General features: G+C 40.4%; 121 protein-coding genes, 3 tRNA genes, 1 other RNA gene and 2 riboswitches (1 of these 127 only partly in view). Of the genes, 73 read left to right on the top strand and 52 right to left on the bottom strand.

What is annotated here, in order from left to right:
• Positions 1 to 539 carry the end of a bifunctional [glutamate--ammonia ligase]-adenylyl-L-tyrosine phosphorylase/[glutamate--ammonia-ligase] adenylyltransferase gene (gene glnE, locus J8L73_RS04735; RefSeq protein WP_211015110.1) on the top strand. The gene continues 2,263 nt to the left of window position 1, outside the view, so the window shows 539 of its 2,802 coding nt (coding positions 2,264-2,802); its start codon lies off the left edge, out of view; its stop codon occupies positions 537 to 539.
• 48 nt (positions 540 to 587) lie between these two features.
• Here glnE and J8L73_RS04730 read toward each other — a convergent pair whose 3' ends face one another.
• The 3 genes from J8L73_RS04730 to tolC form a co-directional block, all read right to left on the bottom strand.
• Positions 588 to 1,160 (bottom strand): toxin co-regulated pilus biosynthesis Q family protein, encoded by a 573-nt coding sequence (locus J8L73_RS04730; protein ID WP_210998873.1) that lies wholly within the window; start codon positions 1,158 to 1,160, stop codon positions 588 to 590.
• 82 nt (positions 1,161 to 1,242) lie between these two features.
• Complete coding sequence (gene lpxL, locus J8L73_RS04725; RefSeq protein WP_210998874.1) at positions 1,243 to 2,172, bottom strand: LpxL/LpxP family Kdo(2)-lipid IV(A) lauroyl/palmitoleoyl acyltransferase; 930 nt, start codon at positions 2,170 to 2,172, stop codon at positions 1,243 to 1,245.
• Between the two features lie 108 nt (positions 2,173 to 2,280).
• A complete protein-coding gene (tolC, locus tag J8L73_RS04720) occupies positions 2,281 to 3,636 on the bottom strand; it encodes an outer membrane channel protein TolC (protein WP_210998875.1) in 1,356 nt (451 codons plus the stop codon).
• Positions 3,637 to 3,787: 151 nt separating this feature from the next.
• On the opposite strand from tolC, the gene J8L73_RS04715 reads away from it, so the two are divergent.
• The 9 genes from J8L73_RS04715 to rraB all read left to right on the top strand — a co-directional run bounded on the left by J8L73_RS04715 (position 3,788) and on the right by rraB (position 12,840).
• Positions 3,788 to 4,414 carry an NUDIX domain-containing protein gene (locus J8L73_RS04715; RefSeq protein ID WP_210998876.1) on the top strand — a complete coding sequence of 209 codons (627 nt, stop codon included), beginning with the start codon at positions 3,788 to 3,790 and terminating at the stop codon, positions 4,412 to 4,414.
• Between the two features lie 45 nt (positions 4,415 to 4,459).
• Positions 4,460 to 4,918 (top strand): DUF1249 domain-containing protein, encoded by a 459-nt coding sequence (locus J8L73_RS04710; protein ID WP_210998877.1) that lies wholly within the window; start codon positions 4,460 to 4,462, stop codon positions 4,916 to 4,918.
• Positions 4,905 to 5,690, top strand: coding sequence for a metallophosphoesterase (locus J8L73_RS04705; RefSeq protein ID WP_211015107.1), 786 nt, complete (start codon positions 4,905 to 4,907; stop codon positions 5,688 to 5,690). The genes J8L73_RS04710 and J8L73_RS04705 overlap by 14 nt, the downstream gene beginning before the upstream one ends.
• Positions 5,675 to 6,235 (top strand): YqiA/YcfP family alpha/beta fold hydrolase, encoded by a 561-nt coding sequence (locus J8L73_RS04700; protein WP_211015106.1) that lies wholly within the window; start codon positions 5,675 to 5,677, stop codon positions 6,233 to 6,235. The genes J8L73_RS04705 and J8L73_RS04700 overlap by 16 nt, the downstream gene beginning before the upstream one ends.
• A 77-nt stretch (positions 6,236 to 6,312) precedes the next feature.
• Positions 6,313 to 8,202: a DNA topoisomerase IV subunit B gene (gene parE, locus J8L73_RS04695; RefSeq protein WP_210998880.1), complete on the top strand. Its 1,890-nt coding sequence runs from the start codon at positions 6,313 to 6,315 to the stop codon at positions 8,200 to 8,202.
• Between the two features lie 29 nt (positions 8,203 to 8,231).
• Complete coding sequence (locus J8L73_RS04690) at positions 8,232 to 9,326, top strand: PQQ-dependent sugar dehydrogenase (protein WP_210998881.1); 1,095 nt, start codon at positions 8,232 to 8,234, stop codon at positions 9,324 to 9,326.
• A gap of 10 nt (positions 9,327 to 9,336) precedes the next feature.
• Positions 9,337 to 11,625 carry a DNA topoisomerase IV subunit A gene (gene parC, locus J8L73_RS04685; RefSeq protein ID WP_211015104.1) on the top strand — a complete coding sequence of 763 codons (2,289 nt, stop codon included), beginning with the start codon at positions 9,337 to 9,339 and terminating at the stop codon, positions 11,623 to 11,625.
• A 166-nt stretch (positions 11,626 to 11,791) separates the two neighbouring features.
• Complete coding sequence (locus J8L73_RS04680; protein WP_210998883.1) at positions 11,792 to 12,505, top strand: 1-acylglycerol-3-phosphate O-acyltransferase; 714 nt, start codon at positions 11,792 to 11,794, stop codon at positions 12,503 to 12,505.
• On the top strand, positions 12,505 to 12,840 hold the full coding sequence (rraB, locus tag J8L73_RS04675; protein ID WP_006793171.1) for a ribonuclease E inhibitor RraB: 336 nt from the start codon (positions 12,505 to 12,507) through the stop codon (positions 12,838 to 12,840). The genes J8L73_RS04680 and rraB overlap by 1 nt, the downstream gene beginning before the upstream one ends.
• 231 nt (positions 12,841 to 13,071) lie before the next feature.
• Here rraB and J8L73_RS04670 read toward each other — a convergent pair whose 3' ends face one another.
• Complete coding sequence (locus J8L73_RS04670) at positions 13,072 to 14,043, bottom strand: zinc transporter ZntB (RefSeq protein ID WP_211015102.1); 972 nt, start codon at positions 14,041 to 14,043, stop codon at positions 13,072 to 13,074.
• Positions 14,044 to 14,370: 327 nt separating this feature from the next.
• On the opposite strand from J8L73_RS04670, the gene J8L73_RS04665 reads away from it, so the two are divergent.
• The 3 genes from J8L73_RS04665 to J8L73_RS04655 are packed head-to-tail and all read left to right on the top strand — an operon-like array spanning position 14,371 to position 16,760.
• Positions 14,371 to 14,799, top strand: coding sequence for a RimK/LysX family protein (locus J8L73_RS04665; protein WP_211015100.1), 429 nt, complete (start codon positions 14,371 to 14,373; stop codon positions 14,797 to 14,799).
• Between the two features lie 10 nt (positions 14,800 to 14,809).
• Entirely contained in the window at positions 14,810 to 15,715 is a 906-nt protein-coding gene (gene rimK / locus J8L73_RS04660) for a 30S ribosomal protein S6--L-glutamate ligase (RefSeq protein WP_210998886.1), read from the top strand.
• The gene (locus J8L73_RS04655) at positions 15,702 to 16,760 is read left to right on the top strand and encodes a succinylglutamate desuccinylase/aspartoacylase family protein (RefSeq protein WP_211015098.1); all 1,059 of its coding nucleotides are present in this window, start codon (positions 15,702 to 15,704) and stop codon (positions 16,758 to 16,760) included. Before rimK ends, J8L73_RS04655 begins: the two co-directional genes overlap by 14 nt.
• An 84-nt stretch (positions 16,761 to 16,844) precedes the next feature.
• Here the strand turns inward: J8L73_RS04655 and J8L73_RS04650 are convergent, their stop codons facing one another.
• The 4 genes from J8L73_RS04650 to recQ all read right to left on the bottom strand — a co-directional run bounded on the left by J8L73_RS04650 (position 16,845) and on the right by recQ (position 21,450).
• Entirely contained in the window at positions 16,845 to 17,417 is a 573-nt protein-coding gene (locus J8L73_RS04650; RefSeq protein WP_211015096.1) for a mechanosensitive ion channel domain-containing protein, read from the bottom strand.
• Between the two features lie 70 nt (positions 17,418 to 17,487).
• The gene (locus J8L73_RS04645; protein WP_211015095.1) at positions 17,488 to 19,197 is read right to left on the bottom strand and encodes a ShlB/FhaC/HecB family hemolysin secretion/activation protein; all 1,710 of its coding nucleotides are present in this window, start codon (positions 19,195 to 19,197) and stop codon (positions 17,488 to 17,490) included.
• A gap of 138 nt (positions 19,198 to 19,335) precedes the next feature.
• Positions 19,336 to 19,620: a DUF3630 family protein gene (locus J8L73_RS04640; RefSeq protein ID WP_210998890.1), complete on the bottom strand. Its 285-nt coding sequence runs from the start codon at positions 19,618 to 19,620 to the stop codon at positions 19,336 to 19,338.
• A 6-nt stretch (positions 19,621 to 19,626) separates the two neighbouring features.
• Entirely contained in the window at positions 19,627 to 21,450 is a 1,824-nt protein-coding gene (gene recQ / locus J8L73_RS04635) for a DNA helicase RecQ (RefSeq protein WP_211015093.1), read from the bottom strand.
• Positions 21,451 to 21,584: 134 nt separating this feature from the next.
• Between recQ and J8L73_RS04630 the strand changes: the two genes are divergently transcribed.
• Together J8L73_RS04630 and rarD are read left to right on the top strand one after the other, a co-directional pair.
• Positions 21,585 to 22,040: a thioesterase family protein gene (locus tag J8L73_RS04630; RefSeq protein WP_211015091.1), complete on the top strand. Its 456-nt coding sequence runs from the start codon at positions 21,585 to 21,587 to the stop codon at positions 22,038 to 22,040.
• Positions 22,041 to 22,169: 129 nt separating this feature from the next.
• Positions 22,170 to 23,087, top strand: a complete 918-nt coding sequence (gene rarD / locus J8L73_RS04625) for an EamA family transporter RarD (protein WP_211015089.1) — start codon at positions 22,170 to 22,172, stop codon at positions 23,085 to 23,087.
• A gap of 15 nt (positions 23,088 to 23,102) precedes the next feature.
• On the opposite strand, the gene J8L73_RS04620 is transcribed toward rarD, so the two are convergent.
• Both J8L73_RS04620 and J8L73_RS04615 read right to left on the bottom strand, forming a co-directional pair.
• A complete protein-coding gene (locus J8L73_RS04620) occupies positions 23,103 to 24,338 on the bottom strand; it encodes a diguanylate cyclase (RefSeq protein WP_210998894.1) in 1,236 nt (411 codons plus the stop codon).
• A gap of 87 nt (positions 24,339 to 24,425) precedes the next feature.
• Positions 24,426 to 24,800, bottom strand: coding sequence for a DUF413 domain-containing protein (locus tag J8L73_RS04615; RefSeq protein WP_211015087.1), 375 nt, complete (start codon positions 24,798 to 24,800; stop codon positions 24,426 to 24,428).
• 91 nt (positions 24,801 to 24,891) lie between these two features.
• Here J8L73_RS04615 and J8L73_RS04610 point away from each other — a divergent pair, with 91 nt between their 5' ends.
• From J8L73_RS04610 to ung, 8 genes are all read left to right on the top strand, one after another.
• A complete protein-coding gene (locus tag J8L73_RS04610; RefSeq protein ID WP_210998896.1) occupies positions 24,892 to 25,743 on the top strand; it encodes a LysR family transcriptional regulator in 852 nt (283 codons plus the stop codon).
• Positions 25,744 to 25,926: 183 nt separating this feature from the next.
• The gene (locus tag J8L73_RS04605; RefSeq protein WP_210998897.1) at positions 25,927 to 26,859 is read left to right on the top strand and encodes a porin; all 933 of its coding nucleotides are present in this window, start codon (positions 25,927 to 25,929) and stop codon (positions 26,857 to 26,859) included.
• Positions 26,860 to 26,915: 56 nt separating this feature from the next.
• A riboswitch (cobalamin riboswitch) is annotated at positions 26,916 to 27,051 on the top strand.
• A gap of 163 nt (positions 27,052 to 27,214) precedes the next feature.
• The gene (locus J8L73_RS04600; protein WP_211015085.1) at positions 27,215 to 28,027 is read left to right on the top strand and encodes an ABC transporter ATP-binding protein; all 813 of its coding nucleotides are present in this window, start codon (positions 27,215 to 27,217) and stop codon (positions 28,025 to 28,027) included.
• A gap of 1 nt (position 28,028) precedes the next feature.
• On the top strand, positions 28,029 to 29,033 hold the full coding sequence (locus J8L73_RS04595) for an iron ABC transporter permease (protein WP_211015083.1): 1,005 nt from the start codon (positions 28,029 to 28,031) through the stop codon (positions 29,031 to 29,033).
• A gap of 4 nt (positions 29,034 to 29,037) precedes the next feature.
• Complete coding sequence (locus J8L73_RS04590) at positions 29,038 to 30,522, top strand: cobyric acid synthase (protein WP_211015081.1); 1,485 nt, start codon at positions 29,038 to 29,040, stop codon at positions 30,520 to 30,522.
• Positions 30,512 to 31,111, top strand: a complete 600-nt coding sequence (gene cobO, locus J8L73_RS04585; RefSeq protein WP_211015078.1) for a cob(I)yrinic acid a,c-diamide adenosyltransferase — start codon at positions 30,512 to 30,514, stop codon at positions 31,109 to 31,111. Before J8L73_RS04590 ends, cobO begins: the two co-directional genes overlap by 11 nt.
• On the top strand, positions 31,111 to 31,971 hold the full coding sequence (locus tag J8L73_RS04580) for a cobalamin-binding protein (protein ID WP_211015076.1): 861 nt from the start codon (positions 31,111 to 31,113) through the stop codon (positions 31,969 to 31,971). Before cobO ends, J8L73_RS04580 begins: the two co-directional genes overlap by 1 nt.
• The gene (ung, locus tag J8L73_RS04575; protein ID WP_211015075.1) at positions 31,968 to 32,630 is read left to right on the top strand and encodes a uracil-DNA glycosylase; all 663 of its coding nucleotides are present in this window, start codon (positions 31,968 to 31,970) and stop codon (positions 32,628 to 32,630) included. Before J8L73_RS04580 ends, ung begins: the two co-directional genes overlap by 4 nt.
• Positions 32,631 to 32,697: 67 nt before the next feature.
• On the opposite strand, the gene J8L73_RS04570 is transcribed toward ung, so the two are convergent.
• Both J8L73_RS04570 and tal read right to left on the bottom strand, forming a co-directional pair.
• A complete protein-coding gene (locus J8L73_RS04570) occupies positions 32,698 to 32,886 on the bottom strand; it encodes a DUF3545 family protein (RefSeq protein ID WP_210998904.1) in 189 nt (62 codons plus the stop codon).
• Between the two features lie 190 nt (positions 32,887 to 33,076).
• Positions 33,077 to 34,027, bottom strand: a complete 951-nt coding sequence (gene tal, locus J8L73_RS04565) for a transaldolase (RefSeq protein ID WP_211015073.1) — start codon at positions 34,025 to 34,027, stop codon at positions 33,077 to 33,079.
• A gap of 225 nt (positions 34,028 to 34,252) precedes the next feature.
• Between tal and yaaA the strand changes: the two genes are divergently transcribed.
• The 3 genes from yaaA to J8L73_RS04550 all read left to right on the top strand — a co-directional run bounded on the left by yaaA (position 34,253) and on the right by J8L73_RS04550 (position 38,539).
• On the top strand, positions 34,253 to 35,032 hold the full coding sequence (gene yaaA / locus J8L73_RS04560) for a peroxide stress protein YaaA (RefSeq protein WP_211015071.1): 780 nt from the start codon (positions 34,253 to 34,255) through the stop codon (positions 35,030 to 35,032).
• Positions 35,033 to 35,155: 123 nt separating this feature from the next.
• Positions 35,156 to 36,079, top strand: coding sequence for a mechanosensitive ion channel family protein (locus J8L73_RS04555; protein WP_211015069.1), 924 nt, complete (start codon positions 35,156 to 35,158; stop codon positions 36,077 to 36,079).
• Positions 36,080 to 36,574: 495 nt separating this feature from the next.
• The gene (locus tag J8L73_RS04550) at positions 36,575 to 38,539 is read left to right on the top strand and encodes a methyl-accepting chemotaxis protein (RefSeq protein WP_210998908.1); all 1,965 of its coding nucleotides are present in this window, start codon (positions 36,575 to 36,577) and stop codon (positions 38,537 to 38,539) included.
• A 75-nt stretch (positions 38,540 to 38,614) separates the two neighbouring features.
• On the opposite strand, the gene J8L73_RS04545 is transcribed toward J8L73_RS04550, so the two are convergent.
• On the bottom strand, positions 38,615 to 38,935 hold the full coding sequence (locus J8L73_RS04545) for a BON domain-containing protein (RefSeq protein WP_058549507.1): 321 nt from the start codon (positions 38,933 to 38,935) through the stop codon (positions 38,615 to 38,617).
• Positions 38,936 to 39,194: 259 nt separating this feature from the next.
• Entirely contained in the window at positions 39,195 to 40,421 is a 1,227-nt protein-coding gene (srmB, locus tag J8L73_RS04540; protein WP_210998909.1) for an ATP-dependent RNA helicase SrmB, read from the bottom strand.
• 76 nt (positions 40,422 to 40,497) lie between these two features.
• Here srmB and J8L73_RS04535 point away from each other — a divergent pair, with 76 nt between their 5' ends.
• Positions 40,498 to 41,196 (top strand): methyltransferase, encoded by a 699-nt coding sequence (locus J8L73_RS04535; protein WP_211015067.1) that lies wholly within the window; start codon positions 40,498 to 40,500, stop codon positions 41,194 to 41,196.
• Between the two features lie 40 nt (positions 41,197 to 41,236).
• On the opposite strand, the gene rsuA is transcribed toward J8L73_RS04535, so the two are convergent.
• Positions 41,237 to 41,935, bottom strand: coding sequence for a 16S rRNA pseudouridine(516) synthase RsuA (rsuA, locus tag J8L73_RS04530; RefSeq protein ID WP_211015065.1), 699 nt, complete (start codon positions 41,933 to 41,935; stop codon positions 41,237 to 41,239).
• A 59-nt stretch (positions 41,936 to 41,994) separates the two neighbouring features.
• Here rsuA and zapE (J8L73_RS04525) point away from each other — a divergent pair, with 59 nt between their 5' ends.
• Complete coding sequence (gene zapE / locus J8L73_RS04525) at positions 41,995 to 43,104, top strand: cell division protein ZapE (RefSeq protein ID WP_211015063.1); 1,110 nt, start codon at positions 41,995 to 41,997, stop codon at positions 43,102 to 43,104.
• A gap of 93 nt (positions 43,105 to 43,197) precedes the next feature.
• On the opposite strand, the gene J8L73_RS04520 is transcribed toward zapE (J8L73_RS04525), so the two are convergent.
• From J8L73_RS04520 to J8L73_RS04495, 6 genes are read right to left on the bottom strand one after another with little or no spacing between them, the layout of a single operon-like run.
• A complete protein-coding gene (locus tag J8L73_RS04520) occupies positions 43,198 to 44,610 on the bottom strand; it encodes a tetratricopeptide repeat protein (RefSeq protein ID WP_211015061.1) in 1,413 nt (470 codons plus the stop codon).
• 20 nt (positions 44,611 to 44,630) lie between these two features.
• On the bottom strand, positions 44,631 to 45,284 hold the full coding sequence (locus tag J8L73_RS04515) for an energy transducer TonB (protein ID WP_211015058.1): 654 nt from the start codon (positions 45,282 to 45,284) through the stop codon (positions 44,631 to 44,633).
• Between the two features lies 1 nt (position 45,285).
• On the bottom strand, positions 45,286 to 45,690 hold the full coding sequence (locus J8L73_RS04510; protein WP_138683718.1) for a biopolymer transporter ExbD: 405 nt from the start codon (positions 45,688 to 45,690) through the stop codon (positions 45,286 to 45,288).
• A 4-nt stretch (positions 45,691 to 45,694) separates the two neighbouring features.
• Positions 45,695 to 46,075, bottom strand: coding sequence for a MotA/TolQ/ExbB proton channel family protein (locus tag J8L73_RS04505; protein ID WP_211015056.1), 381 nt, complete (start codon positions 46,073 to 46,075; stop codon positions 45,695 to 45,697).
• Positions 46,068 to 47,393 carry a MotA/TolQ/ExbB proton channel family protein gene (locus J8L73_RS04500; RefSeq protein WP_211015054.1) on the bottom strand — a complete coding sequence of 442 codons (1,326 nt, stop codon included), beginning with the start codon at positions 47,391 to 47,393 and terminating at the stop codon, positions 46,068 to 46,070. Before J8L73_RS04500 ends, J8L73_RS04505 begins: the two co-directional genes overlap by 8 nt.
• Complete coding sequence (locus tag J8L73_RS04495; protein WP_211015052.1) at positions 47,393 to 48,166, bottom strand: DUF3450 family protein; 774 nt, start codon at positions 48,164 to 48,166, stop codon at positions 47,393 to 47,395. Before J8L73_RS04495 ends, J8L73_RS04500 begins: the two co-directional genes overlap by 1 nt.
• Before the next feature lie 376 nt (positions 48,167 to 48,542).
• Here J8L73_RS04495 and J8L73_RS04490 point away from each other — a divergent pair, with 376 nt between their 5' ends.
• Positions 48,543 to 50,723: a TonB-dependent siderophore receptor gene (locus J8L73_RS04490; protein ID WP_211015050.1), complete on the top strand. Its 2,181-nt coding sequence runs from the start codon at positions 48,543 to 48,545 to the stop codon at positions 50,721 to 50,723.
• A gap of 78 nt (positions 50,724 to 50,801) precedes the next feature.
• Positions 50,802 to 51,482 (top strand): Fe2+-dependent dioxygenase, encoded by a 681-nt coding sequence (locus tag J8L73_RS04485; RefSeq protein WP_211015048.1) that lies wholly within the window; start codon positions 50,802 to 50,804, stop codon positions 51,480 to 51,482.
• A gap of 478 nt (positions 51,483 to 51,960) precedes the next feature.
• Here J8L73_RS04485 and galE read toward each other — a convergent pair whose 3' ends face one another.
• Positions 51,961 to 52,977, bottom strand: a complete 1,017-nt coding sequence (gene galE / locus J8L73_RS04480) for a UDP-glucose 4-epimerase GalE (protein ID WP_211015046.1) — start codon at positions 52,975 to 52,977, stop codon at positions 51,961 to 51,963.
• A 241-nt stretch (positions 52,978 to 53,218) separates the two neighbouring features.
• Here galE and J8L73_RS04475 point away from each other — a divergent pair, with 241 nt between their 5' ends.
• The gene (locus J8L73_RS04475) at positions 53,219 to 53,710 is read left to right on the top strand and encodes a DUF3016 domain-containing protein (protein ID WP_211015044.1); all 492 of its coding nucleotides are present in this window, start codon (positions 53,219 to 53,221) and stop codon (positions 53,708 to 53,710) included.
• 54 nt (positions 53,711 to 53,764) lie between these two features.
• On the opposite strand, the gene J8L73_RS04470 is transcribed toward J8L73_RS04475, so the two are convergent.
• Positions 53,765 to 54,055: a hypothetical protein gene (locus J8L73_RS04470; RefSeq protein WP_024031487.1), complete on the bottom strand. Its 291-nt coding sequence runs from the start codon at positions 54,053 to 54,055 to the stop codon at positions 53,765 to 53,767.
• A gap of 81 nt (positions 54,056 to 54,136) precedes the next feature.
• Between J8L73_RS04470 and J8L73_RS04465 the strand changes: the two genes are divergently transcribed.
• Positions 54,137 to 54,346: a hypothetical protein gene (locus J8L73_RS04465; RefSeq protein WP_211015042.1), complete on the top strand. Its 210-nt coding sequence runs from the start codon at positions 54,137 to 54,139 to the stop codon at positions 54,344 to 54,346.
• On the opposite strand, the gene epmB is transcribed toward J8L73_RS04465, so the two are convergent.
• Positions 54,343 to 55,356, bottom strand: a complete 1,014-nt coding sequence (gene epmB, locus J8L73_RS04460; protein WP_211015040.1) for an EF-P beta-lysylation protein EpmB — start codon at positions 55,354 to 55,356, stop codon at positions 54,343 to 54,345. The two genes, J8L73_RS04465 and epmB, sit on opposite strands and share 4 nt — an antisense overlap.
• 41 nt (positions 55,357 to 55,397) lie before the next feature.
• Between epmB and efp the strand changes: the two genes are divergently transcribed.
• Positions 55,398 to 55,964 carry an elongation factor P gene (gene efp / locus J8L73_RS04455; protein WP_211015039.1) on the top strand — a complete coding sequence of 189 codons (567 nt, stop codon included), beginning with the start codon at positions 55,398 to 55,400 and terminating at the stop codon, positions 55,962 to 55,964.
• A gap of 56 nt (positions 55,965 to 56,020) precedes the next feature.
• The gene (gene epmA / locus J8L73_RS04450; protein ID WP_211015037.1) at positions 56,021 to 56,995 is read left to right on the top strand and encodes an elongation factor P--(R)-beta-lysine ligase; all 975 of its coding nucleotides are present in this window, start codon (positions 56,021 to 56,023) and stop codon (positions 56,993 to 56,995) included.
• A gap of 202 nt (positions 56,996 to 57,197) precedes the next feature.
• Here epmA and J8L73_RS04445 read toward each other — a convergent pair whose 3' ends face one another.
• On the bottom strand, positions 57,198 to 59,315 hold the full coding sequence (locus J8L73_RS04445; RefSeq protein ID WP_211015035.1) for a TonB-dependent receptor: 2,118 nt from the start codon (positions 59,313 to 59,315) through the stop codon (positions 57,198 to 57,200).
• Between the two features lie 84 nt (positions 59,316 to 59,399).
• On the opposite strand from J8L73_RS04445, the gene J8L73_RS04440 reads away from it, so the two are divergent.
• From J8L73_RS04440 to J8L73_RS04405, 8 genes are all read left to right on the top strand, one after another.
• Positions 59,400 to 59,798 (top strand): acyl-CoA thioesterase, encoded by a 399-nt coding sequence (locus J8L73_RS04440; protein WP_211015033.1) that lies wholly within the window; start codon positions 59,400 to 59,402, stop codon positions 59,796 to 59,798.
• Positions 59,799 to 59,923: 125 nt separating this feature from the next.
• Entirely contained in the window at positions 59,924 to 60,322 is a 399-nt protein-coding gene (locus J8L73_RS04435; RefSeq protein WP_282098617.1) for an META domain-containing protein, read from the top strand.
• Between the two features lie 107 nt (positions 60,323 to 60,429).
• Positions 60,430 to 60,536, top strand: a riboswitch (TPP riboswitch).
• A 141-nt stretch (positions 60,537 to 60,677) separates the two neighbouring features.
• Complete coding sequence (gene thiC, locus J8L73_RS04430; protein ID WP_247659568.1) at positions 60,678 to 62,630, top strand: phosphomethylpyrimidine synthase ThiC; 1,953 nt, start codon at positions 60,678 to 60,680, stop codon at positions 62,628 to 62,630.
• Between the two features lie 66 nt (positions 62,631 to 62,696).
• Positions 62,697 to 63,698, top strand: a complete 1,002-nt coding sequence (locus J8L73_RS04425) for an FAD-dependent oxidoreductase (protein ID WP_211015031.1) — start codon at positions 62,697 to 62,699, stop codon at positions 63,696 to 63,698.
• Positions 63,699 to 63,705: 7 nt separating this feature from the next.
• Positions 63,706 to 63,900, top strand: coding sequence for a sulfur carrier protein ThiS (gene thiS / locus J8L73_RS04420; RefSeq protein ID WP_210998927.1), 195 nt, complete (start codon positions 63,706 to 63,708; stop codon positions 63,898 to 63,900).
• 4 nt (positions 63,901 to 63,904) lie between these two features.
• Complete coding sequence (locus J8L73_RS04415; RefSeq protein WP_211015029.1) at positions 63,905 to 64,696, top strand: thiazole synthase; 792 nt, start codon at positions 63,905 to 63,907, stop codon at positions 64,694 to 64,696.
• A gap of 13 nt (positions 64,697 to 64,709) precedes the next feature.
• The gene (gene thiE, locus J8L73_RS04410; RefSeq protein ID WP_211015026.1) at positions 64,710 to 66,248 is read left to right on the top strand and encodes a thiamine phosphate synthase; all 1,539 of its coding nucleotides are present in this window, start codon (positions 64,710 to 64,712) and stop codon (positions 66,246 to 66,248) included.
• Positions 66,241 to 66,990, top strand: a complete 750-nt coding sequence (locus tag J8L73_RS04405; protein WP_211015025.1) for a HesA/MoeB/ThiF family protein — start codon at positions 66,241 to 66,243, stop codon at positions 66,988 to 66,990. The genes thiE and J8L73_RS04405 overlap by 8 nt, the downstream gene beginning before the upstream one ends.
• A gap of 148 nt (positions 66,991 to 67,138) precedes the next feature.
• Here J8L73_RS04405 and asd read toward each other — a convergent pair whose 3' ends face one another.
• A complete protein-coding gene (gene asd / locus J8L73_RS04400; RefSeq protein WP_211015023.1) occupies positions 67,139 to 68,017 on the bottom strand; it encodes an archaetidylserine decarboxylase in 879 nt (292 codons plus the stop codon).
• 16 nt (positions 68,018 to 68,033) lie between these two features.
• Complete coding sequence (gene rsgA / locus J8L73_RS04395; RefSeq protein WP_211015021.1) at positions 68,034 to 69,092, bottom strand: small ribosomal subunit biogenesis GTPase RsgA; 1,059 nt, start codon at positions 69,090 to 69,092, stop codon at positions 68,034 to 68,036.
• Positions 69,093 to 69,380: 288 nt separating this feature from the next.
• Here rsgA and orn point away from each other — a divergent pair, with 288 nt between their 5' ends.
• The 4 genes from orn to J8L73_RS04375 all read left to right on the top strand — a co-directional run bounded on the left by orn (position 69,381) and on the right by J8L73_RS04375 (position 70,498).
• Entirely contained in the window at positions 69,381 to 69,926 is a 546-nt protein-coding gene (orn, locus tag J8L73_RS04390; RefSeq protein WP_058546957.1) for an oligoribonuclease, read from the top strand.
• A gap of 105 nt (positions 69,927 to 70,031) precedes the next feature.
• Positions 70,032 to 70,107: transfer RNA gene (locus tag J8L73_RS04385), tRNA-Gly, on the top strand.
• 119 nt (positions 70,108 to 70,226) lie between these two features.
• Positions 70,227 to 70,302, top strand: a tRNA-Gly gene (locus tag J8L73_RS04380).
• A 120-nt stretch (positions 70,303 to 70,422) separates the two neighbouring features.
• Positions 70,423 to 70,498: transfer RNA gene (locus J8L73_RS04375), tRNA-Gly, on the top strand.
• Positions 70,499 to 70,895: 397 nt separating this feature from the next.
• Here J8L73_RS04375 and J8L73_RS04370 read toward each other — a convergent pair.
• From J8L73_RS04370 to J8L73_RS04360, 3 genes are all read right to left on the bottom strand, one after another.
• A complete protein-coding gene (locus tag J8L73_RS04370; RefSeq protein ID WP_211015019.1) occupies positions 70,896 to 71,324 on the bottom strand; it encodes a secondary thiamine-phosphate synthase enzyme YjbQ in 429 nt (142 codons plus the stop codon).
• On the bottom strand, positions 71,321 to 71,788 hold the full coding sequence (locus J8L73_RS04365) for a chemotaxis protein CheX (RefSeq protein WP_210998934.1): 468 nt from the start codon (positions 71,786 to 71,788) through the stop codon (positions 71,321 to 71,323). Before J8L73_RS04365 ends, J8L73_RS04370 begins: the two co-directional genes overlap by 4 nt.
• A 74-nt stretch (positions 71,789 to 71,862) precedes the next feature.
• Positions 71,863 to 72,300, bottom strand: a complete 438-nt coding sequence (locus J8L73_RS04360) for a transcriptional repressor (protein ID WP_210999338.1) — start codon at positions 72,298 to 72,300, stop codon at positions 71,863 to 71,865.
• Positions 72,301 to 72,395: 95 nt separating this feature from the next.
• Here J8L73_RS04360 and J8L73_RS04355 point away from each other — a divergent pair, with 95 nt between their 5' ends.
• The 8 genes from J8L73_RS04355 (at position 72,396) to J8L73_RS04320 (ending at position 77,920) form a co-directional block, all read left to right on the top strand.
• A complete protein-coding gene (locus J8L73_RS04355; protein WP_210998935.1) occupies positions 72,396 to 73,016 on the top strand; it encodes a MarC family protein in 621 nt (206 codons plus the stop codon).
• A gap of 136 nt (positions 73,017 to 73,152) precedes the next feature.
• A complete protein-coding gene (dusA, locus tag J8L73_RS04350) occupies positions 73,153 to 74,085 on the top strand; it encodes a tRNA dihydrouridine(20/20a) synthase DusA (protein ID WP_247659574.1) in 933 nt (310 codons plus the stop codon).
• A gap of 241 nt (positions 74,086 to 74,326) precedes the next feature.
• Entirely contained in the window at positions 74,327 to 75,007 is a 681-nt protein-coding gene (locus J8L73_RS04345; RefSeq protein ID WP_211015015.1) for a PspA/IM30 family protein, read from the top strand.
• A gap of 10 nt (positions 75,008 to 75,017) precedes the next feature.
• Positions 75,018 to 75,224 (top strand): PspC domain-containing protein, encoded by a 207-nt coding sequence (locus J8L73_RS04340; RefSeq protein WP_210999339.1) that lies wholly within the window; start codon positions 75,018 to 75,020, stop codon positions 75,222 to 75,224.
• Between the two features lie 11 nt (positions 75,225 to 75,235).
• Entirely contained in the window at positions 75,236 to 75,562 is a 327-nt protein-coding gene (locus J8L73_RS04335; RefSeq protein ID WP_211015013.1) for a hypothetical protein, read from the top strand.
• A 76-nt stretch (positions 75,563 to 75,638) separates the two neighbouring features.
• The gene (locus J8L73_RS04330) at positions 75,639 to 76,151 is read left to right on the top strand and encodes a copper chaperone PCu(A)C (protein ID WP_211015011.1); all 513 of its coding nucleotides are present in this window, start codon (positions 75,639 to 75,641) and stop codon (positions 76,149 to 76,151) included.
• Between the two features lie 8 nt (positions 76,152 to 76,159).
• Positions 76,160 to 77,146, top strand: a complete 987-nt coding sequence (locus tag J8L73_RS04325; RefSeq protein WP_211015009.1) for a DUF2333 family protein — start codon at positions 76,160 to 76,162, stop codon at positions 77,144 to 77,146.
• 3 nt (positions 77,147 to 77,149) lie between these two features.
• Complete coding sequence (locus J8L73_RS04320) at positions 77,150 to 77,920, top strand: TIGR04219 family outer membrane beta-barrel protein (RefSeq protein ID WP_210998940.1); 771 nt, start codon at positions 77,150 to 77,152, stop codon at positions 77,918 to 77,920.
• Positions 77,921 to 77,944: 24 nt separating this feature from the next.
• On the opposite strand, the gene J8L73_RS04315 is transcribed toward J8L73_RS04320, so the two are convergent.
• Complete coding sequence (locus J8L73_RS04315) at positions 77,945 to 78,832, bottom strand: TIGR03899 family protein (RefSeq protein WP_211015007.1); 888 nt, start codon at positions 78,830 to 78,832, stop codon at positions 77,945 to 77,947.
• Positions 78,801 to 79,382 carry an SRPBCC family protein gene (locus tag J8L73_RS04310; RefSeq protein ID WP_211015005.1) on the bottom strand — a complete coding sequence of 194 codons (582 nt, stop codon included), beginning with the start codon at positions 79,380 to 79,382 and terminating at the stop codon, positions 78,801 to 78,803. The genes J8L73_RS04315 and J8L73_RS04310 overlap by 32 nt, the downstream gene beginning before the upstream one ends.
• Positions 79,383 to 79,490: 108 nt before the next feature.
• Between J8L73_RS04310 and J8L73_RS04305 the strand changes: the two genes are divergently transcribed.
• Positions 79,491 to 81,692, top strand: coding sequence for an EAL domain-containing protein (locus tag J8L73_RS04305; RefSeq protein WP_211015003.1), 2,202 nt, complete (start codon positions 79,491 to 79,493; stop codon positions 81,690 to 81,692).
• Positions 81,693 to 81,798: 106 nt separating this feature from the next.
• Complete coding sequence (locus tag J8L73_RS04300; protein WP_211015001.1) at positions 81,799 to 83,970, top strand: YgiQ family radical SAM protein; 2,172 nt, start codon at positions 81,799 to 81,801, stop codon at positions 83,968 to 83,970.
• A 69-nt stretch (positions 83,971 to 84,039) separates the two neighbouring features.
• Here J8L73_RS04300 and J8L73_RS04295 read toward each other — a convergent pair whose 3' ends face one another.
• The 13 genes from J8L73_RS04295 to J8L73_RS04235 all read right to left on the bottom strand — a co-directional run bounded on the left by J8L73_RS04295 (position 84,040) and on the right by J8L73_RS04235 (position 93,902).
• A complete protein-coding gene (locus tag J8L73_RS04295) occupies positions 84,040 to 84,576 on the bottom strand; it encodes a protein disulfide oxidoreductase (protein ID WP_211014999.1) in 537 nt (178 codons plus the stop codon).
• Positions 84,577 to 84,617: 41 nt separating this feature from the next.
• Positions 84,618 to 85,976: a magnesium transporter gene (gene mgtE / locus J8L73_RS04290; protein ID WP_210998946.1), complete on the bottom strand. Its 1,359-nt coding sequence runs from the start codon at positions 85,974 to 85,976 to the stop codon at positions 84,618 to 84,620.
• Between the two features lie 116 nt (positions 85,977 to 86,092).
• Positions 86,093 to 86,365, bottom strand: coding sequence for an HPr family phosphocarrier protein (locus J8L73_RS04285; protein WP_058546972.1), 273 nt, complete (start codon positions 86,363 to 86,365; stop codon positions 86,093 to 86,095).
• Between the two features lie 29 nt (positions 86,366 to 86,394).
• Positions 86,395 to 87,252: an RNase adapter RapZ gene (gene rapZ, locus J8L73_RS04280; RefSeq protein WP_211014997.1), complete on the bottom strand. Its 858-nt coding sequence runs from the start codon at positions 87,250 to 87,252 to the stop codon at positions 86,395 to 86,397.
• 16 nt (positions 87,253 to 87,268) lie between these two features.
• Positions 87,269 to 87,721: a PTS IIA-like nitrogen regulatory protein PtsN gene (gene ptsN, locus J8L73_RS04275; protein WP_210999341.1), complete on the bottom strand. Its 453-nt coding sequence runs from the start codon at positions 87,719 to 87,721 to the stop codon at positions 87,269 to 87,271.
• A gap of 4 nt (positions 87,722 to 87,725) precedes the next feature.
• The gene (gene hpf, locus J8L73_RS04270) at positions 87,726 to 88,013 is read right to left on the bottom strand and encodes a ribosome hibernation promoting factor (protein WP_058546974.1); all 288 of its coding nucleotides are present in this window, start codon (positions 88,011 to 88,013) and stop codon (positions 87,726 to 87,728) included.
• 26 nt (positions 88,014 to 88,039) lie between these two features.
• On the bottom strand, positions 88,040 to 89,539 hold the full coding sequence (locus J8L73_RS04265) for an RNA polymerase factor sigma-54 (protein ID WP_211014995.1): 1,500 nt from the start codon (positions 89,537 to 89,539) through the stop codon (positions 88,040 to 88,042).
• Between the two features lie 69 nt (positions 89,540 to 89,608).
• Positions 89,609 to 90,334, bottom strand: a complete 726-nt coding sequence (gene lptB / locus J8L73_RS04260; RefSeq protein WP_210998949.1) for an LPS export ABC transporter ATP-binding protein — start codon at positions 90,332 to 90,334, stop codon at positions 89,609 to 89,611.
• The gene (lptA, locus tag J8L73_RS04255; RefSeq protein ID WP_210998950.1) at positions 90,331 to 90,867 is read right to left on the bottom strand and encodes a lipopolysaccharide transport periplasmic protein LptA; all 537 of its coding nucleotides are present in this window, start codon (positions 90,865 to 90,867) and stop codon (positions 90,331 to 90,333) included. The genes lptB and lptA overlap by 4 nt, the downstream gene beginning before the upstream one ends.
• A complete protein-coding gene (lptC, locus tag J8L73_RS04250; RefSeq protein WP_211014993.1) occupies positions 90,857 to 91,411 on the bottom strand; it encodes an LPS export ABC transporter periplasmic protein LptC in 555 nt (184 codons plus the stop codon). Before lptC ends, lptA begins: the two co-directional genes overlap by 11 nt.
• Entirely contained in the window at positions 91,408 to 91,959 is a 552-nt protein-coding gene (gene kdsC / locus J8L73_RS04245; protein WP_211014991.1) for a 3-deoxy-manno-octulosonate-8-phosphatase KdsC, read from the bottom strand. Before kdsC ends, lptC begins: the two co-directional genes overlap by 4 nt.
• Positions 91,960 to 92,931: a KpsF/GutQ family sugar-phosphate isomerase gene (locus J8L73_RS04240; protein ID WP_211014989.1), complete on the bottom strand. Its 972-nt coding sequence runs from the start codon at positions 92,929 to 92,931 to the stop codon at positions 91,960 to 91,962.
• Positions 92,932 to 92,933: 2 nt separating this feature from the next.
• The gene (locus tag J8L73_RS04235) at positions 92,934 to 93,902 is read right to left on the bottom strand and encodes a calcium/sodium antiporter (RefSeq protein ID WP_211014987.1); all 969 of its coding nucleotides are present in this window, start codon (positions 93,900 to 93,902) and stop codon (positions 92,934 to 92,936) included.
• A gap of 254 nt (positions 93,903 to 94,156) precedes the next feature.
• On the opposite strand from J8L73_RS04235, the gene J8L73_RS04230 reads away from it, so the two are divergent.
• From J8L73_RS04230 to murA, 7 genes are read left to right on the top strand one after another with little or no spacing between them, the layout of a single operon-like run.
• Positions 94,157 to 94,972, top strand: a complete 816-nt coding sequence (locus J8L73_RS04230; protein ID WP_211015336.1) for an ATP-binding cassette domain-containing protein — start codon at positions 94,157 to 94,159, stop codon at positions 94,970 to 94,972.
• Positions 94,972 to 95,751, top strand: a complete 780-nt coding sequence (mlaE, locus tag J8L73_RS04225) for a lipid asymmetry maintenance ABC transporter permease subunit MlaE (RefSeq protein ID WP_058546981.1) — start codon at positions 94,972 to 94,974, stop codon at positions 95,749 to 95,751. Before J8L73_RS04230 ends, mlaE begins: the two co-directional genes overlap by 1 nt.
• A gap of 13 nt (positions 95,752 to 95,764) precedes the next feature.
• Positions 95,765 to 96,313, top strand: coding sequence for an outer membrane lipid asymmetry maintenance protein MlaD (gene mlaD, locus J8L73_RS04220; RefSeq protein ID WP_210998955.1), 549 nt, complete (start codon positions 95,765 to 95,767; stop codon positions 96,311 to 96,313).
• 5 nt (positions 96,314 to 96,318) lie between these two features.
• Positions 96,319 to 96,999, top strand: coding sequence for an ABC transporter substrate-binding protein (locus J8L73_RS04215; protein ID WP_211014985.1), 681 nt, complete (start codon positions 96,319 to 96,321; stop codon positions 96,997 to 96,999).
• Positions 96,992 to 97,285, top strand: a complete 294-nt coding sequence (locus J8L73_RS04210) for an STAS domain-containing protein (RefSeq protein WP_058546984.1) — start codon at positions 96,992 to 96,994, stop codon at positions 97,283 to 97,285. The genes J8L73_RS04215 and J8L73_RS04210 overlap by 8 nt, the downstream gene beginning before the upstream one ends.
• 5 nt (positions 97,286 to 97,290) lie before the next feature.
• Entirely contained in the window at positions 97,291 to 97,548 is a 258-nt protein-coding gene (locus tag J8L73_RS04205) for a BolA family protein (RefSeq protein WP_058546985.1), read from the top strand.
• A gap of 13 nt (positions 97,549 to 97,561) precedes the next feature.
• Positions 97,562 to 98,821, top strand: a complete 1,260-nt coding sequence (murA, locus tag J8L73_RS04200; protein WP_211014984.1) for a UDP-N-acetylglucosamine 1-carboxyvinyltransferase — start codon at positions 97,562 to 97,564, stop codon at positions 98,819 to 98,821.
• A gap of 87 nt (positions 98,822 to 98,908) precedes the next feature.
• On the opposite strand, the gene J8L73_RS04195 is transcribed toward murA, so the two are convergent.
• From J8L73_RS04195 to J8L73_RS04185, 3 genes are all read right to left on the bottom strand, one after another.
• Positions 98,909 to 99,991 carry a trypsin-like peptidase domain-containing protein gene (locus J8L73_RS04195; RefSeq protein ID WP_211014982.1) on the bottom strand — a complete coding sequence of 361 codons (1,083 nt, stop codon included), beginning with the start codon at positions 99,989 to 99,991 and terminating at the stop codon, positions 98,909 to 98,911.
• Positions 99,992 to 100,091: 100 nt separating this feature from the next.
• Positions 100,092 to 101,444, bottom strand: coding sequence for a Do family serine endopeptidase (locus J8L73_RS04190; protein ID WP_210998959.1), 1,353 nt, complete (start codon positions 101,442 to 101,444; stop codon positions 100,092 to 100,094).
• Between the two features lie 131 nt (positions 101,445 to 101,575).
• Entirely contained in the window at positions 101,576 to 102,019 is a 444-nt protein-coding gene (locus tag J8L73_RS04185; RefSeq protein ID WP_210998960.1) for a YhcB family protein, read from the bottom strand.
• A 134-nt stretch (positions 102,020 to 102,153) separates the two neighbouring features.
• Between J8L73_RS04185 and zapE (J8L73_RS04180) the strand changes: the two genes are divergently transcribed.
• The 8 genes from zapE (J8L73_RS04180) (at position 102,154) to J8L73_RS04145 (ending at position 108,655) form a co-directional block, all read left to right on the top strand.
• A complete protein-coding gene (zapE, locus tag J8L73_RS04180; protein WP_211014980.1) occupies positions 102,154 to 103,242 on the top strand; it encodes a cell division protein ZapE in 1,089 nt (362 codons plus the stop codon).
• Between the two features lie 251 nt (positions 103,243 to 103,493).
• Positions 103,494 to 103,922: a 50S ribosomal protein L13 gene (rplM, locus tag J8L73_RS04175; RefSeq protein ID WP_002957960.1), complete on the top strand. Its 429-nt coding sequence runs from the start codon at positions 103,494 to 103,496 to the stop codon at positions 103,920 to 103,922.
• Between the two features lie 8 nt (positions 103,923 to 103,930).
• Positions 103,931 to 104,323 carry a 30S ribosomal protein S9 gene (gene rpsI / locus J8L73_RS04170; RefSeq protein ID WP_024600778.1) on the top strand — a complete coding sequence of 131 codons (393 nt, stop codon included), beginning with the start codon at positions 103,931 to 103,933 and terminating at the stop codon, positions 104,321 to 104,323.
• A gap of 586 nt (positions 104,324 to 104,909) precedes the next feature.
• Complete coding sequence (petA, locus tag J8L73_RS04165) at positions 104,910 to 105,500, top strand: ubiquinol-cytochrome c reductase iron-sulfur subunit (protein WP_211014978.1); 591 nt, start codon at positions 104,910 to 104,912, stop codon at positions 105,498 to 105,500.
• On the top strand, positions 105,500 to 106,765 hold the full coding sequence (locus J8L73_RS04160) for a cytochrome b N-terminal domain-containing protein (RefSeq protein ID WP_210998963.1): 1,266 nt from the start codon (positions 105,500 to 105,502) through the stop codon (positions 106,763 to 106,765). The genes petA and J8L73_RS04160 overlap by 1 nt, the downstream gene beginning before the upstream one ends.
• Positions 106,762 to 107,511, top strand: a complete 750-nt coding sequence (locus tag J8L73_RS04155) for a cytochrome c1 (protein ID WP_210998964.1) — start codon at positions 106,762 to 106,764, stop codon at positions 107,509 to 107,511. Before J8L73_RS04160 ends, J8L73_RS04155 begins: the two co-directional genes overlap by 4 nt.
• Before the next feature lie 80 nt (positions 107,512 to 107,591).
• A complete protein-coding gene (gene sspA, locus J8L73_RS04150; protein WP_058546994.1) occupies positions 107,592 to 108,218 on the top strand; it encodes a stringent starvation protein SspA in 627 nt (208 codons plus the stop codon).
• Positions 108,218 to 108,655, top strand: a complete 438-nt coding sequence (locus tag J8L73_RS04145) for a ClpXP protease specificity-enhancing factor (RefSeq protein ID WP_211014976.1) — start codon at positions 108,218 to 108,220, stop codon at positions 108,653 to 108,655. Before sspA ends, J8L73_RS04145 begins: the two co-directional genes overlap by 1 nt.
• Before the next feature lie 57 nt (positions 108,656 to 108,712).
• Here J8L73_RS04145 and dolP read toward each other — a convergent pair whose 3' ends face one another.
• The 4 genes from dolP to J8L73_RS04125 are packed head-to-tail and all read right to left on the bottom strand — an operon-like array spanning position 108,713 to position 112,182.
• Positions 108,713 to 109,279, bottom strand: a complete 567-nt coding sequence (gene dolP / locus J8L73_RS04140) for a division/outer membrane stress-associated lipid-binding lipoprotein (protein ID WP_211014974.1) — start codon at positions 109,277 to 109,279, stop codon at positions 108,713 to 108,715.
• Entirely contained in the window at positions 109,272 to 109,865 is a 594-nt protein-coding gene (locus J8L73_RS04135) for an SIS domain-containing protein (protein WP_211014972.1), read from the bottom strand. Before J8L73_RS04135 ends, dolP begins: the two co-directional genes overlap by 8 nt.
• A gap of 49 nt (positions 109,866 to 109,914) precedes the next feature.
• A complete protein-coding gene (locus J8L73_RS04130; protein ID WP_210998967.1) occupies positions 109,915 to 110,286 on the bottom strand; it encodes a YraN family protein in 372 nt (123 codons plus the stop codon).
• 18 nt (positions 110,287 to 110,304) lie between these two features.
• The gene (locus tag J8L73_RS04125) at positions 110,305 to 112,182 is read right to left on the bottom strand and encodes a penicillin-binding protein activator (protein WP_211014970.1); all 1,878 of its coding nucleotides are present in this window, start codon (positions 112,180 to 112,182) and stop codon (positions 110,305 to 110,307) included.
• A 62-nt stretch (positions 112,183 to 112,244) separates the two neighbouring features.
• On the opposite strand from J8L73_RS04125, the gene rsmI reads away from it, so the two are divergent.
• Both rsmI and rnpB read left to right on the top strand, forming a co-directional pair.
• Positions 112,245 to 113,102: a 16S rRNA (cytidine(1402)-2'-O)-methyltransferase gene (gene rsmI, locus J8L73_RS04120; protein WP_211014968.1), complete on the top strand. Its 858-nt coding sequence runs from the start codon at positions 112,245 to 112,247 to the stop codon at positions 113,100 to 113,102.
• Positions 113,103 to 113,143: 41 nt separating this feature from the next.
• Positions 113,144 to 113,507: RNase P RNA component class A (rnpB, locus tag J8L73_RS04115), an RNA gene on the top strand.
• Positions 113,508 to 113,661: the final 154 nt, after the last annotated feature.

The raw sequence follows: 113,661 nt of genomic DNA, 5'->3' as shown, positions 1-113,661 counted from the left end.
GCTTTAATCATTATCAGCAAACACAAGCATGGACGTGGGAGCATCAAGCACTTGTACGTGCTCGATTAATATTAGGGCAAGACGAATTAGTAGAGCGCTTTGCACAGATACGCAGAGAAATATTATGCCAACCACGAGATGCAAACATACTTAAAGCTGATGTAATTAAAATGCGCGAAAAAATGCGCGAGCATCTAGCTAAAGGGAATACACAGCAATTTGATTTAAAACAAGATATTGGTGGTATGGCCGATATTGAGTTTATAACCCAATATTTAGTACTCAAACACGCTAATGAGTTTGAGAGCCTAACAGTGTATTCAGACAACGTGAGAATTTTAAGTGATGCGGCTAAACTTGGCTGTATCAGTAAAGAGCAAAAGCAGCAGTTAATTCAAGCCTACATTGATTATCGCTCACGCTATCATGTTTTGAGCTTAGATCAGCAAGGGCGCTTAGTGTTAAGAGAGCAATTTGAACAAGATATTATTAATATTACACAAATTTGGAAGAGTGTATTTGAGTTAGCGGACAACTAAATTACTTATAAAAACCAAATATAAATTTGGTTTTTATTATACGGGCCGTTAAACGTTTAGCTTCAAGCAGTTACTTCGAACAAATTCAGAGGGGAGCTCGGTAATAACCGCAGCTCTTTGCTTGTAGCAAAAATAAGTATAAACCTCGTATTCAAAATCATCATTGATTGCTCTACCTACCTGGTAAAGCGCCGAGGTAAAGTTGCTATCTACCCTAAAGTGATCCTTTACTACGTAATCTTTACTTAAGTACCAATAAAGTTCTATGCCTTCAGTTTTTGCATATTCTTTAAGTACATCTTTAAGTGTTGAACCATTTTCAAAACGTCTCGGCTCAACCTTTCCAGACCAACTCGCTGGCATGGGATCAACAATACGTGCTCGCTCAACAAGGACTCTATCAAGGCTTTGTTGAGGAGTTTTAAGTTGTAGTACAAATTGCTCGCGCTCTTTATTACTTTTTACTTGATTACGTATAGATGAATAAAAGCGAGATAATCCCTCTGCGGCTGCATTTTTAGATTCTTTTATATCAAGTACCGGGCCATCGCCAAGCAAAAAATACCCAGCAACTACAATTAACACAACAGCAAACGATAAATGTTTAATCCAAAACCACATTTTAATTACCCATTTTATTTGTTATTTAGCAACACGCTCATTTAGAGGTTTACTATTTAAAGTTACTGATATTGTTATACCACTACTTTTTATAAAATGAAGGAGTATTTTTATCAGGTCTTGTTTTAAAACGACGGTGCAGCCACATGTATTGCTCGGGTGCTGCATTAATTGAGCGCTCCATGCGTTGGTTAACGCAAGTTACATCTGCTCTGTCATCACCACTTGGGAAGTTTTTAAGCTCTGGGACTATTTCTAAATGGTACTTACCGTTATCGTCTCTGCGGCTAATTAAGCTCATTGTTTCGCAGTATTTACTGGCCGCAAACATTAATGTTCCAGTGGTTGTTGCTGCATCTGGTACTGCATAGAAGGGCACAAATTCGCAGCGGTTTCGGCCATAATCTTGATCTGGCAAGTAATAACAGACCTTCTTATCTTTAAGTGACTTTAATAGACCTTTAACATCTTTGCGGCCAATTAAATACTCGTTAGAGCGAAGACGACCATTAGTGGTAAAGTATTCCATTAGTGCATTGTTGTGTGGGCGATAAAACCCTAGCCCTTGGCACTTAGTCCCCATTATTCGGCTAGCCATTTCTAAATGTAGAATATGCGGTACAAGCAAAAGTATACCTTTGCCTTGTGCTTGCACACGTTCAAAATTTTCAAGCCCTTTGATTGACCCATAAACATTTTTTACACGCCACTGCGGCCACCACCATGCCATGCCCGTTTCCACCATGGCAATACCGGTATTTTCCATGTTTTTTAAAACCAGTTTTCTTTGTTCTGCTTCACTCATATCTGGAAAGCAAAGCTTGATGTTTACTTCTGCTATATGGCGGCGACGCTTCATAAATTTATGTACTAAGCGCCCTAGTAATTTACCTAATGCAAGTTGAACTTTTTGTGGTAGCCAAGAGATCACGTATAAAAATAAAACGCCTATCCATGTTAGCCAGTAGCGAGGGCCTAAAAATGATATTTTAAAAGGAGATGAGGTGACCACAAAAAAATCTCTGAAAATAAAAACGCTAGTTTAACGCTAAGCGTAATAAAATACAAAAAGCCAGCAGGCGCTGGCTTTGTAATAAATTAAGTAAGTTTCAGTATTAAATTAAACCGATTTTAAACCTTGGTTTATAGCAACTAAATCTTTACTTGTAAGTGTACCTGCGGCTTGTTTTAAACGAAGAGTAGATAGCACGTAGCGGTAACGAACGTCAGCAAGATTGCGTTTGGCATCGTATAAATTTTGTGTGCTAATAAGTACGTCAACAATTGTACGAGTACCTACTTCAAAACCTGCTTCGGTAGCTTTAAGTGCACTTTGTGCCGATACTACAGCTTGCTCTAGCGCTTTATATGTTGCGATATCTGAAACCACCTGATTGTATGAGGTAATAACAGTACGTGTCACTGCACGGTAGTTTGTTTCATAGTCTTGGCTTGCGCCTACATAAAAAGCACGGGCCTGTTTAGTGGCTGCAACCGTTGCACCACCTGAATACAAAGGTACGCTAAAGTTCAGCGCGACTGAGCTTGAGTCTGAGCGAGGTTGTTCGTCAAAATTAGCGCCATTTACTTCAGTGTCAGTGAGTGAATCGCCGTAGCTTGCACTAAGTGTTAACTTTGGATAATGACCTGCTTTAGCAAGTACAATTTGATCTTTTGCTATATCAACAGTGACTTTAGCCACTTGTAAGTTAATATTATTTTCTTCAGCTATTTTTACAAAATCACTAGATTGTTTAGCCGGCTTAGTCGTTGAAAACGTTTCAGTGTTTAAAAAATCTAACTTAGCATGGTACTTACCGGTAATTTCACGCAGTTCTTCACGTGCAGTTTCTACCGCATTACTTGCAATGATTTCTTGCGCTACTGAGTTATCAAACTGTGCTTGCGCTTCGTGCACATCGGTAATTGCGGTCAAGCCTACTGCATAGCGCTGCTTTGTTTGCTCCAGTTGACGTTCAATGGCACGTTTTTCGGCTTGCACAAATTCAAGGTTATCAATTGCACTTAATACGTTAAAATAGCCCTCTGCAACGCGCACAATTAAGTTTTGCTTAGCTGCATCGTACTGACCATTTGCTTGAAGTGCTTGTTTATCAGCAATGTCTAACGTGTTCCATGCACCTAAATCAAACAGAGTTTGGCTTAAACTAACACCTCGGCTGAAATCATCTGTTTCAGACTCAACTTTAACTTGATTAGATAAGTCGCCAATACTTTGAAAAGACGTTGAGTCACTTTTAGTGTAGCTCGCAGTTAAACCAATTTGAGGCAATAGTGCACTCATTGCTAAATCGCTTTGATAAGATTGCGCATCGGCTTGGGCTTTTGCTTTTAAAACGGTAGGATCGTTAGCTGTAGCAATTTCAAAAACTTGTAGTAAATCTTCTGCGTTGGCTGCTGTTGCGCCTAGTGCGCATGATAAGCTAACCAGCGCTGCAAGGATGTTCTTTTTCATGTTAGGTTCAGTCCTTAGACAATTTTTATACTAAAAGCATGTTAACCTGTTTTACTCCATAACAAAAAAAATAATTAGTAAAACAGTATGTTCAAGTGTAACAGAATATATTAACGCATTTTAACCGTTTAGATAAGCAGGGAGTAAAAGCATGGCGAGTAAAAACTTGATAAAATTCACCCATAAAGATGTCACAGTTAAGCCTGTTAAAAATCTTTATAAGGGTTTTTTTCAGGTCGATTTATACCAGTTTGAGCATGCACTTTTTGCTGGTGGAACTTCTGAGGTGATTAGCCGCGAAATATTAGAACGCGGCGATGCAATTGCAGTACTTCCGTACGATCCGATATCGGATACTGTGCTTTTAATCGAACAAATACGTATAGGTGCAATTAAAAGCAAACATTCACCGTGGCTGCTAGAATGTATAGCCGGCATGACTGATGGCAGCACAGATTACGAATCGGTGGTAAAAAAAGAAGCATTTGAAGAGGCGGGGCTTGAGTTAAACGAACTTGAGTTTATGTTGTCGTACTTGTCTAGTCCCGGTGGTACTACAGAGCGCTTATATTTGTATTTAGCACGTGCCGATTTAAGCCAAGTGCAAACAGGTGTTTATGGCCTTGAAAGCGAAGGCGAAGATATAAAAACTCACGTATTAAGTGTTGATGATGCGCTTACGCGTCTTAACAACGGTGAGATAGACAATGCTGCAACGGTGATTTGTATGCAATGGCTTGCGCTTAATCGCGAAAAAATGGCCCGTAAATGGGCATAACTACAACTTAACCTTATAGAGGGTTAACAACATAATGGCGGTACTTTGACAGCACTATTAGCAACAAAGCGATATATTCAAAGCCTTCCAAAGTATTTAACACTTTGTGAGCATAACTACCTGCGACTGTTAAAGTTGTTACCGAGCGAGCGGGATATTGGAAGCACCCGCGAAGTTAAACTAGGTAACAGCGAGTTTGCTATTAAAGTAGACGATAGCGCAAAGTACACTATGGATATTTCAATCAAACAGCTAACAGGGATGGTTAAAGGCATTACGCCACTTTATTTAACGGTAAGGTTGTATCACGATGCTAAAGTGGCTGAAATCATTCATCACGATTACCATCAGCGTATAAAGCCGTCTTACGGTTACCCTAACCCTAAAATGCATCAAAAAGATGAAAAATATCAGCTTAATGCTTTTTTATATGACTGGTTAGTAGCCTGTGTTGAGCGCGGCCAAGCAACTTTAAACTGGGATGTTAATAATGGCCTGGTTTGATGAGGTATATAATTTTGATAGATCAACTTTAAACATAGCCCATATTACCGACAGTCACTTATTTGCAGATAAAAACGGTGAGTATTTTAGTGTAAATACAGCCAAACATTTTGAACAATCACTAGCGCATATAGCTAAGCAACAGCCTGACTGCGTTATATTTGGTGGTGATTTAACACAAGATCACAGCTTTGAATCGTACTTGCTATTTAGCGACCTTATAAATGAAAGCGCACTTACTTGCCCGGTATTTTGGGTACCAGGGAATCATGATGAGTTAGCAATGCTAAATCGTATTAGTGGCGCTCAAATAAATGCAGCTAAACGCATTACTGGCAATGGCTTTGATTTACTGCTTATCAATTCTAAAGGTCCAACGCCTGCAGGGTGGGTTACGAGCAATCATTTAGATGAAATAACCCAGAGCTTAATTAGCTCTAGTAAAAGCAATGTTATTTTTTGTCACCATAACCCGTTGCCTATAAATGGCTACCTTGATAAACATATGTTGGAAAATGGTCCTCAGCTGTTAAATATTCTAGTTAACAGCGCTAACGTAGCGGCTATTTTTCACGGCCATGTGCATAACGATTATACACAAAACTATAGGGAGCTAGCGGTATATGCAACGCCTGCAAGCTCTGTACAGTTTGTAAAAAACACAGCAAATTGGCAGCAAAAAAATTCAGGGCCCGCATACAGAATGCTAAAAATAAGTAGCGTTCAAGGTGAGCTAAATGTAGAAACGGATGTGGTATGGCTAAGCGTGTAATTTATATTCATGGATTTAATAGCTCACAAAAATCATATAAAGCTGTGAGGTTTGGCGAGCTTATGGCAAACTATGACATTGATTATTGTGTACCGTGTTTAAGCCACGAGCCCTTACAAGCCATCATTAAGCTTGAGCAACTACTAACGCCTAATACTGTTTTATTAGGAAGCTCGTTAGGTGGTTTTTTTGCCACGTATTTATCGCAGCGTTATCAAATTCCTGCTGTGGTTATTAATCCTGCGGTCGCACCCTATAATTTATTACAGTCGTTACTTGGGCCTAACTATAATCCGTATCAGGATTATCACTATGAGTTAAACAACACTCATATTGAGGCGCTTAAGTTACTCACTGTAAACAAGCTAACGCACCCTGAGCTGTTGTACTTACTTCAACAAACAGGCGATGAAGTGCTGAATTATCAGCACGCAGTAAAATATTATTCACAATGCAAACAACGAATAGAGTTTGGTGGCGATCATAGCTATGTTGAATTTGAACGCACCTTTGAAAGTATTGTAGATTTTCTTAAAATCACGTAAAACTAGTTAACTTAGCGCATATAAAAATAAAACTAGTCAAACATATTAAAGCCTTAGCGGATACAAAGATAAAAACTATGAGCGAGCAAAACTATAACGCCGAAGCCATTGAAGTCCTCAATGGATTAGACCCGGTAAAAAGACGCCCAGGGATGTACACCGACACAGTACGCCCAAATCATCTAGGCCAAGAGGTAATCGACAACAGTGTTGATGAAGCCATGGCTGGCCATGCCACTAAAATTGACGTAATTTTACACGAAGATAACTCACTTGAAGTAAGTGATGACGGCCGTGGTATGCCTATTGATATTCACCCAGAAGAAGGTATTCCTGGGGTTGAGCTTATTTTTACTAAACTGCACGCTGGTGGTAAGTTTTCAAATAAAAACTATCAATTTTCGGGTGGTTTACACGGGGTAGGTATTTCAGTTGTAAATGCCCTATCAACACGAGTAGAAGTGACAGTAAGGCGCGATGCTCAACAATTTAGAATGGCTTTTGAAAACGGCGACAAGGTAGAAGATTTAAACGTAATTGGTACTGTTGGTAAACGCAACACGGGTACTACCGTTCGTTTTTGGCCTGATGCCAGCTACTTTGACTCAGCAAACTTTTCTCTTTCAAAGCTCAATCACTTATTGAAAGCCAAAGCCGTTTTGTGCCCAGGTTTACGTATTAAGTTTACAAACAAACAAACCAAAGAAAGCCAAGAGTGGTACTACGAAACCGGCTTAAAAGATTACTTAATAGAGGCTGTTAAAGGCTACGAAATACTACCACAAGACCCGTTTGTAGGTGAGTTTTCAAGCGCTATTGAAGGTGCTGACTGGGCTGTTGTTTGGCTTCCTGAAGGGGGCGAGTCGATTGCTGAAAGTTACGTAAATTTAATTCCTACCGCGCAAGGCGGTACACACGTAAATGGTTTACGCCAAGGCTTACTGGAAGCCATGCGTGAGTTTTGTGAATTTAGAAACTTATTGCCACGTGGCGTAAAACTTACCCCAGATGATATTTGGGAGCGCTGTAGTTATGTTTTATCGGTAAAAATGCAAGACCCACAATTTGCAGGACAAACTAAAGAAAAGCTTTCATCACGCTCATGTGCAGCATTTGTATCGGGTGTAGTTAAAGATTCGTTTAGCTTGTGGCTAAACGAGCATACTGACATAGCTGAACTGTTATCTGAATTATGTATTTCCAATGCGCAGCGTAGATTACGAGCAGCTAAAAAAGTGGTTCGTAAACGTGTTACTGCAGGTCCAGCTTTACCTGGTAAATTGACCGATTGTAGCGCTGCCGATAACGACAGAACAGAGCTGTTTTTAGTAGAGGGTGACTCTGCTGGTGGCTCTGCAAAGCAAGCCCGCGATCGTGAGTTTCAGGCTATTATGCCGCTGCGCGGTAAAATCTTAAATACGTGGGAAGTTGAGTCAGGGCAAATTCTTGCGTCTCAAGAAGTACACGATATTTCAGTAGCACTAGGCATAGACCCAGATTCAAGCGACTTATCGGGACTTCGCTACAACAAAATTTGTATATTAGCCGATGCTGACTCGGATGGACTACACATTGCTACACTGTTGTGTGCTTTGTTTGTACGCCATTTTCCACAGTTGGTCAAAACAGGTCATGTGTATGTTGCTATGCCGCCGTTATTTAGAATCGACATTGGCAAAGAAGTATATTACGCCCTCGATGAAGATGAAAAAACCGGTATTTTGGCACGCATAGAAGCTGAGAAAAAACGCGGTAAAGTAAACGTACAGCGATTTAAAGGTTTGGGTGAAATGAACCCGCTGCAACTTCGTGAAACGACTATGGATCCAAACACGCGTCGTTTGGTTCAGTTGACCCTAGATGAAGAAGAGCAAACCTTAGAAATGATGGATATGTTGCTTGCTAAAAAACGATCGCCAGATCGTCGTCAATGGTTAGAAGATCACGGTAATAAAGCACAGGTATAAAGTGTTTTGTATAATACTAGGAGAAGCAAGTGAATAAATTACTAGGAAGTTTGCTGTTATTGGGGATGACAAGTGTCCCAGCAATGGCGAAAAACATACTTGATAAACTCACCGTTGCACCAGGGTTTGAAGTAAGCTTATTTGCTGATGATGTTGAAAATGCTCGCCAAATTGCAGTGTCAAAAAAAGGTATTGTGTACGCAGGCTCTCGTAAAGCAGGTAATGTATATGCGCTTATCGATCATAATAGTGATGGCGTAGCGGACAAAAAAATTGTGATTGCTGAAGGTTTAAATATGCCCTCGGGCTTGGCAATTAAAGACGGCGATTTATACGTTGGTGAAGTGCATCGTATTATTCGTTTTAAAAATATCGATACGGAACTAAAAGATCCAAAGTTTGATGTAATTTATAATGCATTACCATCAGAGCGCCACCACGGCTGGAAGTTTTTACGTTTTACACCAACAGGCGAGTTACTCATTCCGGTCGGTGTGCCGTGTAATATTTGCGCCGAAGATGAGCGCTTTGGTCGTATTTTTTCACTTAATGTAGAAACCAAGCAAATTAAAACCATCGCGCAAGGTGTGCGTAACTCAGTCGGTTTTGACTTTCACCCGAGCACACAGGCTTTGTGGTTTAGTGATAACGGTCGCGACATGATGGGCGATGATATCCCACCAGATGAAATTAACCGTGTAAGCAAAGAAGGTGAGCACTTTGGTTTTCCTTTTGTTCACGCCGGCGCGATAATCGATCCTGAGTTTGGTAAAGGCAAAAACATTGCCGATTATACCTCTCCGGCGCTTGCACTTGCTGCACATGTGGCGCCTTTAGGTATTCATTTTTATAACGGTAAACAATTTCCTGCAAATTATAAGCAGCAGTTATTTGTTGCTGAGCATGGCTCATGGAATCGTTCTAAAAAATCAGGTTACAAAGTAGCGTTAGCTACCATTGAGCAAGGTCGAGTCACAAAATATACGCCATTTATTACAGGCTTTATGAAAGACGAAGCCACATTTGGACGCCCTGTTGCATTTGCAGAATTAGGTGACGGCAGTCTGTTGGTAAGCGATGATTACGCCAATGTGATCTACCGTGTAAGCTATAAGAAAAACTAGGTAAGCTTTAATGAGTGATACAGATACCTTGCTGATGCAAGGAATTGAGCAACAAACAATGGGGCGTTTTACCGAAGACGCCTATTTAAACTACTCTATGTACGTAATTATGGACCGAGCATTGCCACATGTTGGCGATGGATTAAAACCGGTTCAGCGTCGTATTATTTATGCGATGAGCGAGCTTGGGTTATCTGCCGCTGCTAAATATAAAAAATCGGCTCGTACCGTGGGTGATGTACTAGGTAAATACCACCCACACGGCGACAGTGCGTGTTACGAAGCGATGGTACTTATGGCGCAGCCGTTTTCTTATCGTTATCCGCTGGTTGACGGTCAAGGTAACTGGGGTGCTGCAGATGATCCTAAATCGTTTGCAGCAATGCGTTATACCGAAGCACGTTTATCTAAGTTTTCTGAAGTATTACTAAAAGAGCTTGGCCAAGGCACGGTTGATTGGACGCCAAACTTTGATGGCACCATGAATGAGCCTTTAGTATTGCCATCGCGTTTACCGCATATTTTACTAAACGGCGTAACGGGTATTGCCGTAGGTATGGCAACAGATATTCCGCCACATAACGTGCGCGAATTAGCCAGTGCGTGTTGCTTGTTACTTGATAAGCCAAAAACTGAACTTGAGGAAATTCTTGAGTTAGTACATGCACCAGATTACCCAACTGATGCTGAAATAATTACCCCAAAAGCCGATATCCATAAAATATATAAAACGGGTCGAGGCTCTATCAAAATGCGTGCGGTGTATACCGAAGAGCATGGCGATATTGTAATTACAGCACTGCCGCATCAATGTTCGGGTGGTAAAGTGCTTGAGCAAATAGCAGCGCAAATGAACGCTAAAAAGCTGCCTATGATTGCCGATTTACGTGATGAGTCAGATCACGAAAATCCAACGCGTATTGTCATTATTCCGCGTTCTAACCGTATTAAAGCTGAGCCATTGATGGCGCACTTGTTTGCTACTACCGATCTTGAAAAAAATTACCGCGTAAATTTAAACATGCTAGGCCTAGATGGCCGCCCGCAGGTAAAAGACTTACGCAGTATTTTATCTGAGTGGCTTACATTTAGACGTGAAACTGTTCGTAGGCGTTTACAGTATCGCTTAGATAAAGTGTTGGCGCGGTTACATATTTTAGAAGGTTTACTCGCTGCCTTTTTAAATATTGATGAAGTCATTGAAATCATCCGCACCGAAGACAAGCCAAAGCCTGTACTTATGGAGCGCTTTGATTTAACTGATATTCAAGCGGAAGCAATTTTAGAATTAAAACTTCGTCACTTAGCAAAACTAGAAGAGTTTAAAATTCGTGGTGAGCAAGATGAGCTAGCTAAAGAACGTGACAAACTAGAGCTAACGCTTGGTTCAGATCGTCGTATGTCAACGCTTCTTAAAAAAGAGATTCAAGAAGCCGCAGAAATGTATGGTGACGATCGTCGCTCGCCGGTTGTTGAGCGCTCGGAAGCTAAAGCGCTTAACGAAAAAGATTTAATCCCATCAGAGTCAGTGACGGTTGTGCTTTCTGATAAAGGTTGGGCACGCGTTGGTAAAGGTCATGATCTAGATGTAGAAGGGCTTAATTATCGCTCAGGCGATAACTATAAAGCCTCAGCTCGAGGAAAGAGTAACCAACCCGCAGTATTTTTAGATACAGCGGGACGTGCCTTTGCAACCGATGCACATAGCTTGCCTTCGGCGCGAAGCCAAGGTGAGCCAATGACAGGGCGATTTAACCTAACCACAGGGGCTAATTTTGAACATGTGGTGATGGCTGATGACAACCAAGTACTGCTTATGGCATCGGATGCGGGTTACGGCTTTATAACCGACTTTAAAGATTTGGTGAGTAAAAACAAAAACGGTAAAGCCTTAGTGAGCGTGCCAAAAGGCGGTATATTACTTTCTCCAATTAGAGTTAACGATGTAGCAACCGATTTTTGTATGGCTATTTCAAACGAAGGGCGCATGCTTTTATTCCCGCTACGTGATTTACCAAAACTGGGTAAAGGTAAAGGAAATAAGATTATTTCTATACCTGGAGCAAAGGTACAAGCGCGAGAAGAGTTTGTTAAAGTATTAGCTGTTGTGCCACAAGGTAGCAGTGTAACGCTCCATGCAGGTAAGCGTAAGTTAACGCTTAAGCCTACTGATTTAGAACACTATCATGGCGAGCGCGGCCGCAGAGGTAACAAATTACCGCGTGGTTTACAACGCGTTGATGAGGCGGTTGTTGAGTTTACACCTGCAGATGATCCCGATGAGACGATTAGTGAATAATACATAGTAATACATTAAACGGCCTGCTTTTGTAGGCCGTTTTTGTTTGTGCATATAATTTCAGCGCACAAGTGTACGCTATGTCTCGTGTGTGTAACAAAATAGCGTTATAATACTATAATGTGCGTAGCATTTGGCGCACTGCACACACAATTGGAGAGATAGTTTGTTAGCCGTTATACGTATTTTTATTATGTTGCTGTTTATATTATTAAGCTGTGTTTTTGGTTTATTGCTTTCAATAGTAAGGCCATTTCACGCAAATAATGTATATGTTATAGCAACTTGGTTTGGCTCAATGGCCAAAATGTTGGGTGTAAAACTTGTGCTTACACGCCATCCCGAGGCCGTAAAAGCAGGGCCAGCAGTGTACTTAGCAAATCATCAAAACAACTATGACTTATTTACGATTCCAGCCATGGTGCCAAAAAACTGCGTAAGTTTAGGTAAAAAAAGTTTAAAGTGGATCCCGTTCTTTGGGCAGCTTTACTGGCTATCGGGTAATATATTAATCGATAGATCGAACCGCTCAAAAGCGGCTGGAACTATTTCAAAAGCCGCTGAAAAAATTAAAAGTAATGGTCTATCTGTATGGATGTTTCCTGAAGGCACCAGAAGCTATGGAAGAGGGCTGTTACCTTTCAAAACAGGTGCATTTCACACCGCAATGAGCGCAGATGTGCCCGTTATTCCGGTATGTATGAATACAACGCATAAATCCATAAAGCTAAATCGATGGGATAATGGTACAATTTACATTGAAATGTTAGCGCCCGTATCGCTTGATAAAAATATTAGCGCGCGTGAGCATGCTAAAAGCGTGCATAGTATTATGGCTGCTAAAATAACTGAATTAGATGCTCAAGTGAGAGATAAATAATGGAAAACTGGCGCGAAATAAGTGAAGACATCGTAAGTTCATTACTTGAAGATGGATCAGATCCTGAAATACTTTACGAAGTAGAACACCATTTTGTATGTGAAGACTTCCCTAAATTAGAACAAGCGGCATTAGCGGCTTTTAAATTAGGCTACGATGTTGAAGAGCCTGCAGAGCTCGAGCTTGAAGACGGCAGCAAGATTTGGAGCTTCGATATAGTAGTCGAAGCTGAGCTAGACGTAGACGTAATAATGGAAGATGTGGATAAACTTGCAGCTTTAGCTGTTGAGTGCGACGTTGAATACGACGGTTGGGGCACTTACTTTCAAGAGTAATGTACCTATCTAACGTCTAGGTTTGTATTTTAAAAGCGAGTATTATAAATACTCGTTTTTTTATGTCTGAAATAGTTTTTATACCAACCCTCAATCCTATTTCATCATTTTAAGGGTAAAACCTGACGCTAACAGTGGATTTACCGTAGTTAGCTACACACGAGAAACTAACTAGTTTCATATAAATAGTGTTAAAACTTACATTATTAAATGTACTTAAATGGCTGTTTATTACAGCCATTTTTTATTTTTAAAATACACTGCAATACCGCCGGTAAGAACGATTAAAAATATAACAAAAGCACTAAATGCATAGGGGTTTTCAGTTCCTGGGATACCGCCTACATTCACTCCTAATAAGCCTGTTAAAAAGCCAAGTGGCAAAAATAGAGCCGCCACTACCGACATTACATACATACGCTGATTTAGTTGCTCAGATACTTGGTTGGTAATTGTTTGTTGAATAATTTGTGCGCGTTCGATTGAGCTGTCCAACTCTTCTAAATAACGAATCAGTAGGTTAGTGGTTTCGTTTAATTTTGCTTTGTCATCATCTAAAAGCCACAGGTAATGTTTATTAACCATTGAAGATAGCGCGTCTTTTTGCGGTTTTAAGTAGCGCTTTAAGGCAATGGTTTGGCGACGTAGTTGTGATAAGCCTTGGTTATCAAACTTCTTGCTTGGCTCATCTATCTCCTCTTCAAATTCATCAAGTGTTTCATCAAGCGAGTCAATCACCGTTTGCATACGAGAGGTAAGCTTATGTGTAATGGCGCACACTAGCTCTGAAATAGAGCACGGCCCTTTATTTATATTAAATAATTCAAGAATGTCTTGAATTGATAGCAATCTACGTTTGCGAGTTGTTATGACAACAGACTCACTGATAAATAAACGTATAGACACCATGTCTTCAGGACTTTGTGCTGGGTTTAAGTTTACGCCACGTAAAAATAACATGTGTCCGTTTGTAGTAGGTGTTATGCGTGGGCGGGTTTCATCAGCGATTAACGAATCAAGTTCAAATTCTGCTAAATGGGATTGGCTTTTTAGCCACGCTACCGCTTCTTTTTGGCTGTAATCCATATGAATCCATAGTTTTCCTTGGCTTGGCTGCCAATTATTTAGATCCTGTGTACTTTGTATAGATCGCGCACCGCCATTTTCGTCAAGTACTAGTGCATGTAGTAAACCATTAATCATATTTAAACCCGTATAATTGTGTATTTGATCGTGTTAGCTAACCTGTACTCTAAAGAGCTTTATTATCTCGAGTTCAGATTAAATTTAGTGCATCTACTGTCTCTTCTACAAACTTACCTTTTATTTTAATGAGTTAAGCCTACTTCAAAATCTAACAGCGCGCTTTTATAAATCAAAACCAATGCATAAGCTCACCAGCAAGGTGCGCATTGTGTGACCAGTTTGTATAAAAGATCAATTTAATTTACTCATCGACTAGATAAATTTATTTCGTTGGTGTTTTTTGACCCGTAGCGTATAAGTCTCTTTTTTATTAAGGGCATATTTATGACTACAAATATCACAGTGGGGTGGCGTGAGTGGTTAAGCTTACCAGAGCTTGGTATTGAGAGAATAAAAGCAAAAGTAGATACCGGCGCCCGTACCTCGTGTATTCATGCAATTAATATTCAAGAGTATGAAGAAAATGGCGAAAAATGGGTGAAATTTATAGCTCAACCGCTACAAGACGATGAACAAACACGCGTCACTTGTAAGGCTAAGGTTAAAAAAATTAAAGCTGTAACCAGTTCAAGTGGGCAAAAAGAAATGCGCTATTTTATAGAAACAACATTACATGCTGGCCAACATAGCTGGCCTATTGAAGTGACTTTAACAAGTAGAGCAACAATGAAATTTAGGATGTTACTTGGCCGTACAGCCATGGAAAATCACTTAGTCGTTAATCCGGCTTTATCACATTTATTAGGTAGTTAAGGTTTTAACTATGAAAATCGGTATTTTATCTCGCAGCAGTAATTTGTATTCAACTCGTCGCTTAATTGAAGCGGCGGAAGCACGTGGTCATGAAGTAAAAGTAATTGATGCGCTACGTTGTTACATGAATATAAACTCAGATCAGCCTGAAATTCACTATCGCGGTGAAAATTTAAAAGAATTTGACGCTATCATTCCACGCATTGGTGCATCAGTTACTTTTTATGGTTGCTCGGTGTTACGCCAGTTCGAAATGATGGGGGTTTACCCTGTTAACGAATCGGTGGCTATTTCTCGCTCGCGCGATAAATTACGCTCATTGCAGCTTCTTTCGCGTAAAGGGGTCGGCATGCCGGTAACAGGGTTTGCTAGCAAGCCAGATGACGTAAAAGACTTACTAGAAATGGTAGGCGGCGCACCGGTAGTAATTAAGCTGCTTGAAGGTACGCAAGGTATTGGTGTTGTTCTTGCTGAAACGCGCAAAGCGGCTGAAAGTGTAATTGAAGCGTTTATGGGCTTAAAAGCCAATATTATGGTTCAAGAATATATTAAAGAAGCGGGCGGTGCTGATATTCGCTGTTTTGTATTAGGCGATAAAGTGATAGCTGCCATGAAGCGCCAGGCGCAAGAAGGGGAGTTTCGTTCAAACCTTCATCGTGGGGGAAGTGCTGCACTTGTTCGCATCACACCTGAGGAGCGAAAAACAGCGGTTGCCGCAGCTAAAGCTATGGGCTTAAATGTTGCGGGTGTTGATTTACTTCGCTCGTCTCGTGGTCCACTGGTAATGGAAGTTAACTCTTCACCAGGCCTTGAGGGTATTGAAGTAGCAACAGGTAAAGATATTGCGGGCATGGTCATCGAATTTATCGAAAAAAATGCTGCTATTAAAGGAACTGCAACACGTGGCAAAGGTTAAAATAAACCGGCCTTTTACCTTATTAGGTAAAAGCGTGGGTGTAGGCGAGCGCAAAACGTTGGCCTTAGAAGCAGCAAAGCTTTATACCCACTCACCGCTTAATATTCCTATTGAGGTAGTAAATGGTGTTTTAGAGGGGCCTGTGCTTATGGTATGTGCAGCTATTCATGGTGATGAGCTAAATGGTGTAGAAGTTGTACGTCAGCTGCTCTCTAAAATAGATGCAAGCCAACTGCGCGGAACCATAATTGTAGTGCCTATTGTTAATGTGTTTGGCTTTATTCATAAATCGCGTTATTTACCCGATAGACGCGATATGAACCGCAGCTTTCCAGGATCTGAGCGCGGATCGCTAGCTGGGCGTATGGCGCACATGTTTTTTAATCAGGTGGCAGTATATTGTACTCACATTATTGATTTACATACGGGTGCGATTCACAGAACTAATTTGCCGCAAATACGCGCTAATTTAGAAGATGAAGCAACCGCTGATATGGCTAAAGCATTTGGCACACCTGCTGTTATTAATGCATCCCTTCGTAATGGCTCACTACGAAGTGAGGCCGCTAACTTAGGTATACCGGTTATTACTTATGAAGCAGGTGAAGCACTACGTTTTGATCCTATCGCCATTGCAGCAGGTGTGCAGGGGGTAGATTATGTGATGCGTCATTTAAAAATGATCCGTGGTAAACGCCCTAAAAAACTACCCGATCCTATTATTGCAGGCTCTACAAGTTGGATACGTGCTGAAGTAGACGGCATTGTACGTGCGCAAGTATCGCTTGGTGAGCATGTAGAAAAAGGCCAAGTGCTGGCGTATATAAGTAGCCCTTTAGGGGATTCTGAGCTTGAGCTTTTAGCGCCTAAAGGCGGTATTGTAATTGGTCAGCAAACTATGCCATTAGTAAACGAAGGGGATGCGGTATTCCATCTTGCTTACTTTGCACATGACAACAGCTTAGTAGAGCAGCAACTAGAGCAGTTTATTGACGAAATAAATGATTTAGATGATGAACTAAAAACAGCTGAGCTAAATAACTAGTCTTAATTGTGGTTAGTTAAGTATTAAAAAGCCGCAGTAGGTAATTTACCTACTGCGGCTTTTTTGTGAATATGACTTTTTAAATTATGTCTTTTTAGGGCCAATAATGCGCTTAATTACCGGCGCTTTAGTGGGCTTAGGCTCTTTGTTTAATACCATTACAGGGCGTGTCACAAACAGGTTATTTGGGTATACAATTCTGTGCCCATCTACATGCTCAAGCACGACATTCATTAAGCCTAATTCTACAATACGTCCTTCTACGTGGTTTGCGCCATCAACAATACGTACCCAGTAGCCAACATGAAAATCGTTTTGAATAAACATTAATAAAAAGGCGGTAAGGTTACTTAGTAACGACCAAGCTGCAAATAAAGCGACCCCTAACATTGCAAACAGTGATGAGCCTATAACTAATAACCCACGCAGCTCTATACCCCAAAATATGAGCACTAAGCAAAGTACTACAAACGCGAGTATTATTTTTAATAACAGCTCAGCTCTAAATTTACGATGAACATCTACTTTTCCTTTTATGGCTTTTTCGAGCAGCTTTTTTGTTGCTTTTAATAACAGTGGAAAAAGTAAAATGGCAATAAGGGTGACCACTAATTTATATTGCGTACCCATTAGCTCTAAAAGCGCGAACAATTCCAAAGTGTGATCCCGTACTATTTTTAAGCGAGTTTAAAGTGCTAGTTTAGCGCTTTCGTATGTTACTCGCTATTTAAAAGGTATTTTTGACGCTCACTAACCATTGCACAGAGTCTGCATCATCGTCGCCATCAAGGGGAGCTGCAATATCAATGTGGATCATAGTGCCAGAGTTTGCTCTGCTAGGGGCTAGGCGCAGTCCAATACCGACATTTTTTAAAACGTGGTCGTTCTCGCCGTTATCTTTGTCGTTAAACCAAGCGCGGCCAACATCTAAAAACCCTGCTCCACCTACTTTAAACAGTTGCAGTAAATCGTATTCCCAGTAATAGCGTTTTTCTAAACTGACTAAAAAGCTTCGATCGCCATGTTGATAATCCATCGGATAGCCACGAAGGCCTGTTTCGCCGCCTAATGTAAGCTGTTTATCAGCGGTTAAATTTTTGGCGTACTGCGCGCGTGCTTTGACATACCAAGATTGGTTTTCGCTGGTGTTTAAGTAGTATTGTATTTGACCGGTGGCTAAAAAGTTTTCAAGCTGTTTTTGTTCTTTATTCCAATAACCATCAAGCTCAGTGCTAAAGCGCCAAAGCGTTCTATCGGTGGTGAAATGTGCTTTTTTAGCTTTAAAAGAGTAAATAGCGCGGGTATCGTCATTACTTAGTGACTCGTCTGAATAGCCTAATAATGCTTTTATGTTCCAGCCCAAATTTAAATCTTCTGTACGCGAAATACTGTCAAAATTTCGTACTTTTATATAATTGTCTTCAAACCAGTGCCCGCTAACATACGGGTAACTGAGCTTTCTGTCTTGTGCTAGTGGGGCAAAGGTGGTGTCTATTTCTTCAAAGCTGTCTTGTTGATCAACATAACCAAGGGTTAGGCGCTGGGTCCAGCTATCGCTTAGCGCTTTAGAGTGGCCTAAAAATGCACTAAATAGATCGGTTGTTTGATCAAACTCGCTGTATTCATCACCACGGCGATACAGCGACTCTTCTCTTTGCTCAGAAAAGCTTTTAATACCATAGCTATAAGGCGTATCTATGGCATAAAACGGGTAGGTAAGTTCTAATAAATGGCGTTTACCATCGCTGTTGTCGGCATATTCTAAGCGGCCACGATACCGAGTCGATAAAATATTAGGATCATCATAAACAAATAAGTAACCATTGCGATCGCTGTCGGTTGTGCGTGCAAGCGATAAGCGCTTCCCCCAACCAAATAAGTTTGATTCACGAAAACCTATGCTCGATTTATTTTCGCCACCGCTACGGCTAAAGCTGATTTCAGGTAATAAGGTCCATAAATCGCGAGTGACAACGGTTACATCTACATTACCGTCGCAGTTTTCTACCGCACTTATTTGTGCGTCATATAAGTAGTTTTGGCGGCGTAATAAGCGCTCTGACTCAGCCAGCTTTTTAGCATTGTATTTATCACCTTGCTTAAACAATAAAATATTACTGATCACAGCAGGTTCTGTTTGTATATGAGCACGGTTAGCAAAGCGAAAAAGGGCGTTATTTTCTTCTTCTAGCTCTGTGTTAAATACATTAAGTTGAGAAAGCGTAATCGAGGCTATTTGCGCATCACTTCGGCTGGTGATGAGTGTTGCTTTATCTTCAACTTCGCGGCGCAGGTTTTTATTGTTATCTAAATGGGATTGAGTCAGTGGGCAAGTGTCGATTTTATCAGGCGCTTGCTGGGCAAGTGCGCTAGGCATTAAAAAGCTTAAAGCACTTAAGCTAATACAGCATTGTGCAATCCATTTCTTATTCACCATTAAACCTCTTTACTACTTAGTAGCAACTGCCGATCATAATATCAGCTTACATCATTGTTATTACAATGTAAGTAAAAGGTATGGATTTTGAAAATAATTAATTGTTACCGTTATGCACCTTTGTTAATGAGTGCAGTTTTAGCTTAAATAAAAGGCAAGGGCTGCCAATAAGTGCTCGGCCTCTAGACCTTCACCGTTAATCCAAATACTTTCGCTATAGTGTTCAAAGTTTAAATTAAAAGTATGTTGTTGGTAGTTAAAACGTACTTGATGACGGTCCGCACCACCAGAATATTCGTTGATTGTTATTTCATCTGAATGTAAAAATAAAGTGCTCCACAACTCAAAGTCTTCATCGTGTGGTGGCTCTGTTGGATTAACAATTATGCATTTATGGGCGTGATCGTATTCTATTTGGGTCATAGTGTTTTAATTGGTCGCTAGGTAATTGCGAATTGCAGTTAAAAATTCGCCGCCATACTTGTTTAACTTAGTAAAGCCAACTCCCGACACTTTTAAAAATTCGCTGTCGTTAGTAGGCATTAGCTGCGCCATTTCGGCTAACGTTTTGTCGTTAAATACAACATAAGGCGGTACATCGTCTGCATCAGCGAGTTCTTTACGTAGGGCACGTAAGCGGGCAAACAGTTTTTTATCGTAATTAAATTGGGCTAGCTTATCTTGGTATACGTGTTTAGCTTGCAGGCGAGGTTCAGCCATTTGCAAAGCATATTCACTCTTTAAAATAGCGCGTGCTGCTTCGGTTAAACGCAGTGACGCACCTTGGGTTATATCTTGGCTTAGTAAACCCTGATGAATAAGCTGGCGTAAAATACTGAGCCAAAATTCACTGCTTTTATCTTTACCTATGCCGTAAGTACTTAATTCGTGGTGGTTGTTATCGCGTATGCGGCTTGTATTAGCCCCGCGTAATAACTCAACAATATAACCTAAACCAAAGCGCTGCCCGGCCCTGTATACACACGAAAGCGCTTGTTGGGCTACTAAGGTCCCATCAAAGCTTTTTGGTGGATTTATGCAAATATCGCAGTTACCGCATTGCTCGCGCTTGTATTCACTAAAGTAGTTAAGGAGTATTTGGCGCCTGCAGGTTTGTGCCTCTGCAAAACTTGCCATAGCGTTAAAGCGTTGTTCCTCTACGCGGCGGCGTTGCTCATCGTCTATATCTTCAAAAAAGCGCCTAACACGGCCAATATCGGCCGGATCAAAATACATTATGGCTTCTGCGGCTAAGCCGTCACGACCAGCACGCCCGGTTTCTTGATAATAGGCTTCTATGCTTTTAGGGATATCGTAATGCAGCACAAAGCGCACGTTAGGTTTATTTATTCCCATACCAAACGCAACGGTCGCGACCACTATTTGAATGTCGTCACGGGCAAAGCCGGTTTGTACAAATTGGCGTTGCTCGTTACTCATACCCGCATGATAGGCGGCGGCATTGAGGCCTGCATCGGCAAGCTTTTCGGCAATGTCGTCAACGCGTTTGCGGCTGGTGCAGTAAATAATACCACTTTGATTTTTTTGCTCTTTTAAATAGCGCAGTAGTTGCGCCATAGGCTTAAATTTTTCTTCTATTGTGTAGCGAATATTAGGCCTGTCGAAGCTGCCAGTATGGATATAGGGCTGTTGTAGTTTTAATTGTTCAACTATATCAAAGCGAGTGGCTTTATCGGCTGTGGCAGTAAGCGCCATCATCGGTACATGAGAAAAACGTTGTTTAAGCTCGTTTAATCTAAAGTAATGGGGCCTAAAGTCGTGCCCCCAATGGGATACACAGTGCGCTTCGTCTATGGCAAAGAGGCTTACATTTAGGTGCGATAAGCGCTCTAAAAAGTCACGTTGCAATACTTTTTCAGGGGCTACGTATAATAGTTTAATTAATCCCTGATGGAGCTGTTGATACACTAATTGCTGTTCTTCTCGCCCTAAGCTGTTATTTACATAAGCAGCTTTAACACCCAATGCTTGTAATTGTGTAACCTGATCTTGCATTAACGATATAAGTGGAGATATAACAATAGTAACGCCATCAAGTACTAAAGCCGGAACTTGGTAGCACACTGATTTACCACCGCCTGTAGGCAGCAATACCAGAGAATCTTTACCGCTAATAGCCGCATCAATCACTGTTTTCTGGCCATCGCGGAATTCGCTGTAGCCAAACACTTGTTTGAGAACAGTTTCGGGTTTGCGCACTAGAGTGCTAGAAGGTTGCGTTAATGTAGTCATCGGCGGGTATTTTAGTGTTTTTTTTATAAGATGTCTTTAGCTTAAAGGTAAATGATTTGATCAGAGTCTCGTAGTTTTGATCAAGTTATGTTTTACTCATCGTACCAGTGTTGATTTAAACATAGAGAATAATAATGAATAAAGAAATGTTAATTGAACAAGTAGGCGCGAGGTTTGTAAGTGGTATGCCATTTAACCAGTTTTTAAACATATCAGTGGAGTCGCTAAGCCCTGAACAAGCTCAAATAAGCTTTCCTTGGCAGGATGTGTTTGTTGGTAACCCTGCGCAAAAAATTCTTCACGGTGGAATTATTTCAGCCGTACTTGATAATGTCGGCGGTATGCTCGCTGCAGCCAGCGTGATAGACAAACTAACCAATATAGATATGCCAAGTGTGCAGCAAAAGCTTGCCACATTAGGCACTATTGATTTACGCACCGACTATTTACGCCCAGGCAAAGGGGAGAACTTTATAGCGAGTGCCACACTTATTCGTTCAGGTAATAAAGTATGTGTGTGCAGAATGGAGCTGCATAATGAAAAGTCAGTACAAATAGCTTTTGGCACAGGTACGTATTTAGTAGGGTAAAGCAACTAATTAAGTACTGCTAAATAAAAAGCTTTGCCTTGCGTTTAGGTTTACTCGCCTCAAAATACATCACTTAATAGTGCGAATTGGTATAAACTGTCGGCCCTTTAGTATGAGTAAGTTGTATTTATGTCGATGGAAAACGAGCAGCGTAAAGGCGGTATTTTTGCCTGTTTAGCCTTTTTAATGTGGGGCTTAGCACCGATTTATTTTAAGCAAATTCAACATGTTTCTGCTTTTGAGATTTTAACTCACCGCGTTGTCTGGTCGGTCGTATTTTTAGTACTTGTAGTGAGTGTGCTTAGATATTGGGATAAGGTTAAGCGCATTGTTGTTCAGCCAAAAATTATGCTTATGTTGGTTATAACGTCTTCTATATTAGGCTTTAACTGGGGCTTATTTATTTGGGCCGTTAATAACAACCACATGCTTGACGCCAGTTTAGGTTACTACATAAACCCGCTGCTTAATGTGTTACTAGGTATGCTGTTTTTAGGTGAGCGGTTGCGAAAACTACAAGGGTTTGCGGTATTTTTAGCATTTGCTGGCGTGGTACTACAACTTGTTAGCTTTGGCTCGTTTCCTGTGGTGGCGTTTTCACTGGCTACCTCATTCGCTATTTATGGCTTGTTACGTAAAAAATTACCAGTTGAAGCACTTCCTGGTATTTTACTCGAAGCACTGATTTTACTGCCTGTCGCGTTAATTTATTGGTGGGTAATGGCTCCTACAGCAACCTCGGATTTGGTAGTAAATGATTGGCATACAAATGTATTGCTAATTAGTGCTGGTATTATTACCACATTGCCACTGCTTTGCTTTACTGGCGCTGCTAAACGCTTGCAGTACACAACACTGGGCTTTTTCCAATACATAGGGCCAAGCTTAATGTTTATGCTAGCGGTGGTATTTTATGATGAAGTGTTTGATGCCGAACGGGTGATTACGTTTGCCTGTATTTGGAGCGCTTTGGCTATATTTACGTGGGATTCTTATCATCAATCACGTAAACGTAAAAAAGCGGCCATAACAGCCGCTGAAGTATAAAGTAGTAAGTTAGGTTTAATTTACTACTTTGTTACGGCCGGTTTCTTTAGCATCGTATAGCTTTAAATCGGCCAGCTTTAATAATTCATCAATTTGATAGATTGGGCCATACTCAAAGCCAATTGAAATAGTAAACTTAATCTTAGCGCTACTAAATTCATGGCTATTGGCTTCTATAAAATACCTAAACCCTTCAAGGCGTTTAAGTGCTTCTTGTTTGTCTACACCTTTAAAGTAAACCGCAAACTCCTCGCCACCCAAACGTGCTACTAAGTGCTTTTTAAAGTACTTTTTAAAACAAATAGAAAGCCCTTTTAATACCTCGTCGCCTGTGTCGTGCCCGTGTGTATCATTAATCGACTTAAAGTGGTCAATATCAAGCATAGCGAGGGCGCCATTGCCTTTGGCATCTTTAATTTGTTTTAGTGACTTTTCGGCTTCCTCAAAGAAATAGCGGCGATTAGGTAAGCCTGTAAGGTAATCTGTATTAGCTTGGCGCTTAATAGTGGCTATTTGCTCTAGCATGTCGACGTTTTGACTAAGGCGGCAGTAAAACTCCTCACTATTAAAAGGTTTATGCAGATAATCGTTTGCGCCATTTTTCAAAAATAAGCTAGAAAGCACAGAGGAGTCTGCTCCAGAAATCCCTATAATCGCTTTTTCATCATTGCTATATAACCTACGAATTTGTATACATAATTCGTCACCGTTCATATTTGGCATTTCGTTATCGGTAATTATTACCGTGATATCAGGTGAATCTTCGAGCATTTTAAGTGCTTCAATACCATCTTTAGCTTCTATTGTTTGGTACTTGTGACGAACAAGTAGGCTGCAAATATAACGGCGAGTTGAGGTTGAATCGTCAACCACGAGCACTTTTACGCTTTCGTTACGGGGAAGGCGCATTAATTGTTTTTCTAGGTATTGATAAGCTTGTTTATTTTCTTTGGTTATGTAATCAATTATGGGGTACTTTTCTACCGTGTCGCGTGTTTGCTGATCGATATTGCCAGTCATTACTATGGTAGGAATTTCAGCTGCTATAGTACAAGGTACTGCTTCACCTTTTGGTGCGTCAGGCAAAATAAAATCTACTACAGCACAAAAATAAGTGCTTTTACTCAACAACTCTTTGGCTTGAGCTAACGACTCAGCTATATCAACTTCGTAGCCAGACTTTAGCGCAATGTGCTTTTGCACTCGCGCTATAGTCGGCGTATCTTCAATTATTAATATTTTTCGCGTCACGTAGCTACCTTGTTTAATATTTTGCAAAAGTATTTGCTAATACAAGTTGTAACTGCTAAAACGCAAAAAAGCAAATAACTTAGTGGCTTACAAGCTATCTGCTTCTGAATAATATTCTTGGCTAATGGGGGCTGGACCCGATATTTTAGAGCGACCAAATAATGTGTGGAATTTAGATTTACAGGTTGTAAGTTTTAAGTATTTAACCCAAGCACGCTCAATCGGGTTTGTTGGCTCTAAAGAACCGGTTACCACAGCTACAAATTGTTTTTGATGCTCATTTTGTGGCGCTATAGTTTTAGAGTATAGACCTTTTAAAATCACCCCATGTTGCTCTAGTATGCTTGCTTCTAACAAGGTGAAGTTTCCGCTGCGGCTAAAGCCACGTGGAAAGTTTTGATCATCATAAAATTGACGTTGGCTAACAAATGCTTGGCGTAGTAGTGAAATATTATTGCTCATAACTTTATCCTCATACCCTATTAATTAGTTGGAGTATGATGCAAGTTTGGTAATTTATTAAACAAATTATTTTTATCGTGAGGATAAAAAATTGGATATAGATTTATTAAAAACATTTGTAGAAGTCGTGCGTACTCGCCACTTTGGTAAAGCAGCCGAGAACCTTTATATAACACAATCTGCGGTCAGTTTTAGGATTCGCCAGCTCGAGCAAGGGCTTGGTGTTAATTTATTTATACGCCAACGAAATAATATTCAATTAACGGCACCCGGTGAGCGTTTATTACCTCATGCAAAAATGATTATTACGGGCATGCAGCGCGCAAAAGTAGATGTGGCGTTGGCTGATAATATGCACAAACAAATAAGTTTGGCTGGCACACCAAATATATGGGATGCATTTTTACAGTTTGGTATTACTAATATAGTGTCGGCGATGCCTGGGGTGTCGCTTGTAGCAGAGGTTAAAGCGCAGCAAGAAAGTACGCGACTACTTTTAGAGCGCACACTCGATTTAGCTATTTTGTTTGATCCGCCAAAGGTAGACGAACTAGTGGTTGAGCGTATATGTGAGTTACCTATTATTCCAGTGAGTGGCTACGATACTGCAACAAACGAAAACTTTTTTGATAACCAGTATGTATATGTTGATTGGGGTACGACGTTTTCGCTTTGGCATGCTCGTCAATTTACGGGGAATACCCCACCTTATTTTAGAACGAGTACTGGGCGTATTGCGCTTGATTTAATATTACAATGTGGTGGCAGTGCCTTTATACCTCAGGTACTTGTGCAAGATCATCTTGATAAGGGTGAGCTGTTTCATGTTAAAGATGTAGAAAATACCTCAAGAGGCATTTTTGTAGCCTATCATAGAGACAATGAACAAAAGGAATTAATAGAAACCTTAATAAACTTACTACCTAAAGTTGAGCTAACTTAATAGGTATTTTTTATTTGGTACTAAGTACCCAATGACTGTTCATGTACTTTTAATTTCATAAACAATGCAGTTTCATTAACTTTAAAAGACAAAAATATTTCATTTGTAATATTTTTGTCATTTATTGGTGCCAAACTGCACCTGTTTTAAAAATTAGTCTTTTGTGATTATCGAGGAAATAACATGAAATTTGTAAAATCGAGCTTATGTGTCGCTTTATTAAGTGGTTTGTCTTTTAATGCGCTCGCAGGCGTTGATGTTTACGGTAAAGCGAATGTGACTGTGCAGTCGTCTGATGATGGTGAAGGGTCTTTCACTGAAATTAAAAGTAACGCATCTCGCTTTGGTCTAAAAGGTTCTGAAAAAATAACAGATGGCCTAGAAGCGGTTTATAAGTTTGAGTTTCAAGTAGACGTGTCTGATGCTGACTCAAAAGGTGATAACGACGATAATATTTCTGCTCGTAACCAATATGTGGGCTTAAAAGGCGCATATGGTCAGGTAGTTGTGGGTCGCAACGATACAGCCCTTAAACAATCACAAGGCAAATTAGATTTATTTAACGACCTTGAAGGCGATATTAAAAACGTATTTAAAGGTGAAAACCGTTTAGGTGATTCAATTACTTATACATCTAAAACATACGAAGGCTTTAAGTTACTTGCTACTTTTATTGCTGAAGATGACGTAGATGCAGATAACGGTTACTCATTAGCGGTTACTTATGGCGATGTAGCACTTAAAAAGAGCGCTATTTATGCGTCAGTTGCAGCCGATAGCGAAGTAAATGGCTACGATGTTGTACGTGCGTCAATCCAAGGTAAAGTTGAAAACTTTAAACTAGGTGCAATGTACCAAACGCAAGAAACTGTAGATGGCAGTGCAGAAGCGGATGGTTACTTATTAAATGCAGCTTACAGCATGGGTAAAAACACCTTCAAAGTACAGTACCAAGCAATGGACTTTGACGATAGCGATGATAAAACAGCGGTATCGGTAGGTGTTGATCACAAGTTGAACAAAAACATTAAAGTGTTTGGTTTTTACTCAAGCTTCGACATGGACAACAACGTTGACCAAGATTATGTAGGTTTAGGTATGGAATACAAGTTTTAACTATTCGCTAAATTAGTTAAAACACTCCCTTTTTAACCGCGCTCCTTTGAGCGCGGTTTTTTTTGCTTTAAATTCTTTAGCCGCCCATAATAGACCCTCATTTGGAATGAGGTGCAAACCCTCAACTATTCCCGTAACTGTAATTAGCATAAAGCTTTAAGTCAGATACAAATGAGTAATACCAATCAGCATAAATATTTGAGCATTTAACGAATTAAATTTTATCGCTTAATAGTTTTTGTATCTAAGCAGATCGGTAAAAATTTTTTAACGAGCGGGTTTACTCATTTTTTTTAATGCACTAGGTATTGTTAGTTGTATTGTTAGTGGGTAGGCGCCTACCAAGGACTCACTGTTGCACACTAAATTAGCGCCAAACACACCTTTACTTAACGTTAATAATGTTTCGTGGGGGATTGCCAATAAAAACATTTTAAATAATATTAATTTGCAAATATCGCCAGGTAAGTTTGTGGGCTTAATAGGCCCAAATGGCGCAGGTAAGTCGAGTTTGCTTCGTTGCTTATATCGTTTTAATCAGCCAACATCAGGGCAGATTACTTTTAATAATCACGATATTTGGCAACTTAAAAGTGAAGATTATGCAAAGCAAGTTGCTGTGGTACTCCAAGAAACGCCTTCGCAATTTAACCTAAGTGTATTTGATGTTATTGCTCTTGGGTTTACTCCTCATAAATCGATATTCAGTTCAGTTACCAGCAGCGATAAACAAAAAATCATCCAAGCTATCAACACTGTAGGGTTGGCAGATCATAGTGATCAAAGTTTCGAATCGCTCTCTGGCGGCGAAAAGCAGCGCGCTTTAATAGCTCGCGCTATTGTGCAGCAGCCTCAGTTATTAATTATGGACGAACCAACCAGCCATTTAGATGTTAAATACCAAATACAAGTTATGGAGTTGGCTAAATCGCTCGGGGTAACGGTGTTTGCATCGTTTCATGATTTAAACCTAGCTGCAGCAATGTGTGACGAACTAGTCGTTATTAAAAACGGTGAAATTACGCATTCGGGTACGCCAACGCAGGTATTAACCGAAAATATGCTAGACGACGTTTTTGGTGTGTGTGCTCAAGTCAATAGCCATCCACAACTATCGAAATCAGGAAATAGCATTCCGCACATCACTTACTTTTATGGTTATGAATGATATGAGCGCAGTTAATACTCGCCACTCACTTGCGTTATTTATAAGTATTTTAGCTGCGTTATTTAGCTTATTTGCAGCACTTAGTTTTGGCGCAGCAGATACTTCCCTTGAGGATGTGCTAACTAGTTTTTTACTGTCAAATGATGCATCCCTCAATACGCGTATTATTTACGAGCTGAGAATGCCGCGTACCTTACTTGCATTTATGGCAGGCGCAGGATTAGCAATTGCAGGGCTTATTTTACAAACTGTTACGCGTAATCCACTCGCCGATCCGTATTTATTCGGTATATCATCGGGGGCTTCGTTTGGTGTGGTAGTGCTTATGGCTGTTACAGGTATTAGCGCTGGTTTTATGTTATCTACTGCGGCGCTTTTAGGTAGTTTGGCTGCAATGAGTTTATTAATACTTATAGCCAGTAGGCAGCAAAGTGCTCAAGTTGAGTCTATGTTGTTGGCAGGTGTTGCATTGTCGTTTTTATTTAGCGCATTTACTAGCTTATTACTTTATTGGAGCGATCCCCAGGCTGTTGCGGCTATTTTGTTTTGGACGCTAGGTAGCTTTGCACGTGCGCAATGGGCAACGCTTTGGTTGCCGTTAGTCGTTATTGTTGTGTGTATTGGTTTTTTGCTGAGCTTTAGAAGGCAGCTTAATGCCATGCTATTGGGCGATGAAAGCGCCATAACGCTAGGTGTACGGGTACATCGATTTAGAATTTTAATGCTTGTTTTAAGTTCGTTAATAACCGCAGTGCTGGTGGCAATGTGTGGTGGTATAGGCTTTGTAGGTTTAATGGTACCGCATATTGTGCGCTTTTTTATATCACAAGGTAGTGTAGCTGGCCTATTAGTGACTAGCTTAGTTGGCGGCACGTTTATGGTGTGGGTTGATGTGTTTTCACGCTCATTATTAAAAAACCAAGAGCTACCTGTCGGTGTTATTACTGCTGCAATAGGTAGTGTGTTTTTTTTAAGCTTATTGTTTTTTAGAAAATCGAAGGTGTAGTCCAATGAAAACCCTAATGGTTCAAGGCACTACATCAGATGCGGGTAAGAGCACGTTAGTAGCGGCGCTTTGCAGAGTGTTTGCAAAGCGAGGAGTAAATGTTGCCCCGTTTAAGCCACAAAATATGGCACTTAATAGTGCAGTAACTAAAGATGGCGGCGAAATTGGCCGTGCCCAGGCTCTTCAAGCAATTGCTGCAAAGGTAGAGCCAGAAATAGACTTTAACCCCATATTACTTAAGCCTAATAGCGACACTGGCGCACAAGTTATTATTCATGGCAAAGCTATTAGTAATATGGAAGCGGGCAAATATCACGACTATAAAAAAGTGGCAATGGATGCCGTGCTTACCTCGCATAACCGCTTAGCTAAACGCTTTAATTTATTACTGGTTGAAGGTGCTGGTAGCCCGGCTGAAATTAATTTACGTGAAAACGATATAGCAAATATGGGATACGCAGAAGCAGTAGATTGCCCGGTCATTATCATTGCTGATATTGACAAAGGCGGCGTGTTTGCACACTTAGTGGGTACATTAGCGCTACTAAGCGAATCAGAACAAGCGCGCGTAAAAGGGTTTGTGATAAACCGCTTTAGGGGTGATATAAGCTTATTGCAAAGCGGGCTTGATTGGCTTGAACAATACACAAATAAGCCCGTGCTTGGTGTACTTCCGTATTTGCACGATTTAGCCCTTGATGCTGAAGATGCCGTTGCGATAGATAACAAAGTGACGAGTGCCACCATTAATATTGCAGTACTTTTATTGCCTCATATTAGTAACCATACCGACTTTGATGCACTGCGTTTGCATCCCAATATTAATATAACGTATGTACGCCACACGCAAACGATCCCAGCAGTTGATCTGATCATTGTACCGGGTAGTAAAAATGTGCTTGGGGATTTAACCTTTTTAAAAAGCGAAGGTTGGGATACACAAATAAAGCAACACTTACGCTATGGTGGCAAAGTACTTGGTATTTGTGGAGGGATGCAAATGTTAGGCAATACAATCAACGATCCAGATGGAGTTGAGTCGTCATTAAAGCAAATAACGGGGCTTGCCCTGTGCGATTTTGAAACCACATTGAGCACGCAAAAAGTACTCTCTAAATTATCAGCGACGATGCAGTTAAATGATTTACAAACACCGTGCAGCGGCTACGAAATACATGCAGGTATTAGTAAAGGCACAGCGCTTAATAAGCCATTTTTAACTTTTAATGACCATCCTAATGGGTTTGTAAACGATGGCTTTATTAGTGATGACAATGCTATAGCAGGTACTTACTTACATGGTTTATTTGATGAAGCAAACGCCACATCGCAAATTTTAAACTGGGTAAAACCAGAGGCCACAATAAAGCCAATTAGTATTGTCCAGCACCGCGAACAGCAATTAGAACGCTTAGCAACTATGTGCGAGGCGCACTTAAACATACAACAAATTATATCGATTTATGAAGGGCACAATAATGACAGATAAAAGCAACGATAAGCACCAGCAGCGCCAGCAAAAAGTAAAAGAGCAAGTCGATGCGCGTGTTGCTGCTGCGCAAGATGTAAAAGGTATATTCCAAGTAATTACAGGAAATGGTAAAGGTAAATCAACCTCGGGCTTTGGGGTGGTAGCGCGCTGTGTTGGTCATGGTAAAAAAGCCGCAGTATGTCAGTTTATTAAAGGTACGTGGGAATGTGGCGAGCGTAATTTATTGCAAGGTGCAGGCGTTGAATTTGCAGTAATGAATACTGGGTTTACATGGGATACGCAAAACAAAGAGGCCGACACTGCTGCTGCCCAAGCAACGTGGCAAGAATCTAAACGTATGCTTGCAGATAGCAGTATTGATTTAGTATTACTTGATGAACTTACGTACATGGTGACCTACGGTTACATCGACCTAGACGAAGTGGTCAGTGCGCTTAATAACCGCCCACTTATGCAGTCGGTTATTATTACCGGTCGTGCAGCACATCGCACTTTAACCGAGCTTGCAGACACAGTAAGTGAAGTACGTAATGTAAAACATGCGTTCGACTCAGGAATAAAAGCACTAGAAGGGTTTGATTACTAATGTACAAAGCGCTTTTAGTTGGGCTTGGGCTATGCTGCTTATTAGGCAATGCAGTTGCAAATGAAGTAACAAATCCTAGAGAAATACGTGTAGTGGCACTTGCGCCGCATATAGTAGAAAACCTGTTCGCTATAGGCGCGGGGAGTAATATTGTCGGCACCGTTGATTACGCCGATTACCCTGCTGAGGCTAAGAGTATTGAGCGCATTGGTGGTTACTATGGTATTTCCCTTGAAAAATTATTAGCGCTAAAACCTGATTTAGTAATTGGTTGGAAAAGTGGTAATCAAAGTGAAGATTTAGAACAAATTAAACGCCTAGGTATAAAAGTACATTTAAGTGATCCCAAAAAAATAGAAGAAGTTGCAAACGAGCTGATTACTTTTGGTAAATTTACTGGGCGTATTGAGCAAAGCGAGCAAGTAGCAAACGCATTTATTACTAAGCTTAAAAGAATTAAAAAACAGCAGCAAAGCAAAAAAATATTAACTGGTTTTTATCAACTATGGCCAGAGCCAATGATGACGGTAAGTAAAAACACATGGATAAACCAGCTTATTGAAACGTGTCATGTAAGTAATGTGTTTGCACAAAGCGATACCGACTACCCGCAGATTAGTATCGAAAATGTTGTTGTGACTAAGCCGCAAATTATTATTACCCCAGATGAAAAATCAAAAACACCACAACCGGTCGTCGATTGGCAAAAATGGCCAGAAGTACCTGCGGTTAAAAATAAACATTTTATTAGTGTAAATGCTGATTTATTACATCGTTTTTCGCCGCGTATGCTCGATGGGCTTGCTGATATGTGTGATAAAATAGATGCATCACGCAAACAAATTAAGAGCACACAATGAGCGATTGGTCAGGCTTTTTACAAAGCGAATTACAGCAGCCCTATATGCTGCAAACCTTAGATTATGTCACTAAGCGCAGAGAAGAAGGCGTTGCAGTTTATCCGCCAAAGCAGCAAGTATTTAACGCTTTTGATGCTACAGAACTTAAAAATATCCGCGTTGTTATTTTAGGGCAAGACCCGTATCACGGCGAAGGGCAAGCACATGGCTTGTGTTTTTCGGTATTGCCTGAGGTTAAAAAACTGCCACCGTCGCTTAAAAATATGTATAAAGAGTTAGCTACCGACATTGCTGGTTTTACTATTCCAGAACACGGTTACCTGCAAAGTTGGGCAGAGCAAGGTGTGTTTTTACTTAATACTGTACTTACTGTTGAGCAAGGGCAAGCGCATTCTCATAAGCACTTAGGCTGGGAGCAGTTTACAGATAATGTAATTGCGCATATAAACGAGCACTGCGAAGGCGTGGTATTTATTTTATGGGGTGCACACGCACAAAAAAAAGGTAAAAGTATTAACAGTGCACGCCATCATATTTTAAAAGGACCGCACCCTTCGCCGCTTTCGGCGCATCGTGGCTTTTTTGGCTGTAAGCACTTTTCAAAAACAAATGAGTTATTACAATCACAAGGTAATGAACCCATTAATTGGCAGGTTTAACTAAAAGCAACGCATTAAAAAGGCTTTCATATAGTGAAAGCCTTTTTGCTTAGTTGGTTGTAAAGGATTAAAAGTCTAGCTCGTCAATTGAAATGCTGTCTGTTAAGTAATCGTATTCTTCTAGTTCTTTACGTAAACGGTGTTTGTCTTTTATTGCTTCTATTTCCCGCCACTTCCTTTTTTTATTTTTCTGAGAGGTTTTCCGTGTTGTATCAGGACCTTCTAATATCTCTAATATATCGTTTAGGCTATCCATGTACTTCTCCTATTGATTTTATTGACCTCAAGAATACCTATACCACAGGCCTAGCTAAAATAGAATAAAAAAGTGACAGTAATGTTGCAAATATGTGATCGCTTGATGAAGGTTTATACAGGTCTTATATTATTTTAGGCATAAAAAAACGTCGCAATTGCGACGTTTTTTAAAGTACGTTTTAAACCAATTACATTGCTTTAAAACGTGCTTCTAGTTGTTCTTGTGCATCAGCAAAAGAGCGAATACCTTCTGCTAGCTTTTCAGTTGCCATTGCATCTTGATTATGTAACCAACGGAACTGAGCCTCTGTAAGCGGTTCAGGTTTTGGCTCTTTAGGAATATCTGTCTCTAATAGGTATTCCTCTGCGCCTTCTAAATTACCTAAATCTTCTAAAAGGTTAGGGCTAATAGTTAGCTTGTCACAACCTGTAAGGGCAATAATTTCGCCCGTGTTACGAAAGCTTGCGCCCATAACAACGGTTTTATAATCATGACGTTTGTAAAATTCAAAAATGCTGCGAACCGACTGAACACCAGGATCTTGTAATGGATCAGTTGGTTTTTCCATACCGTTAGCAACGTGCCAATCTAAAATACGGCCAACAAATGGTGAGATTAAAAATACGTTTGCATCGGCACATGCGCGAGCTTGGGCATCGCTAAATAATAAAGTAAGGTTACATTTAGTCCCTTCTTTTTCTAGCTGCTCAGCGGCTTTAATGCCTTCCCACGTAGACGCAACTTTAATTAAAATCTTGTCTTTGCTTACGCCTTCTTTTTCGTAAAGGCTAAGTAGCGTATGGGCTTTGTCAATTGTAGCTTGAGTATTAAACGATAGACGAGCATCTACTTCTGTAGAAATGTAACCCGGTACAATTTCACTAATTTCTTTACCAAGCAATACTGCAAAGTAATCACATGCAAGTTCTAATTGTTTAGCTGCATCTTGCTCGGTTTCTTTTGAATAGCTCCAAGCTTTATCAAGGTAAGGCTTATAAGCTTCAATCTCGCTCGCTTTTAACAAAAGCGATGGGTTTGTTGTTGCATCTTCTGGTTGATGCTTTTTGATCGCTTCAATATCGCCAGTGTCGGCTACGATAGATGAATGTTGTTTGAGCCTTTGTAGAGCTGAAGTCATTTGCTTTCCTCATTCCAAGCAAGTTAAAAGAAAATCTAAACACCCTTAATATATACAATCCATACTGCAACAGTGTGACAATGCTTGATAGGTCTTATGTCCTTATCAATAGAATAACGGCGATGTATGAGTTATTTAAGGGAGGATTTATTTAAACAAAACGTGCTTTTCGTTTCATTTAATGTTGAAATTGACATTAAATAAATTACAAGTCAATAGCTAACTATGATCACTGTTATTTCACCAGCAAAAAATCTTGATTACGACACGCCACCCGCAACAGACAAGTTCACTCAGCCTGAATTACTAGAGCACAGCGAAGAGCTCATGAAAGTATGCCGAGAACTAACACCAGCGCAAATTGGCAGCCTAATGAAAATTAGCGATAAGCTCTCTGGGCTTAACGCAGCGCGCTTTAGTGAATGGTCGCAGCCGTTTACACAAAGTAATGCTAAACAAGCAGTACTTGCCTTTAACGGCGATGTTTACGGTGGTTTAAATGCCGCCACACTTACCGCGAGTAACCTAGAGTACGCACAAAGCCATTTACGTATTCTTTCTGGTTTATATGGGTTATTAAAACCACTTGATTTAATGCAAGCTTACCGCCTAGAAATGGGTACCAAGCTTGAAAACCCTCGTGGTAAAAATTTGTATGAGTTTTGGGGTAGTATTATTGCTAACAAGCTAAACGAAGTAACAAAAGCACAAGACGCACAATACCTCGTTAACCTTGCCTCAAACGAATACTTTAAAGCGGTAGATAAAAAAGCGCTTAATGCACAAGTTATCACGCCACATTTTAAAGACTGCAAAAATGGTCAGTATAAAGTTATTAGTTTTTACGCTAAAAAAGCACGCGGCATGATGGCCCGTTATATTATAGAAAACCAAATAACGCAGCTCAGCCAATTAAAAGAGTTTACTGTTGCGGGTTATTACTTTAGCCCCGAGGCAACAACTAAAGATCTTGAACCAGTATTTATGCGCGACGAGCAAAACTAACGGGTTTATCTTACGCCTTATAATTACAAAAAAGCCATGCATTGCATGGCTTTTTTTATGCTGGCGCTAAACTTGCAAACATTGTCTAAAATTAACTAACGACTAACAAGCAGGTACAGCATTATGATGAATATGCCAACCGTTGGCGAAGCCGAAAAACTGATAGAAGAAAAACTTGGTGGCTGGTTTGATGTAGTAATAAGTCACATTCCTAATTTTATTGTCGCTATTGTTATCGCACTCGTATTTTCTATATTAGCGCGCTATGCCGGTAAGTTGATGAAAAACGTATTGCGCCGCTCGCTCGACTCAACACAAATAGCTGACTTAATGGCTTCTATATTTAAAGTTATTGTACTTTGTATTGGCTTATTTATAGCGCTCGATTTTGTTGGGCTAAAGGGCACTGTTACCTCGCTACTTGCCGGTGCCGGTATTGTGGGTTTAGCTATTGGTTTTGCATTTCAAGACATGACCGAAAATCTAATAGCCGGTATAGCGATGGGAATACGCAAACCATTTAAAGCGGGTGATGTAATTGAAACCGACGATGTTTTCGGTTCAATACATTCTATAAACCTGCGTAACACGCTAATAGAGAGCTTTTACGGGCAGCTAATACTCGTACCAAATAAAGTCTTATTTAGAAATATACTAAAAAATTACACCACGTTAGGCGTTAGGCGCATAGAAGTACCGGTCGGCATTTCGTATGGCGACGATATTGAAAAGGCCAAAGACGTTATAGTCGATAAAATTAACGAATTTGACTTTGTTATACGCAAAGACGAAACCGCTGTATACGCAGAAGGTTTTGGCGACAGCAGCATTAACTTGTTGGTGTGGTTTTGGATTAAATACCCAGGCGAGCCTGATTTTATGACGGTACGCCACAAAGGTGTTGTTGCCGTTAAGCAAGCACTAGACGAGGCTGATATTAGTATTCCTTTTCCAATTCGTACTTTAGATTTTGGTATTAAAGGCGGCGAAAAACTCGATGCCATGATAGGTGATCATATGAAACCTTCATCTCAGGGTAAGGGTTAAGCTCTGTATTTTGGAAGTTATTAAGTACAGCGTAGTATTTATCACCGAAGCTAAGAATATAGGCTTAAAGCATGTGAGATACACCCGTCAATCCAAGTTATGGTTCATAGCTCAGTTCTGAACAAAAATAGGTGTGTATCTCATGATTTGAGGGCTAATTAATTGAATTGAATTTACAGTGCGCGTTTGTAAGCTTGACAGGTAAGGTGAGAAAAAATTACTGTTCTATGCATAAATTTTACATTTTTATACAATATATCCAGCGTAAATATAGCTATTTTGGTGATAAGAGCAGTACCTGTTTGGTTATTTTATTTACTACAGCTTTCTCCTGCATGTATTTAAACCAATAACAACTAAATTTCAATTAAATAAATCAATTTTAACAATTAAACTACATAAAGCCCCCTTTGAATCAAACTTGTTTACATGTGTGTTTCTGTTTTGGTAACATTTAAAGCTAACTTTTTGAATTTAACGAGCAAACACATTTTCATGCACCATAATAATTTAGTCCAGACGGTAGGTCATTGGACACTTAAAACAAAGCTCACCTTGCTTTTTTTATGCGTGGGTATTTTACCAGCTATTATTTCCACAGTGGTACTTACACTGAACTCTAAAGTGAATACTGAGTACAATGTGTCTCAGTCACTTAAAGCTATTAACCATATAAAACTTGCGCAAATAGAAGGTTACTTTGAGAAAAAAGAAGCTGATATTAAAATGTTAGCGCATATAGTACCTCAGCTTGAGCCAAGCCAATATGATGACTTTTTCACGCGTTATATTAAAGAGTACAGATACTATGATATTTTTATAATTAATAAAGCGGGTCTAATTTATTATACTCAAGCTAAAGAGTCTGATTATCGTACCAATATTCTCCATGGTGAGTATTCGACGTCTAACTTAGGTGATTTAATCAAACAGGTAAAACGCTCAAATAGATTCGAAATTGTCGATTATCAGCCTTATGCCCCAAGTAATTATGAACCAGCTGCATTCATTGCTATGCCAATTCCTAATAGTGATGAAATAGTTGCATTACAGCTCTCTAGTGATGACATTAACGAAATTATGTCTTTACGCGAAGGGATGGGCGAAACTGGTGAGAGTTACCTTGTGGGTGAAGATAAACTGATGCGTTCAGATTCATATTTAGACCCTATAGGGCATTCATTGAAGGCCAGCTTTGCTGGTAACGTAACAGACAATGGTGCCGATACAGAGGCGGTTAGTTATGCATTGAATGGTCAAAATGGCGTAAAAGTAATCGTAGATTATAACGGTAATAATGTATTATCCGCTTACAATAGTATTAATGTCGGCCGATTTAAATGGGCGGTTCTTAGCGAAATAGATGAAGCTGAGGCTTTTAGTTTAGTTGAAAAAACCATACTTGTAAGTGCCTTATTAATAGGTATCACTATGATTGTCGTGGTTGCGATCGGATTTTTATGTTCACAAAAGATAGCTAACCCTATCATTATAGCTTCGCGATTTGCAGATCGTATTGCAACAGGCAACCTGAGTGAAAATATAGAAGTAAATCGCCATGACGAAGTAGGTATGCTTCAAGAAGCTTTGCATACTATGCTTAAGAATTTACGAAATATTATCAGTGAGTTGAGTGATGTTGCGGCGCAGCAAGGTAGTACGGCAACTGAGCTTGCATCTTTAACTGAGCAGACAAGCCAATCTGTTAATGAACAACAAGCTCAAACCATCCAAGTCTCCACAGCAAGCACGCAAATGAGTTCTACTATTAAAGAGATCGCTTCCACTACAGCAAGTGCTTCCCTGGTATGTGAAGACATAAAAAAAATGGCAAGAGAGAGCGCTGAAAATAATGAAAATACATACAATGCACTTATTGAACTTGGTGATGCAACGCGCACGACTGCAGGTGAGGTAAGTAACTTACGCGAAAATTCTGAGAAAATAGTGGACGTGCTAGGCGTAATAAAATCAATTGCAGATCAAACAAATTTATTAGCGCTAAATGCAGCCATCGAGGCTGCAAGAGCTGGTGAGCAAGGAAGAGGGTTTGCAGTCGTTGCTGATGAAGTGCGTAGCTTGGCAAAATCAACGCAGGAATCTACCAGAGAAATTGAGGTGATTATTGATGCTGTATTAACCAGCAGTAATGCTGCGGTTGACACGATGGCTACTAACGTTGAGCAAACAATGTTAGTGAAAGACGTCGCAAGTAAAGCAAATGAAATAAATAGAGACGTAGCAAAAGAAGTTGATGGTATTTTCGACATGGTAGTGCAAATTGCCACGGCCACAGAAGAGCAAACGACGACCATAGACGAAATAGCCCGAAATATTGAGGGTATAAACACAGGGATTTCCGAGACGGAACAAGCAGTGAAACACATTGCGGACTCAAGTGTGGAACTTTCTACAATAGCTAATAGGTTACACGACAAAACACGAAAATTTATATTGTAATAAAGAAGCGCAGCTTGTGTTGGAGTAACAAGCTGCGCTTATGGGCAGTTTATAAATTGGGTTACAGCTAACGTATTAAATAACGCTAATTTTGTTACGAATGATTTTAACCCCATCCATATTTTCTAAAAACTTTTGAGCTAGTGCACGTTGAAAACCAGTTTGCGCTTCACCGTATAAATCAACTTCACCATTTTTTACCTGCACTCGAATATCGTTTAGCTCTAAATTAGGGTTAGTGCGTAGTGTATTCGTTATTGATTGCTGTAAGTTAGGTTGAGTGGCTACACTGCTTACTACGGCCATGTTGGTTGCTGCACTTACCTTTGTAGCGCAAGCTAATAAAAACAAACAACAAAATGATACTAAAGCGATAGTTAACTTGAAGCGGTTCATGACTTTATCCTTACATTACGGTGAATAGTGCAGCAATTCTTTGCTGAGTTATTCTTACAGTTACAATTTCAATGCCAAAATTAATGCATTGAAATATAAGGATATTTTATTAAGTGAGAATTCAGGTGGGCAATAATTACATTTTACTGGGTATGAGTTACATGCTTGGGTTACATTTGTAACGGGTACAAAGGGCAGAGCCTATAAGGGTTTCGTTAAAAAGCCGGCTAATGCCGGCTTTAATATAAAGTGTTTTAGGTTACTTTTTCTTTTTAACCTTCGCTTTTTTCTTAGCTTTCATTTTTGCTGGATCTTTACGCTTTTTAGCCGGTGGCTTAGCTTCTTTATGCTGCGGCTCAATACCTTTAATTACACGGCGTTTAAGTTTTTGCTCAATGTAGCGCTCTACTTTATATAAAATGCCAATGTCGTGTGCTTCAATAAGCGATATTGCTACCCCTTTTTTACCAGCACGGCCTGTACGACCAATTCGGTGTACGTATACATCTGCTGTGCGCGGTAGGTCAAAGTTAATTACATGGCTGATGTCTGATACATCTATACCACGCGCTGCAACATCAGTAGCGATAAGTATTTTAGTACGGCCACTGTGAAAGTTTTCCATGGCTTTCATGCGTTTATCTTGTGGCATTTCGCCGCGTAACCACGCCGCTTTTACGCCATTATTAGTAAGCTCACCAATGAGCGTTTCAAGGCGCTCACGCGTTTTAACAAACACAATGGCTTTAGTGACATCAGGGCCGTTTAGGGTGTTTACTAAAAGTTCTAGTTTATGATGGTAATCATCTGCAAGGTGAACCCACTGGTGAATTTTAGCTTTTTCTTTGCGTGACGATTCAGCTTCAAGTAGAGCAGGGTCGTTTAGCGTTGTTTCTGCAAATCTTTCTACGCTGTCGCCTTCAAGCGTTGCCGAGAATAAAAAGCACTGACGACGGTTTTTAGCTTCGTCACAAATACGGCTCATTTCTTTTTTGAAACCCATGTCTAACATGCGATCTGCTTCATCAATAATAAGCATTTCTACATGTTCAGCATGAAAGTTTTCAGTTTCTAGGTATTCCATTAATCGCCCTGGAGTGGCAATTAATACATCGTTATTTTTTTCAAAAATCTCTTTGTGAGTACCGTAGTTAATGCCGCCCGTTACCACGCCAATTTTTAGGTGCGTACGTTTAGCAAGTAGTTCACACTGTTCATGAATTTGATATGCCAGCTCACGTGTTGGAGTCATTATTAATACGCGGGCAAAACCAGGTTCACGACGTGGAAAATCCAATAAGTATTGAATGGCAGGAATTAAAAATGCCGCTGTTTTACCTGTGCCAGTAGGTGCAGATGCTAAAATATCGCGCCCCTGTAATGCCTCAGGAATAGCTTGTTGTTGAATGCTAGTTGGCGTTTCGTAACCCATTTTATCAATGGCGTCGAGTAACTTGGTATCAAGATCAAATTCAGAAAATTGCATAGAGTGTCTAAAATAAGGGACAATTACTTACAATTATACGCGCTATACGCCAGTTGGTGAACGAAAAGGTGAAAAAATGTCAGGGTTTACGTTTAAACAATTTAAGGTTGAGCATGACAGGTGTGCAATGAAGGTCTCAACCGACGGCATTTTGCTTGGCGCGTGGGCTAATTTAAGTGATGCAAAGTCACTACTTGATATAGGCACCGGCACGGGGTTGCTAGCGTTAATGTGCCAGCAGCGAAGTAATGATCTTGCAATAACCGCTGTAGAAGTTGATGAAGCTGCTTACAATCAAGCACTGCAAAACAGTGCTAATAGCCCATGGCCTAATATCAACATAGTGCATACAACAATTCAAGCGTTTGAATACACCCAGCCATTTGATGTTATCATTTCAAACCCGCCCTATTTTAATCAGAGCTTAAAAGGTCAAAGTAATGCCCGTAACACTGCTCGTCATACTGATGGCCTAAGCTTTGAAGAGTTAATAAATGCCTATAAACGTTTAAGCCATAAACGTTCGCGCTTTAGCGTCATTTTACCAAGTGCAGAGGCGTGTCTATTTATAGAGCTTGCAAAGCAAAGGGGGCTGTATTTAAACGCGCATTGCCAAGTAAAAACCACACCAACTAAAGCATTTAGCCGTAGCTTAATGACCTTTAGTACAATAAAAACAGAGCCTGAACATTCGGTGCTTTGCATAAAAGATGAAAACAACACTTACACGGCTGATTATGTGGCGCTATGCAAAGCATTTTATTTAAAAATGTAGTGCTATTTAAGGCTAAAATTATGAGATAAGATGTGCTGAATTATAATTTAATTTCTTCAGCGGTGAGCTGGCGATATTCACCGCTGGCTAGGCTTTCATCTAATTTAATACCCGCAATCTGCTCACGATGTAGCTCTACCACTTTGTTGTCTACAGCGGCTAACATGCGTTTAACTTGATGGTACTTACCTTCACAAATAGATAAACGTAGCCCAAAGTTGGCGAGCCTCTGTGCTTTTGCCGGACGAGTTAAGTCTTTTTCGTTATGCAGTTGCACGCCTGTTCGTAGTTGCTCAAGCGACTCGTCGGTAATGGGTTCTTGGGTTTCTACTAGGTAGGTTTTAAATTTATTATTTTTTGGCGAAGTGATTTTATGAGACCAATCACCATCGTTGGTGATAATCACTAAACCTGTAGTGTCTATATCAAGGCGGCCTGCTACATGAAAGTCGGCCATATTAGGCTCATCTAGTAAGTCAAAAACCGTTCTGTGTAATTCATCACTATTTGCGCATACGTAACCCACGGGCTTATTTAGCATGTAGTAACGTTTACCTAAAAATACGAGTTGCTCACCTTCAAACATTATTTCGTCTTGTTGCTTTACTTGAAAGTCGAACGCAGTAACTACTTCGCCATTTACAGTTGCAGCCTGGCGCTTAATTGCGGCGCGTGCTTTTGAGCGAGGAAGTTCTGCTAAATGGCTAACAAATTTATCTAAGCGGCAAGGGAATTTCATTTTGGTTCACATTTTTAGTCGGCTACAATGGGCGCGATTATAGCTGATAGTGAAATACCATGACAGTACACAGCCCACAAATATTAAGCCTTTATACAGCAAAGATAGAGGCGGGAGAACTGTGTGTTGACAGCGCTCAGCAAAATGCGGTTAACGCGTTAAATAACTTGGCTATACAGCTGCAAGTTAATACACCTTGGTGGCAAAAAGCACCTTTAATTAAAGGGGTCTATTTACATGGGCCGGTAGGGCGCGGTAAATCTATGCTAATGGATTTATTTTATAAAAATTTACCGACTACACAAAAACAAAGGCTGCATTTTCATCATTTTATGGCGCAAGTACATAGCCAGCTTGCTCAGCTGCAAGGGCAAAAAAATTCGCTTACGCTGATTGCCAAGCAGTGGGCTAAAAATATAAAAGTTCTGTGCTTTGATGAATTTTTTGTAAGCGACATTGGCGATGCAATGATTATGGCTAGGTTATTTAACGCCTTGTTTGATTATGGTGTCGTGCTGGTGGCAACCTCAAATGTAAAACCAGCGCAGCTTTATTATAACGGCCTGCAACGCGCACGATTTTTACCTACAATCGATTTAATTAACGATCACTGCCACATAATTAGTGTGGCCGGGCAGGAAGATCACCGCTTTAGATATGGTAAAAATAACCGCCATTATTTTATTAATTTACCTAATGATGAGTTTAATAAACTATTTACTAAGCGGTATCCTCGAGCAACTAAAAATCAAAGCTTACAGGTGCATTCGCGCGCTTTGCCATATTTATTTAAAGCGAATAATGCGCTGATGATTGATTTTATGGCGCTGTGCTCAGGCCCTAGAAGTGCTCGCGATTATATGTTTTTAGCCAAACAGTTTGATGTTTTGTATATAGCAAACGTGCCAAAAATGGGGGTAGGGGCTACAGGTAAGGTAATAGTGCACGGGATTGAAGATAGCTATCAACGAGAAAAGCAAACGCTTGATGAGCATTATTTAGATGACGAAGCGCGGCGTTTTATTGCATTGGTTGATGAGTTTTACGATTGCCATAAGTTGTTAGTAATTAATGCACAAGCGCAGATAGAAACGCTTTATGAAGGTAAAAAATTAAGTTTTGAATATGCCCGAACACAGTCGCGCATAGTCGAAATGCAAAATTGGTAGTACCTTTTTAATATTACATTGTAGGCATTGAACTTACTCACGCGAGAAGCGCAGCTTCTAATTATTAAACGATTTAAAAACTGCGTTATAAACTTACCCTTCTTGGCGCACTATGTTTTCCAGCGCGCGAATATTAGTTATTAAATCTTGGCGTTGTGGGTTTGCCTGATACGCCTTTTTAAGGTGCTTAAGCGCCTCTGGATACTTTTTTGAATCAATCGCAATTTGTGATAAACCAAGCCAGGCAGAAAGCTGATATTTAGGCAGCGCTTGAGCGCGTACGTACATTAGTTTGGCTTGAGTAAGCTGGTTTTTATCGCGATAAATACTAGCAAGGCTTAGTAGTGCATCACCCAAGTTAGGGTTTATTTTAAGTGCATTATTTAAACTTTTAACCGCACGTTTGCTATTACCTTGCTGCATAGCCAGTTGGGCACTGTATACCGAGAACTGTGCTTGTTCTTCATTTGGAAGGCGCTTTGTTAACCTTTTTGCGCTGCGTATTAGCTCTTTTGCTAACTCCCACTGTTGCTGCGATACAAGCCAGCCAAGTGTTTGCATTGTGGTGTTAATTACATCGGTTTGCTGCGCCTTAGTGGTATGCTTTAAACTTTGTTTTAAAAGCGAAACAGCGCGCTTACTGCTGCCTTCACTTAAATGTAATTGTGCAGCGAGTAACTGGTTACTGGTATCTTTTGGGTTAAGTTTTAAAGCGACCTCAATGGCCGAAAGCGCCTGTTTATTATGCTCAAGCTGCAAAGCAATTTGCGCACGCTGTAACCAAAGTTCTGCGTTATCAGGTGTTTTATTTAATAACTCTTTTAATAATGCATTTGCTTGGCTTAAATCACCCGACTCAATTAGTGCAAACAGCAAGCCTTGTTGGTACTGCGCTGTTTCGGGTTCAAGCATAAGTGCTTGGCGGTATGCGGCCACGGCACTCCAAGGTTGACTATGTTGCACATGAATATAAGCCAGTTGCGCATAGCTTTGTGCGTCAGCTTGACCAAGTTCAATACTATGCACTAGATGGGTTTGCGCTTTAGTGTAATTTGCCTGCTGCATGTATAAAAGGCTTAAACCTTGGTGAGCCTTTACTAAATCGGGGGCGGCTTTTAAACACGCTAAGTAGGCTGCTTCTGCGCTATTAAACTCTTTTAAAGTGAGCAAAACCTGCGCGCGTAATAAGTTAAGTGCAGTGCTATCGCTGTTTATATCACGGCTTTTAAAAAGGGCGGCAACTTCTTGGTATTTGCCTTCTTGTAATAATGGCTGTACTTGGCGAGCAAAGCCACGCTCTGTAGGCTCAATTAGCACCTCTGTTGGACCTAATAGCTTATTATTTATAGCTAACTGCCAAGTAGGATCGCTTGGCGATAGCGTGACTTTAAGCGGTGCACTTTTTTGGCTTGCATATGCGTTAGTAATACCTAATAAAGGCAAAGAGCACATCAGCGAAGTATAAAGGGTACGGGTAAGTGATTTAGGCAGTTTAATTGCGTTCATATTTTTCATTTTGTTGGTGCTTAAGGTTTAAATTCTATTGGCCAAATAAAGCGAGCTCGTACTGTTTCGCCTTCTTTTTTTGGTGCGCTAAAACGGCTTTGCTTTATAATTTTATCAATGGCGGGTTTAAGCTCAGGGTAAGGGTTTTGTACAACCTCTATTAAGCTTACTCTACCGCTTTCGTCTATAAATACATCAAGCTTTACTGTAAATACATCGACACCTTGGCGAGTTAAACTTTTTGGTAAAACCGCCTTAACAGGGGTAAGTAGATTAGGTAGTCCATCGAGCTGGTTTAAGCTAAAGGCATCCCAATTTACACTCATTGATTGCCATTGTGGCGCGTTAACTTTTACGCTTGGCGTATCGGGTTTTACAATGCTTAAATTGCTTTTAATTTTAACGTTGACTGCTTGAATTGACGCGCCTGCACCTTGCACTTTTAAGCTTTGCATAGGCTCGCTACTTTGCTGCTGCGATACTGAAGGCGGTGGAGGAGGTAGAGCAACCATCGCTATTTCGCGCACAACTACTTTGTCTTGCATGTGGTGCTCAGCCATTTGCCCTAACCACAACAATAACAATGCTGCGCTAAGTACTATTAAACTAAGGCCAAACGCAAAAAACGGATGGCGGTTATTTTTTGTTTTATTAGTTGAGCTAAACGTGTGCATATTATTGCTTGGTCGCTAAATTAACTTGCGAGGCACCGGCAAGTTTTGCTTCGTCAATTACTTGCACTAATAGCTCTGTAGGTACTGTTTTATCTGCTTGAATAACCACAGGGCGTTGCTGCTGTTTTAGCATTTGCTCTACACTTGTGCGTACACCTGCTACGCCAATTTGGCTGCCATCAAAAAATACTTGTTGAGAGTCGGTTATTGCTAAAAATATAACTTGTTGTTCAAGACGACTGGCCGATACTGCTTGTGGTTTATCTACCTCAACGCCGCTTTCGCGTACAAATACGGTTGTAACAATAAAAAATATTAGCAATATAAATACCACATCAAGTAGCGGCGACATATCGATATGTTGCCCTGCTTCTTGCTCTAGCTTGTGCTTTAATCGTGATTGCATAGTGTTACCCTAACTGTTTACTTAACGTATGTAATTTAGGATTACGTTGCGAGTAGGCTAAATAAGCCTGCATTAACCACGCCGGTATGGCGCACACAAGGCCAAGTTGAGTGGTTAATAGTGCATCGCCTATGGCATCACTCATTAGTTCGTTATGACCAAGCGCCATGACTTTAAAGGTATCAAGTAAACCAACGATAGTGCCCAGCAAGCCTAATAAAGGAAGCGCTGCGGTTAATATAGAGCTAACTTCTTGCCAGTAGCCGTTTCGGTTCGCCTGATACTGCTTGAGGTGCAATAAATCATGAAAAGTCAGTTGGTACACAACCAAAGCTAATAACAAAATACACCAACAAATAGGGTTGCTAACGATTTGCTCAAACATGGTTTTCTCCTTGTTCTAGCTGGCTTAGTTGTAATGCAAAACCTTCGAGCTGGCTGTAATACGCTTTTGCTTTGCGCGATAGCAGTGCATTTAAAACCAGTGCTGGTATAGCAACAACTAAACCTAACTCGGTAGTAATAAGTGCTTGTGCAATACCGCCCGATACAACCTCAGGATCGCCCGATCCAAATAAGGTCATCATTTTAAAGGTTTCGATCATGCCGCTTACAGTACCTAATAAGCCTAATAGGGGAGCGACGGCTGCTGTTACAGCTATAGCGCCTATAAAGTTATCAAGCTTGTGTTTATCGTGTATTAGCTGGTTAAACAATTGATCGTCTCGTACTTGGCCTTTCTCGCTTTGCAGCGTTAGGTTAAATAATTGCTGCTGCATGCCTGAAAACTCGCTGCTATTTTTACTTTTAAAGTGCGTTTGTAACTGCATTTGCGAGTGCATTTTAATTTTGCTTAAACGCAGAAGTTGAGCCGCTTTTATTAGTGCAATGGTCAACGCAAAACAGGCAAATAAAATGATAGGAATAGCCCATAAACCGCCTTTTTCTAGGTGTTCTAAAGGACTTTCTTGCTGAGCTTGGCTGGTTACTAAATGCGTTAAGCTCGGATCAAAGCTAAGTAACGTTTCACCTACACCGTTTTGATTTAGAGTGTTATCAAGCGGGTTGTCGTCATGGCTTGATTGTACCAATGCCACTTTTAATGCGTTCGATTCATTGTCTAAATTTAATAAACCCATTAGCTTAGGTGTTTGCGTGCTAAACCATGCAACAGGACCTATTTGAAGTGTATTCGCTTGGGTAAGTTCGCCATTGCTAAGTACCACCGCTTGTTTTTTAAAGCGAGGGTAAAGCGCTTGCTCTTGGTTATTAATAAAGGAGAGGACTTGGCTTAATAATTCGTTTTGATTATTACTTGCTTGCTCGTTATTCAAAGCTTTATTGCTATTTTGGCGAACAAATCGGCTAAGTAAGTTTAATTGGTACTGCTGTTGCTGCTGCCAGGTGTCTAACCGTGTTTGTAACTGGTTAAGGCTTAAGGTGTTTTCGTCAGCTAAACGGCGGTTAACAGCGGCTTGTTCGCGTAATTTGCTAAGCGACTGCTGCTTGGTGAATATTTGCTTTGCAAGGCTCGCTTGCTCTTCAGCAATGCTCTTTTGAGTACTACTTAAGCTGCGTTGTGCGGTTTTTATATCGTTTAGTACGCTTTGCTTAGCTTGCTCACTTGTTGCTGCTAACGCTAAATTGCAGCTAGTAAATAAGATAATGGCGCTAAAAGCTTTAATTTTTTGGCAAAAAGTCATTATTTAGCTCCTTGCTGTGCGTTATTTTTATAACTTAGCATTGGAAGCGTTACCCAATCAGCAGCGCGCTTTTTTTGTTGCACTGCAATACCTAGCGCTACTTGCTCTGCGTTAATACTGTTATCAAACTCCCACTGCCAACCTAAGTCACTAGGAAAGCCAATACCTGCATAACTTAAATCTTCACTAACAAACCATGCTTGTGCGGCGCCTAAATATAGCTGTTTAACCCAAACTTCTTGGCCGTCGGGGTGCTTAATTGCCATTTCGTGAATTGAAATACGTTGCTGAAATTCATTTAGTAAGGTCAGCATTTTTAGCGCTGTTTGTAATTTATCGGTGGTGCTTAGTTGTGAGTCGGCTAAATCGCCTGCATTTTTCCAGCTGTTTAGCAGCGGAGGCGGCAGCTGCACTTGCAACGAAAGTAACTGCTGGCTGATTTGTTTTAACTGGCTGTTTAAATTTTGTTGATCTTTTTCAAGTTTGCCTTGCTGAGTAACGAGCTGTTCACGCTTTTTGCTAAGGTCGCTTGAGTTTTTTTCGCGGTTTTTATTAAGGGTACTAAGCTGCTCTTGTTCAGCTTTTAATAGCGTAAGAGTTTGTTCCATACTGCTTTTTTGTTCAAGCCAATGTGTATTTAATTCACTTGTTTGGTTCTCTATTTTTAGCCATTTATCAACGAGTTGCTCTAATTCGCTAACGGTATCTGCTTTTACTGCCATAGTGCTACATAGTGCAACTACCGCACATATTGGTTTAATTAAGCTTCGCATTACTTAACAACAATCCTGAAAGTTACGACAACAAGTAAACATACTGATTTACAACAAACTCAATCATTTTTAGAGGGGAAACCCGATGTTAGCGACATTAAAATTTCTTATTTATAACAACTAAATAGAAAGGTTTTTCTGCTGGCGATAAGGGTTTTAGCCTCAAAATAGCTTTTTAAATTAAGTGTATTAGCATTACTTGTTAAATTTTGAGTATGTATACAATATAAGAATTTACACAGCAATACAACTGATAATAATTATCGTTTACATTATTTTGTTGCGGTGGTAGGATTTTGCTCGAAATCACACATAGCACCTTTAGGTCAGTCACTTTTTGCTTACTTAAAGGCAAAAAAATAACTACGGAGTAACCATGAGTAAGCCATCGAATAAAGGAAATACCTACGTGAAGCCAATTGCAGCAGTTGTTACAGCTACGCTTTCAGCTTGGGCAAATGCGCAAGATGTTCAAGAGCTGTCGGTAACTAAAGCTGAGACTAAAACTGAGTCTAGCTATGTTGTAGAAGAGTCTACATCGCATAAATATACTCAGCCACTTTTAGAGACTGCAAAAACTGTAACGGTAATTAACCAAGCAGTAATGAAAGACAGAAACGTAGATAGCCTTCGTGATGCTTTACGTAACGTATCGGGTATTTCTTTAGCTGCTGGTGAAGGCGGCGCACCGACTGGCGATAGCATGTCTATTCGCGGCTTTAGCGCAACAAACGACATTTTTGTGGATGGTATTCGTGATGTGGCAGGTTACACACGTGATATTTACAATATTGAAGCGGTTGAAGTGGCAAAAGGCCCTGGCTCTGCGGTTTCTGGGCGTGGTGCAACCGGTGGTAGTGTTAACCTAGAAAGCAAAAAAGCAAAGCTTGATAGCTTTAACGACGTATCACTTCGTTTAGGTACAGAAAACGATTACCGTGGTCGTTTTGATACTAACATTCAAGTAAACGACACAAGCGCACTACGTATCAATCTTCTTACTGATAAAGGTGATGTTGCAGGGCGTGATCATGTTGAGAATGAAACAAATGCTGTTGCGTTTGCATTTGCAACAGGGCTTGGTACAAACAGCCGTTTTGATTTAAACCTAGAGTATCAACGCCAAGATAATTTACCAGATTATGGTATTCCTTGGGTCTATAGTGATACGCCAGTAGCTGAGCTTGCAGATAGTGCGCGCTCACCTTCACCTGTCGACTTTGATAACTTTTACGGTAATATTTACCGTGATTACGAAGATATTGAAGCTTACTCAACAACTGCTCGTTACGAGTATGACTTTTCTCAAAACACGATGCTACGTGTGCAAGGCCGTTTAGGTGAAGTTAAGCGTGAGTCAGTAACCACTGCACCGCGTTATTTCTCGGTCACAACAGACACTGATATTACCTTTGCTGATGAAAAAACACGTGATACACAAAACTCACTTGCAGCAATACAGGTTGATTTAATAGGTAACTATGAGTTTGCAGGTTTTACTCACGATGTTGTAGTAGGTGTTGAACTAGCTAACGAAACATTTACACGCCACAACTTTGTAGCAACTACGCCAGATAACCTAATTGAAGATGAAATACGTAACGACTTATACAATCCTGATGCCACAATTGCATTTACGGGTGTGTATGGCCGTGACGGTACAAGCATCGAAGCTAAAGCTAAAAACCAAGCTATTTATGCATTTGATACAGTGACACTTAACAAGCAATGGGAAGTTACAGGCGGAATTCGCTTTGATAGCTTCACTACGGATTATCACAACGATTATAATGATCCAAGCGCTTTAATTTCTACAAGTGACGACTTATTTAGCTGGAATGCAGCTGTAGTATATAAACCTACAGAAAACGGCAGTGTATATCTAGGCGCAGGTAACTCATTTAATCCATCGGCTGAAAGTCTTACGGTATCTACGCGTTCAAATGCGGCTGATTTAGACGCTGAAGAAAGTCGCAGTTATGAATTAGGTACTAAGTGGAGCCTGATGGATGGCCGCCTGCAAACTAATGCTGCACTTTTCCGTACTGAAAAAACCAATGCCCGTACTGATGACCCATTTGCAGATAGCTCAAGTGACGAAATACTCGGTGGTGAGCAGCGCGTACAAGGTTTAGAGCTTTCAGCAACGGGCCTAATTACTAAAGAGTGGACTGTCATTGCCTCATACACTTACCAAGATAGCGAAGTAACTAAAGCATTAGGCGACGACGCAACTCAAATTGGTAACGAGCTTGCACGTACGCCTAAAAATAGCGCAAGTGTTTGGACTACGTACGATATGTCGGATAAGTTATCGTTTGGTTTAGGTGCGCAGTATGTAGGTGAGCGTTACAACGGGACTACGTCAACACGTTCTCGTGCGCCAGGTTATACTATTTTTGACCTGATGGTTGCGTATGAGATATCAAAGGATTTGAGCCTGCAGTTTAATGGTGAAAACCTAGGTGATAAAGATTACGTTGATCAGTTAGGTGGTGGGCACTTTGTACCAGGCGATGGTCGTAAGTTTAGCTTAACAGCAAGCTACTCTTTCTAAGAGTAAAATTAAGTACGGCATAAAAGGGCAGAGTTAACTCTGCCCTTAATTATTTGATGAAAATGTGAGAGGGCGCACATGCTAGTTAAAATTCCAGAACTACTAACTAAAGACGAAGTGGCTTATTGCCGTGATAAATTACTGGTGGCGCAGTGGGCTGATGGCAGTATTACTGCGGGGCATCAGTCAACCAAAGCAAAAAATAACTTACAATTGCCAGAAAGTAGCCCGGAAGCACAAGAGCTAGGTGAAATTATTATGGGTGCATTAGCGCGTAATAATTTATTTATGTCGGCAGCGCTGCCTGCAAAAATTTTTCCGCCACTATTTAACTGCTATCAAGGCGGCCAATCGTTTGGTGTGCATGTAGATAATGCAATTAGACAAGTGCCGGGTACGCCTGTAAAAATTCGTACAGATGTATCAATGACGTTATTTATTAACGACCCTGAAGACTATGAGGGCGGTGAACTTGTTATTGAAGACACTTATGGCTCACATAGCGTAAAGCTGCCAGCAGGCAGTATGGTGTTGTACCCTTCAACGAGTTTACATCGTGTAATGCCAGTAACGAGTGGGCGAAGATTAGCCTCATTTTTTTGGCTGCAAAGCATGGTAAACAGCGACGAAAAACGTGGTTTGTTATTTGATTTAGATATGTCGATTCAAAGTTTGCGCAGCAAAGTAGAAGATAGCCCAGAGATTATTCAGTTAACGGGTGTGTACCATAACTTGTTAAGGCAATGGGCGCAGACATAACAAAAATATTTATTGTCAGATGTTAGATGTAAGTAATTAAAAGCTTCGCTTTTCGCGTGAGCAAGCTCTACGCCTACCGGCAAAGTTTAACATCGTGGTTTGATTAACTTGTTGGCGCGACGCGCAAAGCGCGTAATTTTATGTGTTTGTGTCATCTCATTCGCTCCTCTTTTACTTCTCTTTGTGCAATCATATTTTAAGTCGTTTATTCACAAAGAGACTAAGAGGGCGCTGCGCTTTAGAGAAGCAAAGTGGATGCTTAGATTCATCAATTAATAAATGCTTTTAAAGATTAAAAGCTTCGCTTTTCGCGTGAGCAAGCTCTACGCCTACTGGCAAAGTTTAACATTGTGGTTTGATTAACTCGTAGGCGCGACGCGCAAGGTGCGTAATGTATTAAAGATTAGAGCTTTGCTTTTAGCATGAAAAAGCCAGGCGCCTACAATACATTCACGAGGTATTGTAGGCGTGAAGGTGACTAGCCTTTATAACCATTTGGGTTATTTGACTGCCAGCGCCATGTATCTTCCATCATTACGTCAATTCCGCGTACTGCTTCCCAACCTAGTTCATTAAGGGCTTTTTCAGGCGCTGCATAACACGCTGCAATATCACCAGGGCGACGAGGGGAAACCTGATAAGGCACAGCCTGATCGCTTGCTTTAATAAATGCATTAACCATTTGTAGTACAGAGTAACCGTTACCAGTACCTAGGTTATAAACTAATGCACCCGTGCTGTTGGCAATTTTATCAAGCGCTTTTAAGTGGCCAATAGCTAAATCTACAACGTGTATATAGTCGCGCACACCTGTGCCATCAACTGTGTCATAGTCATCGCCAAATACGGCAAGTTGCTTTAATTTACCCACAGCAACCTGTGCAATAAACGGTAAAAGATTATTTGGGATACCGTTAGGATCTTCGCCAATTAAACCTGACTCATGGGCACCAACAGGGTTAAAGTAACGCAAAATAGCAAATGCAAAGCGCTCATCTGATTTAGCGATATCTTGTAGCATCATTTCAACCATTAACTTTGACGTACCGTATGGGTTTGTTGTGCCACCCACGGGGAAATCTTCTTTAATCGGTAAGCTTGCAGGGTCGCCGTAAACAGTTGCTGAAGAGCTAAATACTAATTTAAATACGCCCGCATCACGCATTGCATCTACAAGCGTTAGCGTACCTTGTACGTTGTTTTGGTAATACTCTATAGGTTGAGCAACTGACTGGCCAACTGACTTTAAGCCCGCAAAGTGTATAACGCTATCTATTGAGTGCTTTTTAAATATTGAGTCTAAAAAAAACTTATCGAGAATGTCGCCTTGGTAAAATGTGGCTGCTTTACCAGTAATTTGTTTTACACGTGCAAGCGATTCTTTAGATGCGTTGCTTAAGTTATCAACGACAATTACGTCGCTGCCTTGCTGTAAAAGCTCTAAAACGGTATGTGAGCCAATGTAGCCTGCTCCACCTGTTACTAAAATTGCCATGAATACTCCGTGGATACCTTTTTCAATTACCTTAATTTCACCATAAATACTGATAATTTACATGCTTTATTTATAACTTTTATCGTTTATAGCGGTCATAGTGAGGGGGGAATTGAGTTTGGTTGCGTAACGTTCAATTAGTTCAATCATTAAGTTATAGTTAATAAGTGACTGCTAAACTTTAGTATATTATTGCAGGGCTTAGTCTAAATAATTAGCAACAGCCCCTTTGGAGAGTGTTATGAATTCAGTAAAAAAAATAGCTATGGTAATGTGTCTCACTTTACCTGTATTTGCTAACGCTGGAGAGTCTGTTGTTAAGTGGCAAGATTTTAAAGATTATCGTGATGTACGCGCTTCTAACCAAGGTAAATCGTCGTATCATAAACAGATAAAAACACAGTTTGAAAAGCATTTTTCTAAATTGGTGGAGCAACTTCCAAAAGATTATAAGCTAAACATAGAAATAACGGATATTGACCTAGCTAGTGATGTACGCTTTGGCGGTGTGGATGAAATACGTGTCGTAAAACCTATTTATTTTCCGCGCTTAAAGCTTAATTACTCGCTAACCGATAAAGACGGTAGCGTAATAAGCGAAGCAAACGATGTAGAGCTTAAAGATATGGGCTTTATGGATAAAATAAAAATGGGTCGTGATGAGTCATTTTATTATGAGAAACGCTTAATTACAGAGTGGTTTGGCGAGCAAATATTACCAAATTTAGATTAAATAATAATGCCGCTAAATAGCGGCATTTTTTCATAGCGGCATTTTTTCTGCGCTTTACTTAAACGTCGCTAACAGCGTTAGTAACTGCTGTAATTTAAGTACTGTTGTTTTAAGCTTTTCTTCATTAAAACCATCAGTGCTTAAGCTTTCTACATCGGCTGCTACATCAAGTACGTATGGTTTAAAGCGTTTAGCTTCAAAACTAAATCCGGCATCAGCTGGGAACAAGGCTTTAAATTTACCATGGCCTTGTTGCTGTAGCTCATCTAGTTTTTTGTCTGCATCAAGTGCTTGGCGATAAACAATTTTTAAATTAGCGTTGAGTTGTTCAATTATTGAATCCATGGATTTCCTAAAGCTATGTACTGCATTGCCGATATAGTACTTGGATTACATTAAAATGTCAGGTTGATTAAGGCTTATAACATGAATATATCAGGTGGAAACCTACCCGCTATGTCTAGCTCTGGCCAAGGTGGTGAAGTTTATACAGCAGCTTTATCTAAAAAGCAGCAGTTAGCTGATGGCGCAGCAGCACTTGCACTTATTGAAGGTGCTGCACAATCAACAAGCGCGCAAACACCGGCTCAGTCGGTCACTGCAACGCTTGGCAATAATATAAACGTGTACGTTTAAATTAGCTTAAGGTCGATAGGTGTTTTGCTTTTTTGACCACCTATTTCTCTTACTAATTTAGGCACTAAAAATCCAGGCAGGGCTTTTAATAGCTCTGCCATTATTTTTATGGCTTGCTCTTCGTTAATATCAAAGTGGCTTGCGCCTTCAACCTTATCTAACAAATACAAATAATAGGGTAGTACGTCGGCATCAAATAACGCCTCGCTTAAATTTATTTGAGCATCAACGGTATCATTCACATCTTTTAAAATAACCGCTTGGTTTAATAATATAACGCCTGCTTGCTTAAGCTTTTGCATGGCGGCTTTAAACTCGTCGTCTATTTCGTTGGCGTGATTTATATGGTTAATAAATACAATTTTTAGCGGTGATTGTTGTAGCCTCGCGCATAGCTCATTGGTAATACGCGCAGGTATTACAACGGGTAAACGGCTATGTATTCGCATACGCTTAATCTGTGGTAACTGCTCAAGCTCATCTAAAAACCAGCTAATGGCATCGTCTTTGGCCATGAGTGGGTCGCCACCACTTAAAATCACTTCGTTTATGTTGGTATCCGATTTTATATAACTCAGTGCGTCAAGAAGACTTTTTTTATTAAGTTGGTTTTCTTTATACGGAAAGTGGCGCCTAAAACAGTAACGGCAATTTACCGCACAGCCAGTTTTAAACATCACTAAAACACGCGATTTATACTTATGTAAAAGCCCTGGTTGGGAGTTGTCTTGCTCAAGCAGTGGGTCTTTATTAAAACCGGATTTAGTCATAAATTCTTGGTGGCGCGGCATAACTTGTAGTAATAAGGGATCGTTTGCATCACCTTTGCGCATTTTTTTTATAAAAGGGACTGGCACGCGCACCGCAAATAAACTGCGAGCTTTTAGGTCGTTTTCATGGGCTTGGCTCGATAAACCGACCATTTCAAGCAAGGTTTTTGGGCAGGTAACTACATTTGCTAATTCTTTTTGCCAGTTTTTATGCAAATTTGCTTCATTTCTTTGTATCATTGGCACGTAGATTACTCGAAAAAATATAAATAGAGGAAACGATGGCGAATTATAGCACCAACGAGTTCAAGGGCGGCCTAAAAATTATGATGGACGGCGAACCTTGCAGTATCTTAGAAAATGAAATGGTAAAACCTGGTAAAGGCCAAGCGTTTAACCGTGTTCGTATCCGTAAACTTATCTCTGCTAAGGTGCTTGAAAAAACCTTTAAATCGGGTGAATCAGTTGAAGGCGCCGATGTAATGGATACCGACTTAGCGTACCTATACACAGACGGTGAGTTTTGGCATTTCATGAACAACGAAACATTTGAACAAATTGCCGCTGACGAAAAAGCACTAGGTGATGCAGTTAAATGGTTAGTTGAAAACGATGTATGTACAATTACATTATGGAACGGCAGCCCAATTGCGGTTACTCCACCTAACTTTGTTGAGCTTGAGATCACTGAAACCGATCCAGGCCTTAAAGGTGATACAGCGGGCACAGGTGGAAAACCTGCAACGCTTACAACAGGTGCAGTAGTACGTGTTCCATTATTCGTACAAATTGGCGAAGTTATTAAAGTAGACACTCGTAGCGGTGAATACGTAGGCCGTGTTAAGTAATACTTAACTCAGCTAAATAAATCCCGGCTTAAGCTGGGATTTTTTTTGGAGAAAATATGTCAGCAACACTTTGGGCCCCAAGCGCAAGCATAGAAACACTTAAACAGCGCGCGGCAATATTACGTACTATTCGTGAGTTTTTTTATACGCGTAATGTAATGGAAGTAGAAACACCTAGCTTAAGCGGTGCAAGCGTCACCGATGTGCATTTAGCGAGTTTTAATACTACTTTTGTAGGCCCTGGCCACGCTGGTGGCTTGCCGCTTTATTTGCAAACATCGCCTGAATTTGCAATGAAACGTTTACTAGCAGCAGGCTCTGGGCCAATATTTCAGCTTTGTAAGGCATTTAGAAACGAAGAAGCGGGGAGCCATCATAACCCTGAGTTTACTATGCTTGAATGGTATCGCCCTGGGTTTGATGAGTTTGCATTAATGGATGAAATGGATGAGCTAATGCAGCTCATTTTAAATGTAGAGCCTGCAGAGCGATTGACTTACCAGCAAGCGTTTGAGCAAGTGTTAGCGCTTGATCCATTAACAGCTACGCTTACGCAATTACAAGCACTTGCCAGCGAACACGGCTTTGCCGATATAGCCAAAAACGAAACAAATAAAGACACCTTATTGCAGCTGTTATTTTGTATGAAAGTAGAGCCAACTATTGGGCAAACTAAACCGTGTTTTGTATATCACTTTCCAGCATCTCAAGCGGCACTTGCACAAATTTGTGAACATGATGCACGCGTAGCTGGTCGCTTTGAGCTTTATTATAAAAATATGGAATTAGCGAACGGCTTTAATGAGTTAACTAATGCTAAAGAGCAGGCAAAACGCTTTGACGAAGATAACGCATACCGTGCTGACAATGGTTTAAACCACGTGCCCATGGATAAGCGTTTAATAGCCGCACTTGAGCACGGACTGCCAAAGTGTGCAGGTGTTGCAATGGGAATAGACAGGCTAGTAATGCTTGCAACTGATAAAGATAAAATTAAAGACGTAATCGCGTTTGATGTTCAAAGAGCATAATGCCTAGCCTGTAGGCGCACAGCTTGCTGGCGCGTTAAAGCGAAGCTTTAAAAAGTTGTCCGATTATGCCGTTTATACTCAATTTAAGTAATTAGAAGCTGCGCTTCTCACGAGAGCAAGCTCGACGTCTACAAATAAAAACACCGCGCTTTAATTAAGCGCGGTGTTTTCTAATCTTTAACTGACAACTATCAGTTTTATTTTAAAGCTCTAGCGTAAACGTTACACCCGCTACGCGAGGTTCGCCTAATTGTACGTAGGTATGTGTTTCGTAACCATCAAGTGGATCGTTACCAAACTCAAAGCCGCGTGTTGGTACTGTTTCGTCAAATACGTTACGAGCCCATGCACGTACTGCCCACATGTCGGCTTCGTAGCCAACACTTAGGTTAACTAAATTGCTGTTTGGCGCTTGTGAGTTATGGCTATCTGAGAAGTAATAATCGTCCTTACCTTCAACACCAATCATCCCGTACAGCTCATTAGTAAAGTTGTAACGTGCGCTAAACGCGTATTGGTATTTAGGTGATTGTGCTTGCTCACGGCCGTCTTGGTTTAAGCCCGATTGCGTTACAAAGTCGTCAATTTCTGTATTTAAGTAACCAGCGCTACCCGTTAAAAATAAATCTTCAGTAAGTTGGTAACTGCCTTCAATTTCTAAGCCGTAGTTACTACCCGAGCTTGCGTTATCAACATAACCTGTAAACTGCTGGTTTTCTACTTGCCATGCTTTTAATTGAATGTTGTCGCGATGCATATAAAACGCCGCTAAACGCAGGGTGAATTTATCATCAAGCGATGAGCCCTTAACGCCAAACTCGCCACTCCAAAGGTATTCAGGGTCAAAGCTTGTGTGTTGCTGGAAAAAATCAGCACTTAAGTTTAAGCCTTCATCTTTAGCTTTAGCGAGTGCTTCTGAGTTAATGCCGCCAGCTTTATAACCACGAGTAATGCTTGTGTAGATCATGGTACGATCAATTACTTGGTACTCAAGTGCTACTTTACCGCCGACCATTACATCGTCTGTATCTTCGATAAAGCCGTTACTGTCGGTGTAATCACCTTGATATTGTTCAACACGTAAACCTGTAATTAACGTGGTTTTAGGCCCAATAGGCGTAGCTAATTGGCCATATAGAGCTAAATTACTGGTTTCGTAGGCTGATGCAAATGGGCTTGCAAGCCATGTGTATTCGCGCTCTAAATCTACATCGCGGTTTTGGTAATAAACACCTGCAACCCAGTTACCTGTTTTAGAATTGAATTGTAAGTTAACTGATTGATCGTCACGATCGCGTGTATAAACATCCGTAGAGCTATAGCCCCAAGGGTGTAAGCCAGCTGCACATAATTGTGGTTCGCTTGGATCGTTACAGACCCAGTCTTCATCAAAGCTATAAAGTAGCTCTGTATCAATGGCTGATAGGTTTAAATTTACGTCAAAGGCATCAAAACCTGTGTAGGTATTATTAATACCAATAGCGTAGCTTTGCTGATTATCTTCACCTGGCTCGTCAGCTACACTATTGCGACTGTTATCAAGCGTAAACGCATCGTAGCCGTTGTTTATATCAATGTAGTGAAGGTTTAATACGGTGTTTAAATGCTCTGTAAGCTGGCTGTTTAGTTTAAAACGCGCTACTTGTTCATCTTGATTTTGTGTTTCGTCATTTAAGTACAGGTTATCAACGTAGCCGTCTGATTTTCTACGAAAGTAACTTACGCGTGCGCTTGTGTCATCTGTTAAGCCTGTACTTGCTGCAAGGCCTGCTTCACGTGAGTTGTACGTGCCCATACCTACTTGTAGTTTTAAACTAGGATCGGCAGTGGCTTGAGCTGATTCCATTTGGATCATGCCGGCCATGCCATCTGCGCCAAAACGTGTGCCTTGCGGGCCACGGTAAATTTCGACTTGGTCAATATCAAACAATAATGAGCTGCCACCAAGGCCTGAATAGTTTATTCCATCAATAACTAAACCAACCGATGGATTAATTGGATCTACGAATTGTGAACGAAGCCCCACACCACGTATTTGAATATAACGACCACGAGAAGCGCCTGAAGTAAAGTTTACGTTAGCTGTACTACCTAGCATTTCGTCTAAGAAATTTGCACCGCGTTGGTTTATTTCAGACTCGCTAAATAGGCTTGCACTGGCACTTAGCGTTTGAATGCTTTCACGTTGAAAGTCGCCAGTTACAACGATTTTTTCAAGGTCGCTGTCATCAGCGTAAGCTACAAGTGGTGCACTAATTAGCGGTAAAAGTGCGGCAGTAATTAAAGACAAACGTAAGTTCATTGGGTTACTTAACTCCATTTTAGGGACTCGTATGGTAGCAATTATTTCAGCACATGTGCTATAAACGCGGCAATTATACGTTAAATAATTAGGATTACTAATATGACCTTTAAAGTTGACTTTAAAGTACGTGATTATGAATGTGACTTACAGGGTATTGTAAATAACAGTGTTTACTTTAATTATTTAGAGCACGCGCGCCACGAGTTTTTATACGCTAAAGGTGTTGATTTTGCTCAATTAGCAAAAGATAAAATTAACCTTGTAGTAATACGTAGCGAAATGGATTACAAACACTCTTTAATACCGGGTGATGAGTTTTACGTGGCTGTAGAGCCTGTACGCATTAGTCGTTTAAAATTTGCGTTTAAGCAAACAGTGGTGCGCAAGCGTGATGAAAAAGTGATGCTTGACGCGCTTGTAACTGGTACTTCGGTAAACGAAAAAGGCCGACCATTTTTACCGCCCGAAATAGATAACCTATTTAAAACCGAGATCTAAATTAAGCTGTTTAACTTTTAAACTATCATAGAACAAAAATTTACATTTAAAACATGCATTTTTAACGGATAAATAGCATAAAAATTGTTACTATGTCGCTAATTAAACAATTAGTTAGTAGTAGTATGAAATTAGCAGCAATACCGATGCTTGTAATCGGTTTATGTGTTGGTTGCGCATCAACAGGGACAGTTACCACTGAGCAGCTAAAGTACACACAATGGCAATTATCAAAGGTTGATGGTTTAGCTATTCCGGCGTCTTATAACGCCTCCATGAGTTTTATCGAAGCACTTCAAGTGAACGGTTTTGCTGGCTGTAATAAGTTTTTTGGCGAAGGCGAACTTGAAAAAAGTAGTTTAACAGTAAGTAAGTTAGGTATGACGCGAAAGTCGTGCGGTGAAGAGCTTGACGAGTTTGAGCAGCAGCTACTAGAGGCTTTAAAACAAGGCGCAGAGCTTAAAATGCAAGACCAACAATTGGTGATGCAAGGCGAGCAAACGTTTGTGTTTATTCCAAAATAATTTTTGAGTTTTTAAAAACTAGCCCCTTGCAGGCAATTTTTAACTGGCGTACACTCAGCGCAGATTAGACGAATTATTTGTCAGATCAACGAACAAATTTTATATATCAATACTTGTCGGAGTGCCTAAGTTTAATTTAGGCTGAGATCGCGAAAGCGGGATCCGTGAACCTGATCAGGTTAATACCTGCGTAGGGAACAAGCTGCCTAAAACGGGACGCTTGTGCGTCTTTTTTTATGCGCACAACAAAATGTCATCTTTTAGGCCGCAAAGTAGCATTACAGCTGCTTTACGATCTTTCTCTATTCCTTATGGAATATCTGACAAGACAACCCATTAAGCAATGAGGTAAGTCATGTCAAACACTACAAATAAATCAACACGCAGAGAGACGCGCGCAGCCGCATCTGACTATATTTACAATTTAACGGGCCAGCCGTTTCCAAGCTCGCATAAAGTTTATGTAGAAGGCAGCCAGCTGGGCGTGCGAGTAGGTATGCGCGAAATTACATTAAGCGACACCTTTATCGGTGGCACCGACGAAAACCCTGTGTATGAACCTAATGATCCGCTACGTGTTTACGACACATCGGGCCCGTATACCGATCCTAATTTTGAATTAGATGTGCGCAAAGGCCTGCCTAAATTTCGTGAGCAATGGATACAAAACCGAGATGACACCGAAATACTCGATTCGGTCACCTCGCAGTTTGCGCAGCAACGTATGGCTGATGACGGACTTGATCATATTCGTTTTGATCATTTACCAAAAATTCGCCGTGGTAAAGCGGGCAAAAATGTAACGCAAATGCATTATGCTCGCCAAGGCATTATCACCCCTGAAATGGAGTACGTGGCAGTACGCGAAAACATGGGACGTGCACAAATTCGTGAAGAGTTATTAGCAGCCCAGCATAAAGGCGAGTCGTTTGGTGCGAGCATTCCTGATTTCATTACCCCTGAATTTGTACGCGACGAAATTGCACGAGGCCGCGCTATTTTACCTAACAACATTAACCATCCAGAAACTGAGCCGATGATAGTGGGGCGTAATTTTTTAGTAAAAGTTAACGCCAATATTGGTAATTCATCGGTAAGTTCATCAATCGAAGAAGAAGTAGAAAAAATGGTGTGGTCTACCCGTTGGGGCGCCGATACCGTAATGGATTTATCTACCGGGCGTTATATTCACGAAACGCGTGAGTGGGTAGTACGCAATTCACCAGTGCCAATTGGTACAGTACCGATTTATCAAGCGCTTGAAAAAGTAAACGGTGTGGCTGAGGACTTAACGTGGGAAATTTTCCGCGATACGCTTATAGAGCAAGCCGAGCAGGGCGTTGATTACTTTACTATTCATGCCGGTGTATTGCTGCGTTATGTGCCAATGACGGCAAAACGTGTTACCGGTATTGTATCGCGCGGTGGCTCAATTATGGCTAAGTGGTGTTTAGCACACCATAAAGAAAACTTTTTATACACCCACTTTGAAGATATTTGCGAAATTTTAAAACAATACGATGTGTGTTTTTCACTCGGTGATGGCCTTCGTCCAGGCTCTATTGCCGATGCCAACGATGAGGCGCAATTTAGTGAGTTACGTACCTTAGGTGAGCTGACTAAAATTGCATGGAAGCACGACGTACAAGTCTTTATTGAAGGCCCAGGGCATGTGCCAATGCACATGATTAAAGCCAATATGGATGAGCAATTAAAACATTGCGACGAAGCACCATTTTACACATTAGGCCCATTAACGACCGATATTGCACCAGGGTACGACCATATAACATCGGGTATAGGAGCTGCGCAAATAGCGTGGTACGGCTGTGCAATGCTTTGCTATGTAACACCAAAAGAGCATTTAGGCTTGCCTAATAAAGAAGATGTTAAAGAAGGCTTAATCACCTATAAAATTGCAGCGCATGCCGCCGATTTAGCAAAAGGACACCCTGGGGCGCAAGAGCGTGATAATGCATTATCGAAAGCGCGCTTTGAATTTAGATGGCATGATCAATTTAATATTGGTTTAGACCCTGAACGTGCCCGTGAATACCACGATGAAACACTTCCGCAAGAATCAGGCAAAGTTGCACACTTTTGTTCTATGTGTGGCCCTAAGTTTTGCTCAATGAAAATTAGCCAAGAAGTGCGTGATTACGCAAAAGACTTAGAAGTTAATGGTATTGATCCTAATAATGCAGGTGAAGCAATAGAGATCAAAATGATTGATGTAGAAGCACAAATGAAAGCAAAGTCTGAAGAGTTTAAGCAAACTGGCTCAGAGATTTATCATAAAGCGATATAGGTTCAGTGCAAGTTGCGCGTTAGCTAATTTAAGTAACGCGTAGCTTATTTGCTAAAAGGAGGTTTTATGTTTTACAACATTGCGGTGGTAGGCTTTGGCCTAGCTGGTCGGTTAGCTGCACTTGAACTTAGCAAATGTCATCATGTGACTGTATTTGAAGCGGATGATGAGCAAACGCAAAATAGTGCCGGTAAAGTGGCTGCGGCTATGCTGGCACCGTTAGCCGAGTCGGTGTTATGTGAGACTGATTTAGCAATTATGGGGCTTAACTCACTAAAGCGCTGGCCAGAAATAATAAGCGAACTTGAAAGTGACGTTTTTTTTCAGCAGCAAGGCACATTAATCGTTGCGCATCAGCAAGATAAAGGCGACCTTCAGAGTTTTACTCAGCGAATAAAGCCAATAGCAGGGCATAGCGCACAGGTATTAAACGCTCAACAAATAGCGCAGTTAGAGCCTGAACTTACTAATCGTTTTAACCAAGGTGTGTTTTTACCTTGCGAGGGACAAATAGATAACCAAGCCTTTTATAAAGCAAGTTTTAGCATGCTCAATAAACGTAAAGTTAAGTTTGTATTTAATCAGCGAGTCAGTATTAAAAACGGCGAGATTAATAATCGGGCATTTGATTATATTATTGATTGTAGAGGCTTAGGTGCTAAAACGGACAAACCAGTTAGAGGGGTGCGCGGTGAGGTGGCTAGGTTACATGCGCCAGAGGTAAATTTAACGCGGCCGGTGCGTTTAATGCACCCACGTTATCCAATTTACATAGCGCCAAAGCCTAATAATGAATATGTAATTGGTGCTACCGAAATAGAATCTGACGATAATGGCCCTGCGACTGTGCGCTCAACGCTTGAATTACTTTCGGCTGCTTATACGGTACACAGTGGATATGCTGAGGCACGATTACTCAATATTCAAACCGGTTTACGCCCGGCTTTTAGTGATAATCGCCCTACTGTTTTGAAAGAGGGTAATGTAATTAGTATTAATGGCTTATACCGCCACGGTTATATGCTAGCACCGGCACTCGTGGCAGACGCACTTGCAAAAATAGGATAAGTACCTAATGAATATAACAATTAATGGTGAGTTGCTAACTATTAAAGGCGCATCGCTTGTTAAAGTATTACAAAGTTTTGGTGCAAAGCCTCCATTCGCTGTTGCTATTAACGGTGAATTTATTCCACAAAGCCTGCACGACAGCACCAATATTAACGATGGTGATAGCATAGAATTGTTATCGCCTATTCAAGGTGGGTAGCATTATGCAAAGTAACGATTACTTAACTATTTATGGTGAGCAACTAAGTAGCCGGCTATTAATAGGTTCTGCACTTTACCCATCTCCAGCGGTGATGGAAGAGTCGATTAGTGCCTCTGGCGCGCAAATAGTGACAGTGTCATTAAGGCGCCAACAAAGTGCAGCAGCTGGGGATGACTTTTGGCAATTAATTAAAAATACCGGTCTTAAAATACTCCCCAATACGGCAGGGTGCCATAGTGTGAAAGAAGCCGTTACGCTTGCTAAAATGTGCCGTGAGGTATTTGCCACCGATTGGATTAAGCTTGAACTCATTGGCGATGACTATAACTTACAGCCCGACCCTTTTGCGCTATTAGAGGCAACAGAAATATTAATTAATGATGGCTTTAAAGTATTGCCCTACTGCACTGATGATTTAGTTCTTTGCCAGCGTTTAAATGAGTTAGGTTGTGAAGTGCTTATGCCATGGGGCGCGCCTATAGGCACCGGGAAAGGGCTTTTAAATAGCTATAATTTAAAAACAATTCGCGAACGCTTACCAAATACAACATTGATTGTTGATGCGGGGCTTGGTTTACCTTCACATGCCAGCCAAGCACTCGAATTAGGGTATGATGCGGTATTATTAAATTCAGCGATCGCAGGGGCGGGTTGCCCAATTACGATGAGCCGCGCATTTAAAGCCGCAGTGGAGGCTGGGCGCTTTGCATATAATGCCAAAGCAATGCCTGAAAAAGAGTTAGCAGCCCCCTCAACCCCTACAATGGGTATGCCGTTTTGGCATCAGCAGTAAGGAAATAAAGAGTATGAATAATCTAGTGTGGACAATTGCCGGCTCTGACTCTGGCGGTGGTGCAGGTATTCAGGCCGATATAAAAGCAATGCAAAGCTTTGGTGTACATGGTTGCACTGCAATTACTGCGCTTACGGCGCAAAATAGCTTAGGTGTAGAGGCTATTAACGCGGTATCTACCGATATTATTGAATCGCAATTACTGGCGCTTGAAAGTGATATGAAAGCCAAAGTAATTAAAATTGGCATGTTAGCAAATGTGCAGCAAATTCAATTAATAAGCGAGCATATAGCGCATTACAAAGCTAAATGGCCAGTCCCTCCTGTGATTGTTTACGACCCCGTTGCTATTGCCTCAAGTGGTGATGTATTAACAGAAGAAGATACCGTAAGTGCGATTAAAGAATGCTTAATGCCGCTGGTGGATGTGATTACACCTAACACCCACGAAACTCAATTATTAACAGGCGTGTATTTAATTGGCCCAAGCGCTGTTAAAGATGCAGCAAATAAGTTATTAAGTTGGGGTGCAAAAGCGGTTGTTATTAAAGGTGGGCATTGGGATTACCCAAGCGGTTATTGTATTGATTACTGTATCAACAATTTTACGAAAAAGGGTGAAGAGTATTGGCTTGGTAATAAAAAAATTCAAAGCCCTCATAGCCATGGCACAGGTTGCAGCATGGCTTCGGTTATTGCCGCGTGTTTAGCAAAAGACTACCCGCTGAAAGATGCTTTTATTTTAGCTAAAGCTTATATAAACCAAGGCTTAAAGCAGTCAGTTAGATACGGTGAAGGAATAGGCCCGGTTGCGCATACTGCTTTTCCTACAAATTTAGATGATTTTCCACAAGTGATTGAGCCAGGTAGTTGGCTTGGTGATGAGCTTGATTTTGATGTGCCGCTTGAATTTAATATGGCTGCGGATTTTGCGCCCTGTGAGAGTAAAATACTCGGCTTATATGCTGTGGTTAGTAGTATTGACTGGTTAACTAAATGCTTAGAACAAGGCATTAAAACAGTGCAGCTGCGCGTTAAAAATAAAACTGATATTGAGCTTGATGAACTCATAAAACAGGCAGTTGAACTGGGTAAAAAGTACAGCGCTCACGTATTTATAAATGACTACTGGCAGTTAGCTATAAAGCACGGTGCTTATGGCGTGCATTTAGGCCAAGAAGATTTAGAAATTGCTAATTTAGCCGCCATTAAAGACGCGGGTTTAAGGCTTGGGCTTTCTACTCATGGCTTTTACGAAATGCTACGTGCGCACAACTATCGACCAAGTTATATGGCATTTGGCGCAATTTACCCAACCACTACCAAAGATATGACAGGGCAAATACAAGGGCTCGATAAACTTAAAAAGTTTGTGCCGTTAATGCAAAGCTACCCAACGGTTGCCATTGGCGGAATAGATTTAACCCGCGCAAGCGAGGTCGCACAAACAGGAGTAGGCAGCGTTGCGGTAGTACGTGCAATTAGTGAAGCGGATGATTATATTGCTGCGATTAGCGCGCTACAAAGTGCTATAAATCAGCCTAATGGATAAGCTAAGCGATAAAGAAACCCTGCGTTATAGTCGCCATTTATTATTAAAAGAAGTGGGGCTAGAAGGGCAGTTGGCATTAAAAGCTGCAACCGTTGCTGTAATAGGTGCGGGCGGGTTAGGTAGCCCTGCACTTTTGTATTTAGCGGCGGCGGGTATTGGTACGCTTATTTTAATAGACGATGATGCTGTTGAGCTTTCGAACTTGCAACGCCAAGTGCTTTATAAAGTCAATCACTTAGGGCAAAGCAAAGTAGCAGCCGCTGGCAAAGTATTAACAAGCCTTAATAATCAAATACACATAGTGACGCACAATAAAAAGCTTGATGATAACAACGCAGCTGAGCTTTTAAACAATGCCGATGTAGTGCTAGATTGCTCAGATAATTTTGCCACGCGTTATAGTGTTAATCGCTATTGCATTGCCAATAAAACACCGTTAATTGCAGGTGCAGCACTGGCAACGAAAGGGCAATTAATGGGGTTTGATTTTAGGAAAAATAATAGCCCGTGTTATGGCTGTGTTTTTACAAAAAGTGACTCTGCGCCTGTGGTAAATTGTAGTAATGCGGGTGTAATAAGCCCTTTATTGGGTGTTATTGGTTCTATGCAGGCACAACTTACGCTTAATATATTATTAGGGCACGTTGAGGGAAGTGTGTTTATTACCTTCGATGCGCTGAGCTTAAAGCAGCAACATTTTAAAGTAGTGAAAGATTTAAATTGTAAAGAGTGCGGTGGTTAAAGTATGAGATAGTTCGCGGGGCTAAACTCGGGGTTAAGCCATAAGAAGCTGTGTTTCTAACGTGAGCAAGCTCTACGTTTACCAATAAAAAAGCACCGCGTTTATAATAAACGCGGTGCTTTTTAATCTTTAACTGACAACTGACTGCTTACAACTCTTCACTTTCTTTAATTGTTGCAAAGGCTGTATTTAAGCGAGTGACTGTTTCAGGTAGTTGATCGTCTAAAATATCTGCTTTATCGGCGCCCCAAGCGAGTACTACGGTTGAGCCTAATTTAAAGCGACCCATTTCTTCACCTTTTTTAAGGGTAATCGCATTTTCGCCTTTGGTTGGGTAGTTCCAGCTAAATACATCGCTACCTGCTGGTGGAGTAACGGTACCTGCCCAAATGGTTTCAATACTGGCAACAATGGTTGCGCCTACAAGTACCATAGCCAGTGAACCAATTTCGGTTTCAAAAATAGCAACAACCCGTTCGTTACGCGCAAATAAATTAGGCACGTTTTGCGCAGTAAGCGGATTTACCGAAAATAAATCGCCAGGTACGTAAATCATTTTGCTCAATGTGCCATCAATTGGCATATGAATGCGGTGGTAGTCTTTTGGCGCAAGATAAATAGTTGCAAACTTACCGCCTAAAAATGGTGTGGTATCGTCTTCAGAGCCACCTAACAGTGCTTGTAAGCTATAATCGTGACCTTTTGCTTGTATTAGCTGTCCGTCAACAATATCACCTAGCTGGCTAATTGCGCCATCTACTGGGTGAGTAATAACATTGTCGCCCTGTGCCATTGGGCGTACACCATCTTTTAATGGGCGAGTAAAAAACTCATTAAACGTTTTGTAATGCGCAGGATCTGAATATTCAGCCTCGCTCATATCAATTTTATATTGCTTAATAAAAAGCTTTATTAATGTTGTAGTGAGAGCGCCAGCTTTTGCTGCTGCTAATTTACCTACTACGCGTGAAATAAAATGTTTTGGCATTGCGTATTGCATTGCGATTTTAAATTTATCTAAATTCACAGGTTGTTTCCTAATTTTATACGCGAGGCGCACGAGCCCCAGCACGGCCATCGGCCATAGTTTCTAAAATTCTGTGGTAGCTATCAAAGCGTAATTGCGAAATATCGCCATCGGCTACCGCTTGTTTAATAATACAGCCCGGATCGTTTAAATGTTTACAATCTCTAAAACGACACCCACCTATAAATTCTCTAAATTCTTTAAAGCACCAGGTTACACGTTCAACATCTAAGTGCCATAGGCCAAATTCACGAATACCCGGTGAGTCAATCAAATTACCACCGCTAGGTAAGTGATGTAAGCGCGAAACTGTCGTTGTATGCTGGCCAAGGCCACTGTTTTCAGATACTTCTTTAGTTAATATTTCAGCGTTGGGCAATACTGTATTAACGAGGGTTGATTTACCGACACCACTTTGGCCAACAAAAATATTATTTTTACCAACAAGTACGTCTTTTAATTGCTCAATGCCTTCGCCGGTAATATTACTTACAAGTAGAACTTGATAGCCAAGGCTTCGATAAATATCGAGTATCTTTTGTATTTCGTTTAGACCTGCTTCGTCGATTAAATCGATTTTATTAAGCACTAAAATGGGTTCAATGCCCATGTCTTCACAGGCTATTAAATAACGGTCAATAATACTTGGTGTAAACTCCGGCAATACTGCCGACACCATTAGTATTTGATCTATATTTGCTGCAATTACTTTAACACCATCGTAAAAATCTGGGCGAGTAAGCTGTGAGCGACGCTCTTGCGTTGCTTCTATAACACCTGCCAAATCGCCTTCGCTTACTTTTGCACGGCGAAATAAAACTTCATCGCCACACACTAAATTAGATACCGTACGACGAATATTACAGCGCAATACGTCACCATTTTGTGTTTCTACATCGGCGTGTTGACCAAAGCGACTGATCACAATTGCGCTCTCTACTTGGCCTAAATTATCGGTTTGCCACTCTTGGGCACCTTTTTTAGCCGGTTTTGAGCCTGCGCTGTTAATACGCTTTTGATGATTGGCCTTGATCTGACGCGATTGGCCTTTACTTAATTTTTTCTGTTTTGCCACTTTTGGCCTATAACCTTGTTTAAATGTCGGTTTTGATCATAATTCCAATTCGCAATAATAGTTAACCATTTTGAGTGGCTAAACCTGGCGTTAGCTACGTCAAAAATTTCTTATTTAGAACAACTAAATAACGAAGTTTTTGCTTTGCTATCGACAATGTTTTACTACCTCAAAATAGATTACTTAATTAACCGAATTGGTATAAAAAAAGCTTTAGCTCGACGGTTGATGCTAATATGATATATCGAAATGCGTTGGATCTAAAGAAAAGCACCGTTTAAGGTAATTATGACTATTAATAAATCAAATTTAATTTGGCTCGATCTGGAAATGACCGGACTTGAACCTGCGAGCGACAAAATACTTGAAATTGCGACTGTTGTCACTGACGCCGACCTGAATATATTAGCCGAAGGGCCAACTATTGCTATTCATCAAAGCGATGAATTACTTAATGGTATGGATGAGTGGTGTACTACACAGCACGGTAAATCAGGATTAACAGCGCGCTGTAAAGCGAGTACTTTTGATGAAGCGTATGCTGTAGAGCAAACACTAGACTTTTTAAAGCAGTGGGTGCCAGCAGGGGCATCGCCAATGTGCGGTAACTCGATAGGCCAAGACAGACGCTTTATGAATAAGTACATGCGCGAGCTTGAGGACTTTTTTCATTACCGCAACTTAGATGTAAGTACCATTAAAGAATTAGCCCGTCGTTGGAAGCCTGAAGTTTTAGCTCAGGTGAATAAAAAAGGGTCACACCTTGCACTTGATGACATTAAAGATTCGATTATGGAATTAAAGGTCTATAGAGAAAAATTCTTTAATTTGTAAAAAACACTTGCAAACACCCCGTATTATTGTAGAATCCTGCCCCGCTTAAGACGATAACCCACGCGGGGTTGGTGTGTTTAAGTGGTTAAATTACCATCAGTAAATGCGGTACTAGCTCAGTTGGTAGAGCGCGACCTTGCCAAGGTCGAGGTCACGAGTTCGAGCCTCGTGTACCGCTCCAATTTCTAACCAAAAGAAATTGCAGTGTGAATAAAAATGTAATGCGGTACTAGCTCAGTTGCTAGAATGTTGAACGCGACCCGTCGCGCACCAACATAAAATAACTAAAGAAGTCAAAATGCGGTACTAGCTCAGTTGGTAGAGCGCGACCTTGCCAAGGTCGAGGTCACGAGTTCGAGCCTCGTGTACCGCTCCAATTTCTAACCAAAAGAAATTGCAGTGTTGAATAATAGTATAATGCGGTACTAGCTCAGTTGCTAGAATGTTGAACGCGACCCGTCGCGCACCAACGTAAAATTACTAAAGAAGTCACAATGCGGTACTAGCTCAGTTGGTAGAGCGCGACCTTGCCAAGGTCGAGGTCACGAGTTCGAGCCTCGTGTACCGCTCCAATATTTTTACATCCTTTCAAAGTTTTTTGTATTAAAAATCATAAATAAAGTTATAACTTAAAACCTTTTTAGCTACTTACTTTATACGTAATACCCAGCATTAACTTTTGGTTATTAAAAGCCATCGCTTCACGCATGAGCAGGATCTTTGCCTTCAAAAGAGCTTTAATACCAACCTGCATAAGTCTTTGATCAATTTAACGAATGAAATTGCGCTATAGCATCAACGTCGTTAAAAATATTTATTTAGAACAGCTAGATACAAAGATTTTTGTTTAGTTATAGCGTGACTACCTTAACGTAAAATAGATTCAATATATAAGCAGGCTGGTATAACTTTGAGATTGTATAGCAGGAGTGAAGTAGTGGGTAATGCTTTTAAGCGGTAAAACGTTTACTAAAACAACTCCCCCTGAATGGTTGCTATAATACGCCTTGCGCCGCCAGCATCGCGGTGCTCGCCTAAATAAATACCCTGCCAAGTGCCTAATGCTAAATATCCATTGGAAATAGGAATGCTTAACTCACAGCCAAGTGTGCTGGTTTTTATGTGGGCAGGCATATCGTCGTCGCCTTCGTAATCGTGGCGGTAGTATGGTTGACGCTCAGGTACAAATTTATTGAAATGACTTTCCATATCCATACGTACAGTAGGATCGGCATTTTCGTTTATGGTAAGGCTAGCTGAAGTGTGTTGAATAAATAAATGCAGCAAACCTACTTTATAATCAGCAAGCTCATTTAATTGGGCGAGTATTTCATCGTCAATTAAATGAAAACCTCTAGAGCGAGGCTTTAATATGATTAGCTTTTGTTGCCAGCTCATAGTTTGTCGAAGCTAACTTCAATATTGGCGTTACCAGCATCACTGCTAAATGGCATAATAATTTTTTTGCCTTGGCTTTTATGAGTAATAGTATGGCCTTTGCCAGATACAACAACAGGGGTTGCCATATCAAAGTCGAAGCCTTTTTCGCCTAATAAGTTTTTAGCGCCACCGGTTACCATATTGGTTATTTCACCCACCATATCGGTAACTTCTTCATCTATTATGTCTGGGCGTTCACCAAGCATACGTTCCATAATGGTTAATGCAAGCTCCTCATCAAACGTGATTGAAAATGAACCACGAGTTTGTGGGCCTACCATGCCAATAAGGCCAGAGACGTCGCCACACGCTATCTCATCGGTTTTAATTCGAGGTCTGCCAGGCTTCAATTGAGTTTGAGCCATAGTGCTTAACACATTGATTAAAGATGATAAAAAAGGATTGATGAACTCTACATTCATAGTGGTTACTCTTTATTTGGGGCTTTAAAGTGACTATATAATATGAGTATAGCCACTAAGGATTACTTTGGGGGTTACGATGCTCTGCAAGACTCACATTTACCGTGTGCTTCTATAGTTTGGCCAGATACAACAAAGCCACTTTCAGCGGCTAGGTTGCTAAGCTCATGTGAAATAACACCAGAGTGAAGCTCTTTAACAAAGCCACAAGTATCGCAGATTAATAATTGTACAGGGTGAATATGATCAAAATGATGGCACAACATAAATGCATTTGTGCTTTCTATTTTATGAATGAAACCAAGTTCAGCCAAGAAGTCTAAAGCACGGTAAATAGTTGCAGGCTTAGCACCTGTTTCTGTTATTTTTAATTGCTCTAGTAAATCATATGCGCCTACACCACCTTGGGCGCTGGCTAACAGGCGAAATACTTTTTCGCGGATTGGCGTAAAACGCGCACCACGGTTATCACAAACTTGCTTTGCTTTACTTACAAGTGATTCTATATTCATCATTACTCTTATCCTTACGCTACCGTGATATACTAACATACTGTGTTGTACTTGCAGTGTTTTTATTGAACGCTTTTTATCTAGGAAATCTAGTAATGCATGAATTATTAGCGATATTTATTTTCTTTTTTGCTGTAATCGACCCCATAGGCACTGTACCTGTATTTATCGCAGTTACACGGGGGGAAGACGATAAGTTTAAGCGAAAAGTAATATTTAAAGCGGTAGGTGTATCGGCATTAGTATTAATGTTTTTCGTATTAGCTGGTGAGCAGTTATTAAATGCAATAGAAATTCCACTTTCTGCTTTTCAAATAGCAGGAGGCATTGTGCTACTTATTTTTGCTCTATCGATGATATTTGGTGAAAGTAAGCCTGAAACCGAGATAAAGAGTGTACGTGATAGTATGGAAACAGCCATATTTCCACTTGCGATCCCTTCTATTGCAAGCCCAGGAGCCATGTTAGGCGCCGTTTTAATGACTCGTAATGAAGAATATACCTGGGTTGAGCAGTTGCTAACGTCTTCGATGATGCTTGCTGTTTTAGCGGTTGTGCTGGTTTTGTTACTGCTTGCCACACATGTACATAAATTAATTGGTGACAGTGGTGCAAGTATAATAAGTAGAATTATGGGGCTTATTTTAAGCTCTGTTGCCGTTACCAATATTTTAAATGGCATAGCGCACTACTTTGGCTTACAGGTCTTCTCTTAGCATTGATGCTTATTAGGCTTTTGTGTAAAATGCAGCGCCTTTATATAGCCTCGCTTTTTACGCCCTTTAGGGTTTTACTTTGGATGAATATACTTTGGATAAACGAACTTTGAACAGACGCTTTTCTGTAGCCCCAATGCTTGATTGGACTGATCGCCATTGTCGTACTTTCCATCGTAAAATGACTAAGCACACGGTTTTATATACAGAAATGATTACCACAGGGGCTATTTTGTTTGGTCGTGGTGATTACCTGCATTTTAATAAGCACGAAGGCCCTGTTGCGCTGCAGTTAGGAGGCTCCGATCCTAAAGCACTTGCTCAATGTGCAAAGCTTGCCGGTGAACGTGGTTATGACGAAATAAATTTAAACGTAGGTTGCCCATCAGACAGGGTTCAAAACGGTCGTTTTGGTGCATGTTTAATGGCAGAGCCTGGACTTGTTGCAGAGTGCGTTGCTGCAATGAAAAGTGAAGTAAATATTCCTGTGACTGTAAAAACGCGTATTGGTATTGATGAGCAAGACTCGTATGAGTTTTTATGTGCATTAATAGAAGCTTCTCATAAAGTAGGTTGTGATGATTTCATTATTCACGCTCGTAAAGCATGGCTCAATGGTTTAAGCCCTAAAGAAAACCGTGAAGTTCCACCTCTTGATTACCCGCGTGTTTATCAATTGAAAAAAGACTATCCACAGCTTGATTTAAGCATTAATGGTGGCGTAAAAACAATTGAGCAGAGCCTTGAGCATTTACTGCATATAGATGGCGTAATGATCGGTCGCGAAGCGTATAGCAATCCTTTTATGCTTAATGAAGTGGATGAAAAAATTTACGGCGAGGTTGCCAATACGCAATCACGTCATGATGTAGTTCGCTCTATGTATGACTACATTGAAGGGGAAATGTCTGAGGGTGCTAACTTTTGGCACGTTGCACGCCATATGTTAGGGATTTTTCAGGGGCAACCAGGGGCGCGAGGTTTTCGACGTCACCTTTCTGAAAATGGTCACGGCAAACAAGCTGATTTATCGGTAATGGATAAAGCGCTGAGTTTTGTGCCAGAGTAAACCTAAGCCACACCTTACTTATTAAGCCACTTTCGAGTGGCTTTTTTGATCCTAAATATTAGTCAAAACACTAATTTATTGGCTAATTACACTTTAAGTTGTTCAGCTTGAAGTCACTAAATAATTTAAACTTTAATATTTAACTAATTGAAATTTAATGCTTTGTATAAAGTTTTGTGAAGTTGGCACAACTATTGGAATCCTCTTGCTGTAATTAATTAAAAATCAACAGGAGAATACAATGAGCATATTTAACCGCGTAAATGATGTAATTCAATCAAATATTGTTGCCATGCTTGATAAAGCACAAGACCCAGAAAAACTATTAAACCTAATGCTTACAGAGATGCAAGATGCGCTTAATGAGTGCCGAAGCACAGCTGCTTCTTTACTTTGTGAGGAAAAAATACTTAAACGTCAAATCGAAAATAAAAATACTGAACTTAACAATTGGCAAACTAAAGCAGAGTTAGCTATTGAGAAGGATCGTGACGATCTTGCAAAGTCGGCTCTCATCGAAAAACAGCGTGTAATAGATGTTATTGCTAGTAAGCAAGCTGCACTTGAAGCGTTAAAAGAGTCGATTATAAAAATTACAGCTGATTGCGAACGACTTCAACAAAAAATTGCGCAGGCTAAAACTAAGCAAACGCAATTAATTAAGCGCCACGATGTTGCCATTGCTAGAGAAAAAATAAGTACTACTTTGCAAAGCGAAAAAGTAGCTAACGCACTATCTAGGTTTGAGCAAGTAGAGCAACGAGTAGAGAGTATTGAAGCACAAGTTGAAGCATATGAGCTATCCGATACAGCAAGTACAACAGCCACGCAAATAGAAGCACTTGCTAAAAACGAGAAAATTGACGCTGAATTAGCTCAGCTTAAAGCAAGTAAAAAAAATGACTTAAAACACACGGCTTAAGGGGAATATGATGAATAGTTTTAATCGCCAACGTGGTTGGTATAAAGATACGTTAAATAAAAAATTATCTGGTGTGTGTAGCGGTTTAGCACATAGGTTAGATTTTCCGGTATGGGCAACTCGTTTAGTAGCAATTTTATTGTTTTTGAGCTTTCCGTTTGCAGTAGCGCTGGGATACTTTATTGCGCATTGTTGCCTTGAAGATAAAGCATATTAAGGGGGAAGACCATGAAAGCCATAGCGATATGTGTACTTTTCTATTTATTATTGTTTACCGATTTTATAGCGTTTATACATGTTGATTCTTGGCAATTGCCGTTATGGATTGCCGACATTAGTTGGGCAGGGCTTGAGTTGGTGGGCGCTTTAGCTGCAATCATTACTGTTGTAGCTGTAGTTGCCCTAGTAACAATGGGCTTAGTGGGTGCGGGAATAGTGGCATTAGTAGGAACCGTTTTAGCACTTTTATTTGGATCATTAATGATTGCGTGGCCGTTATTATTTGTTGCAGTTCTGTGTTGGCTTGTTATTGATAACAAAAAAGTGGCCTCTTAATCCTTAATTTAACTGACTATTACAAGTTAACTATGTTAAATTTAGCGTGTAATTTAATGTTTTCACAAGGATTAGAATGATGGCGAGACTGTGTTTTTCGATGGCTTCTGCATTAGTATTTAGTTTTTTTTCGTCATCATTGGCGGCGCACGCAGGGCATGATCATGACGCTGACGTGGCCAAACTTGAAGTCACTAATGCACAAGTAAGGACGTTTTTACCTGCAAGTAACTCAAGCGTGGGCTACCTAACAATAATTAACCACAGTGGTACGCCGGCAACATTAACCAAAGCAACACTTGATGGTTTAGGACGAGTAGAAATACACAAACATTCACATGTTAACGGCATGATGAAGATGCAACAGGTTAAATTGGTGACAATTAAAGCCCACGAGAGCGTAAGCTTTCAGCCTGGGGGTTATCATTTAATGGTGTTTGATCCAAAAGAGCCATTAAAAGTAGGGCAAGAACGTAAACTCACGCTATATTTTAATGACGGTAACCGCTTGTTTACTAATGCTCAAGTGGTATCTCTTGAGGCGCAAGCCGCGCCGACAAAACCATCTAAACATCACGCTCATCACTAGGAGGATAAATGTCGCAACATAAAGGAAAAATAGTAGGTGCACTTGTTGTACTGCTTATTATATTTTACGCCATTGCGGTTTATTGGAGTACCGAGCCTGCACGTTTTGATGTGGTGAGCAATGCTAAAGAGCAAGCAGCCCTTAAAAATGAAACAATGGTAACTGGCTACACCACCACAACAACGTTAATAACAGTAGCGAGCACATTACTTGAAAAGCCAGGTGGCTATCTATCAAATGATGTAATGCCGCCAAGTGTAATAATGGATGATATGCCAGCGTGGGAATATGGTGCACTTGAAATGGTGCGAGATTTAGCGCTTTCAATGCGCAAAGATTTTAGCCGTTCGCAGTCGCAATCAACCGAGCACGAAGCACTTAAAAAGGCGCAGCCGCAATTTAACATTAGCTCTGAAGCATGGGCGTGGCCAAGTGCTGAAGGTGAATACCAAAAAGGAATTGATTACTTACGAGTTTATCGTGCACAAATTGCGAATCAGCATGAGCGTGATAGCCAGTTTTATGCGCGCGCAGACAACCTACGTAGTTGGTTGAAAGAAGCTGAAAAGCGTTTAGGTAGTTTAAGCCAGCGTTTGAGTGCAAGTGTAGGGCAAGATAAAGTAAATACAGATTTAGCCGGTAACTCTTCAAATAAGCAGGCAACTTATAGCCCTCTTCAGCAACAAGTAAGAACATCGTGGTGGGACATTGATGATGTATTTTACGAGTCACGTGGTGCTACATGGGCACTTTTACACTTTTTACAGGCGGTAGAGTACGACTTTGCTGATGTGCTTGAAAAGAAAAATGCACGTGTTAGCTTACAGCAAATTATACGTGAGCTTGAGGCAACTCAAGAAACCGTGTGGAGCCCAATAATTTTAAACGGGAATGGTTTTGGCTACGTAGCTAACCACTCTTTAGTTATGGCAAATTATATTTCTAGAGCCAATGCGGCTTTAATCGAACTTAGCGAACTACTAGCTCAAGGATAAAAAATGAAAAAGTATTGTTTAGCAGCAGCCCTTTCAATGGCATGTTTAGCACCTGCAGCGCAAGCTGACACTTTATTAGGTCTATACGTAGGTGTAGATGGTTGGAAAACGGATAATGACGGACAGTTTTCTTACAAAAATAATGCATCTCAAGATTTTAACTTTGAAGATGAAACTTTTGTAAGTTACTACGCAGCTCTTGAGCACCCAGTGCCACTAGTTCCAAATATTAAGCTAAAGTATACAGAACTTGAACTTAATGGTTCAGCTGTGCTTTCAGATACCTTTAGCTTTAATGGTTCTGATTATGTCGTTGGTACTACGGTCAATACCGTTAGTGACTTAACACACATTGACTACATTCTTTATTACGAGATTTTTGATAACGATTTAGTATCAATCGATTTAGGTTTAAATGCTAAGCAGTTTGACGGTGATATTGTGGTAAATGGTACTACTCAAGAAGGTGGTACTAATTTTACAGAAACTAAAGATTTTTCGGGCTTTGTTCCTCTTGCTTACGGCCGTGCTGAAGCAGGCTTACCATTTACGGGCTTAAGCGTATTTTTTGAAGGTAGCTTTTTGGCTATCGACGATAGTAAAGTACAAGATTATCAAGTAGGTGTAGCGTATGAGCTTATTGATAACCTAGCAGTAGATGTAGCGATTAAAGCTGGCTACCGTTCTATGATATTAGAACTTGATGATGTTGATGATATTACAACTGATATTGATGCATCAGGCCCATTTGCGGGTATTCAGGTTCACTTTTAATTAGTGAGCTTACAGCGTGGTGTGTTATTTATTAACATGCCACGTTAAATCAAACTCTCCTTCAAGTGCAGTGTTAATCAGTTGCTTATACACTTTATTAACTGGGTAATTAATTAACTTTGATAGCTCATCGCCTGTTTGAGTAAATTTATAATAGCTTAAAACCAAGTCACTACTTTTTGCTTTCAATGTCACTTTTTGTGATAAAAATGAGAATGTTAGTTCTTGTCCTGATTTTAAAACCGCCGATTCAATTTCTTTTCTATAGAGTAAATTAAGATCCATAAGTGTTAATATCTCAGGGAAACTAATGCCTGTTTTCCCTAAGTTTAGCGATACTTTATTACCTTTACGCAGTAAATCGAATAGCGATGGTTTTTTATAAAAACCCAGTAGAATGAAGTGGCTATCGTCTTTTTCATTGTATGCACAAAGCGATACACACTTTTGTAGGGCATCAGCTTCACGTTGGGTCATGTGCTTTAAGGTTTGTAAGCTTTTTATTGAAAATGTGCCAGGGTTTAAAGTTTCACCCGTTAGAATTTTTGCCCAAAGCGTTTGCATTGATTGATTTGAAGTGTCTTCGCAAAGCGCTATAAAATGCTCAATCCAATCGGCATCAGGTTGCTTATTACTGGCTACATCAGGGCAAAACCCCATCGCCTTAGCTAAAATCGCTTCTATATTTTGCTGCTGCTTTATTAATAGTAAATCTTTACGTTTTTGCGCCCGCGCTAAAATCGAGTTGTCACTGTTGATATGATAAAGCGGCTTTACATCCCCTTTAGGGCCATAATTTTCACTACTTGAAGAAAGTACGCCATTTGAACCAACTTTAGTTATTGGGTAACCAAGCAAGGATTCAATGATATTGGCAAGATTAATTCTCGCTTGGGCTGTTTTGACTGTCATGGCTTTTTTCTACTCTTTTTGGATTACTAAGCTGAGCAATGGTTTGTAGGTTATTTAATCCTAGAGATACTGTGTTTTTCAGTACATACTCACTTAAAATTGCAGTGTAGCCAGATATCAAAGGCGCTGTGGTTTGGCCCTCAATGATGCAGGTTAAAGTAACGGTATTGTTTTGTTCGATAAATGTAAAAGTACCTGTGATTATGTGCTCAGCATTTAATAAAATATTAAAATCTATCTTATTATCGCTTACAGCGGTAATGGTCATTTCGCCATAGCCCCATTTACCTTGCCATGACTGATGGGCACCAACACCAGAGGATGGCTCGCCTATATTAAACTCAATACTTGAGTCTACTTTCTCCCAAGGAGACCATTTGTACCATTGGCTAAAGTCGGTAATCAGTGGTTTTACTACTTCCTGAGCTGCATTTATCTTTACTGTTTTGCTCACGCTATAGTGCTGTGGAAGTATAAGGCCAATAAGTACCAATACTAACGACAACAATAGTACGCTCTGTATAAGCATTTTTAATGGTTTAATAAGCACACCTTAATGAGTTTTTTGAGTTGAAATACAACAACTTTTTATTAATCGACTATAGTATGAATTAGGATAGAAACCAAAATAATTTTTTGTTATTACGTAGGAGTTCAGATGTCGTCAGAACAAAATGACTTTTTATTTTTAGATCAAGACTATGAAGATGAAGAAGTCGCTGAGCAGTCTAAGTTTTGGGACATTTTAATTGTTGATGACGAGCCAGAAATTCATTCAGTAACAAAACTTGCTTTATCAGGCTTTGAATACGGTGGAGCAGGCTTAAGGTTTCATGACGCTTACTCTGGCGCTGAGGCCATGGAAGTATTGGCCAATAACGATAGCATTTGCTTAATACTTTTAGACGTTATCATGGAAACTGACGACGCAGGTTTACAGGTAGTAAAAAAAGTACGTGAAGAACTTAATAATCAACATGTCAGAATCATTTTAAGAACAGGGCAGGCTGGCAATATACCTGAAGAAAAAGTAATACGTGAGTATGATATAAATGACTACAAAACTAAAACTGAGCTTACACGTTCAAAATTAGTAACGGCCTTGATCACGGCTGTTCGTTCGTACGAGCAGGTGTGCAAGCTTGAGTATCAAAGCTATGCAATGAATACAATTGTTTCTGCGTCTAAATCTATTTTAGGGCTGACGGATATAAAGCAACTTTGCAAAGAGATTGTTGATCACATGGGCATTATTTTGCAATGTGAAGCGCAAGGGTTAGTGTGTAGCAAGCTAGATGGTGATGATTTTATTCAGGTCTTAGGGGGTAATGGCGCATACCATAGCTGCTTTGGTGAAAAGCTCTCTACAATCAATCATGACATTTTTTCTCAAGTCGAGCAGTGTTTTAATCTATCTGAGCATCATTATACTGACTCCACAGCGACTTTTTTATTAAAAAGCAAACACAGAAAAGCCGCTTTATATATTGAATGTGACAACATCCCCACTGATGAACAGCTTCAGTTTGCCGAAATATTTCTAACCAATGTAAGTGTCGCACTTGATAATGTAAGGCTTTTTGTAAAGCTAAGGGATGCGGCTTATAAAGATGTACTTACTGGAATTTCTAATAGAACAAATTTTATAGAACGCGTAGCACACTTTCAAAACCCTCATGTAAATGACTATGTTTTTGTATTAATTGATGTTGTAAATTTTGCAGATATCAATAATGGGCTTGGACAAGAAGTTGGCAATAAGCTTTTAATAGGGATTGTTCAGCGTCTAAAAGAAAGTTACCCGACGGCTAAAGAGTTATCGCGTATTGGTGCTGATGTTTTTGGGTTTCTTGTTAGGCGAGATGAATTTGATTTAAAAGCGCTAAATGAATATTTGAGTAAACCATTTCACGCGGAAGATAATGTATTACCAATTGATTTTAGAATAGCACTTTGTGAACAACAAGACTTTCAAAGTACTGGCATTGATACTCTTAAAGTGGCGTATATTGCCTTAAACCAAGCTAAAAAATTAAAGCACAAGGAGGGTGTGTACTACACCATTGAGATGCAAGATAAAATGGCTTGGCGTTTAGGTATTATAAGACAATTAAGGCATGATTTTTCACGTAACAAATTAGAGGTATGGTATCAGCCACAATTATCACTAGATGACTTGTCATTAATAGGGTGTGAGGCTTTGCTAAGGTGGCCAAGCGAGAATGGGACTTATATATCACCCGCTGTATTTGTACCGTTAGCTGAGGATGCTGGACTAATTGTAGATATAGGTCAGTGGGTGCTTGAGCAGGCTTGCCAACAGCAAAAACGCCTAGAAAAAATGGGTGAAGAAATTGGCATTGCAGTTAACGTATCTGTACCTCAATTTAAAGTTAAAGGTTACGCTCAAAATGTAAAAGCAACCCTAGAAAAGTACGATGTTAAACCTAAAAATATTGAGTTAGAAGTGACGGAAAGCGTCGTAATGGACGAACTTGATACGGTTGTAAATACATTAAGAGAGCTTAAAGAGCTGGGGATAGAAGTGGCCATTGATGATTTTGGTACTGGTTTTTCATCATTAAGCTATATACAAAGTTTACCATTGGATAGACTTAAAATAGATAGAGCATTTATTAAAGACTTACCTGATAAAGACACTGGTGCTATAGCATCGTTAGTTATTTCATTAGGTGCTAAGTTAGGTTTGAAAACCATTGCTGAAGGCGTTGAAACACAGCAACAGGCCCAATTTTTAAAGGATCTAGGTTGTGATGAGGTTCAAGGGTTTATGTACGCTAAACCCATGCCAGAGCACGAACTAATCGAATTTATAAACAAACGAGATAATAAAACTTAAATGAATTAATGATTTATAATTAAAGGCGTGGATACTTTTAATATTGTATAAATACACAATGCTATGATGTATAATTCGCGCCTTTTGTTATTCTACGGCCACATTTATGAGCACACTCAAAGCTAAGCGCGCCTTATTCTCTTACCCAAAATACTGGGCTGAGTGTTATGGCACCGCACCATTTTTACCAACATCACGCGAAGAAATGGATGCACTTGGCTGGGACAGCTGTGACGTAATAATCATCAGTGGCGATGCATATGTCGATCACCCTAGTTTTGGTATGGCTGTAATAGGCCGAGTCCTTGAAGCACAAGGCTTTAGAGTTGGTATTATTGCTCAACCAGACTGGAATTCTAAAGATGCCTTTATGGGGCTTGGTAAACCTAATTTATTTTTTGGTGTAACTGCCGGTAATATGGACTCGATGATCAATCGTTATACGGCTGAAAAACGCATGCGCCATGATGATGCTTACACCCCCGGAAATGTAGGTGGAAAACGCCCAGACCGAGCTGTAATGATTTACTCACAGCGCTTACGAGAGGCTTACAAAGGTGTGCCTATTGTTATTGGTGGTATTGAAGCAAGCTTACGCCGTATTGCTCATTACGACTATTGGCAAGAAAAAGTACGCCGTAGTATTTTATTTGATTCCAAAGCCGACATACTTATTTACGGAAATGCTGAACGTCCATTAGTTGAAGTTGCACATAGAATTGCAGCAGGTGAAACAATGGATACAATTCAAGATATCCGTGGTACTGCTGTTATTCGTAAAGAGCCTTTACCTGGTTGGCGTGGTAGTGATTCAACCGCGATTGATAAAATAGGTAAAATAGATCCGATTCCTAATCCATACGGTGCTGATGATGTTGGCTGTAGTAAGTCAGAATTTAAACAAGCAGGTATTGATTTAAAAGCTGAAGCTGCAAAGCCTATAACTATTCAACCTGCTCGCCCTAAACCGTGGGAAAAAACATACGTAAAACTCCCTGCATTTGAGCAAGTAAGTGTTAATAAACCTCTATACGCTCATGCATCACGTATTTTGCATCAAGAAACAAACCCTGGTTGTGCCCGTGCGCTTTTTCAGCGCCATGGAGATCGCTCTATTTGGGTAAATCCGCCTGCTTATCCGCTTGAAACACATGAAATGGATGATGTATTTGGCTTGCCGTACCAGCGTATTCCGCACCCAAGTTATGGTGATGCTAAAATACCAGCTTACGACATGATTAAAACGTCGGTTAATATTATGCGTGGCTGCTTTGGTGGTTGTTCGTTCTGTTCAATTACAGAGCACGAAGGACGAATTATTCAAAGTCGCTCGCAAGAATCAATAATTGAAGAAATTGAACAAATTAGAGATAAAGTGCCAGGCTTTACTGGGGTTATTTCTGATTTAGGTGGCCCTACTGCTAACATGTATAAACTACGATGCACGAGTAAAAAAGCAGAGAGTACGTGCCGTCGTTTATCGTGTGTTTATCCCGATATTTGTAAACACATGGATACCGACCACACACCAACAATCGATTTGTATAAAAAAGCCCGTGAAGTGAAAGGTATTAAAAAAATATTAATTGCCTCGGGTGTACGTTATGACTTAGCTGTGCGCGATCCTCGATACGTTAAAGAATTAGTAACACATCATGTTGGCGGCTATTTAAAAATTGCACCAGAGCACACTGAAGACGGCCCTTTGTCTAAAATGATGAAGCCAGGCATGGGCGCATACGATCAATTTAAAGAATTATTTGATAAGTACTCAAAAGAAGCTGGTAAAAAACAGTATTTAATACCGTACTTTATATCTGCTCACCCAGGGACAAAAGACGAAGACATGGTAAATATGGCTTTGTGGCTTAAAACGAATGACTTTAAGCTAGACCAAGTGCAAAACTTTTACCCTTCACCAATGGCAAATGCGACGACTATCTATCACACTGAAATGAACTCGCTTCGCAACATCAAAAATAACGCTGAGGTGGTGCCTGTTCCTAAAGGGGCTCGCCAACGTCGATTGCATAAAGCGATTTTGCGCTATCATGATGCATCTGGTTGGCCTATGATCCGTGAAGCACTGCGTAAAATGGGTAAAGCTAACTTAATAGGTAAAGGCCCTAATTGCTTAGTACCAGAAGAAGGCCGAGATGAAAAAGCAGGTAAAGGCGCTAAAGGTCGCCCAGCTTTAACGCGCCATACCGGTTTTAGCCAATTTAAAAAGGCGAATACAAAACCAAAAGTGGGTGGTAATCGTCAGCGAGTAAGGTAATAGCCACGCAAGCCTAAAATTTAAAAGCTCTTTATTGACACATTAGTATGGGCAATAAAGAGTTTTTTGCTAAAAAGCTTCAGATAACCATAAGCGTAATTTAAGCGACCATAAAGGCTGAATGCCTGTAAGCCCTTGCGTCATTTTACTATCTTTTAAGATTATGTAGGAAGGCGTTACTTGTCCTTGCCAATCGGCAAATATCTCACCATTTCGATCATTTATTGTTGTAAAGGTGTAGTTGTTTTCAATGAGATAGCGATGAAGATCTTGATCCGATCCCGACTTTATTGCAATGGTCACTATCGAGTAATGAGTGTCTTTTGCAAGCTCGTTTATAGCTTCAGAGGTAATACTACAAATAGGGCACCAAGTACCCCAAAAATAAATAAGCGTTGGTTTACTTTGGCTAATTTTACCTAGGTTTATGGACTTATCTTGATAGTCTATTAACTGCAATTGCGGGTTAGCTGGCATCACAGGTTGTCGCCACCAATTGATAGCTGTATAAATTATGATAAATATAAAACCATATACCAACACACTCTTTAGTGTTGAAAGCCCTTTATGTTTGAGGGATTTTTTAGGTTTGTTATTAGCTGCCATGAGAGTGCTTATTCAAATCACTTTTATCAAACGGTTTTAACTTATATCAGCAACCAAGTCGCTGTGCCTAAAAAGGCAAAAATACCAACAATATCAGTTACGGTAGTAAGCACAACACTGCCTGCCAATGCGGGGTCAATATTCATCTTTTTCAATATAATAGGAATACTTGCACCCGCCACGCCCGCGACGACTAAGTTCATAAACATAGCGAAAGCGAGTACGCCACCAAGCATAAAATCCCACTGCCAAAGTGCTATAACACCAGCAATTAAAAGAGACCACAAAATACCGTTTAACGCGCCAATGGCAAGCTCCTTCATCATTAAGAAGCGTTGGTTTGTTTGATTTATATGACCTACAGCAATACCACGAATAACAAGTGTTAAAGATTGGCTGCCAGCAACGCCCCCCATAGAAGGCACAATACCGTTTAGCACCGCCAAAATAGGCAATACATCTAAAGTACCTTCAAAAAAGCTTGCTACAAAGGCTGCTGCAAGAGCGGTCAATAAGTTTACACCTAACCAAACTGAGCGTTTTTTTGAGCTTTTTAAAACGGGTGCAAAGGTATCTTCTTCGTCATCAAGACCCGCTAAGCTCAAAAGGCTATGCTCAGCGTCTTCGCGTATTACATCAACAATGTCATCAATGGTGACACGGCCTAACAGGTGTGCGTTATCATCAACTACCGGTGCAGATATCCAGTTATGACGCTCAAAAAGCTGTGCAACTTCACTTTCATCCATAGAGATTGGAATTGATTCACAATCTTCGTCCATTAAATCAAGAACGATTTTTTCTGGTGGGTTAGTTAGTAAGGTACTGAGTGATAATGCACCTAAAAAACAGTTATGTTTATCGACTACATATAAGTCATCAGTGCCTTCAGGGAGCTCGCCTCTGAGTCTTATATAACGGAGCACTACATCAAGAGTAACATCAGGGCGAATGGTTACCGTATCGGTGTTCATCAACGCGCCAGCGGAGCGCTCTTGATATGATAGGGCTTGAGTTGCTCGTTCCCTGTCTTGAATATCCATTGCGCTAACAACGTCTTTATAAACGGTGTCAGGCAGGCTTCGTAGCACTTCACCTAAATCATCATGCCCCATGTCTTCAGTGGCGGCGGCTATGTGCTTAGGCTCCATTTGAGCAATAATGCCTAAACGTACATCTTCAGAGAGTTCTTCAAGAACATCACCTTGCACATCAGGGTCAACTAATTGCCAAAGTAAACGACGGATTTTATGGGGTGATGATTCTAATAATAGTGCAGTGTCACAAGGAGCTGTTTTTGCAAGCATGCGCCTAACTTGAACAAATTGACCACTATTAAGTGACTTGGTCACCTGTTTTAATTGTTGAAGTGGGTAATCTTGTTCAAAAGCTTCAGGCATTGGCGTCCTTTACAAATTTTTATATTACTTAGGGGAGGCGGTAAGTGTACAGGCGCACTAACCTTATTTATAAGCTTAACCGGGTAAAATTTTTTATTACTAAAAGTTAAGCTTAATTATTCTTGTTCATTAAACCGTTGTGCAATTAACTGCCCAACAGCATGTAAGGCTTGCTCAGAATCAGGGCCTTCACACACTACTTTAACTTCTTTACCTTGGCTGCTTTCTAGTAGCATTAATGCAAGTACGCTATCGCCAGCTGCTTCTTTATCATCTTGAAACAGTGTAATGGTGGCATCAAACTGCACGGCTAACTGTGCAAGCACTGTCGCAGCTCTAGCGTGTAAGCCAAGTTTGTTTTTTATTAAAAAAGTGTCTTCACAATGCATAATCTACTCTATGTAAGCTGAACAGGTGATTATTTGGCTGTATTATTTTCTTGTTCACGGTGTCTAATTTTTACATTAGGGTGCGTCATCGCAAAGCTCTCACCAATTGTTTGAGCTAAATACACCGAACGGTGTTGCCCGCCAGTACAGCCAATGGCAATTGTTAAGTAACTACGATTATTACGCTCTAGGTGTGGTAGCCATGTTTGTACAAATGTTTGAATTTGCCAAGTGAATTTTTGTACTATGCTGTGGCTCGCTAAATAATCTTTAACCGGTTGGTCTAAGCCATTTAAAGGCTTAAGCTCTGGCTCCCAATGCGGATTTGGCAAAAAACGAGCGTCAAATACATAGTCAGCCTCTTTAGGGATACCGTGTTTAAAACCAAATGACTCAAAGGTTACAATAAGTTGCTTATCTTTTTTACCGAGAATTTTCTCACGGATAGACTCCGCTAATTGGTGAACACTCAAGTCGCTTGTATCGAGCATAAAGTCAGCACGGGTTACCAATACATCTAGCAATTGTTTTTCTTTTTGTATAGCTAAATCAAGTGGTAACGAGTCAATAGAAAGCGGGTGCAACCGGCGTGTTTCAGAAAAGCGTTTGATCAGGGTTTGATCGTCACTATCTAGATAAAATAAAGTGGGATTTGCAAAACCTGGAAGGTATTCAAAGATATCATTAAATTCATCTTGTTCTTTTGGGATGTTACGCACATCGATACTAACAGCTATTTTATCGTAGGTGTCCGACACACTTCGCACTAAAGAGGGGAGTAGGTTTACTGGTATGTTATCTACGCAATAATAACCTAAATCTTCTACAACGCGTAAAGCAACCGACTTTCCAGAACCGGAGCGGCCACTTATGATAATTAACTCCATTTATCACCCTTTTAAACTACGATTGGTTAACAATGACTTGGTAAAGCTCAGCATCAGATTTTGCACAGCGTAGCTGTTTACAAAACTCTTTGTCATTTAGTCTATCAGCTATAGTTGCAAGAGTCTTTAGGTGCTGCTGGTTATCGCCATCTGGTACGATGAGTGCAACAAATATATCAACTGGGCGGTTATCAATCGCGTCAAAATTTATTGCTTTTTCACTTACAAGTACTAATGCTAATGGCTCTTCTGCACCACTCATTCTTCCATGAGGGATTGCTATACCACGGCCTATCCCCGTGCTGCCAAGTTTCTCTCTATTCATTAAAGCAGATAAGATATCTTGTTGGGAAAGGTAAGGAAGCTTTTCATGAGCAAGCTCACTAATAAACTCTAAAATTCTTTTTTTGCTATTAAAAAGGACCGCAGCTTTGCTGCAGTCCTGGCATATAAGTGAGCTTAATTTCATCATATTAGTGTCGAGCAAGCTTCTCTTTGTGTTTAATAACTTGACGATCGAGCTTATCAATCAACGAGTCAATGGCAGCATACATATCTTGATGTTCAGTAGATGCAAATAATTCTGCACCACTTACATGGATAGTAGCTTCAGCTTTTTGGTTGAGTTTTTCTACATCGAGAATGACATGAACATTGTTTATATGATCAGAATGCCTTTCTAGCTTTGCAAATTTATTATTTACGTAGTCTCTCAATGAATCAGTAACATCTACATGACGACCAGTTAAGTTTAGTTGCATAAGCGTTTTCCTCTTTGTTTTGCGTCTTATATCAAACTCTTTCGTTGATTAGACGGTGGAATAGCCAGAGATTCGCGGTATTTTGCGATTGTGCGTCTAGCTACTTTAATTCCTTGCTCAGCCAATATATCCGCAATTTTACTATCACTCAATGGTTTTGCTGAGTTTTCTGCGGCAATCAATTTTTTTATCAAAGCACGTATTGCTGTAGACGAACACTCACCGCCATTTTCGGTGCTTACATGGCTTGAGAAAAAGTATTTAAGCTCAAATATACCACGTGGCGTGTGCATGTACTTTTGAGTAGTTACGCGCGAAATAGTCGATTCGTGCATTTCTACCATTTCAGCAACATCGTTTAAAACCATAGGCTTCATGGCCTCTGGACCATGCTCAAAAAAGCCCTGTTGCTGCTTAACAATACAATTAGTTACTTTAAGCAATGTGTCGTTTCTGCTCTCTAGGCTTTTTATAAACCATTTAGCTTCTTGTAAATGAGAGCGAATAAATTGACTATCACCACTAGATTTAACTGTACGCGACATAGCTGCATATTGGCTATTAACACGTATTTTAGGCATGCTATCTGGGTTTAGCTCAACGACCCAGCGGCCTTTTATTTTTTTCACCGACACATCGGGAATTACATACTCTGACTCTTCCCTTACTATAGTATCTGCGGGTTTAGGGTTTAGAGTGTGTATTAACGTCATTACTTCTTTAAGCTCGTCTTCTTTGAGCTTAGTTTTCTTCATTAATGTACGATAGTCGCGAGCTGCTAATAGATCAATATGCTCGGTTAAAATCATCTTTGTTTCATTGATAAAAGGCGCATCTTTATCAAACTGATTTAGCTGAATACACAAACACTCTTGTAAGCTACGAGCTGCTATACCCACAGGATCAAATAACTGAATACGTTTTAAAACGGCCTCTATTTCATCAAGTTCAACTTCACCTTCGTCGTCATTCTCTTGATTAAAGCTTTCTAAAATTTCTTCACAACTAAGTGTTAAAATACCAGAGTCATCTACGGCTTCAACTATCGCTATTGCGATAGCTTCATCCGTGGGACTAAATGGCGTGAGCTGTAATTGCCACATTAGGTATTCGTGAAGTGTTTCGGTTGAAGCACCTTGGTAAATAGATTCATCTTCTGGCATTGGGCCTGATGATGAAGCAGGTGCTGCGCTCATGTACTCATCCCAGCTTACATCCATAGCCATTTCGTCACTTACTGTATCTTTAGTAAGTGCTTCACCACTATCTTGCTCGTACTCGCTCGGTTTTTCGTCAGCACTAGCGCTTACGGTTACTTCGTCGTTATCTGCTTTTTGCTCGTTTTTACCAGCCGATTCTTCCGTGTAATCTTGTTCATCTACTTCGAGAAGCGGATTACTATCAAGCGCTTCTTGTATTTCTTGCTGGAGATCCAATGTACTGAGTTGCAGCAAACGAATTGCTTGTTGCAGCTGTGGAGTCATTGTAAGTTGCTGGCCCATGCGCAGCTGTAATGATTGCCTCATGTATCTCTAACAATCCTTTTATGTTGTTATAATTAATACTAGCAGATGCTTAAAGACATGGCGTAAATGTTACAGCCTAAATTGCTCGCCTAAATAAACATCGCGTACCGTTTTATCGTTTAATACGTGCTCTGGTGTACCAGAAGCAATTAACTCTCCATGAGAAACAATGTAGGCTTTTTCACAAACATCAAGGGTTTCTCTTACATTATGGTCGGTAATTAATACACCAATGCCGCGATTTTTAAGGTGTTCTATTATTTTCTTTATATCTAATACCGATATAGGGTCAACACCTGCAAAAGGCTCATCCAATAAAATAAATTTAGGATTAGCGGCTAATGCGCGCGCTATTTCTACACGACGGCGCTCACCACCCGATAAAGCCATACCTTGGCTGTCTCGAATATGTTGGATACTAAATTCATCTAACAAGTTGTTAAGCGTATCTTCTCTCGCTTTTTTATTAAGCTCTTTACGCGTTTCTAAAATAGCCATTAGGTTTTGATAAACGCTAAGCTTTCTAAAAATTGACGATTCTTGTGGCAAGTAACCTATGCCTAATCTAGCACGACTATGCATGGGTAAAAGAGTAATATCGTTCTCATCGATAGAAATTTTGCCTTTATCGCTTGGTACAAGGCCTACTATCATATAAAAAGTAGTCGTTTTGCCTGCACCATTTGGTCCGAGTAACCCTACAATACTGCCGGCTTTGACTTCAAGGCCAACGTTTTTTACAACTTCGCGACCTTTATAGCTTTTTGCTAATAGCTCTGCTTTTAATGTGCTCATGGCTGACCTTTATCACTTTCTTTTTTTGGCTTAACAGGCACTAAAATAGTGTGCACGCGGTCGGTTGAGTTTTCATCTTTTTCGGCGCTAATTAATTGCTGTTGCATGTCGTACGTAATGCTTTTTGCATTGATTTTTTGACCTGCTTGCGCAACTTCAGCATCACCAACAAGCGTTAAAAATCGTTTTGCTACATCGTAACGCACCTCGTTTGCACTGGCGCTCATTACCGTGCCGTCAGCTTGTTTTTCTTCGAAATAAGCTGGGCTACCTGTTGCTATTAGTAACTGTTTGTTATCACCTAAATCATCGCGCTTATGTACTTCTAAGCGGTCAGCTGTAATACGACGATTACCGTGAATAATTTCAACGTTCTTTTCAAAAATCCCAACATTGGCTTTTAGCTGACCTTCTTGTTTGTCGGCGCTAATTGAAATCTGATCAGCAGCAGGAGCTTCTCGCTCTGCCGTATAGCCATTAAAAGCAAGTAGAAGGGCTGGAATTATAAGTATTTTAGACATTTTATTGGTCATAATATATGGTTCGCGTATGGTTAATTAGTTTAATCACTTCAGTTTTTAAGTCGGCTTCAAGGCCTTTACCGGTGATTTTTAAATTGGGCCCCGTAATGACAACAGGCTGTTCTGAACGCATTGTTAATAGGTTTATATCAACTTGAATATTGTCAGCGTTGATTTTGTCTATCATAGCGTTGTCGGTTAAATTTATGGCAACTACATTACCTTCTAAAATTAACTGTTTGTCTTCGTATAATGTTGCTTCGTCAGCGTTTATTTGCCATGTTTGTTTTTCGTTATATAGGGTAAATATAGGCTTTTCAAAAAATGTAAAACCTAGTTGCTGGTATAATTCCATTTTAGCCGCTGTTACTTTGTGGCTAATTTTACCCTGTTCATCGTAAGCTGTTTGCTTAAGTTCAATAGCTATATAATCAGGCTCAGCAATCACTTCAGCTTCTTCCTGAGGTGCTGTATTTGTTTGGGTAAAATAAGGGTACCAAAGCCAAACCATACAGCTAATGAATAAAATGCTAAGTATTATACGCGCCGCATTCATGAACTAGTGCCTTGTGTGGTAAGCGCCTTACCATTTTCAAGCATGAGTAAATCGGTAAGTTCTCTTACGGCTCCAAAGCCTCCAGGCATTTGTGTAACATAATGCGATAAACGTTTAATAAGTGGGTGGGCATCGTTTACAGCAACGGCAAAGCCGACTTGTTCCATTACAGGCATATCGGGGCCATCATCGCCAATATAGGCAATTTGCTCGTCGCTAAGGTTAAGCTTGTTTTTTAGCTCTTGGTAAGCAATGAGTTTGTCTTCTTGGCCTTGATAAATATGTTGCACTGTTAAGCTGCTCATACGGGTTTGCACTATTTGAGAATGACGCCCAGTAATAACGGCTACTTCAAAGCCACTATTTATTAATGCCTTTATGCCAAAGCCATCTTTGGTGTTAAACGCTTTTAGCTCTTCGCCTTGGTTACCAAGGTAGATTCGCCCATCAGAAAAAACACCATCAATATCGCATATAAGTAGTTTTACTTTTTTTGCACGCGCTTTTGCGTCTGCACTTAGCGGTTGATAGAGATCTTCAAATTGCATTTACAACACTCCTGCTTTTAATAGGTCTTGCATGTTAAGTGCGCCAATTGGCTGATTTTGTTCGTTAACCACAATCAACCCATTGATACGTTTGTTTTCCATTATATTGAGCGCTTCAGCTGCAAGTATATCTTGGGTAGCCGTTGTACATGACGTAGTCATTACCACACTAATCAAAGTGGTATGAATATCAATACGTTGCTCTAAAATACGGCGTAAATCGCCATCGGTAAATAATCCCGCAAGTTCTTTATTGTCATTAACAATCGCAGTCATGCCTAAGCCTTTGGCTGACATTTCAATTAATGCATCTTTTATGGTTTGTGAAATATTAATAATAGGTGTGTTTGTACCACTGTGCATTACGTCTTTTAGCGTTAATAGTAAACGCTTACCTAGGCTGCCTCCTGGGTGCGATAGTGCAAAGTCATCTGCGGTAAAACCTCTAGCCTCTAGGAGTGCCACAGCCATAGCATCTCCCATAGCTAAAGTGGCTGTGGTGCTTGCTGTTGGTGCAAGACCTAATGAACAAGCCTCTTTTTCTACTTTTATGCAAACATGTACATTAGCAAGAGTTGCCATGCTTGATTGCATATTACCCGTCATGGCTATCATTTTTGCACCCAGTCGTTTTAAGACTGGGATGATATTTAAAACTTCGCTGGTTTCCCCTGAGTTTGAAATAAGCATAACCACGTCATTTTTTGTGATCATGCCTAGGTCGCCATGACTTGCTTCACCAGGGTGAACAAAAAAGGCAGGACTACCCGTACTTGCAAGAGTCGCCGCTATTTTATTGCCAACATGGCCAGATTTACCCATACCAATAACAATAATGCGGCCCTGACAGTCGTACATTAATTGGCATGCATGATGGAAGTTTTCATCAATATATTGAGAAATGTCACTCAATGCTTGGCGTTCAATATCAAGAACGCGAAGGCCTTGTTCAATAAAGTTTAACTGCGCCATGTTTACCCTATTTGACTAAAAATATAACCTTGGTAGCCTAAAAATGCGAATAGCAATAAGCCGCCTTCTACTCTATTGATACGCTGAGAACCTCTAAAGTTCAACGACATAATAATAAGAGCAAGTGTTGCACCTATCATTATTAATACATCTCGACTAGCTAAAGACGAATCAATTGCTGAAGGGTTAATAATACCGGCTAGTGGTAATACAGCTAAAATATTGAATATGTTTGAGCCCACAATATTACCAAGAGCAAGGTCGTCTTCATTTTTTAATACGCCTGCAATAGAAGCTGCAAGCTCAGGTAAACTCGTACCTATAGCAATAATCGTTAAGCCGATGACTAAATCGCTCAAGCCAAAGTATTTTGCAATATCAACCGCTGAGCTCACTAAAAAATGTGAACTTACAGGAAGTAAAATCATGCCAATAACTAGCCAAAATACAGCTTTTTTTGTTGGAACGTCATTAGGTACTTCATCGCATGCTTCTGATACAAACGGATCATCTTCATTTTTTGCGCGCATAGAAACAATAATTAGCCCGCCAATAAAAACGATAAAGCCAATTAAAAGTGCAATGCCTTCACCTAGTGAAAAATAGTTATCGGAAAAAATATACCAAGTAGCTAATGAAACGAGCATCACCAATGGCATTTCACGTTTTAACGTACTTGAAGATACCGCAAGAGGGCGAAAAAGGGCGGTAATACCTAACACGAGTAAAATGTTTGTAATGTTTGAACCCACAGCATTACCAACGGCTGTATCGGTTTTATTAGCTAATGCAGCAGAGGCCGAAACCATCATTTCGGGCGCTGAAGACCCCATAGCTACAACGGTTAAACCTACAATCAGTGTAGGGACACCAAAGTTTTTAGCAAGGGCTGCAGCCCCATAAACAAACCTGTCTGCACTCCAAACTAGAGCCGCAAAACCAAGAATCAAAATAACAAACGAGGTAACCATTGTGATAAGCCAGTTATTCAAAATACAGATGGCGCGAATAGTAACAAAAGCCAACATGAAAGTATAAATAAAAGAGTCTGGTCTACTTTAATGTGCCCAGTGCTTTTAGTTTATATTTAGAAACTTAAGCATGCGTTAAGGGAAATTCCCTCAGCCTTAGGCCACTTTTTACAGGTGTATTACAAAATCTTACGAATTGTTTTTTCCATCTTTGATAAAAAACCCTTAAAATAGGAGCACTAGTGAACATTGTTATGGAGAGCGACTTGTCGCAATCAATAGTAGAAGTCAAGGATGTGAGCTTTTCGCGTGGCGATAGAACCATATACAAAAATATGAGTTTCAGCGTACCTAAAGGTAAAATCACTGCCATTATGGGGCCAAGCGGAATTGGCAAAACCACCATGCTACGTTTAATCGGCGGTCAGCTTAAGCCTGATTCTGGTGATATTTTATTTGAAGGTGGCAGCATTCCAAGTATGTCGCGTAAAGAACTGTATGCGGCACGAACTAAAATGAGCATGCTTTTTCAAAGCGGTGCTTTATTTACCGACATGTCAGTATTTGACAATATTGCATTCCCAATTAGGGAGCATACTAATTTAAGTGAAGATATCATTCGATTAATAGTCTTAATGAAGCTTCAAGCAGTTGGTTTGCGTGGTGCTAAAGATTTAATGCCCTCTGAGTTATCAGGTGGTATGGCAAGGCGTGCTGCATTAGCACGTTCTATTGCTTTAGACCCCGAACTCATTATGTATGATGAACCATTTGCTGGACAGGACCCTATTTCGATGGGGGTATTGGTTAAGCTAATAAAGTCTTTAAATGAAGTGCTTGGTCTATCTTCTTTAATTGTAACTCACGATGTGACAGAGGTTATGAGTATTGCCGATCACGTTATCATTATTGCAGATCAAGGTGTAATAGGCTCAGGGACTCCCGATGAGATGCGCAATCATGAATCTCCATTAGTGCAGCAGTTTTTAAATGGTTTGTCGGATGGACCTGTACCATTTCATTTTCCTGCGCAAACATATGCCGATGAGTTACTTGGAGAAAAAGCATAATGTTGGATCTATTTCAAAGGCTAGGGCGAAAAACGCTAGGGCGTTTTGCTGCGCTTGGCCGTTCAGCACATATGCTGTTTAGTGCGCTTGCACACGTTCCTAATTTTAAAAAAGGTACCCCTTTACTTGTACGTCAACTTTACATGGTGGGCTCGCAGTCATTACTTATCATAATGGTATCTGGCTTATTTATAGGTATGGTTTTAGCGCTACAAGGGTATACGGTTTTAGTTGGCTATGGCGCGGAAGATAGCCTTGGTCCCTTAGTGGCATTGAGTTTATTACGAGAGCTTGGGCCAGTTGTTACTGCGCTATTATTCGCAGGGCGAGCAGGAAGTGCGCTTACTGCAGAAATTGGCTTAATGAAAGCAACAGAGCAATTGTCATCACTTGAAATGATGGCAATTGACCCTTTAAAACGCATAATAGCACCGCGTTTTTGGGCTGGTTTTATTAGTATGCCTTTACTTGCACTTATATTTTCAGCGGTAGCAATCATTGGTGCTCACTTGGTGGGCGTTGATTGGTTAGGTGTTGATACAGGTAGTTTTTGGTCAATCATGCAGTCGCAAGTATCGTTTCAGCAAGACATATTAAATGGCTTAATTAAAAGCTTTGTGTTTGCAATTGTAGTAACTTGGATTGCCCTTTATAAAGGGTATGACTGTGTGCCAACCTCTGAAGGTATTAGTAAGGCAACCACCGAAACGGTTGTTCATTCTTCATTGGCAGTTTTAGGTTTTGACTTTATTTTGACAGCGGTAATGTTTACCAGCTAATAGGGTATAGATAATGAATTCACGGAAATTAGAGATTTTAGTTGGTTTTTTTGTAGCACTTGGCATTTTAGCGTTTGCGATGCTGGCATTGAAAGTAGCCAACTCGGGTATTAGTGGCTCAGGCGAAACATATACGCTAAATGCTAAATTTGAAAACATAGGCTCACTTAAAGCACGTGCTCCTGTAAAAGTGGGTGGTGTAGTGATTGGTCGCGTTGAGTCTATTTATGTTCACCCGCAAGAGTTCTTACCTGTCGTAAATATGACAATAGATGCGCAGTACTTGTGTCGTTTTTCAGACACTAGCTCTATCTCAATTTTAACGTCGGGTATTTTAGGTGAACAGTACTTGGGTATTCATCCCGTTATTGCCCCAACTTCAGCAGAGCAGCGTTGTTTAGGCGAAACGGTCACTGAGAATAAGCAAGATGAAGCCATTGATGATTTATTTGGTGTAGAAAGCAAAGCATTAGGTGATAAAGATACAATCACAGATACAAAGTCTGCCATCGTGCTTGAAGAGTTAATTGGGCAGTTTTTATTCAACCAAGGTAGTGAGTAATTATTATGTTGAAAAAGTTTTTAGCAGTTGTAGCCATCGGTGCAGTGGCATTAATCCAAAGCGTTAATGCCGCAGAAGTTAAACTAGATGATCCTAATAAAATGGTCCGCCAAGTGTCGGAGTACACTTTTGATAGGATAAAAAAAGATCAGGCACTGATCAATAAGAACAAAGAGCATCTTCGCGTTATTGTTGAAGAAGAGCTTATGCCTTACATTGACTACAAATACGCAGCACTTCGTGTCTTAGGCAGCGAAGTATCTAAAGTACGTGCAATTAAAGATGAAGCTGAAAAAGCCAAAGCGATCAAAGAAATCCAGCGTTTTATTGGCGTATTTAGAGAATACCTTGTGGCAACTTACGCGGGTGTATTTACTCAATATACCGATCAGCATGTAGAATTTGGTGCAGAGCAGCCATTTAAAGGCAAAGACGTGGTTGTTGTAAAAACCAAAATCACCGAAGACGGTAAACCGGATATTAAAATTGATTTTAAAGTACGCGAAGATCGCAGCGGTGAGTGGCGTGCATACGACATGATTGCTGAAGGTATAAGCTTACTAGATGCTAAACAAAGCGAGTTACAAGGTATTTTACGCCAGCAAGGTATCGACAGTGTAAGCAACCTTTTAGAGCAAAAGAGCCAACTGCCAGTTCAGTTTAGAGGCAGCAATTCAAATGACTAAATTGGCAATAAGCCAAGTTGATGAGCAGCACTTTCGGGTAAGTGGAGAACTTACTCGAAATTCAATTGGCAATGAACAGCTTCTGAACGATAAGTTATTAACTAAGCATAAAACCACCTATTTTGACCTTAGTGAGGTATCTAGGGTTGACACAGCGGGCTTAGCTTGGTTAATTCACTCTTTTGCAGAATTTAAGCAACAAGGTATCCGCCTTGAATTGCAAAATCCACCTGAGCAATTGCAAAATTTAATGCAATTGGGTCAAGTTACAACCCTATTTGAGTGAGAGTTATGGAAACTAGCCAAGTCGAAACATTATTACGCGACGAACTTCAATTATCTGAAGTACATGTAAAAGCCAATGGTAGCCATTATGAAGTGATTGCCGTAGGTGAATGCTTTGACGGTTTAAGCCGAGTTAAAAAGCAACAGCTAGTTTATGGCCCATTAATGAATACTATTTCTGATGGCACAATTCACGCTGTATCAATTCGTGCTTTTACTCCTACCGAGTGGAAACGTGAACAAAAATTTATTTTACCTCAATAGTTAAGGCCTCCTAATGGATCAATTTGTAATTCAAGGTGGCACTTCACTTGCGGGTGAAGTTACTATTTCTGGCGCTAAAAACGCTGCATTGCCTATTTTATTTGCTTCATTACTTGCTGACGGTGTAAGTACATTTACTAATGTACCTCGCCTTCGTGACATAGTAACAACAGAAGCATTATTACAAACATTGGGTGCAGAGGTTAATTGGCAGGGCGATACACTAATAATCGATGGTTCTAGCGTTAATAAAACTCTGGCTCCATATGAGTTAGTAAAACAAATGCGTGCATCTGTTTTAACGCTCGGTCCTTTAGTTGCTCGCTTTGGTGAGGCGCAAGTGTCTTTACCTGGCGGCTGTGCTATTGGTGCTCGCCCAGTAGATATTCATATTCAGGGTTTAGAGCGCATGGGCGCTATAATCAACGTTGAAAATGGTTACATTAATGCCAAGGTTGATGGCCGCTTAAAAGGCGCCGAAATTTTTATGGAAATGGTGAGTGTAGGCGCTACCGAAAACTTATTAATGGCGGCTGCATTAGCTGATGGTAAAACAATTTTAGACAATGCTGCTCGTGAGCCTGAAATTACTGATTTAGCAAATTGCTTAATCGCAATGGGTGCTAAAATTAGTGGTGCTGGTACTAGCCGTATTGAAGTTGAGGGCGTTGAGCGATTGGCTGGCTGTGAGCACAGTATCTTACCTGATCGTATTGAAACCGGAACGTTTTTAGTTGCAGCTGCAATGGCTGGCGGCGAAGTGCTTTGTAAAAATACAGACTTCCATTCGCTTGAGCCTGTTATTGAAAAACTGCGTGCTGCTAATGCACTCGCTGAAGTAAAAGAAGGCAGCATATATTTAGATATGCGTAATCGAGAGCTTAAAGCTGTAAATATTAAGACAATGCCGCACCCGGGTTTTCCTACTGATATGCAAGCACAGTTTACTGCTTTAAACGTAGTGGCTAATGGTAGTGCAACTATCACAGAAACTATTTTTGAAAACCGTTTTATGCACGTACCTGAACTACAACGTATGGGTGCTAATATTCGCTTAGAAGGGCATACCGCTATTTGTGGCGATACTGAAAGCTTAACGGGTGCGCAAGTAATGGCAACTGATTTACGCGCCTCAGCGAGCCTAATTTTAACGGGTATAGTTGCTCAAGGTGAAACGGTTGTGGATCGTATTTACCACGTTGATAGAGGTTATCAGCGTATTGAAGATAAGCTAAGTGCGTTGGGCGCTAATATTAAGCGCAGAAGTAGTTAACATTAGCGCGTTGCGTTAGTTTTTACATAAAACTAAAAAAGGTCGGATATGCGTACGCTATCCGACCTTTTTAATGCTACGGAGCAATTATAGTTTAGTTTCTAGCTCTGCCACTGTAACCATAATCTTTTCTATTTTACCGTTACGATAAAGCTCAAATTCAATTTCTTTACCGGGTTCTGTATTACCTATTTCTTCGAGCACCTTTTGAGGGTTTGCTACAGATAATCCGGCAATTTTAATAACAATATCTTGCTCTTCAATACCAGCTTGCCAAGCCGGGCCTAATGGGTCTAAGTTAGTAATACGCATTCCGACAACTTTAGTCAGGCTATCATTTACTTCTTTTCCTGTACTATCTACCGCGGTGCCTTCAAAGCCTAAATAGCCACGCACAACGCGGCCATGGCGTATTAATTTCCCCATCACCTCTTTAGCTAGTGAGTAAGGGACCGCAAAAAATATGCCTTGAATATTAAGATTCTCGCGGGTTTTAAACTGCGCCGAAGTGATCCCCACTAAGTCACCATTTGAGTTCACCAACGCCCCACCTGAATTACCAACATTTATAGCTGCATCCATTTGCAGTAGGTTGTTATAAGGGCTGTCGGTAATTTTTTGTTTACCTGTCGCACTGATAATTCCTTGCGTAATGGTTTGACCTAAATTAAGTGGGTTACCAATTGCAAGCACGACATCGCCAACACTTGATGAATAGTCATCATCAACGGGAATAACAGGTAAGTGATCGGCGTTTATTTTTAGTAGTGCTAAATCAGTAATAGTATCGAAACCGATTAACTGCACATCAAAAAAGCGTCGACCATCGGTAAGAATAACCATGATCTGGTCTGCATTATTAATAACGTGGTAATTAGTTAATATATAGCCGTCCTGAGCCATAATAACGCCAGAACCTAACTCTTGTACGGTATTTTGTCGTTTATAGCGAGGCTCTTTTGAGATGCTTTCTGAAAAAATAGTCACTACAGATGGCGCAGCTCGTTTTACTGCATCAGAAAAGCTTAAATGGCTTGAGCTCATTGCGCTTGGGATTGGTACATTAGGCAATAGGGCTGCTCTCATATTTGGGCTAAAGAAAACCACTAGAAAGGCAATACCTAAGCCTGCGAACAATGGGGGGAGAACAAATTTTAGTAGTTTCAGCACGAGTTTCTTATTATTTATGAGCAATCTCTTTATGATGGCATAAAAAAAATAACAGCGGCAAGTGCCACTGTTATTTTTATTACATTTATACTGCGATTAATTATTGAATGAGTATAAAGATTGACTCTCGGCCGCGTTTTACGCCTAGTACGATATTGCCTTGCGTATTTTCGATGATTTTATTCATATCACGAATTGTTTCTACACGCTGACGGTTTACCTGCATGATCACATCGCCTTCTTCTAAGCCTACACGAGCCGAAGGCGAGCGAGGGTCTACAGAGGTAACTTCAACACCCTTATTACTATTTTTTTGCACGTTTTCAAGTTCTGCACCTTGAAAAGCAGGATGAAGCTCTTCGCCTGTCGCGGTAACCCCTGACGCACCATCAAGTGTTACTTCAACTGTTTTAACTTTACCGTCGCGGTAAATGCCTAGTTTAACTTCACGACCTTCACCTAAGGTTGCTATTTTGCTACGTAGTTCATGGAAACCACTTATATCGCTGCCATTAATACTGGTAATTACGTCGCCAGCTTTAATACCTGCCTTGCTTGCTGCGGTATCATCCATTACTTGCATGACGTAAGCACCTTGCTTCACGTCAAGTTGCTGCGCTTTAGCTAGCCCTGCATCTAGTGGGCGGCCAGAAATACCTAAAGAGCCTCGGCGGACTTCACCGTGTTCAATTATTTGATCAACTAAGTTCTTCATCATGTTTGATGGGATAGCAAAGCCAATACCCACATTACCGCCTGATGCCCCTAAAATTGCAGTATTAATACCAATCAACTCACCATTTAAATTAACTAATGCACCACCAGAGTTACCTTGATTAATTGCTGCATCTGTTTGGATAAAGTCTTCATAACCCTCAATGTTTAAACCACTGCGCCCAAGTGCGCTTACAATACCTGACGTTACTGTGTGGCTTAGCCCAAATGGATTACCAATCGCAACGGCGAAATCACCTACTCGCAAACTATCAGAGTTGGCAAGCTTAACTTCTACTAAGTCATCTGCGTCAATTTGTAACAACGCAATGTCAGACTCTTTATCACTGCCAATTTTGGTTGCTTCATATTCACGGCCATCTTCGAGGGTAACAACCATTTTTTCAGCATCTTGAACAACATGATTATTTGTTACTACATAACCTTCATCTGCATCAATAATTACGCCAGAGCCTAAACCGCTAAATTGACGTTTTTGGCTACGAGGTTGAGGAGTGCCAAAAAAGAATTCAAGAGGATCGGCACGGCGGCGTACTTCTTTTGAACCAGAAACTTGAATACTAACTACCCCAGGGGTAATTTGCTCAAGCATAGGGGCGAGTGTTGGTAATTGTTGACCATTAACTGCTACCGGTAATTTTGCATACGAGGCGACCGGGCTTAGTAACAAGCTAGTAGAAAGAATAGCTGCGCTGATAAGTGATAATTTCATTTTCATAGTCAGGGTTTACTCCACTTAGGAAAAACAAAAATTAAAAAAGGCTGCATAAGCAGCCTTTTCAAGTTTGTCAGTAAGATAAAACAACAAAGCTGTTATATCTAAAGACTATGGGGTCAAAAAAAAGTTCATCAAGATGCTTTAGAATGTTCTGAAACTTTATTTTGTCCAGCAAATAACCCCGACTCGCCCGATACATAATCGGCCGGTTGTGCTTGTGCATTTGAGCGATCGCACTGACGCTCTTTTAAAGACGCCTGTAATTGCTCTGTTGTTTCTTTAGAAAAAAACGGTTCCGCAGGGGTTTTATCTCTATCTTCTAATAATAGTTGGTTGGTTTCTTCAACGTGGCTAAGAAGCTGATCGTAGTTGTCTTTCATTTTATTGACGAGCTTGCCTGTGCTCGCTAAATGATCGGCCACATCTTGACGATATTGCTCAAGCGCGTTTTCAGCTTGCTCGGCTTGTTCTTTTAATTCATCTTGCTTAAATTGTTTTTTAGTAACAAATGCACCGATAAAAAAAGCCACTACAGCAGTAATAACAACTAAACCTACCCACATAACTGTGCCCATAATTCTACCCCTTTGGGAAAATAACTAATGAATGCCTGATTCAATTACAAATCATACTAAGTGTAATATACCCCGACTGATGATGCGTGTTAATATGCTTTACAAATTAAACTGCGTTTTAAATGTAAATAGATATGACTCCTTGGCAAACATACCAGCAAGACCTCAAGCGTGATGACTTTGTACATGACTCAGCACAAGAAAATGCAGTACGTCATTTGCAGCGTTTATACGATGACCTAACTCAAGCAAAACCTAAAAAGTCGGGCTTTTTTGCGAAGTTATTTAGTAAAGATGAACCTGCGCCTATAAAAGGTTTATATTTTTGGGGAGGTGTAGGGCGTGGTAAAACCTATTTAGTTGATACCTTTTATGAGGCATTGCCTGGTAATCGTAAAATGCGAGTGCATTTTCATCGTTTTATGCATCGTGTCCACGATGAGCTTAAAAAATTAAATAACACAGCCAATCCGCTTGAAAAAATTGCTGATATTTTTAAAGCCGAGACCGACATAATCTGCTTTGATGAGTTTTTTGTTCAAGATATTACTGATGCAATGCTGCTTGGTGGGCTAATGGAGGCGTTGTTTGCGCGCGGTATAGTCCTTGTCGCTACCTCAAACATTATTCCTGATGACTTATATCGAAATGGCTTACAGCGCGCACGTTTTGTACCGGCTATCGAGCTGGTAAAAGCAAACACTGAAATAGTCAATGTAGACTCAGGGATTGATTATAGGTTGCGTACCCTTGAGCAAGCTGAAATATTTCATAGCCCATTAGATGAGCAAGCAGATAAAAACTTATTTGAATATTTCGACAAGCTATCGCCAGAGGCTGGAAAACATGATGAGCCAATCGAAATTGAAGGACGTTTAATTAACACCCGCAAAGTTGCTAAATGCGTAGTTATGTTTGAATTTAGTGAGTTATGTGAAACTGCACGTAGCCAAGTAGATTATATGGAAATTAGCCGTTTATTTAACACTGTAATTATTTCTAATGTGAAACAGCTTGGGCAAACTAATGATGATGCAGCAAGACGTTTTATTGCGTTAGTTGATGAATTTTATGAGCGCCATGTCACATTAATTATATCTTCTGAAAAACCGATCACCGAGCTTTATACGCAGGGCAATCTAAACTTTGAATTTAAACGCTGTATAAGCCGCCTTCAAGAAATGCAGTCTTTAGAGTATTTAGCAAAAGAGCATTTAACTTAGAAATTAAGCCATATATTTTAGAGCGTTTAATTTTATTAAATTTCTTGCGGAAAAAACAAGCGCCCAGTAGCAATGTGATTTAAGTGCTGGTATACTCCCGCGTCTGCCACGTTGCGTTCTATGTCCTCATATAGTTTAGCCACTTGTGAGCGGCGCAAAAGTCTAAAACTCGAAGGGGTTGTAGCATACTTAGAGCGGTAGTTAACATTAACTACCTGTGGTTTTAATTGAAAAACATTGGATTTTTATAAATGAAAACGTTTGTTGCTAAACCAGAAACAGTAAAACGTGACTGGTACGTAGTTGACGCTGAAGGTAAAACTTTAGGTCGCATCGCTACTGAAATCGCTCATCGCCTACGCGGTAAGCATAAAGCTGAATACACTCCTCACGTAGATACTGGTGATTACATCATCGTTATCAACGCTGAAAAAGTTACTGTAACTGGTAACAAATTCAAAGATAAAGTGTACTACGCTCACTCTGGTTTCCCAGGTGGTCTTAAGTCTACTACTTTTGATAAACTTCAAGCTGCAAAGCCTGAAATGATCATCGAGAAAGCTGTAAAAGGCATGTTGCCACGTGGTCCTTTAGGCCGCGCTATGTACCGTAAACTTAAAGTTTACGCAGGTACTGAGCACAATCATGCTGCACAACAGCCTCAGGTTCTAGACATTTAAGGAGCACTATCATGGCAAATCAATACTACGGTACAGGTCGTCGTAAAAGTTCAAGTGCTCGCGTATTCTTACGCCCAGGCACTGGTAACATCGTAATCAACAAGCGCTCTTTAGAAGAGTACTTTGGTCGCGAAACAGCACGCATGGTTGTTCGTCAAGCTCTTGAGCTTGTAGATATGACTGAAAAATTTGACCTTCACATCACCGTTGCCGGTGGTGGTACAACTGGTCAAGCTGGTGCTATCCGTCACGGTATCACTCGTGCACTTATGGAGTTTGACGAGTCATTACGTCCACAACTTCGTAAAGCAGGTTTTGTTACACGTGATGCACGTAAAGTTGAACGTAAGAAAGTGGGTCTTAAGAAAGCGCGTAAGCGTCCACAGTTCTCAAAACGTTAATCTATACGTTATCAAGAATTCAAAAACCCAGCTTATGCTGGGTTTTTTGTTATTAAAAACTAGTAATTGTTACTTGCAAATTAACAACTAAATTTTAAATACTTACCTCTTAAATCCAGATTTTTCGCGACCTAAACACTGATCATATTTATGTAAACGCGCGTATTAAATGTACGAAAGTTAAAAAATACCCAGATAGCTGCAAAAAAGTTAAATAATTATCGTAATTAGTTTAAATCCATCAGTTAATTGGTGGAATTTTTTGCTACAATTGGCTGGCAAGTAAAATGAGTGAGTTTAACCACACTATGTGCAGTTTTTACTGTTTCCTCTTAGTGGTGTTGATCTTGGTCAGTATATTGTTTTTACAGAAGCGCTATTATAGTCGTTCGGCTTTATTCTCGAGCTAACTTAATCAAATGTTTGATCAAGTCAGGTTTATTCGAGTATGGGGCTGTGAATAACCTTGTTTTAATCAAGGGTTTTAATTATGATCGCTTCTATTTTAAAAATTTCGAATAATTAACCTGCTGTAACTGATGTTCTCAATATAGCAAGTGTTGAGAATCATAGTGGAGATAAGTGGATGAGCAATGCGCCTGTAGACAATGGCCGACGTCGCTTTTTAACCATAGCTACCTCTGTTGTAGGTGGTGTTGGTGCGGCTGGGGCTGCTGTTCCTTTTATTGCGTCTTGGAACCCAAGTGAGCGAGCTAAATCTGCGGGTGCGCCTGTAGAAGTAGATATCAGCAAACTTGAGCCGGGACAATTAATACGTGTCGAGTGGCGTGGTAAACCTGTATGGGTTGTATCACGGACCCCTAAAATGCTTGAGCAGATGAAAGAACATGAAGGTCAACTTCGTGATCCGCAATCGCAAGAGCCACAACAATTAGAATCATCAACAAATGATTACCGTTCATTACGCCCAGAGATTTTTGTCGCTGTTGGTATTTGTACGCATTTAGGTTGTTCTCCAGGCTTTTTCCGAGGTAACTTTGGTGAAAAAGTTGAAGGGACTGATGATGGTTTTTACTGTCCATGTCACGGTTCTAAATTTGATATGGCTGGCCGAGTATTTCAATCGGTTCCTGCACCATTGAACTTAGAAATACCACCTTATACTTTTCTTGATGAGACCACTATTTTAGTGGGCGAAGAAAAAGGGGTAGCCTAATGTTTGGTAAAATTGTTAGTTGGATCGACGATCGTATCCCAATGACACGTGTTTGGAACATGCACATTGCACAGTATCCAGCACCTAAAAACTTTAACTTCTGGTACTTTTTTGGCTCTTTAGCCATGTTAGTACTAGTAAACCAAATCCTAACGGGTATTTGGTTAACGATGAACTTTGTTCCGTCTTCTGAAGGCGCATTCGCTTCAGTAGAGTACATCATGCGTGATGTAGAGTACGGCTGGTTATTACGTTACTTGCACTCAACAGGTGCTTCAGCGTTCTTTATCGTTGTATATATGCACATGTTCCGTGGCATGATCTACGGTTCTTATCAAAAACCACGAGAGTTACTGTGGTTGTTTGGTATGTTTATTTTCTTAGCGCTAATGGCTGAAGCATTCATGGGTTATTTATTACCATGGGGTCAAATGTCATTTTGGGGTGCACAGGTAATCATTTCATTATTCGGGGCTATTCCGGTTATTGGTGATGACTTAACACTTTGGATCCGTGGTGACTACGTAATATCAGGTGCAACGCTTAACCGCTTCTTTGCATTACATGTTATTGCATTACCATTGGTTATTGTAATCTTAGTATTTTTACATATTGTTGCTTTGCACGAAGTGGGTTCTAACAACCCTGAAGGCATTGAAATTAAACGTAAGAAAGGCTCTGTTGCAGAAGAAGATAAGCCTAAATTTAAATTCCATGAGTATTACACTAACAAAAAAGACATTGTTGATGCGATACCGTTCCACCCGTACTACACAGTAAAAGATATTGTGGGTGTGGTTGGTTTCTTAATCTTGTTCTGTTGGGTTGTATTCTTTATGCCTGCGATGAATGGTTTCTTCTTAGAAGCGCCAAACTTCGAAGCGGCGAATCCACTTAAAACACCAGAGCATATTTTCCCAGTTTGGTACTTTACGCCATTCTATGCAATCTTACGTGCAATCCCTGATAAGCTTATCGGTGTTGCAGCAATGGGTGCATCAATTGTGGTATTAGCATTATTACCATGGATTGACCGTGGTCGTGTTAAATCGGTTCGTTACCGTTGTGGTTTCCACAAATGGAACATTGCAGGTTTTGTTGTAACCTTCGTTCTTTTAGGTTGGGTGGGTGCAACTCCACAAACTGACATGAAAACGATAATTTCTCAAATCTGTACTGTGACTTACTTTATGTTCTTCGTACTGTTATTTGTATACAGTAAGAATGAAAAAACTAAGCCATTGCCTGAGAGGTTAACGAAATGATGAAAAAGCTAATTATCGGTTTATTTGCTTTATCAGTAAACTTGTTGCCTAACGTGGTTATGGCAGCAAGTGCGTCGGTTCCTTTAATGGAAGCGAATAACGATATATCTGATCAGCCTTCTTTACAGCGCGGCGCAAAGTTGTTCATGAATTACTGTCTTGGTTGTCACCAAATGCAGTATCAACGTTATGAACGTACTTTCCGTGATATTGGTATCCCAACTGAAGTTGGTCAAGAACAATTGATTTTTGATGGTTCTAAAGTCGGTAGCCATATCAAAAATGCGATTGCTAAAGAAGATGCTGCAAAATGGTTTGGTGCGGCTCCGCCGGATCTAACAAATGTTGCGCGTGTGCGTGGCAGTGATTGGATTTACACCTATTTAAAATCATTTTACAAAGATGAGTCTCGCCCATTTGGCGTAAACAATACATTATTCCCATCGGTTGGTATGCCGCATGTTCTACAAGAACTTCAAGGTTTACCAACAGCTATCACTGAAGAAGTTGAAGAACATGGTCAGACTGTGACTAAAATTGTTCGTCTTGAAACTGATGGTACTGGCGAATTAAGTGTTGATGAATACGACCAAGCGGCTCGTGATTTAACGAACTTCCTCGAGTATGTAGGTGAGCCTACACGTCTTGAGTCAGAAGCGTTAGGTATTAAGGTAATTGGATTTTTAATCATCCTATTTATCTTGGCATTTATGCTTAAGAAAGAATACTGGAGAGATGTTCATTAATTTGAGCGTTTTACAAGGTAATTTTGCAATAGGGGCTTAAGCCCCTATTGCTGTTTTAGTTATTTAATGGAGGTATAGGCATGGCCGTAGCTGCCAATAAGCGCCCTGTAATGACCCTTTTTTCTGGTGCTAACTGTATGTATAGCCACCAAGTACGTATTGTACTTGCGGAAAAGGGTGTAAGTGTAGATATTCATTTGGCTGAAAAGGATAACCTGCCAGAGGCACTTCACGAAATTAACCCTTACGGTACAGTACCAACACTGATTGACCGTGAGCTTGGTTTATATCAGGCAAACATCATCATGGAATACCTTGATGAGCGTTTTCCTCATCCTCCACTAATGCCTGTTTACCCGGTAATGCGTGGTCGTAGCCGTTTAATGATGCATCGTATTGATACTGATTGGTACAGCTTAGCTGACAAAATCAGCAATAATGCTTCAGATGCTGCGCAGGCTCGTAAAGAGTTAACAGAAGCGTTGCTTGCAATCGCACCTATTTTTAGCGAAGCACCTTACTTTATGAGTGAAGAGTTTAGCTTAGTAGATTGTTACTTAGCTCCACTATTATGGCGTTTACCTGAGTTTGGTATTGAGCTAAATGGTGCGGGTTCTAAAGAGCTTAAAGAATACATGATCCGTTTATTTGAACGTGAGTCATTCCAAGCCTCTTTAACTGAAGCTGAGCGTGAGATCCGTTTATAATGACGCCTAATCGTCCTTATTTATTACGTGCTTTTTTTGATTGGATTGTCGATAACGACTGTACGCCACATTTAGTGGTAGACGCTGATTACCCTGCAGTACAAGTGCCAACGCAATTTGTACAGGATGGACAAATTGTTTTAAACATAAGTCCTTCTGCAGTTACTCAGTTTTCGTTAGACAAAACCCAACTTAGCTTCGATGCGCGCTTTGGTGGTCAACCAATGCAAGTTTACGTACCAATAGGTGCTGTGCTTGCAATATATGCGCGTGAAAATGGCGAAGGAACAGTCTTTACTACAGATGAGTTTTTAGAGGACGAAGACGAATTTGTACCAGAGCTTGAAAGTGTTGATTCATCAGATGAAGTAATCGATGAAACTCCACCAGAAAAGCCGCAGAAGAAAAAAGGCTCACATTTACGTGTTATAAAATAATACGTAAATACAAAAAAACCGCTTTTAAAGCGGTTTTTTTATATCTGTCTTTTGTGTTTACAAGTATTCAAACGCTTTAATTACACGCTCTACACCCGATACATTACGGGCAATATTTACAGCCTGGGTAGATTCGGAGTCAGACACTAGGCCCATTAAAAATACTTCAGCGTTCTCAGTCACTACTTTAATATTATTACTGCTAATATCTTTAGCTGTTAACAGCTGAGCTTTAACTTTAGATGTAAGCCAAGAGTCATGTGTTTGCGTTGTAATGCCAATGTTTGAACCAATACGAATTTGATTGTGTATTTTACGAATGCCTGAAACGTTCTCAATGGTGCGCTGAGCTTCGTTTTTTATTTCTTCGTTTGGTACTTGTCCTACAAGTAAAACAATGCCATTGACGCTTACAGCGTCTACATTCGCAAATTTTTCGATTCGTTCTACTTCGCTAAGTGCAATGCTGGCTTTTATTTCAATATTATTATCGTCTATTTGCGAGCCTATAGTACGGCGATCATTCGCTGCAGTTACTGCACTGGCTGTACCTGCAACAACAGCAGCTGCACAACCTTGCAGTAATACCACTGTACCTAAGACAATAAGAGAGCGTTTAAACATAATTTTCATCCTGAGGGAAAAGCGTTAAATCAACTAGTTCACTTAAACAGTGTAAGTTTACTAGGTGAGATTCAATAATGCGACTAGGGCGCTTAGAAGGTGTTCTTATTTCTGCGTCGTTGGGGCCTAGTAAACCGACAAGTTCACCGCCATCGTCGCCAACCATAACTATGACCTTCATATCTTTAGTCAGTGCGGCTTCAACAGCAGAAATAACATGTTTTTCGTTGCCGTTAATAGCTAAAGCGAGTAGTAAATCACCTTGCTGAGCAAAAGCACGTACTTGACGTGCAAACGTATCATGGTCGTCTACTTGTGTACTTTGCCCTAAGTTAATGTTCTCTTGCGATAAGGCAATAGCGGGCAGGCAAGGGCGCTCTGTTTCATAATGATTTACTAATACGCCAGCCATGTGTTGGGCAAGCATGTGGCAATTTGCAGTGCCACAACAAATGAGTTTATTACCGTTGATCAAGCTTTGTGCAATTGTGAATGCAGCTGATTCGAGTGCGCTAGGTAAAACTTCACCTGCGGCTATTTGTACTTGGATACTTTCCGTAAAAATTTCTTTAATTGTATCTTGCATAGAATACCAACAATTTATACCTAATCTTTATATTCAATTTAAGCCAGCTTTAAAATACGTTTTTAAGCCAATTTATATTCGGGGATGACTCACCTGTTATGGCTACATAATCAATTCTTAACGCTTGATTAGTTAAATTTTTAGCGGCTAAGTAATGATAAATACTGCGTTTTAATCGTGCCTGTTTTTGAGGGCTTAGAGCGTAATTAGCACCACCACGAGCATTGTTTTTCCTAAATTTAACTTCAACAAATACTAGCGTATCACCCTCTTTCATAATGACATCTAGTTCACCAAAGGGGCAGTAATAATTCCGCTCAATAGGGGTTAACCCTTGGGAAACTAAGTATTTTTGCGCTTGCAGCTCGTAATACTGGCCTTTTTCGCGACTATTTTGCCACAGCTCTTTAAACCACGACATGCCGCCCCCTTAATAACGTTAATTGATAGTTTGCATCTCACTCGCCGATTGCATAAATAATGGCACAGGGCGCTGCGTTTTTAACTGCACAGTTTTGATACGACGGTTAATGTACTGCGCCCAGTCTAGTGTGCGCTCAATATGGCCGCTGGTATTAACAGACAACTTACCGCTTAAGCCGCTATATTGATTACCTGGCATAACACTGAGTTGTCTAATATCGTGCAATATTGATACTGCATCGTATGCCATAGCAAATAAGCGTTGGCTTATATCTACTTGCTCAGGCCAAAGTGCATTGTATTGCTCACGAAGGTTATGCTGCTTGATTTGCGAGTCGAGCATCCACGGTAATTCGGTAAAGTATAGGCCATCTAAGTCGCCTTTATCTGTACGGTCAATTTGTTTACTGTGACTTTTTGAGCTGGCGTATAATGGAATTCGCTCTGCAAAAGTACTTACATTCACATCTAGGTAAGGCTTAATTAGGCGCGTTTCTATTGCATCGCCTAAAATGTAAATAACGTCTATATCGCTACGAGAGCGAGTTTCGTTTTCTACTTCTTGTCTGAATAATGCTTTAACAGCTGAAATGCGCTGTTTAGACTTATCAACTTCCAATAGGCTTGTGATTGTATTTGGCATATCTTTTTTGTCATTATAAAAGCCAATTTGCGGCTTCGTCTCGCTATAGCGTTGCCACTGCAAGTTAAAGTAGTCGACTAAACGCTGGCCATTTGCATTATTTGGTGCAAGTAGCATTGGTTTTTGATAGCCCTTAGTTAAAAAGTGCTCTAAAGCTTGCTGCACTTCATGCTCTGGATTTAAAGCAAAGTAATAATGTTGTAGCGAAATTCGCTCACCATCAAACGTATTTAAATGCAATGTGGGTGTATCTATTAGCGTTTTTGCATTAGCCAGCTTGTCTATGTTGGCTTTTAGCAGTGGGCCAACGACAAAGTCTGGCTTTATTTGCTCAAGCTGTGCGGCAATTTCTTGTGTACTTAAATTTTCATCGATAAAAATCGTTTCATTAATGTTTTGTGTATCAAGTGCAGCTAACGCGCCTGCTTTTAATGCATCGCCTAATCTTTCGTTAGGGCCTGATTGCGGAAATAAAACCACTAAGCGCTCAATATTAATCGGTGCAAGCTGTGTAAGAGATTCATCTTGCTCTGGCAAAATAGTAAATGCTGGGTGCCCAACATAGCGCCTTCGCCAATTATTAATTGCCTGATCAAGTTCTACGGTACTGTTAGCATAAACCTGATGATATAAAGCTAAGTTAATCCAGCCTTGTTGAATAACAGAGCCACGATTAAAGCGCTCAAGCGCATAAGAAGAAAGCTTTGTTAAGTTATCCCACAGATCTTGATTAAGTTGAGGAATTTCGATGTTGTTTTTTGTTGCCGTTTCAGAGGCTCTAAAAAAGTATGGGGCAGCTCGTTTTGGAAAGTTTTGTGATGTATAAATACTGGCAGTTAAAAACTGATGCCACGCAAAATGCTCAGGTTGTGTAAGTTGCCCATCTAACGATTGCAAAATAACGAGTGCTTTATCATTTTTGTTTTGTTGTTTTTGTGCAAAAGCAATATAAAGGCGATTTTGAATTTGATCAACGCTTGCTGTTAATTCAAGGTCACTACCAATTTGCTCTAATAAAGGCCAATTTTGTTCACTAATGGCCGCATCACGGGCACTGTAAAGTAATTGTATTTTATCGGCACCTTGGCGGTTTTGTGCTAATTGATAGATAGATTGCGCACTGGTTGCTTGATTTTGCAGTGCATTAGCGCGGTTACTTACGTTATCGCTGTTTTTAGTTGGTTTTTCGGTTGTGCTACACGCCGATAACCCTGACAATATAATTAATAGACTAACTAGTTTAAGTCGCACAAATGATTTCCCAATACGTTAACGCGATTTGCTTATATTACTGACTGACGCAGGAGACCTCAATGTTAAATGAGGAGAATTCACAGAAAATTGGCACTCTTTACATTGTTGCCACCCCAATTGGCAATTATGACGACTTAAGTCACCGTGCCATCGCGACATTATCGCAGGTTGACTTAATAGCTGCTGAAGACACTCGCCACACAGGCAAGCTACTTAGCCACTTTGGAATTAAGGCAAAAACGTTCGCATTACACGACCACAACGAAAAGCAAAAAGCGCAGCAAATTATTGATCAACTTAATCAAGGTTTAAATATTGCGCTAGTATCCGACGCCGGTACACCGCTTATTAGTGACCCAGGTTATGCGGTTGTAAATTTATGTCGCGAGCAAGGGGCTCATGTAACACCAGTACCTGGTGCATGTGCAGCAATTACTGCGGTATGTTGCTCTGGATTACCCACTGATCGCTTTCAATTTATTGGGTTTACACCTGCTAAAAGTAAAGCAAGGCAAGACTTTTTCATTGAGGCAGTTAATTCGGGCATAACCAGCATAATGTACGAAAGTACGCACCGTATTATGGCAAGCCTAGATGATTTGGCGCAAGCACTAGGCGATGAGCAGCAAGTGGTGTTTGCTAAAGAGCTTACTAAAACCTTTGAAACCTTTTTTAATGGTAGCGTAAGCGAATTAAAGCAGTTTTTAACAGATGATCCCACTAAACAACGCGGCGAAATTGTATTAATGTTGCCGGGCAAACCAAAGTTAGTAGACGATATACCGCCTGAAGCGCGCAAAATGCTGGCACTGCTTGAGAGCGAAATGCCAATGAAAAAAGCCTGTGGTGTAGTGGCTGAGTACTTTGGAATGAAAAAAAATGCACTATACAAAACAATTATTGAAGAAAAAGAGTAAATATTACTGCGTTCGGTGTTTGCGTCATGTATACTGCGCGCCGAGTCAGCCAAGATGATCGCTGCCTGTGACGAAAATGATCAGGGGGAGGAAAGTCCGGGCTCCACAGGGCAGAGTGCCAGCTAACGGCTGGGGGGCGTGAGCCCACGACAAGTGCAGCAGAGAGGAGACCGCCAACCTCGGTTGGTAAGGGTGAAAGGGTGCGGTAAGAGCGCACCGGGCCGCTAGTAATAGTCGGTTGCAAGGTAAACTCCACTCGGAGCAAGACCAAATAGGGTTCCTTATGGCGTGGCCCACGTTGGAACCGGGTAGGTTGCTTGAGCCATAGAGCGATTTATGGCCTAGACGAATGATTATCACTTTCTTCGGAAAGGACAAAACCCGGCTTATAGGCTGACTCACTCATTCAATAAAAAGCCCGCAGTTAACGCTGCGGGCTTTTTTGTGTTTAAATTTTAGGGGGAAGTTATTAGTTTTTAAGTACCGGCTTATTGTACTCGGTAGAATTTCAATAAAGAGTAATAATCGGGCTGTAAATTATGAATGTATGAAGTCAAGA

Source organism: Pseudoalteromonas sp. MMG006 (assembly GCF_018101025.1).
Taxonomy (GTDB): Bacteria; Pseudomonadota; Gammaproteobacteria; order Enterobacterales; family Alteromonadaceae; genus Pseudoalteromonas.
This window is presented reverse-complemented; position numbering and strand designations above follow the sequence as displayed.

Bases quoted from the DNA above. Each gene is read 5' to 3' on its own strand.
- J8L73_RS04730 (WP_210998873.1), bottom strand. From the start codon at position 1,160: ATGTGGTTTTGGATTAAACATTTATCGTTTGCTGTTGTGTTAATTGTA.
- tolC (WP_210998875.1), bottom strand. From the start codon at position 3,636: ATGAAAAAGAACATCCTTGCAGCGCTGGTTAGCTTATCATGCGCACTA.
- J8L73_RS04715 (WP_210998876.1), top strand. From the start codon at position 3,788: ATGGCGAGTAAAAACTTGATAAAATTCACCCATAAAGATGTCACAGTT.
- J8L73_RS04705 (WP_211015107.1), top strand. From the start codon at position 4,905: ATGGCCTGGTTTGATGAGGTATATAATTTTGATAGATCAACTTTAAAC.
- J8L73_RS04700 (WP_211015106.1), top strand. From the start codon at position 5,675: ATGGCTAAGCGTGTAATTTATATTCATGGATTTAATAGCTCACAAAAA.
- parE (WP_210998880.1), top strand. From the start codon at position 6,313: ATGAGCGAGCAAAACTATAACGCCGAAGCCATTGAAGTCCTCAATGGA.
- parC (WP_211015104.1), top strand. From the start codon at position 9,337: ATGAGTGATACAGATACCTTGCTGATGCAAGGAATTGAGCAACAAACA.
- rraB (WP_006793171.1), top strand. From the start codon at position 12,505: ATGGAAAACTGGCGCGAAATAAGTGAAGACATCGTAAGTTCATTACTT.
- J8L73_RS04670 (WP_211015102.1), bottom strand. From the start codon at position 14,043: ATGATTAATGGTTTACTACATGCACTAGTACTTGACGAAAATGGCGGT.
- J8L73_RS04665 (WP_211015100.1), top strand. From the start codon at position 14,371: ATGACTACAAATATCACAGTGGGGTGGCGTGAGTGGTTAAGCTTACCA.
- rimK (WP_210998886.1), top strand. From the start codon at position 14,810: ATGAAAATCGGTATTTTATCTCGCAGCAGTAATTTGTATTCAACTCGT.
- J8L73_RS04645 (WP_211015095.1), bottom strand. From the start codon at position 19,197: ATGGTGAATAAGAAATGGATTGCACAATGCTGTATTAGCTTAAGTGCT.
- J8L73_RS04640 (WP_210998890.1), bottom strand. From the start codon at position 19,620: ATGACCCAAATAGAATACGATCACGCCCATAAATGCATAATTGTTAAT.
- recQ (WP_211015093.1), bottom strand. From the start codon at position 21,450: ATGACTACATTAACGCAACCTTCTAGCACTCTAGTGCGCAAACCCGAA.
- J8L73_RS04630 (WP_211015091.1), top strand. From the start codon at position 21,585: ATGAATAAAGAAATGTTAATTGAACAAGTAGGCGCGAGGTTTGTAAGT.
- rarD (WP_211015089.1), top strand. From the start codon at position 22,170: ATGTCGATGGAAAACGAGCAGCGTAAAGGCGGTATTTTTGCCTGTTTA.
- J8L73_RS04615 (WP_211015087.1), bottom strand. From the start codon at position 24,800: ATGAGCAATAATATTTCACTACTACGCCAAGCATTTGTTAGCCAACGT.
- J8L73_RS04605 (WP_210998897.1), top strand. From the start codon at position 25,927: ATGAAATTTGTAAAATCGAGCTTATGTGTCGCTTTATTAAGTGGTTTG.
- J8L73_RS04595 (WP_211015083.1), top strand. From the start codon at position 28,029: ATGAGCGCAGTTAATACTCGCCACTCACTTGCGTTATTTATAAGTATT.
- J8L73_RS04590 (WP_211015081.1), top strand. From the start codon at position 29,038: ATGAAAACCCTAATGGTTCAAGGCACTACATCAGATGCGGGTAAGAGC.
- cobO (WP_211015078.1), top strand. From the start codon at position 30,512: ATGACAGATAAAAGCAACGATAAGCACCAGCAGCGCCAGCAAAAAGTA.
- J8L73_RS04580 (WP_211015076.1), top strand. From the start codon at position 31,111: ATGTACAAAGCGCTTTTAGTTGGGCTTGGGCTATGCTGCTTATTAGGC.
- ung (WP_211015075.1), top strand. From the start codon at position 31,968: ATGAGCGATTGGTCAGGCTTTTTACAAAGCGAATTACAGCAGCCCTAT.
- J8L73_RS04570 (WP_210998904.1), bottom strand. From the start codon at position 32,886: ATGGATAGCCTAAACGATATATTAGAGATATTAGAAGGTCCTGATACA.
- tal (WP_211015073.1), bottom strand. From the start codon at position 34,027: ATGACTTCAGCTCTACAAAGGCTCAAACAACATTCATCTATCGTAGCC.
- yaaA (WP_211015071.1), top strand. From the start codon at position 34,253: ATGATCACTGTTATTTCACCAGCAAAAAATCTTGATTACGACACGCCA.
- J8L73_RS04555 (WP_211015069.1), top strand. From the start codon at position 35,156: ATGATGAATATGCCAACCGTTGGCGAAGCCGAAAAACTGATAGAAGAA.
- J8L73_RS04550 (WP_210998908.1), top strand. From the start codon at position 36,575: ATGCACCATAATAATTTAGTCCAGACGGTAGGTCATTGGACACTTAAA.
- J8L73_RS04545 (WP_058549507.1), bottom strand. From the start codon at position 38,935: ATGAACCGCTTCAAGTTAACTATCGCTTTAGTATCATTTTGTTGTTTG.
- srmB (WP_210998909.1), bottom strand. From the start codon at position 40,421: ATGCAATTTTCTGAATTTGATCTTGATACCAAGTTACTCGACGCCATT.
- J8L73_RS04535 (WP_211015067.1), top strand. From the start codon at position 40,498: ATGTCAGGGTTTACGTTTAAACAATTTAAGGTTGAGCATGACAGGTGT.
- rsuA (WP_211015065.1), bottom strand. From the start codon at position 41,935: ATGAAATTCCCTTGCCGCTTAGATAAATTTGTTAGCCATTTAGCAGAA.
- zapE (WP_211015063.1), top strand. From the start codon at position 41,995: ATGACAGTACACAGCCCACAAATATTAAGCCTTTATACAGCAAAGATA.
- J8L73_RS04520 (WP_211015061.1), bottom strand. From the start codon at position 44,610: ATGAACGCAATTAAACTGCCTAAATCACTTACCCGTACCCTTTATACT.
- J8L73_RS04515 (WP_211015058.1), bottom strand. From the start codon at position 45,284: ATGCACACGTTTAGCTCAACTAATAAAACAAAAAATAACCGCCATCCG.
- J8L73_RS04510 (WP_138683718.1), bottom strand. From the start codon at position 45,690: ATGCAATCACGATTAAAGCACAAGCTAGAGCAAGAAGCAGGGCAACAT.
- J8L73_RS04505 (WP_211015056.1), bottom strand. From the start codon at position 46,075: ATGTTTGAGCAAATCGTTAGCAACCCTATTTGTTGGTGTATTTTGTTA.
- J8L73_RS04500 (WP_211015054.1), bottom strand. From the start codon at position 47,393: ATGACTTTTTGCCAAAAAATTAAAGCTTTTAGCGCCATTATCTTATTT.
- J8L73_RS04495 (WP_211015052.1), bottom strand. From the start codon at position 48,166: ATGCGAAGCTTAATTAAACCAATATGTGCGGTAGTTGCACTATGTAGC.
- J8L73_RS04490 (WP_211015050.1), top strand. From the start codon at position 48,543: ATGAGTAAGCCATCGAATAAAGGAAATACCTACGTGAAGCCAATTGCA.
- J8L73_RS04485 (WP_211015048.1), top strand. From the start codon at position 50,802: ATGCTAGTTAAAATTCCAGAACTACTAACTAAAGACGAAGTGGCTTAT.
- galE (WP_211015046.1), bottom strand. From the start codon at position 52,977: ATGGCAATTTTAGTAACAGGTGGAGCAGGCTACATTGGCTCACATACC.
- J8L73_RS04475 (WP_211015044.1), top strand. From the start codon at position 53,219: ATGAATTCAGTAAAAAAAATAGCTATGGTAATGTGTCTCACTTTACCT.
- J8L73_RS04470 (WP_024031487.1), bottom strand. From the start codon at position 54,055: ATGGATTCAATAATTGAACAACTCAACGCTAATTTAAAAATTGTTTAT.
- J8L73_RS04465 (WP_211015042.1), top strand. From the start codon at position 54,137: ATGAATATATCAGGTGGAAACCTACCCGCTATGTCTAGCTCTGGCCAA.
- epmB (WP_211015040.1), bottom strand. From the start codon at position 55,356: ATGATACAAAGAAATGAAGCAAATTTGCATAAAAACTGGCAAAAAGAA.
- efp (WP_211015039.1), top strand. From the start codon at position 55,398: ATGGCGAATTATAGCACCAACGAGTTCAAGGGCGGCCTAAAAATTATG.
- epmA (WP_211015037.1), top strand. From the start codon at position 56,021: ATGTCAGCAACACTTTGGGCCCCAAGCGCAAGCATAGAAACACTTAAA.
- J8L73_RS04445 (WP_211015035.1), bottom strand. From the start codon at position 59,315: ATGGAGTTAAGTAACCCAATGAACTTACGTTTGTCTTTAATTACTGCC.
- J8L73_RS04440 (WP_211015033.1), top strand. From the start codon at position 59,400: ATGACCTTTAAAGTTGACTTTAAAGTACGTGATTATGAATGTGACTTA.
- J8L73_RS04435 (WP_282098617.1), top strand. From the start codon at position 59,924: ATGAAATTAGCAGCAATACCGATGCTTGTAATCGGTTTATGTGTTGGT.
- thiC (WP_247659568.1), top strand. From the start codon at position 60,678: ATGTCAAACACTACAAATAAATCAACACGCAGAGAGACGCGCGCAGCC.
- J8L73_RS04425 (WP_211015031.1), top strand. From the start codon at position 62,697: ATGTTTTACAACATTGCGGTGGTAGGCTTTGGCCTAGCTGGTCGGTTA.
- thiS (WP_210998927.1), top strand. From the start codon at position 63,706: ATGAATATAACAATTAATGGTGAGTTGCTAACTATTAAAGGCGCATCG.
- J8L73_RS04415 (WP_211015029.1), top strand. From the start codon at position 63,905: ATGCAAAGTAACGATTACTTAACTATTTATGGTGAGCAACTAAGTAGC.
- thiE (WP_211015026.1), top strand. From the start codon at position 64,710: ATGAATAATCTAGTGTGGACAATTGCCGGCTCTGACTCTGGCGGTGGT.
- J8L73_RS04405 (WP_211015025.1), top strand. From the start codon at position 66,241: ATGGATAAGCTAAGCGATAAAGAAACCCTGCGTTATAGTCGCCATTTA.
- orn (WP_058546957.1), top strand. From the start codon at position 69,381: ATGACTATTAATAAATCAAATTTAATTTGGCTCGATCTGGAAATGACC.
- J8L73_RS04370 (WP_211015019.1), bottom strand. From the start codon at position 71,324: ATGAGCTGGCAACAAAAGCTAATCATATTAAAGCCTCGCTCTAGAGGT.
- J8L73_RS04365 (WP_210998934.1), bottom strand. From the start codon at position 71,788: ATGAATGTAGAGTTCATCAATCCTTTTTTATCATCTTTAATCAATGTG.
- J8L73_RS04360 (WP_210999338.1), bottom strand. From the start codon at position 72,300: ATGAATATAGAATCACTTGTAAGTAAAGCAAAGCAAGTTTGTGATAAC.
- J8L73_RS04355 (WP_210998935.1), top strand. From the start codon at position 72,396: ATGCATGAATTATTAGCGATATTTATTTTCTTTTTTGCTGTAATCGAC.
- dusA (WP_247659574.1), top strand. From the start codon at position 73,153: ATGCTTGATTGGACTGATCGCCATTGTCGTACTTTCCATCGTAAAATG.
- J8L73_RS04345 (WP_211015015.1), top strand. From the start codon at position 74,327: ATGAGCATATTTAACCGCGTAAATGATGTAATTCAATCAAATATTGTT.
- J8L73_RS04340 (WP_210999339.1), top strand. From the start codon at position 75,018: ATGAATAGTTTTAATCGCCAACGTGGTTGGTATAAAGATACGTTAAAT.
- J8L73_RS04335 (WP_211015013.1), top strand. From the start codon at position 75,236: ATGAAAGCCATAGCGATATGTGTACTTTTCTATTTATTATTGTTTACC.
- J8L73_RS04330 (WP_211015011.1), top strand. From the start codon at position 75,639: ATGATGGCGAGACTGTGTTTTTCGATGGCTTCTGCATTAGTATTTAGT.
- J8L73_RS04325 (WP_211015009.1), top strand. From the start codon at position 76,160: ATGTCGCAACATAAAGGAAAAATAGTAGGTGCACTTGTTGTACTGCTT.
- J8L73_RS04320 (WP_210998940.1), top strand. From the start codon at position 77,150: ATGAAAAAGTATTGTTTAGCAGCAGCCCTTTCAATGGCATGTTTAGCA.
- J8L73_RS04315 (WP_211015007.1), bottom strand. From the start codon at position 78,832: ATGACAGTCAAAACAGCCCAAGCGAGAATTAATCTTGCCAATATCATT.
- J8L73_RS04305 (WP_211015003.1), top strand. From the start codon at position 79,491: ATGTCGTCAGAACAAAATGACTTTTTATTTTTAGATCAAGACTATGAA.
- J8L73_RS04300 (WP_211015001.1), top strand. From the start codon at position 81,799: ATGAGCACACTCAAAGCTAAGCGCGCCTTATTCTCTTACCCAAAATAC.
- J8L73_RS04295 (WP_211014999.1), bottom strand. From the start codon at position 84,576: ATGGCAGCTAATAACAAACCTAAAAAATCCCTCAAACATAAAGGGCTT.
- mgtE (WP_210998946.1), bottom strand. From the start codon at position 85,976: ATGCCTGAAGCTTTTGAACAAGATTACCCACTTCAACAATTAAAACAG.
- J8L73_RS04285 (WP_058546972.1), bottom strand. From the start codon at position 86,365: ATGCATTGTGAAGACACTTTTTTAATAAAAAACAAACTTGGCTTACAC.
- rapZ (WP_211014997.1), bottom strand. From the start codon at position 87,252: ATGGAGTTAATTATCATAAGTGGCCGCTCCGGTTCTGGAAAGTCGGTT.
- ptsN (WP_210999341.1), bottom strand. From the start codon at position 87,721: ATGAAATTAAGCTCACTTATATGCCAGGACTGCAGCAAAGCTGCGGTC.
- hpf (WP_058546974.1), bottom strand. From the start codon at position 88,013: ATGCAACTAAACTTAACTGGTCGTCATGTAGATGTTACTGATTCATTG.
- J8L73_RS04265 (WP_211014995.1), bottom strand. From the start codon at position 89,539: ATGAGGCAATCATTACAGCTGCGCATGGGCCAGCAACTTACAATGACT.
- lptB (WP_210998949.1), bottom strand. From the start codon at position 90,334: ATGAGCACATTAAAAGCAGAGCTATTAGCAAAAAGCTATAAAGGTCGC.
- lptA (WP_210998950.1), bottom strand. From the start codon at position 90,867: ATGACCAATAAAATGTCTAAAATACTTATAATTCCAGCCCTTCTACTT.
- lptC (WP_211014993.1), bottom strand. From the start codon at position 91,411: ATGAATGCGGCGCGTATAATACTTAGCATTTTATTCATTAGCTGTATG.
- kdsC (WP_211014991.1), bottom strand. From the start codon at position 91,959: ATGCAATTTGAAGATCTCTATCAACCGCTAAGTGCAGACGCAAAAGCG.
- J8L73_RS04240 (WP_211014989.1), bottom strand. From the start codon at position 92,931: ATGGCGCAGTTAAACTTTATTGAACAAGGCCTTCGCGTTCTTGATATT.
- J8L73_RS04235 (WP_211014987.1), bottom strand. From the start codon at position 93,902: ATGGTTACCTCGTTTGTTATTTTGATTCTTGGTTTTGCGGCTCTAGTT.
- J8L73_RS04230 (WP_211015336.1), top strand. From the start codon at position 94,157: ATGGAGAGCGACTTGTCGCAATCAATAGTAGAAGTCAAGGATGTGAGC.
- mlaE (WP_058546981.1), top strand. From the start codon at position 94,972: ATGTTGGATCTATTTCAAAGGCTAGGGCGAAAAACGCTAGGGCGTTTT.
- mlaD (WP_210998955.1), top strand. From the start codon at position 95,765: ATGAATTCACGGAAATTAGAGATTTTAGTTGGTTTTTTTGTAGCACTT.
- J8L73_RS04215 (WP_211014985.1), top strand. From the start codon at position 96,319: ATGTTGAAAAAGTTTTTAGCAGTTGTAGCCATCGGTGCAGTGGCATTA.
- J8L73_RS04210 (WP_058546984.1), top strand. From the start codon at position 96,992: ATGACTAAATTGGCAATAAGCCAAGTTGATGAGCAGCACTTTCGGGTA.
- J8L73_RS04205 (WP_058546985.1), top strand. From the start codon at position 97,291: ATGGAAACTAGCCAAGTCGAAACATTATTACGCGACGAACTTCAATTA.
- murA (WP_211014984.1), top strand. From the start codon at position 97,562: ATGGATCAATTTGTAATTCAAGGTGGCACTTCACTTGCGGGTGAAGTT.
- J8L73_RS04190 (WP_210998959.1), bottom strand. From the start codon at position 101,444: ATGAAAATGAAATTATCACTTATCAGCGCAGCTATTCTTTCTACTAGC.
- J8L73_RS04185 (WP_210998960.1), bottom strand. From the start codon at position 102,019: ATGGGCACAGTTATGTGGGTAGGTTTAGTTGTTATTACTGCTGTAGTG.
- zapE (WP_211014980.1), top strand. From the start codon at position 102,154: ATGACTCCTTGGCAAACATACCAGCAAGACCTCAAGCGTGATGACTTT.
- rplM (WP_002957960.1), top strand. From the start codon at position 103,494: ATGAAAACGTTTGTTGCTAAACCAGAAACAGTAAAACGTGACTGGTAC.
- petA (WP_211014978.1), top strand. From the start codon at position 104,910: ATGAGCAATGCGCCTGTAGACAATGGCCGACGTCGCTTTTTAACCATA.
- J8L73_RS04160 (WP_210998963.1), top strand. From the start codon at position 105,500: ATGTTTGGTAAAATTGTTAGTTGGATCGACGATCGTATCCCAATGACA.
- J8L73_RS04155 (WP_210998964.1), top strand. From the start codon at position 106,762: ATGATGAAAAAGCTAATTATCGGTTTATTTGCTTTATCAGTAAACTTG.
- sspA (WP_058546994.1), top strand. From the start codon at position 107,592: ATGGCCGTAGCTGCCAATAAGCGCCCTGTAATGACCCTTTTTTCTGGT.
- J8L73_RS04145 (WP_211014976.1), top strand. From the start codon at position 108,218: ATGACGCCTAATCGTCCTTATTTATTACGTGCTTTTTTTGATTGGATT.
- dolP (WP_211014974.1), bottom strand. From the start codon at position 109,279: ATGTTTAAACGCTCTCTTATTGTCTTAGGTACAGTGGTATTACTGCAA.
- J8L73_RS04135 (WP_211014972.1), bottom strand. From the start codon at position 109,865: ATGCAAGATACAATTAAAGAAATTTTTACGGAAAGTATCCAAGTACAA.
- J8L73_RS04130 (WP_210998967.1), bottom strand. From the start codon at position 110,286: ATGTCGTGGTTTAAAGAGCTGTGGCAAAATAGTCGCGAAAAAGGCCAG.
- rsmI (WP_211014968.1), top strand. From the start codon at position 112,245: ATGTTAAATGAGGAGAATTCACAGAAAATTGGCACTCTTTACATTGTT.